The organism is Streptomyces sp. L2 (assembly GCF_004124325.1).
In the GTDB taxonomy this organism is placed as follows: Bacteria; Actinomycetota; Actinomycetes; order Streptomycetales; family Streptomycetaceae; genus Streptomyces.
Map to the genome: position 1 here is coordinate 506,457 of NZ_QBDT01000001.1, position 115,343 is coordinate 621,799.

General features: G+C 72.6%; 83 protein-coding genes (2 of these 83 cut by a window edge). 39 read left to right on the forward strand and 44 right to left on the reverse strand.

The window, feature by feature from the left end:
• The 4 genes from DBP14_RS02315 to DBP14_RS36340 all read right to left on the reverse strand — a co-directional run.
• A protein-coding gene (locus tag DBP14_RS02315; protein WP_129305378.1) for an EAL domain-containing protein crosses the window boundary here: on the reverse strand, nt 1-460 show its 5' portion. The gene continues 1,685 nt to the left of window position 1, outside the view; only the first 460 of its 2,145 coding nucleotides appear in the window; its start codon is at nt 458-460; the stop codon falls past the left edge of the window.
• Entirely contained in the window at nt 457-1,269 is an 813-nt protein-coding gene (locus DBP14_RS02320) for an SAM-dependent methyltransferase (RefSeq protein ID WP_129305379.1), read from the reverse strand. Before DBP14_RS02320 ends, DBP14_RS02315 begins: the two co-directional genes overlap by 4 nt.
• A 285-nt stretch (nt 1,270-1,554) precedes the next feature.
• Entirely contained in the window at nt 1,555-2,520 is a 966-nt protein-coding gene (locus tag DBP14_RS02325) for an SCO0930 family lipoprotein (RefSeq protein WP_129305380.1), read from the reverse strand.
• Nucleotides 2,521-3,142: 622 nt separating this feature from the next.
• Nucleotides 3,143-3,418, reverse strand: a complete 276-nt coding sequence (locus DBP14_RS36340; protein WP_206739191.1) for a hypothetical protein — start codon at nt 3,416-3,418, stop codon at nt 3,143-3,145.
• 4 nt (nt 3,419-3,422) lie between these two features.
• Between DBP14_RS36340 and DBP14_RS37220 the strand changes: the two genes are divergently transcribed.
• The 3 genes from DBP14_RS37220 to DBP14_RS02340 all read left to right on the forward strand — a co-directional run bounded on the left by DBP14_RS37220 (nt 3,423) and on the right by DBP14_RS02340 (nt 5,119).
• A complete protein-coding gene (locus tag DBP14_RS37220) occupies nt 3,423-3,551 on the forward strand; it encodes a hypothetical protein (protein WP_277752683.1) in 129 nt (42 codons plus the stop codon).
• A 32-nt stretch (nt 3,552-3,583) separates the two neighbouring features.
• Entirely contained in the window at nt 3,584-4,348 is a 765-nt protein-coding gene (locus DBP14_RS02335) for a DUF4239 domain-containing protein (RefSeq protein ID WP_129305382.1), read from the forward strand.
• Between the two features lie 240 nt (nt 4,349-4,588).
• Entirely contained in the window at nt 4,589-5,119 is a 531-nt protein-coding gene (locus tag DBP14_RS02340) for a hypothetical protein (protein WP_129305383.1), read from the forward strand.
• A gap of 180 nt (nt 5,120-5,299) precedes the next feature.
• On the opposite strand, the gene DBP14_RS02345 is transcribed toward DBP14_RS02340, so the two are convergent.
• A complete protein-coding gene (locus DBP14_RS02345; protein ID WP_129311635.1) occupies nt 5,300-6,055 on the reverse strand; it encodes a hypothetical protein in 756 nt (251 codons plus the stop codon).
• Between the two features lie 333 nt (nt 6,056-6,388).
• Here DBP14_RS02345 and DBP14_RS02350 point away from each other — a divergent pair, with 333 nt between their 5' ends.
• Nucleotides 6,389-7,063, forward strand: a complete 675-nt coding sequence (locus tag DBP14_RS02350; RefSeq protein WP_129305384.1) for a class F sortase — start codon at nt 6,389-6,391, stop codon at nt 7,061-7,063.
• A gap of 73 nt (nt 7,064-7,136) precedes the next feature.
• Here the strand turns inward: DBP14_RS02350 and DBP14_RS02355 are convergent, their stop codons facing one another.
• Nucleotides 7,137-7,973 carry a polysaccharide deacetylase family protein gene (locus DBP14_RS02355; protein WP_129305385.1) on the reverse strand — a complete coding sequence of 279 codons (837 nt, stop codon included), beginning with the start codon at nt 7,971-7,973 and terminating at the stop codon, nt 7,137-7,139.
• A 95-nt stretch (nt 7,974-8,068) separates the two neighbouring features.
• Entirely contained in the window at nt 8,069-11,347 is a 3,279-nt protein-coding gene (lysX, locus tag DBP14_RS02360; RefSeq protein ID WP_129305386.1) for a bifunctional lysylphosphatidylglycerol synthetase/lysine--tRNA ligase LysX, read from the reverse strand.
• A 228-nt stretch (nt 11,348-11,575) separates the two neighbouring features.
• Between lysX and DBP14_RS02365 the strand changes: the two genes are divergently transcribed.
• Complete coding sequence (locus DBP14_RS02365) at nt 11,576-11,983, forward strand: universal stress protein (protein WP_129311636.1); 408 nt, start codon at nt 11,576-11,578, stop codon at nt 11,981-11,983.
• On the opposite strand, the gene DBP14_RS02370 is transcribed toward DBP14_RS02365, so the two are convergent.
• Entirely contained in the window at nt 11,919-13,178 is a 1,260-nt protein-coding gene (locus DBP14_RS02370) for an MFS transporter (RefSeq protein ID WP_241740772.1), read from the reverse strand. The two genes, DBP14_RS02365 and DBP14_RS02370, sit on opposite strands and share 65 nt — an antisense overlap.
• A gap of 235 nt (nt 13,179-13,413) precedes the next feature.
• Between DBP14_RS02370 and DBP14_RS02375 the strand changes: the two genes are divergently transcribed.
• Complete coding sequence (locus DBP14_RS02375) at nt 13,414-14,838, forward strand: amino acid permease (protein WP_129305388.1); 1,425 nt, start codon at nt 13,414-13,416, stop codon at nt 14,836-14,838.
• A 53-nt stretch (nt 14,839-14,891) separates the two neighbouring features.
• Here the strand turns inward: DBP14_RS02375 and DBP14_RS02380 are convergent, their stop codons facing one another.
• Nucleotides 14,892-16,043, reverse strand: coding sequence for a CapA family protein (locus DBP14_RS02380; protein ID WP_129305389.1), 1,152 nt, complete (start codon nt 16,041-16,043; stop codon nt 14,892-14,894).
• A gap of 500 nt (nt 16,044-16,543) precedes the next feature.
• Between DBP14_RS02380 and DBP14_RS02385 the strand changes: the two genes are divergently transcribed.
• Together DBP14_RS02385 and DBP14_RS02390 are read left to right on the forward strand one after the other, a co-directional pair.
• Nucleotides 16,544-17,059, forward strand: coding sequence for a hypothetical protein (locus DBP14_RS02385; RefSeq protein ID WP_129305390.1), 516 nt, complete (start codon nt 16,544-16,546; stop codon nt 17,057-17,059).
• Nucleotides 17,060-17,245: 186 nt separating this feature from the next.
• Nucleotides 17,246-17,902, forward strand: a complete 657-nt coding sequence (locus DBP14_RS02390) for a zf-HC2 domain-containing protein (protein WP_129305391.1) — start codon at nt 17,246-17,248, stop codon at nt 17,900-17,902.
• A gap of 116 nt (nt 17,903-18,018) precedes the next feature.
• Here DBP14_RS02390 and DBP14_RS02395 read toward each other — a convergent pair whose 3' ends face one another.
• From DBP14_RS02395 to DBP14_RS02405, 3 genes are all read right to left on the reverse strand, one after another.
• Nucleotides 18,019-18,882 carry a DNA-formamidopyrimidine glycosylase family protein gene (locus DBP14_RS02395; RefSeq protein WP_129305392.1) on the reverse strand — a complete coding sequence of 288 codons (864 nt, stop codon included), beginning with the start codon at nt 18,880-18,882 and terminating at the stop codon, nt 18,019-18,021.
• An 83-nt stretch (nt 18,883-18,965) separates the two neighbouring features.
• Nucleotides 18,966-21,059 carry a SpoIIE family protein phosphatase gene (locus tag DBP14_RS02400; protein ID WP_129305393.1) on the reverse strand — a complete coding sequence of 698 codons (2,094 nt, stop codon included), beginning with the start codon at nt 21,057-21,059 and terminating at the stop codon, nt 18,966-18,968.
• 55 nt (nt 21,060-21,114) lie between these two features.
• Nucleotides 21,115-22,356: a DUF6777 domain-containing protein gene (locus DBP14_RS02405; RefSeq protein ID WP_129305394.1), complete on the reverse strand. Its 1,242-nt coding sequence runs from the start codon at nt 22,354-22,356 to the stop codon at nt 21,115-21,117.
• A gap of 115 nt (nt 22,357-22,471) precedes the next feature.
• On the opposite strand from DBP14_RS02405, the gene DBP14_RS02410 reads away from it, so the two are divergent.
• Nucleotides 22,472-23,893, forward strand: coding sequence for a lipase maturation factor family protein (locus DBP14_RS02410; RefSeq protein WP_129305395.1), 1,422 nt, complete (start codon nt 22,472-22,474; stop codon nt 23,891-23,893).
• A gap of 12 nt (nt 23,894-23,905) precedes the next feature.
• On the opposite strand, the gene DBP14_RS02415 is transcribed toward DBP14_RS02410, so the two are convergent.
• The 7 genes from DBP14_RS02415 to DBP14_RS02445 all read right to left on the reverse strand — a co-directional run bounded on the left by DBP14_RS02415 (nt 23,906) and on the right by DBP14_RS02445 (nt 33,822).
• A complete protein-coding gene (locus DBP14_RS02415; protein ID WP_129305396.1) occupies nt 23,906-24,157 on the reverse strand; it encodes a hypothetical protein in 252 nt (83 codons plus the stop codon).
• A 35-nt stretch (nt 24,158-24,192) separates the two neighbouring features.
• The gene (locus DBP14_RS02420; protein ID WP_129305397.1) at nt 24,193-27,207 is read right to left on the reverse strand and encodes a glycoside hydrolase family 38 C-terminal domain-containing protein; all 3,015 of its coding nucleotides are present in this window, start codon (nt 27,205-27,207) and stop codon (nt 24,193-24,195) included.
• Nucleotides 27,208-27,237: 30 nt separating this feature from the next.
• Nucleotides 27,238-29,328 (reverse strand): endo-beta-N-acetylglucosaminidase, encoded by a 2,091-nt coding sequence (locus tag DBP14_RS02425; RefSeq protein WP_129305398.1) that lies wholly within the window; start codon nt 29,326-29,328, stop codon nt 27,238-27,240.
• A complete protein-coding gene (locus DBP14_RS02430) occupies nt 29,325-30,581 on the reverse strand; it encodes a cellulase family glycosylhydrolase (RefSeq protein WP_129305399.1) in 1,257 nt (418 codons plus the stop codon). Before DBP14_RS02430 ends, DBP14_RS02425 begins: the two co-directional genes overlap by 4 nt.
• A 95-nt stretch (nt 30,582-30,676) precedes the next feature.
• Complete coding sequence (locus DBP14_RS02435) at nt 30,677-31,588, reverse strand: carbohydrate ABC transporter permease (protein ID WP_129305400.1); 912 nt, start codon at nt 31,586-31,588, stop codon at nt 30,677-30,679.
• The gene (locus tag DBP14_RS02440; protein ID WP_129305401.1) at nt 31,585-32,454 is read right to left on the reverse strand and encodes a sugar ABC transporter permease; all 870 of its coding nucleotides are present in this window, start codon (nt 32,452-32,454) and stop codon (nt 31,585-31,587) included. The genes DBP14_RS02435 and DBP14_RS02440 overlap by 4 nt, the downstream gene beginning before the upstream one ends.
• Before the next feature lie 75 nt (nt 32,455-32,529).
• Nucleotides 32,530-33,822, reverse strand: coding sequence for a sugar ABC transporter substrate-binding protein (locus DBP14_RS02445; protein WP_129305402.1), 1,293 nt, complete (start codon nt 33,820-33,822; stop codon nt 32,530-32,532).
• 217 nt (nt 33,823-34,039) lie between these two features.
• Between DBP14_RS02445 and DBP14_RS02450 the strand changes: the two genes are divergently transcribed.
• Both DBP14_RS02450 and DBP14_RS02455 read left to right on the forward strand, forming a co-directional pair.
• Entirely contained in the window at nt 34,040-35,143 is a 1,104-nt protein-coding gene (locus DBP14_RS02450) for a LacI family DNA-binding transcriptional regulator (protein WP_129305403.1), read from the forward strand.
• A gap of 100 nt (nt 35,144-35,243) precedes the next feature.
• Nucleotides 35,244-36,596: an amidase gene (locus DBP14_RS02455; protein WP_129305404.1), complete on the forward strand. Its 1,353-nt coding sequence runs from the start codon at nt 35,244-35,246 to the stop codon at nt 36,594-36,596.
• A 16-nt stretch (nt 36,597-36,612) separates the two neighbouring features.
• Here DBP14_RS02455 and DBP14_RS02460 read toward each other — a convergent pair whose 3' ends face one another.
• From DBP14_RS02460 to DBP14_RS02505, 9 genes are all read right to left on the reverse strand, one after another.
• Nucleotides 36,613-37,098 carry a GNAT family N-acetyltransferase gene (locus DBP14_RS02460; RefSeq protein WP_129305405.1) on the reverse strand — a complete coding sequence of 162 codons (486 nt, stop codon included), beginning with the start codon at nt 37,096-37,098 and terminating at the stop codon, nt 36,613-36,615.
• 61 nt (nt 37,099-37,159) lie between these two features.
• A complete protein-coding gene (locus tag DBP14_RS02465) occupies nt 37,160-37,333 on the reverse strand; it encodes a hypothetical protein (RefSeq protein ID WP_129305406.1) in 174 nt (57 codons plus the stop codon).
• A gap of 481 nt (nt 37,334-37,814) precedes the next feature.
• Nucleotides 37,815-38,045: a hypothetical protein gene (locus DBP14_RS02470; RefSeq protein ID WP_129305407.1), complete on the reverse strand. Its 231-nt coding sequence runs from the start codon at nt 38,043-38,045 to the stop codon at nt 37,815-37,817.
• Between the two features lie 69 nt (nt 38,046-38,114).
• Complete coding sequence (locus tag DBP14_RS02475) at nt 38,115-39,635, reverse strand: SDR family NAD(P)-dependent oxidoreductase (protein ID WP_129305408.1); 1,521 nt, start codon at nt 39,633-39,635, stop codon at nt 38,115-38,117.
• Between the two features lie 431 nt (nt 39,636-40,066).
• A complete protein-coding gene (locus tag DBP14_RS02480) occupies nt 40,067-41,422 on the reverse strand; it encodes a wax ester/triacylglycerol synthase family O-acyltransferase (RefSeq protein WP_129311637.1) in 1,356 nt (451 codons plus the stop codon).
• 144 nt (nt 41,423-41,566) lie between these two features.
• Nucleotides 41,567-43,888, reverse strand: coding sequence for a GH92 family glycosyl hydrolase (locus DBP14_RS02490; protein WP_129305409.1), 2,322 nt, complete (start codon nt 43,886-43,888; stop codon nt 41,567-41,569).
• Between the two features lie 125 nt (nt 43,889-44,013).
• Nucleotides 44,014-45,234, reverse strand: coding sequence for a glucose-1-phosphate adenylyltransferase (glgC, locus tag DBP14_RS02495; protein ID WP_129305410.1), 1,221 nt, complete (start codon nt 45,232-45,234; stop codon nt 44,014-44,016).
• 74 nt (nt 45,235-45,308) lie between these two features.
• Complete coding sequence (gene glgA, locus DBP14_RS02500) at nt 45,309-46,457, reverse strand: glycogen synthase (RefSeq protein ID WP_129305411.1); 1,149 nt, start codon at nt 46,455-46,457, stop codon at nt 45,309-45,311.
• Nucleotides 46,458-46,497: 40 nt separating this feature from the next.
• Nucleotides 46,498-47,247, reverse strand: coding sequence for a (2Fe-2S)-binding protein (locus DBP14_RS02505; protein ID WP_129305412.1), 750 nt, complete (start codon nt 47,245-47,247; stop codon nt 46,498-46,500).
• A gap of 281 nt (nt 47,248-47,528) precedes the next feature.
• Between DBP14_RS02505 and DBP14_RS02515 the strand changes: the two genes are divergently transcribed.
• Nucleotides 47,529-48,770, forward strand: a complete 1,242-nt coding sequence (locus DBP14_RS02515) for a DMT family transporter (RefSeq protein WP_129305414.1) — start codon at nt 47,529-47,531, stop codon at nt 48,768-48,770.
• 26 nt (nt 48,771-48,796) lie between these two features.
• Here the strand turns inward: DBP14_RS02515 and DBP14_RS02520 are convergent, their stop codons facing one another.
• Complete coding sequence (locus DBP14_RS02520) at nt 48,797-50,062, reverse strand: transglycosylase family protein (RefSeq protein ID WP_129305415.1); 1,266 nt, start codon at nt 50,060-50,062, stop codon at nt 48,797-48,799.
• A 282-nt stretch (nt 50,063-50,344) separates the two neighbouring features.
• On the opposite strand from DBP14_RS02520, the gene gndA reads away from it, so the two are divergent.
• Nucleotides 50,345-51,784: an NADP-dependent phosphogluconate dehydrogenase gene (gene gndA, locus DBP14_RS02525; protein WP_129305416.1), complete on the forward strand. Its 1,440-nt coding sequence runs from the start codon at nt 50,345-50,347 to the stop codon at nt 51,782-51,784.
• 755 nt (nt 51,785-52,539) lie between these two features.
• On the opposite strand, the gene DBP14_RS02530 is transcribed toward gndA, so the two are convergent.
• The 6 genes from DBP14_RS02530 to DBP14_RS02555 form a co-directional block, all read right to left on the reverse strand.
• Nucleotides 52,540-53,202, reverse strand: a complete 663-nt coding sequence (locus DBP14_RS02530; RefSeq protein ID WP_129305417.1) for an aspartate/glutamate racemase family protein — start codon at nt 53,200-53,202, stop codon at nt 52,540-52,542.
• Nucleotides 53,202-53,546, reverse strand: a complete 345-nt coding sequence (locus DBP14_RS02535) for a GNAT family N-acetyltransferase (RefSeq protein ID WP_129305418.1) — start codon at nt 53,544-53,546, stop codon at nt 53,202-53,204. Before DBP14_RS02535 ends, DBP14_RS02530 begins: the two co-directional genes overlap by 1 nt.
• A gap of 32 nt (nt 53,547-53,578) precedes the next feature.
• The gene (gene panD / locus DBP14_RS02540; protein ID WP_129305419.1) at nt 53,579-53,998 is read right to left on the reverse strand and encodes an aspartate 1-decarboxylase; all 420 of its coding nucleotides are present in this window, start codon (nt 53,996-53,998) and stop codon (nt 53,579-53,581) included.
• Between the two features lie 110 nt (nt 53,999-54,108).
• Complete coding sequence (locus tag DBP14_RS02545; RefSeq protein ID WP_129305420.1) at nt 54,109-54,363, reverse strand: DUF5302 domain-containing protein; 255 nt, start codon at nt 54,361-54,363, stop codon at nt 54,109-54,111.
• A gap of 114 nt (nt 54,364-54,477) precedes the next feature.
• Nucleotides 54,478-55,893 carry a DEAD/DEAH box helicase gene (locus tag DBP14_RS02550; protein WP_129305421.1) on the reverse strand — a complete coding sequence of 472 codons (1,416 nt, stop codon included), beginning with the start codon at nt 55,891-55,893 and terminating at the stop codon, nt 54,478-54,480.
• A 223-nt stretch (nt 55,894-56,116) separates the two neighbouring features.
• Nucleotides 56,117-57,301 (reverse strand): serine hydrolase, encoded by a 1,185-nt coding sequence (locus DBP14_RS02555; protein ID WP_129305422.1) that lies wholly within the window; start codon nt 57,299-57,301, stop codon nt 56,117-56,119.
• A 173-nt stretch (nt 57,302-57,474) separates the two neighbouring features.
• On the opposite strand from DBP14_RS02555, the gene DBP14_RS02560 reads away from it, so the two are divergent.
• Nucleotides 57,475-59,112 (forward strand): MFS transporter, encoded by a 1,638-nt coding sequence (locus DBP14_RS02560; protein ID WP_129305423.1) that lies wholly within the window; start codon nt 57,475-57,477, stop codon nt 59,110-59,112.
• Nucleotides 59,113-59,286: 174 nt separating this feature from the next.
• Here DBP14_RS02560 and DBP14_RS02565 read toward each other — a convergent pair whose 3' ends face one another.
• A complete protein-coding gene (locus DBP14_RS02565) occupies nt 59,287-59,883 on the reverse strand; it encodes a TetR/AcrR family transcriptional regulator (RefSeq protein WP_129305424.1) in 597 nt (198 codons plus the stop codon).
• A 177-nt stretch (nt 59,884-60,060) separates the two neighbouring features.
• Between DBP14_RS02565 and DBP14_RS02570 the strand changes: the two genes are divergently transcribed.
• Together DBP14_RS02570 and DBP14_RS02575 are read left to right on the forward strand one after the other, a co-directional pair.
• Entirely contained in the window at nt 60,061-61,626 is a 1,566-nt protein-coding gene (locus DBP14_RS02570) for an AMP-binding protein (RefSeq protein ID WP_129305425.1), read from the forward strand.
• A 24-nt stretch (nt 61,627-61,650) separates the two neighbouring features.
• The gene (locus tag DBP14_RS02575; RefSeq protein ID WP_129305426.1) at nt 61,651-62,856 is read left to right on the forward strand and encodes an acyl-CoA dehydrogenase; all 1,206 of its coding nucleotides are present in this window, start codon (nt 61,651-61,653) and stop codon (nt 62,854-62,856) included.
• Between the two features lie 69 nt (nt 62,857-62,925).
• Here the strand turns inward: DBP14_RS02575 and DBP14_RS02580 are convergent, their stop codons facing one another.
• On the reverse strand, nt 62,926-63,933 hold the full coding sequence (locus DBP14_RS02580; protein ID WP_129305427.1) for an Lrp/AsnC family transcriptional regulator: 1,008 nt from the start codon (nt 63,931-63,933) through the stop codon (nt 62,926-62,928).
• Between the two features lie 132 nt (nt 63,934-64,065).
• Here DBP14_RS02580 and DBP14_RS02585 point away from each other — a divergent pair, with 132 nt between their 5' ends.
• The 3 genes from DBP14_RS02585 (at nt 64,066) to DBP14_RS02595 (ending at nt 68,053) form a co-directional block, all read left to right on the forward strand.
• Nucleotides 64,066-65,295 carry a M20 family metallopeptidase gene (locus tag DBP14_RS02585; RefSeq protein ID WP_129305428.1) on the forward strand — a complete coding sequence of 410 codons (1,230 nt, stop codon included), beginning with the start codon at nt 64,066-64,068 and terminating at the stop codon, nt 65,293-65,295.
• Nucleotides 65,296-65,371: 76 nt separating this feature from the next.
• The gene (locus DBP14_RS02590) at nt 65,372-66,787 is read left to right on the forward strand and encodes a cytosine permease (RefSeq protein ID WP_129305429.1); all 1,416 of its coding nucleotides are present in this window, start codon (nt 65,372-65,374) and stop codon (nt 66,785-66,787) included.
• Nucleotides 66,788-66,832: 45 nt separating this feature from the next.
• Nucleotides 66,833-68,053, forward strand: coding sequence for a metallophosphoesterase (locus DBP14_RS02595; protein WP_129305430.1), 1,221 nt, complete (start codon nt 66,833-66,835; stop codon nt 68,051-68,053).
• Here the strand turns inward: DBP14_RS02595 and DBP14_RS36345 are convergent.
• Nucleotides 67,945-68,400: a hypothetical protein gene (locus DBP14_RS36345; RefSeq protein WP_206739192.1), complete on the reverse strand. Its 456-nt coding sequence runs from the start codon at nt 68,398-68,400 to the stop codon at nt 67,945-67,947. The genes DBP14_RS02595 and DBP14_RS36345 overlap by 109 nt on opposite strands.
• Nucleotides 68,401-68,630: 230 nt before the next feature.
• Between DBP14_RS36345 and DBP14_RS02605 the strand changes: the two genes are divergently transcribed.
• The 6 genes from DBP14_RS02605 to DBP14_RS02635 all read left to right on the forward strand — a co-directional run bounded on the left by DBP14_RS02605 (nt 68,631) and on the right by DBP14_RS02635 (nt 87,222).
• Complete coding sequence (locus DBP14_RS02605) at nt 68,631-70,655, forward strand: serine/threonine-protein kinase (RefSeq protein WP_129305431.1); 2,025 nt, start codon at nt 68,631-68,633, stop codon at nt 70,653-70,655.
• Between the two features lie 182 nt (nt 70,656-70,837).
• Nucleotides 70,838-72,847: an N-6 DNA methylase gene (locus DBP14_RS02610; protein ID WP_129305432.1), complete on the forward strand. Its 2,010-nt coding sequence runs from the start codon at nt 70,838-70,840 to the stop codon at nt 72,845-72,847.
• Nucleotides 72,848-72,978: 131 nt separating this feature from the next.
• Nucleotides 72,979-79,533, forward strand: coding sequence for a protein kinase (locus DBP14_RS36615; RefSeq protein WP_241740773.1), 6,555 nt, complete (start codon nt 72,979-72,981; stop codon nt 79,531-79,533).
• A gap of 71 nt (nt 79,534-79,604) precedes the next feature.
• Nucleotides 79,605-82,562 (forward strand): DEAD/DEAH box helicase, encoded by a 2,958-nt coding sequence (locus tag DBP14_RS02625; RefSeq protein WP_129305433.1) that lies wholly within the window; start codon nt 79,605-79,607, stop codon nt 82,560-82,562.
• Nucleotides 82,562-86,680, forward strand: coding sequence for a DNA methyltransferase (locus DBP14_RS02630; RefSeq protein ID WP_129305434.1), 4,119 nt, complete (start codon nt 82,562-82,564; stop codon nt 86,678-86,680). Before DBP14_RS02625 ends, DBP14_RS02630 begins: the two co-directional genes overlap by 1 nt.
• Nucleotides 86,681-86,853: 173 nt before the next feature.
• On the forward strand, nt 86,854-87,222 hold the full coding sequence (locus DBP14_RS02635) for a hypothetical protein (protein WP_241741153.1): 369 nt from the start codon (nt 86,854-86,856) through the stop codon (nt 87,220-87,222).
• A gap of 46 nt (nt 87,223-87,268) precedes the next feature.
• Here DBP14_RS02635 and DBP14_RS02640 read toward each other — a convergent pair whose 3' ends face one another.
• Entirely contained in the window at nt 87,269-87,460 is a 192-nt protein-coding gene (locus DBP14_RS02640) for a DUF397 domain-containing protein (RefSeq protein ID WP_129305436.1), read from the reverse strand.
• A complete protein-coding gene (locus DBP14_RS02645; protein ID WP_129305437.1) occupies nt 87,457-88,356 on the reverse strand; it encodes a helix-turn-helix transcriptional regulator in 900 nt (299 codons plus the stop codon). Before DBP14_RS02645 ends, DBP14_RS02640 begins: the two co-directional genes overlap by 4 nt.
• Nucleotides 88,357-88,547: 191 nt before the next feature.
• On the opposite strand from DBP14_RS02645, the gene DBP14_RS02650 reads away from it, so the two are divergent.
• Nucleotides 88,548-89,024: an ATP-binding protein gene (locus DBP14_RS02650; protein WP_129305438.1), complete on the forward strand. Its 477-nt coding sequence runs from the start codon at nt 88,548-88,550 to the stop codon at nt 89,022-89,024.
• 40 nt (nt 89,025-89,064) lie between these two features.
• Here DBP14_RS02650 and DBP14_RS02655 read toward each other — a convergent pair whose 3' ends face one another.
• Together DBP14_RS02655 and DBP14_RS36620 are read right to left on the reverse strand one after the other, a co-directional pair.
• Nucleotides 89,065-90,381: a hypothetical protein gene (locus DBP14_RS02655; protein WP_129305439.1), complete on the reverse strand. Its 1,317-nt coding sequence runs from the start codon at nt 90,379-90,381 to the stop codon at nt 89,065-89,067.
• 51 nt (nt 90,382-90,432) lie between these two features.
• On the reverse strand, nt 90,433-90,873 hold the full coding sequence (locus DBP14_RS36620) for a hypothetical protein (RefSeq protein ID WP_241740774.1): 441 nt from the start codon (nt 90,871-90,873) through the stop codon (nt 90,433-90,435).
• Between the two features lie 598 nt (nt 90,874-91,471).
• Here DBP14_RS36620 and DBP14_RS02665 point away from each other — a divergent pair.
• The 3 genes from DBP14_RS02665 to DBP14_RS02675 all read left to right on the forward strand — a co-directional run bounded on the left by DBP14_RS02665 (nt 91,472) and on the right by DBP14_RS02675 (nt 96,797).
• A complete protein-coding gene (locus DBP14_RS02665) occupies nt 91,472-93,325 on the forward strand; it encodes an AAA family ATPase (protein WP_129305440.1) in 1,854 nt (617 codons plus the stop codon).
• Nucleotides 93,322-94,575, forward strand: a complete 1,254-nt coding sequence (locus DBP14_RS02670; protein WP_129305441.1) for a restriction endonuclease — start codon at nt 93,322-93,324, stop codon at nt 94,573-94,575. The genes DBP14_RS02665 and DBP14_RS02670 overlap by 4 nt, the downstream gene beginning before the upstream one ends.
• A gap of 68 nt (nt 94,576-94,643) precedes the next feature.
• Nucleotides 94,644-96,797 (forward strand): UvrD-helicase domain-containing protein, encoded by a 2,154-nt coding sequence (locus DBP14_RS02675; RefSeq protein WP_129305442.1) that lies wholly within the window; start codon nt 94,644-94,646, stop codon nt 96,795-96,797.
• A gap of 491 nt (nt 96,798-97,288) precedes the next feature.
• On the opposite strand, the gene DBP14_RS02680 is transcribed toward DBP14_RS02675, so the two are convergent.
• Nucleotides 97,289-98,944 (reverse strand): N-6 DNA methylase, encoded by a 1,656-nt coding sequence (locus tag DBP14_RS02680; protein WP_164992234.1) that lies wholly within the window; start codon nt 98,942-98,944, stop codon nt 97,289-97,291.
• A gap of 275 nt (nt 98,945-99,219) precedes the next feature.
• Between DBP14_RS02680 and DBP14_RS02685 the strand changes: the two genes are divergently transcribed.
• The 6 genes from DBP14_RS02685 to DBP14_RS02715 all read left to right on the forward strand — a co-directional run bounded on the left by DBP14_RS02685 (nt 99,220) and on the right by DBP14_RS02715 (nt 107,049).
• Entirely contained in the window at nt 99,220-100,236 is a 1,017-nt protein-coding gene (locus DBP14_RS02685) for a GlxA family transcriptional regulator (protein WP_241740775.1), read from the forward strand.
• On the forward strand, nt 100,233-102,605 hold the full coding sequence (locus tag DBP14_RS36625) for a thiamine pyrophosphate-binding protein (RefSeq protein ID WP_241740776.1): 2,373 nt from the start codon (nt 100,233-100,235) through the stop codon (nt 102,603-102,605). The genes DBP14_RS02685 and DBP14_RS36625 overlap by 4 nt, the downstream gene beginning before the upstream one ends.
• Nucleotides 102,577-103,242: an SRPBCC family protein gene (locus tag DBP14_RS02700; protein ID WP_129305444.1), complete on the forward strand. Its 666-nt coding sequence runs from the start codon at nt 102,577-102,579 to the stop codon at nt 103,240-103,242. The genes DBP14_RS36625 and DBP14_RS02700 overlap by 29 nt, the downstream gene beginning before the upstream one ends.
• Nucleotides 103,239-104,258 carry a ketoacyl-ACP synthase III family protein gene (locus DBP14_RS02705; protein WP_129305445.1) on the forward strand — a complete coding sequence of 340 codons (1,020 nt, stop codon included), beginning with the start codon at nt 103,239-103,241 and terminating at the stop codon, nt 104,256-104,258. Before DBP14_RS02700 ends, DBP14_RS02705 begins: the two co-directional genes overlap by 4 nt.
• Before the next feature lie 237 nt (nt 104,259-104,495).
• Nucleotides 104,496-105,908: a cytochrome P450 gene (locus DBP14_RS02710; RefSeq protein WP_129305446.1), complete on the forward strand. Its 1,413-nt coding sequence runs from the start codon at nt 104,496-104,498 to the stop codon at nt 105,906-105,908.
• A gap of 58 nt (nt 105,909-105,966) precedes the next feature.
• Nucleotides 105,967-107,049: a MerR family transcriptional regulator gene (locus DBP14_RS02715; protein WP_129305447.1), complete on the forward strand. Its 1,083-nt coding sequence runs from the start codon at nt 105,967-105,969 to the stop codon at nt 107,047-107,049.
• Nucleotides 107,050-107,118: 69 nt separating this feature from the next.
• On the opposite strand, the gene DBP14_RS02720 is transcribed toward DBP14_RS02715, so the two are convergent.
• Nucleotides 107,119-109,905: a lectin gene (locus tag DBP14_RS02720; protein WP_129305448.1), complete on the reverse strand. Its 2,787-nt coding sequence runs from the start codon at nt 109,903-109,905 to the stop codon at nt 107,119-107,121.
• A 554-nt stretch (nt 109,906-110,459) separates the two neighbouring features.
• On the opposite strand from DBP14_RS02720, the gene DBP14_RS02725 reads away from it, so the two are divergent.
• The 4 genes in view from DBP14_RS02725 to DBP14_RS02740 are tightly spaced (at most 38 nt apart) and all read left to right on the forward strand, a layout consistent with a single transcriptional unit that may run on beyond the window.
• Complete coding sequence (locus DBP14_RS02725) at nt 110,460-111,722, forward strand: phenylacetate--CoA ligase family protein (RefSeq protein WP_129305449.1); 1,263 nt, start codon at nt 110,460-110,462, stop codon at nt 111,720-111,722.
• A 38-nt stretch (nt 111,723-111,760) separates the two neighbouring features.
• Nucleotides 111,761-113,248, forward strand: a complete 1,488-nt coding sequence (locus tag DBP14_RS02730) for an MFS transporter (protein WP_241740777.1) — start codon at nt 111,761-111,763, stop codon at nt 113,246-113,248.
• A complete protein-coding gene (locus tag DBP14_RS02735) occupies nt 113,245-114,450 on the forward strand; it encodes a GNAT family N-acetyltransferase (protein ID WP_241740778.1) in 1,206 nt (401 codons plus the stop codon). The genes DBP14_RS02730 and DBP14_RS02735 overlap by 4 nt, the downstream gene beginning before the upstream one ends.
• Nucleotides 114,447-115,343: the 5' portion of an acyl-protein synthase gene (locus tag DBP14_RS02740; RefSeq protein ID WP_129305451.1), read on the forward strand. 270 nt of this gene lie beyond the right edge of the window; only the first 897 of its 1,167 coding nucleotides appear in the window; it begins with the start codon at nt 114,447-114,449; its stop codon lies beyond the right edge, outside the window. The genes DBP14_RS02735 and DBP14_RS02740 overlap by 4 nt, the downstream gene beginning before the upstream one ends.

The following is a 115,343-nucleotide window of genomic DNA, read 5'->3' on the forward strand; positions in this document are numbered from 1 at the left end:
GGGCCTCGCTGGCGTGCAGCGCCTGGGCGACCACGCCCTGGGCCTTCAGCGCGGCCTGGGCGATGGCCTCCTGCTCGGCGAGGGTGCGCTCGCGCAGCGCCTCCGCGTACCCGGCGGCCATGGCGTGCTGCAACCGGGAGGAGCGGATGCGCAGTTCGTCCTGGGGGCCGTCACCGCCGCAGTAGAGCACCAGGTAGGCATCGACGCAGTCGAGGGTGCGGGCGAGCGCCTCCGGGTCCGTGCAGTGCGCCTGGACGAGGGCGGCGCCGACCGCCTTCGCCTCGCCGGCGGCGAAGCCGCGGGCCCGCAGCAGCTCGCTCAGCCGGCGGGCGAGCGGGAGCAGCTGTTCCTCGAACTCGGCGCGCGTCGACGACGTCGACGTCACCGGGAACAGCGCCCGGCTCCAGATCGTCGTCAGCCGGCGCAGTCTGTCCTCCGGGCCGTCCGGCTCCGCGCTCACGCCGTACGCCCCACGCCGGCGAATCCGGAGTAGGCGAACGGATCCTCGTCCTCCGGCTCGGACTCCGGGCGCCAGCGCGGCATCGGCACCAGTCCGGGTTCCACCATGTCGTACCCCTCGAAGAACCCCGCGATCTCCTCGCGCGAGCGCATGATCAGCGGGTTGCGAATGTCCTTGTATACGTCCACCGCGCCCTCGGCCCGCTCCGGAGGCAGCGGGATTCCCTCGTACGAGGCATGCGTGAGGATCAGCAGGCTGCCGGGGGCGAGTGCCGCGCGCAGCTCGGCCACCGCGGCGTGCGGGTCGTCCGTGTCTTCCACGAAGTGCAGTATGGCAACGAGGAGGAGGGCCACTGGACGGTTCAGGTCGATCAGCCGCTCCACCTGGGGGCTGGCGAGTATCTCGTGCGGCTTGCGCAGGTCCGCGGCGACGACGTCAGCGGCGGCGTCGCCCGCCAGGACCGCCTGGCTGTGCGCCACGGCCACCGGGTCGTGGTCGACGTAGACCACGCGGGCGTCCGGGGCGGCGGCGCGGGCCACCTCGTGGACGTTGCCGAACGTCGGGATGCCGGAACCGATGTCGAGGAACTGGGTGATGCCCTCACCGGCGGCGTAGCGCACGGCCCGGCGCATGAACGCCCGGTTCGCCTGCATGATCTTCGGCAGGCCCGGCAGGAACTCCATCGCCTTGCGGGCCGCTTCCCGGTCGACCTCGAAGTTGTGCGAACCGCCCAGGTAGTAGTCGTAGATACGCGAAACGCTCGGCACCGAGATGTCGATGCTCCGGGGGGCCCAGGCGGGACGCTCCATGTATCTCTCCAACGCGTAGACGGCAGGGACAGGCGATCCGGTGTTCGAGCTGAGGCTACTGATCGCCCGCCAATGGAGCGACCCGAACCGGAAATTGACCGTCCGTTCCCGGTCACTGCCTGCGGGAAGTGCCCGCGCGTGCGCGCTGGGTGACGACGGGCGCCGTCCGGCGAGCGCACAGCGGTCCGCCCCCTCCGTGCGGCGCGGAGGGGGCGGACCTTCGGTCGGGTGCCCGGGCGGGCGGGTGATCGGCCCGGACGGGCGGTCGGCCCGGACGGGTGATCCCTACTTGCCGGGCGCGCCGACCGGCTTGCCGGAGGGCGAGACGGCGTACCACGTGCCGCCCACACCCTGGCCGTTGGTGTCTCCGGCGGCCTTGTCACCGGAGAAGGTGTAGATCGGCCAGCAGTCGACGGTCATCTGCCGGGTTCCGTCGGGCCTGGTGAAGCCCATCAGGCCCTTCTTCTGGATGCCCTTGGTGTCGCCGCTCTCGACGGGCGCGACGGCCGGCCACTTCTCCAGGCAGGAACCGGAGCAGTTGGAGACGGACTTCGGCCACGCCTTGTCCTTGAGGAAGCGGTAGACAGTCATGCCGTTCTTGTCCACGACGATGTCCCCGAGCTTGGGGTCCTTGCGGACGGACAGACCGGGCAGGTCCGACAGTTTGGCCTTCTTGCCGTCCGGCGCCATGGCGAACCACTTCCCGCCCACGCCCTGCCCGTTGACGTCACCGGAGTTGACGTCCTTGACGTAGCGGTAGGCGGGCCAGCCGCCGATGGTGAGCTGCTTGCCGCCGTCGGCCCGGGTGACCTCGCCGAGCAGGGCCTTGTCGATGCCGGCGCCGGCCTGGGCGTCGTCGGCGGGCACGGGCGGCCAGGTGGTGGCGCAGTCGCCGGCGCAGTTCGACTTGGGCGGATTCGCGGTGTCCTTGTCGAAGCGGTACAGGGTGAGGCCGGAGCCGTCGGACACCACGTTGCCCAGGTCGGGGTTGGCGGCCACGGTGAGCTTGCCGACGGGGGCCGCGGGGGCGGAGGAGGCCGAACTCTGGTTGCCGTCGGCGCCGTAGCCGTTGCCCGCGCCCGTCCCGGCACCGGTGCCCGGATTGCCGTAGCCGCCCGGTACGGCCGTGGCCCCGACGTTCTGGGCGGCCGAGGACGGAGTGGTGGTGTTGTCCTGACCGCACGCCGTCGTCAGCGTCAGCACCGCGGCGGCCGTGGCCACCAGTGAGGCGGTCCGCCAGGAGGTATTCATCGTCAACTCCCCATGATTCGCATGGCAATTGCAGCTCGCCTTGGTGCGCCGCCGCACGGCCATGGGTACGCGGGGCGGGGGTGGTTGCGTTCAACGGGCGCGAAATTTTCTTCGGCGGACCTGCGCCGGGGGCCGCGCCCGGTCCGTGCCGGGGGCCGCGCCGGGGCCGCGCCAGGTCGGCCTCCCGGGCTCGTACGGACGTCCATATCCGGCCAGTCCGGCCCTTTGGTCCGTCAAACCGCTGATCCTGTCTTATCCCTCCTTCGGATCATTCCTGCCGTACTCCGGCGTGCGACCGCTCGCGACTGCCCATGATCGTCGTCGTGCATGCACCCGAAGTGACCCGACGCGCGCCCGCCACACGGGCGTTGGCCCTGCTGGCGTTGACGTGGACCCTCGTGGGCTGCCCGGTCGGCAGCGCGTCGGCCGACGCCTGCGCGTACGCCTCGACGGGCCCCGACGGCACGGTGGCGGTGGCCGTCGCCGGCGGCGGCCACCACGGCCCGCCCGGGGACCACGGGCACCACGGCGGCCATGACGGTCACGGTGACCACGGAGGTCAAGGAGGTCACGGCGGCCATGACGGTCGCGGGCATCACGGTCACGGCCCCCACGGACCCCATCACCACTGGCCCGCTCCCCCGCCGTGCCCCGAGCCGACCCCGCCGCCGTGCCCGCCGACTCCCACCCCTGCGCCCACGCCGACTCCGACGCCCGTACCCACACCGACGCCGGTCCGGAAGCCGCCGCCGGCCGAGCCGGTTCCGAAGCCGCGTCCCACCCCGACGCCGAAGCCCCCGCCCGCGCCGAGGCCGGCCGCCCGGCCGGCTCCGCCGCCGCCCCCGCCGGCCCCGGCGCCGAAGCCGCCGGCCAGGCCCCGCCCCCGGCCCACCGTCACCCCGGTGAGCTACCCGGCGTACCACGCGCGGCCCACGCCGCACTCGGCGCCCGACCCGACCACACCCGTCACCTACGTCCTGCTCATCACCGTTCCCGCGATCGTCGCCGTCGCGGCGCTGCGCCCGCGCTGACGCGCCGGACCGCTCACCTAAGGAGTCACCCGTTGTCGGATTGGCTTGTTCTCGTCCTCGCGATGCTGGGGGCCTGCGCCGTGGTGGTCGTCATCACCCTCGTACGGCACCGGACCGCGGCCGAGGACGACGACCCCAGCGAGACGCCGGACGTCATCGAGTACATGACCATGTGGATCGGGGTCGTGTACGCCATCGTCCTGGGCCTGGCCATCGCGGGCGTGTGGGAGGCCCGCAGCGCCGCTCAGGACCATGTGCAGGCCGAGGCCCAGGCGCTGCACGAGATCTCGGAGCGGGTCCGGGTCTACCCGCCGGCCGTGCGTGACCACATCCGGGACGACGTCGACGCGTACGTGAGCTACGTCGTCACCACCGAGTGGAAGTCGATGACCGACCACGAGCGGGTCACCGGGCACGGCACCGAACTGCTGGCACGGGTCCGCGCGGACGTCACGGACTACCAGCCGAAGAACGACTTCGAGGCACAGGCCTACCAGCCGGTCCTGGACCAGATGGCCGCCGCCGACCAGGCGCGCAACGCCCGTGCCGACTCCACCGGGGCGACCATGCCGTCCGTGGTGTGGTGGGGGCTGATCACCGGGGCGCTGATCACCGTCGGCATGGTCTTCGCGCTGCAGATCCGGCGCACCCGGCGGGAACTGATCCTGGCCGGGGTGTTCTCCGCGACCATCGCCTTCATGCTCTTCCTGATCTGGGACTTCGACGCCCCGTTCAGCCGGGGCATCGCGACGACCGCGGAGCCGTTCCTCAACCTGTTCCCGCACGCCGGGTCGTAGCGGTCCCATCTCTTTGCGGCGGCGGACGGCTGGGGGTGTCGCCCGGCGCGGGAAGCTCACCCGGCCGCCGCAAAGGATTCCCCCGGGCGGCGCACACCCGTGCCCCATTCGCACTACTGCGATCGCGCGGGTGGGCCGGCGTTCCTAGCGTTCCGGTCATCGAGGCGCATTCCCGGCGCAGAGGTCAGGCGCGCGCGGAAGAGGTCCGCGGTTGCTCCTCGACAGACCGGAGGAACCACCATGCCTGCGATACGCGTCGCTTCGGCCGCACTGCTGAGTGCCGGCGCCCTCGCCCTGTCGGCGCCGACCGCCGTCGCCGGTGACGGCCACGGCATCACCCCGTTCGGTTTCCGGGTCGTCCCGTCCACCGTGGCGGCGGGCGGCCAGGTCAGCCTCCAGCTGAACCGCGACGGCGGCTGCCGGGGCACCGCGACGGTCACCTCGGGCGTCTTCGACACGGTCCGCCTCCCGCCGGGGCAGGACACGGCGACCACGGTCATCGACTGGGACGCCCGGCCGGGGGCCGCGTACCAGGTGACGTTCAGCTGTGACGGGTCGAGCGGCTGGACCCAGCTCACCATCGCCCAGGACGGCGGTACGGCGCGGCCGATGCCGTTGCGGCCGGCCCAGCACGGCGTCGAGGCCGGGGCGGGCGGCAGCATCGGCGGGTTCGACCTCAAGGAGATCGGTCTCGGCGCCGCGCTGATCGCCGGTTCGCTGGGCATCGCCTACCGCCGCACCCGCCGCCGCACCGGGGACGACGGCGCCTGAGGTGCCGGCCGGCCGGCAGGCAGGCGGGCAGGCGAGCCGGCAGGCGAGTCGGCAGGCAGGCGGGCGAGCCGCCGGGCGGCCGGCGACAGGGCTTCGCCCCGGATCCCTGGGGGCCGGGGCGAAGGGCCGTGCACGTGCGGGGCTCGTTCGGACGCCGGGACCCACGCCCGGGGCGCCGCGTCAGATCCGCTTCTCGTTGCGGCGCCGCAGCCAGAAGACGCCGCCCCCGATGACGGCCGCGCCCACCAGGCCGCCGCCGATGGCCATGTCGGTCGCCGTGGCGCCGTGGGACTGGCTGCCGCCGACACCGCCCTGGACACCGCCGAGCACGGTGAAGGCGGAGGGTCGGGTGAGGGTCCGGCCGTCGCAGTTGACCGTGATGTCGTACCGGCCGGGACGGGCGTCGCGGTCGATGGTGGCGACGCCGCGCGCGGAGTCTCCGCGGTACGGCGTCAGGCGGGTGGTGCGGAAGGCACGCGAGGACATGGTGCCGCCGCGGCAGCCCTCGACGGTGACGGTGAGCCGGGAACCGGCGGCGAGCACGCTGGGCGTGGCGACGATGTTGCGCGGGTTGCCGTCACCGCGGCCGCCGTCGTTGTCGCCCTGGTTGTTCCCGTTGCCGTTCCCGAAGTTGTTGTTGTTCCCGTTGACGTTGCCGTTGTTGTTGCCGTTCCCGCTGTTCCAGTTCCCGTTGTTGTTGCCGTTGTTGTTCCCGTTGTTGTTGTTCCAGTTCCCGTTGTTCCAGTTGCCGTTGTTGTTGCCGTTGTTGTTGCCGTTGCCGGGCGCGTTGAAGTTGCCGTTGTCCGGCGCGGTCAAGGAGTTGTTGTTCGAGGGGCCGCCCCCGTTGCCCATGCCGTCCGCGACGGCCACCGGCGCGGCGAGCCCGAGCGCGGCGACCGCGGCGCACGCGGCTGCCAGGGCACGTTGGTTTCGCATGTGATCCTCCGCGAGAGGCGCCCCGGGTCCCGTCCCCGGTCGATCGGCGAGAAAGCACCTCTGGACATGACCCTCGGCCGCCCGGAACACGCCCGCATGTCGAGAATGGTCCGTCTTGGTGAGCGGACACGCCGTCAGAAAACCACACAATCGGATATAGCCGCAGGTCACGCCCCGTCAGAATTTTCCTGTGAACGGCAACTCGGATGGCGCACCGCTCCGGCCGGGGGCCACCCGTTCGCCCCCCGTCCCGTCGCCCGCCGCGCGCGCGGGACTTAGCGTTTTCCCATGCGCGATGGGCGTGGTGACGGCCGTGACGAGAGGGGTCTGCGCATGTCTGCCTCCGAGCTGTCCGAGCTCGCCGAAGAGGAGGAGCGGCGGCGGAAGCGCGCTCCGTGGGGTGCCATAGCGCTGGTGCTGCTGACCGGTCTGGCCCTCATCCGCAACGGTTCGGGTGAGTTCGACTCCGGTCCGCCGCAGCCGGCGTCGGCGGCCGCCCCCGCGAGCACCGCCCCGGCGAGCACGTCCCCGTCCGCCGCCCCGGCCGCGCTGCCGTTCTCGGCGGTCGACCGGGTGCGGATCCCGACGATCCGGGTCGACGCGCCCGTGATCCCGGTCGGTCTCGACGCCGACGGCTGGGTGGCCGCGCCGCCCCCGGACAACGCCAACCTGGCGGGCTGGTTCACCGGTGCGGTCTCCCCCGGCGAGAAGGGCACCGCCGTCATCGTCGGGCACGTCGACAACAAGCAGGGTCCCGCCGTGTTCTACGGCCTCGGGGCGCTGAAGAAGGGGAACAGGATCGAGGTCCTGCGCAAGGACGGCAGGACCGCGGTGTTCGAGATCTACGGCATCGAGGTCTTCGAGAAGAGCAAGTTCCCCGGCGACCGGGTGTACGGCTCGAAGGGCACACCGGAGCTGCGGGTCATCACCTGCGGCGGCGGCTTCTCCAAGCAGCACGGCTACGACGGCAACGTCGTCGTCTTCGCCCGCCTGGTCGCGGTGAAGTGAGCGTTCCCGCGGCCGGACGGGCGCGGCCGGGCGGACGCGGGTCCCACGGCCGGCCGCCCGCCGTGAGGGCCCGTCAGACGGGACGGTGACGCGGCACGGTGAGGTGGTAGCCGTGGTCGATCAGATACGGCAGGTACTCACGGATCGCGCGGACGCTCTGCGTCCGGTCGCCCCCGGCGTCGTGGGAGAGCACCACGACGCCGGGGGCGGCGCCCTTCTCCACCCTTTTGACGATGGTCCGGGTGCCGGGTGTCGTCCAGTCGGTGGTGTCGACGGTCCAGGCCATCGGCTCCATGCCCATCTCGGCGCCCAGTTCGAACACGTTCCGGTTCCAGGCGCCGTAGGGGGCGCGGAACCACTGCGGCCGCTCCCCGTAGGTGTCCTCGATGATGTCGCTGGTCCGCTTCATCTCGGAGTGGATCTTCTTGCGGCTCATCCGGATCAGCAGCGGATGCGTCCAGGTGTGGTTGCCGACCACGTGCCCCTCGTCGGCCATCCGGGCGAGCAGGTCGCGGTTCCACTCGACCTGTTCGCCGCACACGAAGAACATCGCCCGTACGTCGTACTTGGCGAGGGTGTCCAGGATGTGCGGGGTGTAGTCCGGGTGGGGGCCGTCGTCGAAGGTGAGCATCATGTGCCGGCCGTCGGCGGGGATCTTCAGGATGGGTTCGGTCCGCACCTTCAGGGCGGGCGGGGCAGCGCGCGGGTGGCCGTCGCCGGTGAGGGGCTGGAGCCGGAAGGCGGAGGCCTTGGGGGCCTGGCGTGCCTGGGGACCCGGCGCGGGGGCGGCCCGGCCGCCGGTGTCCTCGCCGCCCGCCAGGACGACTCCGGTGGCGGTTCCCGCGGCACCCACGGCGGCGGCGCCGGCGAGCAGGAGCCGGCGCCGGGTGAACAACTGATCCTTCTGCATGACTCATCAGTCGCCCGGCCAACCCCGGGCGCACCCCAGCGACACTGGTGTGGCGGCGCGAATGCACCCGATCGGAGCAACGCGGGAGGGGTGGCTCAGCGGCGCCGTACCAGCGGGAACGGCAGGGTCTCCCGGATGGTGCGGCCGGTGAGGAACATGACGAGCCGGTCGACGCCGATGCCGAGGCCGCCGGTCGGGGGCATCGCGTATTCGAGCGCGTCGAGGAAGTCCTCGTCGATCTCCATGGCCTCCGGGTCGCCGCCGGCGGCCAGCAGGGACTGGGCGGTGAGCCGGCGGCGCTGCTCGACGGGGTCGGTCAGCTCCGAGTAGGCGGTGCCGAGTTCGGTGCCGAAGGCGACCAGGTCCCAGCGTTCGGCGAGCCGCGGGTCGGTGCGGTGCTGCCGGGTGAGCGGGGAGACGTCGGTCGGGAAGTCCTTGTAGAAGGTGGGCAGCAGGGTGCGCTCCTCCACGAGGCGTTCGTACATCTCCAGCACGATGTCGCCGGGGCCGTCGTCGGCGGTGTACGGCACTCCCGCGCGGTCGCACAGCCGGTGCAGCCGCAGGAGTTCGCTGCCGGGGCCGATCTCCTCCCCCAGCGCCTCGGAGATCGCGCCGTACACGGTCTTGACGGGCCAGGTCCCGGAGATGTCGTACTCGGCGCCGTCCTTGTGGGCGACGGGACGGCCGTAGGCGGCCGTCGCGGCGCCCTGGATCAGCTCGCGGGTGAGGTCGAGCATCACGTCGTAGTCGGCGTGCGCCTGGTAGGCCTCCAGCATCGTGAACTCGGGGTTGTGCTTGTAGGAGACGCCCTCGTTGCGGAAGGTGCGGCCCATCTCGAAGACCTTCTCCAGGCCGCCCACGCACAGCCGTTTGAGGTACAGCTCGGGGGCGATGCGCAGGTAGAGGTCGAGGTCGTAGGCGTTGATGTGGGTGGTGAAGGGGCGGGCGTTGGCGCCGCCGTGGATCTGCTGGAGCATCGGGGTCTCGACCTCCAGGTAGCCGCGGTCCAGCAGGCCCTGGCGCAGGCCCTGTACGGCGGCGGAGCGGGCGCGGACGACGGCGCGGGCGTCCGGGCTGGTCGCCAGGTCGAGGTAGCGGCGGCGGACCTTGGCCTCGGGGTCGGCGAGGCCCCGCCGTTTGTCGGGCAACGGGCGCAGGCATTTGCCGGTGAGCTGCCAGGAGGCGGCGAAGACGGTGGGTTCGCCGTGGTCGCTCAGGCCCGCGCGGCCGGTGACGGTGATGTGGTCGCCGATGTCGGTGTCGGCGGTGAAGCGGTCGAGGGCGGCGCCGGAGAGGTCGCGGGTGAGGGCGATCTGGTGGTCGCCCGACCAGTCGCGCAGCACGGCGAAGACGATGCCGCCGAAGTCCCGGACGAGCATGACGCGACCGGCGACGGTCACCTCCTGGCCCTGGGGTACGTCGGCGAGGGCGTGGGTCGGGGCGGGGACGCCGACCGGGTAGGGGTCCGTGCCGGTGGCGCGCAGCCGGTCCAGGGTGCGGTGCCGGACGCGGACCTGGTCGGGCAGGCCCGCGTCCGGGGCGCCGGTCGCGGCCTGGTCCCCTCCGTCGAGGCCGAGCGCCGACAGGGACGGCAGCCCCTCGGTGGTGGCGGGCCGCTGCCCGGGCCCCGGGTGCCCCTTTCCCCAGAGTTTGCGCAACGACGGTACGGAGACGAAGCCTTCGGCGATGCCGGAGGCCAGGCCGATCCGGGCGAGGGAGGCGGTCTCGCCGTAGCAGATGAAGCGCGGGTACCACTCGGGGTGGTACTTGGCGTTGGAGCGGTACAGGGCCTCCAGTTGCCACCAGCGGGAGAAGAACAGCAGCAGCCGGCGCCAGAGCCGCAGGACGGGTCCGGCGCCGATGCGGGCGCCCTCCTCGAAGACGGAGCGGAAGACGGCGAAGTTCAGGGAGATCCGGCGCACGCCCAGTTTGGGGGCGTGGGCGCACAGGTCGGCGACCATGAACTCCATCACCCCGTTGGGGGCGCTGCGGTCACGGCGCATCAGGTCCAGGGAGACGCCGTCGCGTCCCCAGGGCACGAAGGACAGCAGGGCAAGGAGCCGGCCGTCCTCGCCGAGGGCCTCGACGAGCAGGCAGTCGCCGTCGGCGGGGTCGCCGAGCCGGTCGAGGGCCATGGAGAAGCCGCGTTCGGTCTCGGTGTCGCGCCAGGCGTCGGCCCGGTCGACGATCTCCTCCGTCTCCCGTTCGGTGAGGGCGGCGTGGCGGCGGATGCGGGTGGTGGCGCCGGTGCGGCGGACGCGGTGCACGGCCTGCCGGGTGACGCGCATGTCGCGGCCGTTCAGGTCGAAGGCGGCGACGTGCAGGATCGCCTCGTCGCCGAGCTGGAGGGCGCCGAGTCCGGCGCGGGCGAAGGCGCGGGCGCCGTCCTCGGAGGCGCCCATCGCGGCGGGCGCCCAGGCGTGCCGGCGGGCCACGTCCAGCCAGGCGCCGATGGCGTGCGGCCAGGCCTCCGGGTCGCCGACGGGGTCGCCGCTGGCGAGGCAGACGCCGGCCTCGACCCGGTAGGTGACGGCGGCCTTGCCGCTGGGCGAGAACACGACGGCCTTGTCGCGGCGGGTGGCGAAGTAGCCGAGGGAGTCCCGGTCGCCGTAGGCGCCGAGCAGGGCGCGGATGCGGGCCTCCTCGTCGCCGTGCAGGGCCGCCTCCAGGCGCTGTGAACGGAACAGCGTGGCGGCGGCGTTCAGCAGGGCGAGCGCGCCGAGCAGCCCGAGGACGAAGGTGACCTGGCGGGGCGGGCGGCCGGCGAAGGAGCTGTTGGAGACCAGTCCGCCGCAGACCCGGTCGGCCGCCCAGGCCAGGTGCTGGCCCTGCGGCAGGCTGCCGGGGAACAGCATGACCAGTCCCCAGCCGAGCAGGATGGCCACGACGAGCCCGCCGAGCAGGACGGCCAGCGCCCGCCACACGGCGCCGCGGCGGGAGGCGGCGTAGAACTGCCCGCGGGCCACCACCAGCAGGATCAGCAGCAGCCCGCACAGCACGAGCGAGGGCAGCGACTCGGCGTAGAGGCCGAGGGCCAGGCCGAGCGCGTCGGTGAGGACGACGAGGCCGAGGTAGACGACGACCAGCCACCAGGCGACCTTCTTGCGGGCGGCGGTGGCGCCGGCCAGCAGGAAGAGGAACACCGCGTAGGCCAGGTTGGCGCTGACCGGGACGAGCAGCAGGTCGAGGGTGCGGGCGACGGGGCGGAGCGGGTGGCGCAGCGGGGCGATGACGGCGAGCAGGGCGCAGAGCAGGCCGAGCGCGGCGAAGAACGTGCCGAAGGCCTCGGGCACCCAGGCCAGGCGGGTGCCGGCCCGCGGGCGTGGCGGACCGGTGACGTCGCGCCGTGCGGCGGGCTCCGCGGTGGCAGTCATGGTTCCGACTGTAGGAAGCAGCCGGTCGCCTCGCCCGTCGAGCGGCCCGGGCCGCGGTGGGAACAGGCGACCGACAGCGGACGCGACCGTACTCCCTGTGGAAGCGGCGGTTCCGATAGCCTCGCGGCCGTGACGGAACAGCACGAGCGGGACGAGCATCATGAGGAGTCCGAGCCGGTCCACCGGTCCGCGGGGCGGTTCGAGCGGGGCACGGACGGGCCGAAGGTCATCGTGGCCGGTGTGGACGGCTCCGAGTCCTCGCTGCGGGCCGCCGCGTACGCGGGCGGGCTGGCCCGGCGGCAGCACGCGCTGCTGGCGGTGGTGTACGTGCAGCCGGTGCTGGCGGCCGGGGCGGCGCTCGGGGCGCCGGTGGCGGAGACGACCGACGAGATCGCCGAGGACCTGATCGCCCACATCCGGGAGGCGACGGAGCGGGTCCGCGGGATATTCGACGTGCGCTGGGAGTTCCACACGTTCCGCGGTGACCCCTACACCGGCCTGGTGAAGGCGGCCGACGAACTGAAGGCGGACGCTGTGGTGTTGGGCGCCTCCGAGCAGGCGGGCCACCGGATCATCGGCTCGGTGGCGGTGCGTCTGGTGAAGGCGGGACGGTGGCCGGTGACCGTGGTGCCGTGAGCACGCCCGGGAGCAGCGCCGGCGTCGCCAGCAGCAGGACGCCGGCCAGGGCGATCGCGGTGCGCGGGCCGGCGAGCGCGGCGAGCAGGCCCCACAGGGCGGTCAGGGCGGCGGTGCTCAGTTTGACGGTCACCGACCAGGCGGAGAGGGTACGGGCCACCCGGTCGGCCGGGATCACGTCGAGCCGGTGGGCGGCGAGCACCGGGGTGTACACGCTCGCGCAGGAGATCAGGCCGAACTCCACGGCCATCACGAGGAGCAGGCCGGGCACGCCGGGGCGGACGAACGCGAGCCCGACCGGCCAGCAGGAACGCAGCGCGCCCGCGGTCAGCAGCACGCGGTGCCTGCCGTAGCGGTCGGCGAGGGGGCGGGCCAGCCGGGAGCCGAGCAGACCGCCGAGGGAGGGCAGCGCGAAGGCCAGCCCGTACTGCCAGGGCGCGAAGCCGAGCGGGCCCAGCATCAGGACGGCGAGCAGCGGCGCAGTGGCCATGATGAGGGAGTTGACCAGGGCCGTGTTGAGGAACAGCGGGCGCAGCGCGGGATCGGTGAGCAGGTACCGCCAGCCGTCGAGCAGGTCGGCGGCCCGGGGGCGCCGCGCCGGGGCGGTGGTGGGGCGGGCCGGCGGGGTTTCGGTGCCGCCGATGGCCCGGATGCCGAGGGCGGACAGCAGGTAGCTGACGGCGTCGACGGCGACCGTGGTCACCGGTCCGAGAACGCCGACGGCGGCGCCGCCGAGCGGAGGGCCGAGGACGGTCGCGGTCCAGCTGGTGGATTCGAACCTGCTGGTGGCGGTGAGCAGGCCGGCGGGTGCCACGAGGTCCTTCAGGTGGGCGCCGGAGGCGGCGGTGAAGGTGATGCCGGCGGCCGCCACGACGACGGAGACCACCAGGAGCTGCGGGAAGCCGAGCGCGTCGAGGGCGTAGGCGGCGGGGATGCTGAGCAGGGCCGCGCACCGGACGAGGTCCGTGGTGATCATGACCGGACGTTTGCGGCGGAACTCCATCCAGGGCCCGAGCGGCACGGCCACCGCCGCGCCGACGGCGAGTCCGGCGGACGCGAGCAGGGACACCTGGGCGGACCCCGCGTGCAGGACGAGGATCGCGATCAGCGGGAGGGCGTCGAAGGCGAGCCAGGTCCCGAAGGCGCTGACGGTGTACGCGGCCCACAGCCACCCGAACCGGCGTCCCAGCCGCATGCACAACCTCCCGTTGACCCCGGTCATGAAAGCGGGCGGCAGTCCGCGGCGCAAACAACCGCGGGACCCGGGCGCACAACCGGTGGTTGTACGACGCCGGGGGCGGGCGGGGCGGTGAGGGCCCGGCGGATGCGCGGGGCCGCCGTACCCGTGCGTGGCGTCTTCCCAGGAAGGGCGCCCCTGAGCCATCATGATCGGCCGTCAGCCGATTGCCGAAGGCGAAGAGGTGAGGCGCATGGCCAAGCTCCGTATGGGTGAGGGGATTCTCCGCCGCAAACCGATCGAGTGGATCGAGGAGGGCGAGGCCGGCGACGGCAGCCGGCTGGAACGCTCGCTGGGGTTGTGGCAGCTCACCGCGATCGGCGTCGGCGGCATCATCGGCGCGGGCATCTTCACGCTGGCCGGCACGGTGGCCCACGGCACGGCCGGGCCGGCGGTGCTGGTGTCGTTCCTGATCGCCGGTGTGGCGAGCGCGTGTGCGGCGCTGTCGTACGCCGAGTTCGCGGGCCTGATCCCGAAGGCCGGGTCGGCGTACACGTACGGGTACGCGGTGCTGGGCGAGTTCGCGGGCTGGTTCATCGGCTGGGACCTGCTGCTGGAGTACACGGCGATCGTGGCGGTGGTCGCCATCGGCATCTCCGGCTACTTCGGCTTCCTGGTGGAGGAGATGGGCGCCAAGCTGCCCGCCTGGATGCTGGGCGCGCCCGGCAGCGGGCACGGGCACAAGGTCGACCTGTTCGCGGTGATCCTCTGTCTGCTGATCGCCTGGCTGCTGAACCTGGGCATCAAGAGCGCGGCCCGGTTCGAGACCTTCGTGGTCGGGCTGAAGGTGCTGGTGGTGCTGCTGGTGATCGGGGTGGGCGTCTTCCACATCACCTCGTCGAACTACCACCCGTTCTTCCCGTTCGGTGTCGGCGGCGCGTTCACGGGTGCGGCGACGGTGTTCTTCGCGGTGTTCGGCTACGACGCGATGTCCACCGCGGCCGAGGAGTCGAAGGACGCGCAGCGGCACATGCCGAAGGCGATCATCTACTCGCTGGTGATCGCGATGGTGCTGTACGTGGCGGCCTGCCTGGTGCTGACCGGCATGCAGAACTACCGGCACATCGACCCGGAGAGCGGCTTCTCCTCGGCGTTCAAGTCGGTGGGGCTGAGCGGGCTGGCGGACGTGATCGCGGTGGGCGCGATCATCGGCATCCTCACCGTGATGTTCACGTTCATGCTGGGTGTGACCCGGGTGTGGTTCTCGATGTCCCGGGACGGTCTGCTGCCCAAGTGGTTCGCCAAGACGCACCCGACGCGGCACGTGCCGACGCGGGTCACCTGGATCGTCGGGGTGGCGTCGGCGGTGATCGCCGGGTTCTTCCCGATCGCGGAGGCGGCGGAGCTGACCAACATCGGCATCCTGCTGGCGTTCGTGGTGGTGTGCACGGCCGTGATCGTGCTGCGCTACCGGCAGCCGGACCTGCCGCGCACGTTCCGCACACCGTGGATGCCGTTCGTGCCGGCGCTGGGCGTCGTCTTCTCGATCTGGCTGATCACGTTCCTGCAGTGGCAGACCTGGGTGCGGTTCGCGGTGTGGTTCGTGATCGGGTGCGGGATCTACTTCGGCTACTCCTACCGCCGCTCGGAACTGGCCACGCCGCGCGACCGGGCCTGATCATCCCGTCCCGGTACCGGGGCTGATCACCGGGCCCGGCCACCGCAGCCCGGCTACTTGGCCATGACCAGACCGTCCTTGGCGGCGCCGCGGCTGAGCACCACGCCGCGGATGCGGTCCCGGACGCCCTGGAGTTCGGCGCCGCCGGCGATGGCCTTGTTCAGGTCGAGGACCCGGCCGGCGTCGATGTCGTACATCTGCGGGACGAACTCGGCCTTGGTGACGCGCCAGCGGCCGCCCGCGGCCGGCGGCGGGGAGAAGGTGAAGCGGGCGATGGTGGACTCGTTGCCGCGTGAGTCCTGCACGCCCCGGTTGTCGAACATCTCCCCGGCGATCTGGTCGCCCAGCCCGTAGACCACCCAGGTGCCGTTGACCTTCTGGTAGGCCTGCGGGACGTGCGCGTGGGTGCCGAGGACGAGGTCGATGTCCGGGCGGCCGTTGGTCCGGGACGCGGTGAGCCGGTCGGCGAGGGCGAGCTGCTTCTGGTCGGGGGCGTCCTGCCATTCGGTGCCCCAGTGCAGGGAGACGACGACCACGTCGGCGCCGGCCAGCCGGGCGGCGCGCGCGTCGGAGATGATCCGGTTCGGATCGGTCACGTTCACCGCCCAGGGCTCGCCCGGGGGCATCGGGGCGCCGTTGGTGCCGTACGTGTACGACAGGTGCGCGACCTTGGCCGCGCCGGCCCGGAGCATGGTGACCGAGTGGGCCTCGGCCTCGGTGCGGGCGGTGCCGGCGTGCTTCAGGCCGGCCTGGTCCATGGCGTCCAGGGTGCGCCGGATGCCGTCCGCGCCGTCGTCCAGGGAGTGGTTGGAGGCGGTGGAGCAGCCGTCGTAGCCGGTGGCGGTGAGGCCCTGGGCGATCTGCGGCGGGGACTTGAACACCGGGTAGCCGGTGTAGTCGCCGTCGGCGCCGTAGACGGTCTCCATGTGACACAGGGCCAGGTCGGCGTGGGAGACGACGGGTTCGACGGCGGCCAGCATCGGGCGGAAGTCGTAGCCGTCGCCTCCGGCGTCGTAGCGGGCCCGGTCGATGACCGAGGTGTGCGGCAGGACGTCGCCGGAGGCGGCCAAGGTGAACGCGCGGAAGGCGGGCGGCGGCGCCGGGTGTCCGGCGGTGGACTCCCGGCGCACGTGGTTCTGGCAGGCGGCCGCCGCCGTCAGGAGGGCGGTCAGAGCCAGAGCCACCTGTCGTCCGCGTGTGATCATCGACTCACCCCTGAGTTGTCGTATTGACCGACCGATCCGTGACAGACACATGGGTATGAATCTGACTTCCCGCCCAAACAGCCCAGGCATCCTCATTGGCCCATACGGGGCGCCGCCGTCCGGCGGACTTCTCACCCGCCGGACCGTCCACCGCGGCCGGCTGTGAAGACACTCACTCCGGACCACCGTGACGCGCTTGTACGCCTGTGGACCCGAGGGACCGGTGTGGTTCCAGGCGCGCGAACCCGCGGCGCCCGAGCCGGTACCGTGAAGTCCCGTGCGCACTGCGGGGCGCGCGCCCCGCACCGGACCCCGCCGGGACGCGCGGCCGACCTGCGGTGAAACCGAAGGCTGGGTCAAACCTTCGCAAAGCGCCTTGCTGTGACCCCCGTTCGGGCCATCAGCTGTCCTCATCATCCGTGTTCCGGACGGGGGCCGGGTCCGGGGACCGGGTCCGGGGACCGGGGCGGCGCGCCCGCACCGGAGGAAGGCAGGAAGGGATGCTGCACAGAGGGCACGAGAGTACGGACGGCACCGGCGGCGGTGAACTGACCGTCCCGATGGCCTGGTTGTACGCCGAGTACATCGCCGACGAGCTGCTGCGCACGGGCGATCTGATGCCGCCGACGTCGTTCGAGTTCCGGGCCGGGCGGGACGCGCTGGCGCTGACCGTGTTCCTGTCCGACACCGACGGGGAGCTGTCCGGCATCCGGGTCGTCTCCCAGCTGGAGAACTGGCTGTCGCTGACGGCGTACGACCAGCCGTGGCGGGAGTGGGTGCGCGAGCGCATGGCCGAGCTGGCCGGACAGGAGGCGGACGCCCGGACGCCCTCGCCGGACCTCGCGCTGGCGGCGGAGGCCTGGCGCTGGCTGGAGGAGACGGAGCTGCTGGCGCCCGACCTCGACGCGGTGCCGGAAGGCGCCGCGCCGGTCGGCGAGGACGAGGGCCCGAAGGTGTGGACCCCGGCCTGGCGGCTCGGACTGCCCCTGGGACACCTCGCCATCCACCTGTTCTGAGCGCCCCTCGGACAGGCGCCGGTCGGTTCTCGCGGGCTGCCGAAAATCAGACCAATCCGGGGAGCGGGCCGCTCCGAATCTCTTGGTCCCGATTCTGTCCGGGGCTTGAGTGATTCGGCTGTCGGCTGCGTACGGGTGGGAGCAAGGAGTAACCCCACCCGCACCCCACGGTCACGAGGATTCGGCATGAGGTCCCTGGAACGGCATCGCGACGTCGGCGCGTACGCGCTCGGCGTGCTGGACGAGGCGGACGCCTTCCGCTTCGAGGACCACCTCATGGAGTGCCCCAAGTGCGCGGCACACGTGACCGAATTCGGCGCGGCCACACGGCAGTTGATGCTGTACCGCCGGGCCACCCCGCGCTTCGTGCCGCCGCTCGCCCAGCCCGGCCCCCGGCTGCTGGACCGGCTGCTCGCCGAGATCGCCCGCCGCGACCGGACCCGCCGGCGCCGCTTCCTGTACGGCCTGGCCGCCTCGGTGGTGCTGGCCGCCGCCGGCCCCGGGGTCATGGCCTTCACCGGGCACGGCACACCGGCCGCCGCCCACGTCACCGCCGCGACGGACCCGCACACCGGAGTCTGGGCCCGGGTCACCTCCGAGAACGAGGACTACGGCAGCCGGCTCCGCCTGGAGATCAAGGACGCCTCGGGCCCCCACTCCTGCCGCCTCGTCGTCATCGGCCACGACGGCACGGAACAACTCGCCGGCAACTGGATGGTCGCCCCCCACGACCCCACCATGACCACCACCCTGGTCGACACCACCCTGCACCCCACCGACATCGACCACTACGAGATCCGCACGACAGACGGCCACCACTTGGTCACACTGGACGCGCCCTGACCTGACGAACGCCGCCCGGCCTCAGCGCCCCGTCAGGGGCGCGGGGAACTGCGCGACAAGCCACGACGGCGCCGGAAGCCGAGGAACGACACAACGCACCCCGAGCGCACGCACCCCTACTTCAGCAGCCGCGACAGCCGACGGTCCGCCAACGCCTTACCCCCCGTCTGGCACGAAGGGCAATACTGCAGCGACGAGTCGCTGAAAGACACCTCGCGGATGACATCCCCGCACACCGGACACGCCTCCCCCGTCCGCCCGTGCACCCGCAGCCCACTCTTCTTCTCCGCCTTCAGACGCCCCGCCGCCACCCCCCGGGACCGCTCGACCGCCTCGGTGAGGGTCGAGCGCAGCGCCTCGTGCAGCCGCAGCGTCTCCTCCGGCGTCAGGGACGCGGCGAGTTTGAAGGGGGACATCTTCGCGGCGTGCAGGATCTCGTCGCTGTAGGCGTTGCCGACGCCCGCGATCAGGCTCTGGTCGCGCAGCGCGCCCTTGATCTGGCGTCTCTCGTCCTTGAGCAGCGCGGCGAGGCGGGCCGCGTCGAAGTCGTCGGCGAGCGGGTCCGGGCCGAGGCGGGCGATGCCGGGGACGTCCTGGGGATCACGGACCACGTACACCGCGAGCCGCTTCTGGGTGCCTGCCTCGGTGAGGTCGAAGCCCGCGCCGGAGTCCAGCGTCACCCGCAGCGCGAGCGGGCCCTTCCCGGGCCGGGGCGGCGCGGCCGGCACCTCGTCCTTCCAGTGCAGCCAGCCCGCGCGGGCCAGATGGGTGACCAGGTGGACCCCGGCCCCGGTCTCGATGTCGAGGAACTTGCCGTACCGGCGCACAGCGGTCACCTCACCGCCCGCCAGGGCGGTGAGCGGAGGGTCGTACGTCTTCAGGACGCTGATCGCGACCGGCAGCACCCGCACCATCCGGCGTCCGGTCAGGTGCTCGGTGAGGAAGTCCGTCAGCGCCGCTACCTCGGGCAGTTCGGGCATACGTCCAGAGTGCCATCCGGCACCGACAACGCCACCGTGCCCTCCGGCACCGACAACGCCACCGACAGCGCCGGGCGGTGCGCTCAGCGCCCGGCCCGGGGCGGCACGACGAACTCGCACCACACGGCCTTCCCGCCGCCGCGCGCCTCCACGCCCCAGCCGTCGGCGAGCCGGTCCACGAGCAGCAGGCCCCGCCCGGACACCCCGTCCTCGCCCGCCTCCCGGCGGCGCGGCAGGGCGCTGGAGGAGTCCTCGACCTCCACCCGGAGCCGGCGGTCGGCGCCGTCGAGGACCCTGAGGGTGACGATCGCGGAGCCCTCGGTGTGCATCAGTGCGTTGGTGATCAGCTCGTCGGCGACCAGTTCGACCTCGTCGGCCCGGTCCCGGGCACCCCACGTGCGCACGGCGGCGCGGATCATGTGCCGGGCCTGGGTGAGCGCCTCGGGGTCGCCCGGCGCCACGTGCTGCTGGAGCCGGCCGCCCGCCCGGGGGGCCTCGGGGGCGCGGCGGCGCAGCAGGAGCAGGGCCACGTCGTCGTCGCCGCCGCGTTCCTCGGCCATCTGGATGAGCCGGTCGGCGAGGTCGCGGACCTCGTCCGGGCCGTCGGCGATGAGCGCGGTGAGGGTCCGCATGCCGTCGTCGAGGTCGGCGCCGGGCTGCTCGACGAGCCCGTCGGTGCACAGCAGCAGGGTCTCGCCGGGGTCGAGTTCCAGGGTGGAGACGGGGTACTCCAGGCGGCCGAACTCGGCGGAGAGGCCGAGCGGCAGGCCGCCGTCGACCGGGATGCGGCGGCAGGTGCCGTCCGTGGCGCGCACCAGCGGGTCGATGTGCCCGGCCCGGACCACCTGGACGACCCCCGTGGACAGGTCGGCCTGCGCGTACAGGCAGGTCGCGAAGCGGTCGGTGTCCAGTTCGTGCAGGAACACCGAGGCCCGGGCCATCACCGCGGCCGGGGTGTGCCCCTCGGCGGCGTAGGCGCGCAGCACGATCCGCAGCTGGCCCATGACGGCGGCCGCGTGCGTGTCATGGCCCTGGACGTCGCCGATGACCGCGCCGACCCGGCCGCCGGGCAGCGGGATGAGGTCGTACCAGTCGCCGCCGATGTCCCGGCCGAGCGTGCCGCCGACGGACGCGGCGCGGTAGCGGACGGCGACGTCGGCGCCGCGGACGCTGGGGATGGTGCGCGGCAGCATCGCCTGCTGCAGGCCCTGGGCGAGGTCCTTCTCCTGCTCGTAGAGCATGGCCCGCTGCAGACTCTGCGCGATGCTGCTGCCGAGCGCCACCAGCACGGCCCGCTCCTCGGCGGAGAAGCCCCGCCGGTCGCTGTAGAGCAGCCCCATCGCGCCGATCGGGCGGGCCTGCGCGATCAGCGGCAGATAGGCGGCCGAGGTGATGTGCAGGTCGGTGAGGTGCGGCCACAGGATCGGGTAGCCCTGGGCGAACTCCTCGGGCGACTCGATGAAGCGCGGCACGAGGGTGCGGACGACCTCGCCCATCGGGTACGGCTCGTCGATCCGGGTGACCCGGGTGCCCGGCACGAAGCTGCCCACGGGCCCCTCGGCGACCAGCCGGATGCGGCCGGCCTCCACCAGGCCCATGACGAGGCTGGCCGCGCCCAGGTGGCGGACGCCCTGGGTGTACTTGAGGACGTCGATGACGTCCTGGACGCCCTGGGCGTGCGCGAGGGCCGCGGAGGTGACCTCGACGACGTTGGTCTGCTGCCGGAAGGCCTCGTCCTGGGCGGCGCGCAGGCTGCGTGTCTCGCCGGCGGCGAGTTCCTGGGTGGCGTCCCGGAGGATGCCGACGATCCGGCGGGGGCGGCCCGTCTCGTCGCGCCGGATGTAGCCCTGGGTGTGGGTCCAGCGCAGCGTGCCGTCGCGGCAGCGGATGCGGAAGTAGGCGCCGTAGTTCTCGCTGCCGTCCTTGATGGCCTGGGCGACGGCGGTGTCGAGCCGGGCGGCCTCCGGCGGCGGCACCCGGACCGCGAGGGACTCGGGGCGTCCGTCGAACTCCTCGGGGAGCAGGTCGAACACCTCGTAGCCCTGGGCGTCCATGTGGAACAGACCGGTGTCCAGGTCCCAGTCGAAGCTGCCCATGCGGTTGAGCGCCAGGATCGGGTCCGGGTGGGCGGGCCAGTCCTCCGGGAGTGACAGGGCGCTCGCTCCCCGATCAGCCATGGGCCCACCTTGCCAGCATTTGTCCGATTCTTCGAGTTGTTCGGGCGCTTCGGTCTCAGCCGGCCGACCCGGTCGGAGGCTCGGGGACGAGTCCGGAGGTGCCGGTGCCCCGGGGCGGGCCGGTCTCGTCCGGGACGGTCGCGTCCGGTGAGGTGCCGGGGGCGGTGGGCGAGGCGTCCTGCCCGGGCGGCTGCGGCGGCGACGGCGACCGGTGGGGGGCCGACGGAGTCTGCGGGCGGGATGGGGCGGTGGGCGGCGCCAGGTGGCCCGCGGTCCGGCTGGGTGACGGGGAGGCGGATGGGGAAGCGGCGGCGGAGGCCGAGGCTGAGGCGGGAGCCAGGGCCGGGGCCGAGGCCGAGGTGGGGGCGGAGGCCGATACGGAGGCTGAGGCCGAGGCCGAGGCGTCCGGGGTCGGCGTCGGCGTGGCCTTGCCGGTCTCGCCCGGGCGGGTCACGTGCGGGCTCGGCTTCCCGGAGTGCGGGGGCTTGCCGGCCGGGGTCGGTGTGGCCGGCGCCGGGGCCGGTACGACGTGGTCGTGGGCCACGCCGTGTCCGATCGGGCGTTCGATCCAGGTGTGGCTGTGGACGTCGACGATCGTGATGCTGGTGACCGCGTGGGGCGCCGGGGCCACCTCGACGACCTCGGCCGGCCGGTATCCGGACCAGCCGGTGCCGCCGGTCGCGGAGCCGCTGTGGGCCGTGGGCGGCCGCAGCGGGTTGCCGCAGGCGCAGCGGACGCGCGGCACGCCCCGGTCGTCGACGAGGACGGCGGTACCGGCCTGCAGGAGGGACTGGAACTCGGTCGCCCGCCCGTCCTGGTAGCCGTGGTTGGTGACGCGGGTGTCGGCGCGGAGCACGACCGGGGTCAGGCCGCGCAGATAGCCTGGGACCGACGCCGGGGAGATGCCCGCTCCCTGTGCGAACGCCACGCCCTTGGCGGGGTCGGCGGCCAGGTAGCCGATCTGCCGCTCGACGTCGCAGCCGGCCACGTGGGCGGTGCCGCCGTACAGGCCCGGAGTGGCGCCGGACAGGGACCGCACGTCCCGCGCGGGTGTGGCGGCCGGCCGGGACGGGGTAACGGAATCCGAGGCCGGGATCGAAGTCGGGGCAGAGGCCGCTGCGGTGGTGGCCGTCGAGTGCGTGAACGGGTCGGGGCCGGGCGCCGCGGCGGGCTGGAGGAAGACCTCCCCGGCGGGGTGCGTCCCGGCAGCGGTCCCGGTGGCACCGGCGCAGCCGCTCACGAGCAGGGTCGCGCCGGCGCAGGACGCGAAGGCAAGCCCGGTGAAAGGTATCCGCACCGCGTCCTCCGCATCACTGTGGGTGATTTCTCACTATTGTTTGCATCGCACCCGTCCGGCGGGCAACTCGGGGCATGTCGTGCGGTTCGGCCGCACAGAAGGGGCGCGCACAGCCGTGGACTGGTTCACCGCACCCGACTACTGGCTGAGCCGGCTGGTCCTCCAGCGGGCTCTGGCCGCCGTGTACCTCGTCGCGTTCCTCGGGGCGGCCCTGCAGTTCCGGCCTCTCCTGGGTGAGCGCGGCATGCTGCCGATCCCCCGCTTCACCGCCCGGGTTCCGTTCAAGCGGGCCCCGAGCCTGTTCCATCTGCGGTACTCCGACCGGCTGTTCGCGGGCTGCGCCTGGGCCGGCTGCGCGGTGTCGGCGGCTCTGCTGGCCGGGGCGCACGACCAACTCCCCCTGTGGGCGGGCATGCTGCTGTGGCTGGTGCCGTGGGCGCTGTACCTGTCGATCGTGAACGTGGGCCAGACCTGGTACGCGTTCGGCTGGGAGTCCCTGCTGCTGGAGACCGGCTTCCTGGCCGTGTTCCTCGGCAACGACGAGGTGGCTCCGCCGGTCGTGGTGCTGTTCCTGCTGCGCTGGATCCTGTTCCGGGTCGAGTTCGGGGCGGGGCTGATCAAGCTGCGCGGGGACGCCTGCTGGCGCAAGCTGACCTGTCTGGACTACCACCACGAGACCCAGCCGATGCCCGGCCCGTTGAGCTGGTTCTTCCACCATCTGCCACGGCCCCTGCACCGGGTGGAGGTGGCCGCCAACCACGTCACCCAACTGGCGGTGCCCGTCCTGCTGTTCGCCCCGCAGCCGATCGCCTCGGCCGCCGCCGCGCTGATGATCGCGACCCAGTTGTGGCTGGTGCTGTCCGGCAACTTCTCCTGGCTGAACTGGATCACCATCGTGCTGGCTCTGTCCGCGCTCCGCCTGCCCGGCACTACGCCGGCCACGTCACCGGCGCCGCTCTGGTACGAGATCCTGGTACTGGTGGTCGCCGCGTTTCTGCTCTTCCTGAGTTACCGCCCGGTGGCGAACATGGTCTCCCGCCGCCAGGTGATGAACCGGTCTTTCGACCCGCTCCACCTGGTGAACACCTACGGCGCGTTCGGCAGCGTCAGCCGTATCCGCTACGAGGTGGTGATCGAGGGCACGCTCGCGGAGGTGCCGGGCCAGGACTCGGACTGGCGGGAGTACACGTTCAAGGGCAAGCCCGGCGACCCGCACCGCTGGCCTCGCCAGTTCGCGCCCTACCACCTGCGCCTGGACTGGCTGATGTGGTTCGCCGCGCTGTCCCCCGGCTACGCCGGGGAATGGTTCGGCGCCCTGGTCGAACGGCTGCTGGAGAACGACCCGGGCACCCTGCGCCTGCTGCGCCGCTCCCCGTTCCCCCCGGACACGCCGCCCCGCCACATCCGCGCCCGCCTCTTCCGCTACCGCTACACGACCTGGCACGAACTGCGCGAGACCGGCGCGTGCTGGGACCGGACGTTCGTCCGGGAGTACCTGCCGCCCACGCGCCTGGCGCGGGCGGCCGACCGGTCGTAGCCGGGGCTGCCGCTACGGAGCGCCCTCCACGTCGGCCAGCTTGTCGGCCTCCGCGTCCAGGCGCACCCGCTCGTACTCGGCGAGGAAGGGGAGCAGGGCCCCGCAGTCGCGGCAGGCTCGCGCGAAGCCCGCGGTGAACGTCGGACGGGGCTTCAGGATGCCCGAGCGGTCGAACCTGAAGGACAGGCGGTCCATCCACTTCTCACCCGAGATCAGTTCCCCGACCGGGCTCAGCCGGCCGGAGCCGCATATGGCGCATCGCATGCCGGAACCCTAGCCCAGCCCCTCCGTCTCTCGGTTCAGGCCCTGCGCAGCCGGAGCGTCATCAGTTCGAACGGGCGGAGCCGTACGGTGATCCGGTCGCCGTCCCGTGCCGGTGGCTCGGTGTCGGCGAGCGGGCGTTCCAGGAGGTCCGTGACGGTGAGGCCGGTGACCGGGAAGCCGGCCGTGAGGGTGGCGCGGGCGCGGCCGCCGTGGGCCTCGTGGAAGCGGATCACGACGTCGCCGCTGCCGTCGTCGGCGAGCTTCACCGCCGTGACGACGACAGCCTCGTTGTCGACGGCGATCAGCGGGGCGACGTCGTGCGCGCCCGTCACCCGCCGCTCGGGCAGGTTGATCCGCCAGCCCTCGCGGACCGCGTCGGCGATCCGGGCGCCGGGGACCAGGGCGTGCCGGAAGCGGTGGACGCCCTGGTCGGTCTCGGGGTCGGGGAAGCGGGGGGCGCGCAGCAGGGAGGCCCGGACCGTGGTGGTCGTACCCCGGTCGGCGCGGACCGTGCGGGTCACGTCGTGGCCGTACGTCGAGTCGTTGACCAGCGCGACGCCCCAGCCGGGCTCCTCCAGGTGCACGAACCGGTGGTTGCACGCCTCGAACTTGGCCGCCTCCCACGAGGTGTTGGTGTGGGTGGGCCGGTGGACGTGCCCGAACTGCGTCTCGGACGCGTACCGTTCGGCGTGCACGTCGAGCGGGAAGGCCAGCTTCAGGAACTTCTCCGTCTCGTGCCAGTCGACCTCGGTGTCGATGACCAGCCGCCGCTCCCCCGGCACCAGCGACAGCACCTGGGTGACGCGGGAGGTACCGAAGGACCGGGCGACGCGCACGGACCGCCCGTCCTCGCCGGCGCTCACCTCGTCGGCCTCGGTGAGGTCGGTGACCGTGTTGCGGTAGAAGGCGTCGACGTCCCAGGCGTCCCACATGTTCGGGAAGTCCGGGTGGAGTTGGAGCAGGTTGGCCGCCGTGCCGGGGGCGATCGTCTCGCGGTCGGCGGTGAGGTCGTACGCCGACGTGACCAGGCCGTTCGCGTCGACGGTGACCCGCAGCAGGCCGTTGTCCAGGACGTGTCCGCCGTCCGGGCCCGGGGTGCGGGTCGTCCTGCCGTCCGCCTCGGGCCGCGTGGCGCCGCCCGCCGGGACACCCCGTAGGGCGTGCGGGGCCGCGTTGAACAGCAGTGGGGTGTCGCCCTGGCCGGCCAGGGCACGCTGGGCCGCGTCGGTGATCGCGGTCAGTTCGGCGGCCAGCCGGTCGTAGGTGGCGCGGGCCTCGCGGTGCACCCAGGCGATCGAGGAGCCGGGCAGGATGTCGTGGAACTGGTGCAGCAGGACCGTCTTCCAGATCCGGTCCAACTCCTCGTAGGGGTAGGCGGATCCGGTGCGGACGGCGGCCGTGGCGGCCCAGAGTTCCGCCTCGCGCAGCAGGTGTTCGCTGCGGCGGTTGCCCTGTTTGGTCCTGGCCTGGCTGGTGAGCGTGGCGCGGTGCAGTTCGAGGTACAGCTCGCCCACCCACACGGGGGCGTCGGGGTATTCCGCCTCGGCCTTCTCGAAGAACGCGCGGGGTGTCTCCCAGGCGACCGTCGCCGAGCCTTCCAGGTCGCGCAGGCGGGCGGCCTTGGCGACCATCTCCCGGGTCGTGCCGCCGCCTCCGTCGCCCCAGCCGGTGGGCGCGAGGGAGTGCCGGGCGCGGCCCCGGTCCTTGAAGTTCCGTGCCGCGTGGGCGATCTCGCTGCCCTTCATGGAGCAGTTGTAGGTGTCGACGGGTGGGAAGTGGGTGAAGATCCGGGTGCCGTCGATGCCCTCCCAGCGGAAGGTGTGGTGGGGGAAGCTGTTGGTCTGGGACCAGGAGATCTTCTGCGTCAGCAGCCACTTGGAGCCGGCCGCCCTGATGATCTGCGGCAGTCCGGCGGCGAAGCCGAAGGTGTCGGGCAGCCAGGCCTCCTCGTTCTCGACGCCGAACTCGTCCAGGAAGAACCGCTTGCCGTGCACGAACTGCCGGGCCATCGCTTCTGAGCCCGGCATGTTGGTGTCGGACTCCACCCACATGCCGCCGGCCGGCACGAACCGCCCCTCGGCGACCGCCTTCTTCACCCGCGCCCACACCTCGGGCCGGTGCTCCTTCACCCAGGCCCACTGCTGGGCCTGCGACATGGCGAACACGAAGTCCGGCTCGTCCTCGACGAGCGCGGTCATGTTGGACGTCGTACGGGCCACCTTGCGGACCGTCTCCCGCAGCGGCCACAGCCACGCCGAGTCGATGTGGGCGTGACCGACGGCGCTGATCCGGTGGGCGGACGGGACGGCCGGGGCGGCCAGGACGCCGGTGAGCCGTTCCCGGGCGGGGGCGGCGGTGCCGTTCACGTCCTGGAGGTCGACGGCGTCCAGGGCGTGGCCGACGGCGCGCAGGATGTCGTAGCGCCGCGCGGAGTCCTCGGGCAGTTCGGCCATCAGCTCACCGAGCACCTCCAGGTCCTGCACCAGGTGCCAGACGGTCTCGTCGAAGACAGCGAGGTCCATGCGGGTGAGGGTGTACTGCGGCTCGTGCCCGGCGGTGTCCTTGTCGCCCAGCCAGGTCGGCCGGAAGGGGTGGTAGTCGAGGATCACCGGGTTGGAGGCGGCCTCGATGTGCAGGCGCACCTCTTCGCCGCCCGCGACGGGAGCGCCGATCCGTACCCACTGGTTGCGCGGGTTGAGGCCCTTCACCGGGGTGCCGTCGGGCCGGTAGACGAGGCCCTCGCACTGGAAGCCGGGCATGTTCTCGTCGAAGCCGAGGTCGAGCAGGGCCTCGACGGTGCGGCCTGCCCACTCCTCGGGCACGGTCCCGGTGACCCGGAACCAGCTGGTGCCCCAGGGGGCACCCCAGCGGGCGCCCACCTCGACGGGCCGGGGCTCGGCGGCGAGCCCCTCCGCCACCGGGACGGGTTCGCCGGGCGCGTGCCACACCGCGACCTGGAGCGGCACGGACTCGGGGTACACGGCGGGGCGGATGCGCTCGTCGAGGACGCGCCGGAGGCGGGCTTCGACCAGCTTGCGGTCGTCATGCATACGGGAGGCTCCTGCGGGGTTTCCGGGTGATCACCAGGTGTGGGTGACGGTCACGGGGGTCGACGTGTCGTACAGCTCCCCCACGGCTCGCAGTTCGAACCGTCCCCTGCGCTCTCCAGGCTCGGGACGCGGTCCGGGCACGAAGTACGCGTGCTGGCAGGTGCCGCCGAGGAAGCGGCGGCCGCCGTCGGGCAGGACGCGGTGGAGTTCGTAGTGGCGGGGGCTGCTGTCGCCTTCGGCGGGGTTCCAGGCGAAGCGCAGGTCGCCGGCGGTGGCGGCGGTGACGCGCAGCCGGGAGGGGGCGGCCGGGCGGTGCGGGGTGCCGTCGTGGACGGCGAGACCGCCGAGCCGCCAGCGCACGGGGCCGCCACCGGGCGCGGAGGCCGACGCGGAGGCGGGCGCGGTGAGGCGGACGCCGAGGGCGTGGACGGTGCCGGTCAGGCCGGTGAGCCGTAGGGTGGCCGTCCGCCAGCCGTTGACCGACCGCACACGGACGTGCTTGTTGACCGGGTTCACAGGCAGATAGGTGTACGGCGGCGCGTCACCCGGTTCGCCCGGCTCGGCCGTCGCCACCGCGAGGTCGACGCCGACCTCGCCTTCACCCCCTGCCGCATCCGCATCCGCCCCCTCCGTGCGGAAGACCAGCTCGACAACCGAGTTCACACCGACGGGCAGCCGGGTCGCGTACACATCCAGCACCACGGGTTGATCCAGTTCACCGGCCACCAGCACGCTGCTGCCGCCCCGCCAGGCGGCGTCGAAGTCGAAGGCCACCGACGGCCGCTCCCCCGCCGTCCGCACCACCCACTGCCGGGACGGCAGCCGGTCCTGGAGCCCGAGGTGGTTCCACGGCGCGTCCGAGGTGACCTCGCCCCGCTCGTACCAGCGCAACCCGTGCCCCGTGTTGAACACGCTCGCGAAGGGCACCGAGGCCACCGTCGACCGGTCCGCGACCGACACCGCCGGCGCCCGCCACGGGTCGGTCGCGTCGGGCCGGGCCGGATCCAGGGACCGTCCGGTCCAGAACCGGTCGTCGGCCGCGTGGAAGTCGCTCGGGGTGCGCCGGTCGGCGGGCAGGTGGTTGCGGGTCCACTCGGGCCGGTAGAGGCCGGCCGAGGCGACGTGCGGCTTCCCGGCCGGCACGAGCGCGTCCCAGTCGACATATGTGCCGGAGCCGTTGGACTCGACGTCGACACCGGCCCACAACTGGTAGCGGTCACGGCCCAGTCGGTCCGCCCTGTCCCCCGAGGAGGCCAGGGTGCCCGCGCTCCAGCGGAAGTCGACGAACATGTCGTCGGCGGCCTCGAAGAACGCCTGGTTCTGGTCGTCCAGTGCGCCCTGCCAGCTGACCGTGCCGTTCACGGTCATCGCGTCGTACCAGGTCACCCGCTGCCCCCGGGCGGCGGCGAGCGTCCTCAGCTCCCGTACGAAGCCCAGCATGGCGGTGCCGAGTGCGGTGTTCCCGCCGCCTGTCTCGGCGTTCACGAACCAGCCGTCGAAGCCGTACGCCGCCGCGACCGCGACGAGTCGCGCGGCGAGCGGGTAGCGGCCCCGGTCGTCCGTCCGCACCAGGTCCTCGGTCCACCGCAGCTGGCCGCCGTAGGCGGCGGGCGGCAGGAAGATGTTGCCGAGGACGGGCACCCCGTGGCGGTGGGCCGCGTCGACTACGGGCGCGTTCGGGGAGAGGATCAGGCCCTCGCCGGCCGAGCCGCCCCAGAACACCAGCTCGTCCAGGTAGGCCCAGTGGGTGGGGGCGTAGTAGTCGGCGGTGGCCGAGCCCTGGGAGGGGTTGGACGAGGTCGGGCCGAAGGAGACCAGGGCCTGGACGCGGGCCTGGTCCGGGCGGGCGGTGCGGTTCGCCGGGGTCGGGGTGAAGCGGGCGGCAAGCGGGACCGACGCGGCGTTGAAGGCGAGGTCGGCGTCGCTGTCGGGGCGCCAGCCGGCGAGGCTGCGCCAGGTGATGCCGGGGCCGGGGCTGCCGTCGGGGAGGGAGTCCGGGTACCAGTAGGAGGCGTACGGCGGTGTGGCCGCCGGGAGTCCGGCGCGGGCGAGGGCCGGGGTGGCGGGGAGCAGCGCGGCGGCGGTGCCGGCGAGCAGGACGGTGCGTCTGGTGGGGTTCACGAGCGAGGGCCTCCTTGGGGGGTGGGGAGTACCTGGTCGGGAGTGACGACATCGGTGATGGAGCGGGCGGCGAGGTGGTCCTTGTCGTCCGCGCGGGTGTCGAGGACGGTGGTGGGGCGGGCGCCGTCGGCGACGAGCGCGAAGAACGCGTCGAAGACGGGCCCGCCCGGGGCGCAGCGGGAGCGGCGGGCCGGGTCGGCCGGGACGACGAGGGCGGTGGTGCGCGCGTCCGGGGCCGGCCGGGGTGCGCGGGCCGCGTCGGCCAGCACGCGCGCGATGTCCTTGGGCCGCCGGTCGTTGGTGAACAGCCCGAGACCGTATTCGAGTTCGGGGAAGTCGGCGAGGGAGCGGGACACGTCGTGGGAGCACCACCAGGTGATCCCCCACAGGTCGGGGCAGTCCAGGGCGTTCGTCACGGTCGCCGCGGCGAAGGCGGCGGCGTGCGCGGCGGGGATCAGGGGCGCGGGCGCGCCGACCTCCTGGAGCCAGACGGGCCGGTGCGGATCCTCGGCCCAGGCCTTGCTCAGCTCGATCAGATAGGCGGCGTGGTGCTCGGTGGGCACGGCGCTGCGGCCGTGGCGTTGCGCGGTGCCGTTGAACACCCAGGAGTGGACGGCCGTGACGGCGCCGAGGCGGGCGGCCTGGGCCGGGGTGAACGGCATGTCGTCCTGGTACCAGGTGGCGTCGTACTCGGCGTGGAGGTGCATCCGGCCGGGGGCGCCCTGCTCGCACGCGGCGAGCATGCGCTCCAGCCAGGCGTCGATCGCGTCGGTGTCCGCGCGGTCGGGGTCGGGGTGCGGGCCGGCGGAGAACTGGTTGACCTCGTTGCCGACGGTGAGGCCGAGGAAGTTGGACCGTCCCGCGAGGGCGGTCGCCAGGGCGCGGAGATAGTCGGCCTGGCCCTCGACGGTCCGCGGGTCGGTGAAGAGGTTGCGCCGGTGCCAGGTCCTGGTCCAGGCCGGCAGGAAGTCGAAGCTGCTCAAGTGCCCTTGCAGCCCGTCCACGTTGACGTCGAGCCCGCGCTCCCCGGCCGCGTCGACCAGCCGTACCAGCTGCTCCACGGCGCGCGGCCGGATCAGGGTGCGGTTGGGCTGGAAGTACGGCCACAGCGGGAACACCCGGATGTGGTCCAGGCCCAGCGCGGCGATCGCGTCGAGGTCGGCGCGCACGGAGTCCAGGTCGAAGTCGAGCCAGTGGTGGAACCACCCTTCACTCGGGGTGTAGTTGACGCCGAAGCGCACGGCAGGGGGCATACGGGGGTCCTTGCTGGTCTGTGCGAGGCGGGGCGAGGCGGGCGGGGCGAGACGGCGGGGAGCTGGCGGGGAGCTGGTTCAGCCCTTGACGGCGCTCAGCCCTTGACGGCGCCCTCGCCGACCCCGCGGAAGAAGTACCGCTGGAGGCAGGCGAACAGGGCGATGAGCGGGGCCACGGCGATGACGGTGCCGGCGGCGACCAGCCGCTCGTCGTTCGCGAAGGTCCCGTGCAGATAGTTGAGGCCGATGGTGAGGGTGAACCGGGACGGGTCGCTGAGCACGATGAGGGGCCAGAGGAAGTCGTCCCAGGCGCCCATGAAGGCGAAGATCGCGACGACGGCGAGGGTGCCCTTGACCGACGGCAGCGCGACGCGCAGGAACCGCTGCCAGACGTTGGCGCCGTCGACGTAGGCCGCCTCCTCGATCTCGTACGGCAGGTTGCGGAAGGCGTTGCGCATCAGCAGTACGTTCATGGCGCCGATCGAGCCGGGCAGCACGACCCCGATGAGCGTGTTGTTCAGGCCGAGTTCCCGCATGGTCGTGAACTGGGCGATGACGATGCCCTCCACCGGCACGAGCATCGCCAGCACGAACGCGAAGGTGGCCGCGCGCCGGCCGCGGTAGCGCAGCCGGGCCAGGGCATACCCGGCGAGGGCGGAACCGACGCAGTTCGTCACGACGTTGGCGGTGGCGACCTTCAGGGAGTTCAGCGCGTAGTCCCAGACGGGGATGGTGTCGGCGACCCGCTGGTAGTTGTGCAGGGTGGGATGGCTCGGCAGGAACGTCGGCGGCGAGCTGTAGATGTCCTCGGTGGGCCCCTTGAGCGAGGTGGACAGCTGCCACAGGAACGGGCCGACGGTGAGGGCGAGGACGGCGGTCAGCAGCAGGTAACGCAGGGCCAGTTCGCCGATCCGGACGCGCCGGCCGTGCTCGTCGGTGACGCGGCGGCGCTCGCGGGTGGCGGCGGGGGCCGGCCGTGCGGGCCGTACCTTCTCCAGGACGCTCATGTCTCCTCCCTCCGGTCGGCCCGCAGGACGAGCAGCATCAGGGCGACGGTGACGGCGAAGACGACGACGGACAGGGCGGAGGCGTAGCCGACGCGGCCGGTGAGGCCGGTGCCGGTGCGCTGGACGAGCATGACGAGGGTGGTGTCCTCGCCGGCCGGCCCGCCGCTCGGGCCCGCCATCAGGTACACCTCGGAGAACACCTTGAACGCGGCGACCGAGGAGAGCGCGGCGACCAGCACCATGGTGGAGCGCACGGCCGGCACGGTGACCGTGAGGAAGCGGCGGACCGGGCCCGCTCCGTCCACGGCGGCGGCCTCGTGCAGCTCGCGCGGCACGTTCGCCAGCGCCGCCAGGTAGATGATCATGTAGTAGCCGAGCCCCTTCCACACCGTGACCGCCATGGCGCTGAGCAGGAGCAGCCACTGGTCGCTGAGGAACCCGACCCGGCCGATCCCCACGGTCTCCAGCAGCGAGTTGACCAGGCCCCGCTCGTCCAGCAGCCACACCCAGATGAGCCCGACGACGACGATGGAGGCGACGACCGGGGTGTAGAAGGCGGAGCGGAAGAACGTGATGCCGGGGATGTTCTTCTGCACCAGCAGGGCGAGCAGCAGCGGCAGGATCACCAGGGCCGGTACGACGCCCAGGATGTACAGGGTGCTGTTGCGCAGGCCCGTCCAGAACATGTCGTCGTGGAGCAGTTCACGGAAGTTGTCGAGGCCCACGAAGCCGCCCGGGACCAGGGTGCGCCGGTCGGTGAAGGAGTTCACCAGGGTGGAGACGAACGGATAGAGCACGAAGGCGCCGGCGATGAGCAGCCCGGGTGCGGCGAACAGCCAGGGACTGGTCGGCAGTTGCCGGCGCACCCGGGCAGCCGGCGGTGCTGGGTGCGATGCGGCATGCGGTGCGGCGTGCGGTGCGGTGGGGGCGGCCACGGCAGGTCAGCCCTGCTGCTTCAGCAGCTGGTCGCAGGACTTGACAGCGTTGTCGAGGGCTTCCTTCGGGCTCTCCTTGCCCTGCAGCGCCTTGGCGACCTCGTTGCGCAGCGCGGTCTTCATCTGCTCGCTGAACAGCACGGGCGTGTAGTTGACGGCGGTCTTCAGGGACTTGGCAGCGGCGACCCGGACGCGGGTGACGTCGGTTCCGTCCTCCTTGGTGAAGTACGGGTCGTCGAGGGAGCCGGCGGTGCTGGGGAAGATGGCGACCTTCTTGGCGAAGGACATCTGGTGCTCAGCGTCGGTGACGTAGTGCGCGAAGGCGACCGCGGCCGGGGTGTGCTTGGTCCGGGAGTTCACCATCACGCCCATCACGTACATGTTGACGTGCCCGGTGCTGGTGATCTGGTCCGTGATCCCGATGTTCTTGTACAGGCTCGGCGCCTGCTTCTTGAAGTTCTCCAGGTCGAGCGCGCTGCCGGGGTTCATGGCGACGGCGCCGGTGAGGAACTTCTTCCCGGAGGACTCCGGGGTGGCGGTCAGCGCCTGCGAATCCAGGGCCCCCGCGTCGTACAGCTCCTTGTACTTGGTGAGGAGCCGTACGCCCTTGGCGTCGTTGAACGCGAAGGCGGTGCCCTCCTCGTTCATGAGGGGGACGCCGTAGCGGCCGAAGTCCTCGATCGTGGGCACGTTGGCGAGGGTGGCGACCTTGCCGCCGCTCTCCTTCGCCATGCGCAGGGCGTCGGTGAAGAGTTCGTCATACGTCTTCGGCGGCTGGGCGGGGTCGAGTCCGGCCTCCGTGAACAGGGACTTGTTGTAGAAGAGCGGGCCGGTGTTGAGGTACCAGGGGAAGGCGTAGGTGCCGCTCAGGCCCGGCACCTGGTGGCTGGCCCAGGCGCCCGGCAGGTACTCGGACTTGTACTTCGCCGCGGCCTTGTCGAGGTCGAGGGCGAGGCCGGCCTTGGCGAGCGGGGCGACCAGGTCCGGGGAGACGTTGACGACGTCGGGGAGGGTGCCGCCGGCCGCGTCGGCGCTGATCTTGTCGGCGTAGCCCTCGGCGGGCTGGTCGATCCACTTCACGTGGGTGCCGGGGTACTTCTTCTCGAAGCCGTCGACCACGCCCTCGAAGTACGACTTGAAGTTGGCGCGCAGGTTCCAGGTCTGGAAGGTGATGTCGCCCTCGACCTTGCCCGAGGCGTCGGTCGAGCCGCCGCCGTCCCCGCCCGAGCCGCAGGCGCTGAGCGGCAGGACCAGGGCGAGGAAGGCGGCGGCGGCGAAGGTTCTGCGGGGTGTGGGCACGGTGACACGGCTCCCTCGGGGCGTGGCGGCTGGGGACGCCAGGGACCTTGCCCGGGCCGGTCCGGGAAAGTCAATGCATTCGCCGCAACTAAAGAAATCAGCACTTCATTAGTGCAGGTCAGAGCCGCGCATGTGAAGACTTGCCCTTATCCACTAATGCGCTTTAGAGTCAGGGCACTCAAGCGCATTAGTGGTTACTGTTCCGAGGGAGGGAAAGGTGCCGTCCAAGCGGTCCCCCGCACGCCGGCCGACGATGAAGGACATCGCGCGGCGCGCCGGCGTCTCCGAGAGCGCCGTCTCCTTCGCGCTCAACGGCAGGCCCGGCGTCTCCGAGGTCACCCGGGCGCGGGTCCACCGGGTGGCCGAGCAGCTGGGCTGGCATCCCAGTACGGCGGCCCGCGCCCTGTCCGGTGAGGGCGCGGCGACGGTCGGCTTCGTCCTGGCCCGCCCCGCGCACACCCTCGGCGTCGACTCGTTCTTCCTCCAACTGGTGTCCGGCATCCAGGAGGTGCTGGCCGAACGGCACCTCGGGCTGCTGTTCCAGGTGGCCGGGGACGTGGCCGACGAGTGCGCGGTGTACCGGCGCTGGTGGGCCGAGCACCGGGTGGACGGCGTGCTGGTGGCCGACCCGCGCGCCGAGGACCCCCGCCCCGGTCTGCTCGACGAACTCGGCCTGCCGGCGGTGGTGATCGGCGGGGAGCCCGATGTGCGGCACCCCGGTCTTTCGACGGTCTGGGCGGACGACGCGGGTGCGATGGCCTCCGTCGTCGACGAGTTGACGGCTCTCGGGCACCGGCGGATCGTGCACATCGCCGGCCTGCCCGGTCTCGCGCACACCCAGCGCCGTATCGCCACCCTGCGTGCGGAGGCGGAGCGCCGGGGTCTGACGGAGGTCCGCTCGGTGACCACGGACTACTCCGACGCCGAGGGCGCGGCTGTCACCCGCCGTGTCCTCGGCGCCGCCTCCGCGCCGACGGCGCTCATCTACGACAACGACGTGATGGCGGTCGCCGGGGTGGCGGCGGCCTACGAGCTGGGCTTCCGGGTCCCGCAGGACGTGTCGGTGGTGTCCTGGGAGGACTCGGCGCTCTGCCGCATGGTCACGCCCCGGCTGTCGGCCCTGTCCCGGGACAGCGCCGAGTTCGGGCGGACGGCGGCCCGGGAACTGCTCGCGCTGCTGGACGGCGGCCAGGCCCGCGCGGTGGGCGTGCCGGTGCCGCGCCTGACGGGCCGGGGCAGCACGGGGGCGGCGAGCGGGCAGCGGGCGAACGGACGGCGGCCGAGCGGACGGCGGCCGACCGGGGGTGATCAGCCGGGGTGATCAGTCCCTTGGCCTCTCGACGTACCGCGCGTGAGGGGGCACAGTTCTCCTGCAAGCCTTCCGTACCGGCGAGTAGCCGACGAGCAGCCGAGGAGTGCGCGTGAGCAGCTGGGCCGGGCGGACCGCCGCCGAGATCGCCGCCGCCGTACGCGAGAAGCGGGTCACACCGCGCGAGGTGGTGGCCGAGCACCTCGCCCGGATCGAACGGCTCGACGGCCGGATCGAAGCCTTCCGCGCGGTCCGCGCACAGGCGGCGCTCGCCGAAGCGGACGAGGTCGGCTCGCGCGCCGATCTGACGGAACTGCCCCTCGCGGGCGTGCCGGTGGCCGTGAAGGACAACCTGTCCGTGCGCGGGGAGGCACACCGCAACGGCACCGCCGCGACCCCGGACACTCCGGCCGCCGAGGACCATGTGACGGTGGCCCGGCTGCGGGCGGCCGGCGCCGTGGTGATGGGCCTGACGAACGTGCCCGAACTGTGTGTCTTCGGCACCACGGAGGGCGTCTACGGCACCTCCCGCAACCCGTGGGACACCACCAGGACGGCGGGCGGCTCGTCCGGGGGCAGTGCGGCCGCGGTGGCCGCCGGGCTGGTGCCGCTCGCGCTCGGCAACGACGGCATGGGCTCGCTGCGCATCCCGGCGGCCAACTGCGGCCTCGTCACGCTGAAGGCGGGGCACGGGGTGGTGCCGGCCGGGATCGGCAACGGCGACTGGTTCGGCATGTCCGAGAACGGGCCGCTGGCCACCACGGTCGAGGATCTGCGGCTGATGCTGGGCGTCCTCGCGGACACTCAGTTCCCGCTGCCCGCGGACCGGCCCCGCCGGAGCGTCGCCGTGGCGCCGCGCAGCCCGCTCGCCGGGGTGAGCGTCAGCAGGCCGTACGCGGCCGCGGTCCGGGAGGCGGCCGGGGTGCTCGCGCGGGCCGGGCACCGGGTGCGGCTCGCCCGGCCGCCGTATCCGGCCTCGCTGGGCGTGACCGCGATCCAGCACTGGACGGCGGGTACGGCGGTGGACGCGGCGGCGCTCGATCCGGCGCGGCTGGCCCGCCGGACCCGGGTGCACGCGGCGGTGGGCCGGCGCTTCGTGGGCACGGTGCGCACCGGGGCCGGCCGGGACCGGCTCCGCGCCCGGCTGACCCCCTTCTTCACGGAGTACGACGTCCTGCTCACGCCGGCGCTGGCCCGGCGCTCCCCCAAGGCCGGGCCGTGGCACGAGCGGGGCTGGCTGCGCAACATCCTGGTGAACTCGGCGTATTCGCCGTTCACCCCGCCCTGGAACCTCACGGGCTGGCCGGCGATGTCCGTCCCGTTCGGCACCCTGCCCTCGGGCGCCCCCTGTGCCGTACAGCTGGTGGGGCGGCCCGGCACGGAGGCGGACCTGCTGGCGCTGGCGGCGGAGCTGGAGGAGCTGCGTCCGTGGCGGCGCACGGCACCGGTGGCGGATCAGCCGTAGCGGGCGGGGCGCTCGTTCAGTCGAGCGCCCTGTACATGATGTGCAGGCCGACCAGGCCGTGGCGGGGGTGGTCGAACGCCTCCGGGACGGTCGCCAGGACGGTGAAGCCGAGGGAGGTCCACAGGCCGACGGCCGGGTTGGTCTCGACGACCGCGTTGAAGACCATCGCCCGGTAGCCCTGGGCCCGGGCCTCGGCCAGGACGTGCTCGGCGAGGGCGCGGCCGATGCCGCGTCCGGCGTGGTCCGGGTCGACCATGAAGCCGGCGCCCGCGATGGCCGAGGCGGGTCCGCCGTAGTTCGGGGTGAGGTAGGCCGAGCCCGTCACCGTGCCGGTGGGGTCCTCGGCGACGTAGACGCGCTTGGGCGGCGCCGTCCACAGCGTCCGGGCCGCGTCCTCCGGGGTCTCGGGGTCCCACGTGTAGGTCTCGGCGGCGGCGACGATGCGGTGCCAGAACGGCCAGATCCGTGGCCAGTCGCCGGCCACGGCTTCTCTGATCGGCATGGGCGTGAGTCTGTCACGCCCATGCGGTCCAACGATCGCGACGGGTCCGGCCCTCAGGGGGTCAGTCGACGCTGGGCAGGATGTGGGGTTCGGCGAGGTCGTCCTCGTAACCCGCGAGGCGGATCGGGGCCGACCGGGCCCACACGTCGAGGCTGCCGAGTTCGTCGGACCGGCGGCCCTTGCGCTCCGTGCGTTCCTTGGGGCGTTGCTCGCGATTCGTTGTCTCCGGTGTCACCGCGCACTCCTTATGTGTCGGGTCACCCTCGGGGCGGGACGGTCAGCCTGCACGGTGCCGCTCGACGCCCGTTCGGGTCTGGATGGAAGGCCTGTACGGACGCGGTGGCGCCGGTTCCTCGTGGCAGGACAGACCGTTGTGAGCGGCTCGCCCCGGGACGGACGATGGGTGTGGGTGGGACCCCGTGCTGCTGTCCGTCCACTTCAGAGTAACCAAATGAGCGCGGGGCCGCTCGATAGGGAAGGCAAACAAGGAGTAACTATCTGCGGCCTTTTCACCCTGCAATAGGAGTAAATATGGCGCTATTTGAGGCGAATCACCCACCCGGGAATCACCCACCCGGCCTAGTGGAGCGAACAGTCATTCGAGCGTGCGTCAGGACGGCGCCCCCACGAGGGGGTGCGCCGTCCTCGATCGGTCCTCGTCGGTCTGCGTCGGTTCCTGATCGGTCCTCGGGACGCTCCTCGGCGGTCCGGTCCGCTCAGGGGAAGAACGCGATTCCCATGATGATCACCAGGCAGACGCAGACGACCAGGGCGATGGAGCCCCAGGTCCAGGGATGCCGCAGCGGGTCCCTGTCGCCGCCTCGCGGACGGTCCTCCTCCAGTGCCCCGCCGTCGGTCCGGTCACTGGCGTAGAACTCCTCGTCCGTGGCGTAGCGATTGCGCGGATCGGACTTGGCGCGCGGATCGATACCGTGCTGATCGGTCATGAGTCATCACCCACTTCCCTTACTGCACGCTGCCCCCACCCACCTACTTCCCAGTCGGAGCCGTTCCACTCACCACTTGCCGGGCGCGTAGTCCTTCAGGAAGACGCCGTACAGGTCCTCGCCCGCCTCGCCGCGCACGACGGGGTCGTAGACCCGGGCCGCGCCGTCGACCAGGTCGAGGGGCGCGTGGAAGCCGGCCTCGGCGAGGCGCAGCTTCTCGTAGTGCGGGCGCTCGTCGGTGATCCAGCCGGTGTCGACGGAGGTCATCAGGATGCCGTCGGTGCGGAACATCTCCTCGGCGCTGGTCCGGGTGACCATGTTCATGGCGGCCTTGGCGGCGTTGGTGTTCGGGTGCCCGGCACCCTTGTAGCCGCGGCTGAAGACGCCTTCCATGGCGGAGACGTTCACGACGTACGAGCGCCCGCTGCGGGCCCGGCGCGCGGCCGCGGCCATGGCCGGGCGCAGCTTGCTGATCAGGATGAACGGCGCCGTGTAGTTGCACAGCTGGGTCTCCAGCAGTTCCACCGGCGAGATCTGCTCGATGGACTGCACCCAGGTGTTGGTGTCGACCACGTCGGGCACGAGGCCGCCGGCGTCGATGGCGGTGCCGTCCAGGTGCCGGGCGACGCTGGCGTTGCCGGCGACGAGCGCGAGGTCGGCGACCTGCTGCGCCTCCAGGCCGCCGGCGACGCCGACGGGCAGCGCGGCGATGCCGTCGACGGCGCCGGAGTTGAAGGCGCCGATGACGTGGTGGGCGGGGAGTTCACCGGCGGGCAGCGGGGCGCTCTCGCCGTCGACGAGGGCCGCGTACGCGGAGGGCAGCCGGCGGACGGTCTGCGTCGCGTTGTTGATCAGGATGTCGAGCGGTCCGGCCTCGGCGACCTGCTCGGCCAGGGCGACGGCCTGCGCGGGGTCGCGCAGGTCGATGCCGACGACCTCCAGCCGGTGCAGCCAGTCCGCGGAGTCGTCCATCGCCTTGAACCGGCGGATGGCGTCCTTGGGGAAGCGGGTGGTGATGGTGGTGTGGGCGCCGTCGCGCAGCAGCCGGAGCGCGATGTACATGCCGATCTTGGCGCGGCCGCCGGTGAGCAGGGCGCGCTTGCCGGTCAGGTCGGCCCCGGCGTCCCGCTTGGCGCGGTTCAGCGCGGCGCACGCCGGGCAGAGCTGGTGGTAGAAGTAGTCGACCTCGACGTAGCGGCTCTTGCAGGTGTAGCAGGAGCGGGGGCGCTGGAGTATCCCGGCGATACGGCCCTCCTCCACCTTGGAGGAGGGCAGGATGCCCTCGGTCTCGTCGTCGATGCGCTCCGCGGAGCCGGTGGCGGTGGCCTCGGTGACGGCCTTGTCGTGGGCGGTCTTGGCGGCCCGGCGCTCCTGGCGGCGGCGCTGCTTGACCGTGCGGTAGATGTGCGAGGTGGCACGGCGCACCTGGATCGCGTCGGGGTGGTCGACGTCCAGCGTGTCGAGTTCCGCGAGCACGCTCAGGCACACGGCGAGACGCTGCGGGTCGATCCCGGGCCCGTAGACGACTTCCTCCATGGTGGTATCCATGGAGGCATCGATGGATGCCGCCCCGTCCTCTGTCACCGTCATCGCGCTGCCGCTTCCCTGCTCACCCGAGCGGCGCTCCGACTCGCGCCCGCTTTCGAACGCGGAAGTCTACGGAGCGCGGGCGCCGACCACCAAACTCGGCGAGATCAGCACCCCGGAGCCCCGCCTGCGGACAGGCAACCCGCCGCAGGGCCCGGCGTGCCCAGACCCACGGCCCCGCCGTCCACCCACGGCGCATCCGCCCCACCGAAGCCCCCACCCACGGCCCACGGCCACCGACGGCGCATCACCCCACCGGACCCCCATCCACGGCCCGCCGCCGCCGACGGCGCATCCCCCCACCGAAGCCCCCACCCACGGCCCACAGCCGCCGACGGCGGGGGCCGCCCACCAGGGCCACCCGCACCCGGCGACGAAAGTGGTACGGGTGGTGCGGGTGGGAACACGGTCCGGCCGGAGGCCGGTCCGGCGTTTCAGTCGCCGCACACCGCGAGCAACGTCTCCACCTCCGCCGACACCGCGTGAGCGAACCGCTCCAGGTCCGGCACGGCACGACCGTCGGCGACCAGCCCGTAGTGCACGTGCCCGCGATACGTGGAGATCGCGACCGCCAGCGCCTGCCCCGGCGGCAGCGGCGCCAGCGGATACACCGCGGTCAGCTCGTGCCCGCCCAGCCGCAGCCCGACCCCCGGCAGCGGCACGCTGGTGACGAGGATGTCGAACCACAGCCGGGCGGCCTGGCCGACCAGCGGCCCGCCGAGCCGGTGCCCGAGCGCCGGCACGTGGTCCGCGAGCAGCGCCACCGCCCCGGCGCCCCGTTCGGACCCCGCGTCCTTGTTGCGGACCATCGCCGTCCGTACGGTGTCGAGGCGGCGCAGCGGATCGGCCTCGCCGACGGGCAGCGGTATCAGGTACCCGGAGAGCCGGTTGCCCTGTGGCTGGGCGGTGCGCGGCCGGCGCCGGGAGACGGGGATGAGGGCGCGGGGCGCCACCCCGGCGCTGCCGTCGCCGCGCTCGTCGAGCCAGCGGCGCAGCGCACCGGCGACGACGGCGATGAGGACGTCGTTGACGGTGCCGCCCACGCTCTTGCGCACCCGGTGCACGTCGTCGATGTCGAGGACGACGCCCGCGGTGCGGCGGGTCCCGCTGGGCGCGGAGGTCAGCGCGGAGGTGGGCCGCATGCCGAGGGTGGACCGGGCGAGCGAGGTGCCGATGTCGAGGGCCCGGCCCACGTCGGACAGCGTGTCCCTGACCGTGTCCCGGACGGCGTCCCTGACCAGGCCGGGCAGCAGCCCGGGCAGCCGGCGCACGTCGGGCAGCAGTCCGCGCGGGGGTTCCACCGGCCGTGGGGGGCGTTCGGGCAGGTCGACGGGGTCCAGCACGCCGGCGGCCAGTTTCAGCGCGCGCAGCCCGTCGGCGAGGGCGTGGTGGAACTTGAACAGCACAGCGAAGGACACCCCGTCCTCGCCGGGCACGACGTGGGCCTCCCACGGCGGCCGGCCGCGCTCCAGGGGCCGCTCCATCAGCCGGCCGGCGACCGCGTGGAAGTCGGCGGCGGGGGCGTGCAGCCGTACGTGGTTCAGGGGGTCGAAGCCGGGGTCGGCCTCGCGGGCGGCGCCGCCGAAGGCGAGCGGCTGCCACATGTCCCGGATGCGCATGCGCAGGCCGGGGACGGCGGCGGCGCGGGCGGCGAGCAGGTCGGCGGCGTGCGCGCCGGCGGTGGGCGAGTGGGCGGCGAAGACGCCGAGCGCGCCGAGGTGCATGGGGTACCGGTCGGACTCCATGTTCCAGAAGGCCAGGTCGAGAGGAGCGAGCAGGTCGGAAGTCAAGAGCATGCCTCGCGTCGACGAAGGGTGGACCAGCAGTCAAACCCCGTCGGATGATTACGGTCAAGTACGATCAGGCTACGCACAGTTAACAACAGATTAAGTCCCGCCCCGGTGGGAGGGGCGGGACTCATGAGGCGTCTGAGGTCACTTCAGGACGGGTGGCGCCGCCCCGGGTGACGTACCCCACTCAGACGGGTGCGGGCCGACCGTGAACGCGAGCGTGCGCAGGGAGCGCAGCCGGGCCGTCGTCACATAGGTCCGCGGTTCGGGTCTGCCGTCGGCGCGGACGGCCTGGATGTAGCGGTCGGCGGCCGAGGTGCCGGGCGCGGTGACCGTCAGCCGGCCGCCGGGCCAGAAGCGTGGGTCGAGGGTCAGGTCGACCCGGTCGAAGACGGGCGTGGACAGGCCCCAGGTGCCGTAGCCGGGCTGGACGGGGAAGAGGCCGATGGACGACAGCACGTTCCAGGCGGACATGGTGCCGAGGTCGTCGTTGCCGGTGATCCCGGTGGGGCCGTCGGTGAAGAGGGTCAGGGCCGCGTGGACGACGTCGGTGGTCTTCCAGGGCTGGCCAGTGGACAGGTAGGTGTACGGCGCGATGAGGTCGGGCTCGTTCATCGGGTTGTAGGTGGCGGCGTTGTAGTAGTCGTAGGCGCCGCCGTGCACCCACACCTCGCGGGCCGTGCTCCCGGGGTCGGCGAGCAGCCGGTCGTAGGCGAAGAAGGTGTCCAGGCGGTCGTTGGCCGCCTGCTCGCCGCCGATCAGGGCGACCATGCCGGGCAGGTCCTGCGGCACCAGCCACTGGTACTGCCAGGCGCTGCCCTCGTGGAAGCCCGGGCTGCGGGCCGGGTCGGCGGAGCCGGTGAAGGCGCCGGAACCGTCGCGGGGGCGGAAGAAGCCGGTCGCGGGGTCGAAGACGTTCCGGTAGTTCCGCGACCGGGCGGCGTAGCGGGCGGCGTCGGCGTCATGCCCGAGACCGCGGGCCATCTGCGCGAGCATGGCGTCGGCGAGCGCGTACTCCAGGGTGACGGAGGCGCCGTGGTGGTAGTCGGAGTCGCCCATCTTGGCGTAGGGGCGGTTCCAGATGTACGGCGCGAAGCCGCGCGCGATGTAGTCGGCGTTCGCCTCGCGGCCGATGCCGGGGTAGTCGGCGGGCGGCACCGAGTCGGCGTTCTTCTTCAGCGCCCGGTACGTCTCCTCCTCGAACCCCTTGAGCAGGCCCATCTCGTACGCGGTCGTCAGGAACGGGGTGACCGGGTCGCCGCTCATCACGTTCGTCTCGACCGGGCCGTAGCCCCACTTGGGCAGCCAGCCGCCGTCCTCGTCGATCCGCACCACCGAGCGCGCCATGTCGCGGGCCTCGCGGGGCGCGAGCAGGGCGAGCAGCTGGGCCTGGGTGCGGTAGGTGTCCCACAGGGACCAGTTCTGGTAGTAGGTGAAGCCGCGGGCGCGGTGGATACGGCGGTCCCAGCCCAGGTAGCGGCCGTCGGCGTCGCTGCCGACGTTGGGCGCGAGGAACGAGCGGTACAGGGACGAGTAGAAGGTCCGGCGCCGGGCGGGGGCGCCGCCGCTCACCCGGACGGTGGACAGCCGCCGTTCCCACGCCGCGCGCGCACGCAGCCGTACGGCGTCGAAGGGCCGGCCGCCCTCGGCGCGCAGGTTGGCCGCGGCGCCGCCCGCGTCGACGTACGACAGGGCGGTGGTCGCCTCGACCGTGCGGTCCCGGGTCGTGTCGAAGCGGACGTAAGCGCCCCCGTGGCCGGTGCGGGAGCCGGGCGTGAGCGCCGTGCCGTCCCAGGTGCCGTAGGCGGTGAAGGGCCGGTCGAAACGGGTGATCGTGTAGACGGTGTACGGGGCGGTGTCGCGGCAGAAGCCGTGGCCGGTGATCGCGGTGCGCACGGTGTGGTCGTCGAGGATCTCGACCGTGCTGGTGACCGGCCGGTGCAGCGCCTGTGCCGCGTTCAGCAGCACGTTGGCGTGGGCGGTGGCCGGGACGGTGTACCGCTGCACGCCGGTCCGGGCGGTCGCGGTCAGTTCGGCGCGGATGCCGGAGTCGAGGCCGACGCGGTAGTAGCCGGGGCTCGCCTCCTCGTCGGCGTGGGAGAAGCCCGCGGCGTACTGGGCGTAGTCCGTCTGTGTGACGTCTCCCGTGGTGGGCAGCACGGGCAGGTCGCCGCCGATCCGGCAGCCGACGCCGGAGAGGTGGACGAGGGAGAAGCCGCGGATACGGTTCTGCGTGTAGTCGTAGCCGGTGTTGTGCCCGGTGTCCGGGGAGAGCTGCACCATGCCGAACGGCACGGTGGCACCGGGGAAGGTGTTGCCCTCGTTCTGGCTCCCGATGAAGGGGTTCACCAGATCGGTGAGGTGGCCGTCGGTCCGCTCGGCGGCCCGTGCGTCGGGGGTGGTGATCAGCGCGGACGCCGCCATCACCCCGGCCAGGCACAGGCGCGTGCGCCGGGTCCCTCTCATGTCGGATGACCTCCGAAGGTTCGACATCGTTGCCTGCATCGTGAAGGCCGAACGACGCGAACTCGGGCATTCCGGGCGGGACGTGCGGGGCGCGTCGCGACGGACGCCGCCCTTCGACGGCCGGGCTAGGACACCGCCTGCCCCTTGCCCAGGGCGATCACCCCGCCCTTGGAGACGGTGTACAGCTCCGCGTCCCGCTGCGGATTGACACCGATCGTGGCGCCCGGCGGGACCTCGACGTTCTTGTCCAGGACGGCGCCGCGCACGACCGCGCCCCGGCCGACGCGCACGTTGTCGTGCAGCACGGAGCCCTGCACCACGGCGCCCGGGTCGATCCGCACGCCGGGCGACAGCACGGAGCGGGAGACCTGACCGCGGATCAGACAGCCGGCGCTGACGATGGACTCGCTGGCTATGCCGCCCGCGTTGAAGCGGGCCGGCGAGAGCTGGTTGGAATGGGTGTAGACGGGCCACTGCCGGTTGTAGAGGTTGAAGGCGGGCCGCTCGGCGATCAGGTCCATGTGCGCCTCGTGGTAGGCGTCGAGCGTGCCGACGTCCCGCCAGTAGCCCTGGTCCCGGGTGGTCTCGCCGGGGACGTGGTTGTCGCTGAAGTCGTACAGCTGCGCCTCGCCCCGCTCGGTGAGCTGCGGCAGGATCGAGCCGCCCATGTCGTGCACGGACCGCTCGTCCTCGGCGTCCCGGTGCAGCGCCTCGACCAGCGCCTTGGTGGTGAAGAGGTAGTTGCCCATCGACGCGAACACACGTCCGGGGTCGTCGGGCAGTCCGGGAGGGTTCGCCGGCTTCTCCAGGAAGCGCTCCACCGTGCGGCCGTCCGGGCCGGGGGTGATCACCCCGAAGGAGGAGGACTCCGTGCGCGGCACCCGGATGCCGGCCACCGTCACCCCCGCCCCGCCCTCGATGTGCTGCCGGAGCATCTGCCGGGGGTCCATCCGGTACACGTGGTCGGCGCCGAACACCGCGACGTACTCGGGCTGTTCGTCGTGGACCAGGTTCAGGGACTGCAGGATCGCGTCGGCACTGCCCAGGTACCAGCGTGGCCCGAGGCGCTGCTGCGCCGGGACCGGGGTGACGTAGTTGCCGAGCAGGCTGGACATCCGCCAGGTGGTGGTGATGTGCCGGTCCAGCGAGTGGGACTTGTACTGGGTGAGCACGCAGACCCGCAGGATGTCGCCGTTGACCAGGTTGGACAGCACGAAGTCGACGAGCCGGTAGGTACCGCCGAAGGTGACCGCGGGTTTGGCGCGGTCGGCGGTCAGCGGCATCAGGCGCTTGCCCTCCCCGCCCGCCAGCACGATCCCGAGAACCGAAGGTCCCCCACGACGCATGGGCCCGCTCCCCTCACCCTGGTAGAACCATGGCTGCCCCGAGCGGCCGGGACCAATCCTGCCGGGAGGCCCCGCTAGGCCTTGAGGATCTCCTCGTACAGCCGGACCGTGTGCCGGGCGACCGTGTCCCAGCCGAACTCGCCCCGCGCACGGCGCTGTCCGGCCTCCCCCATCCGCCGCGCCGCCTCCGGGTCACCTACGACGGTGTCCAGCGCCCGCGCCAGCCCCGCCTCGAAGTCGTCGTCGACCGGGACGAGCAGGCCCGTCTCCCCGTCCCGGACCACCTCGGGAATCCCGCCGACCCGTGAGGCCACGACGGGCGTGCCGCAGGCCATCGCCTCCAGGTTCACGATGCCCAGCGGCTCGTACACCGAAGGGCAGACGAACACGGCGGCATGGGTGAGGAGTTGGACGACGTCCCCGCGCGGCAGCATCTGCGGGATCCAGTGCACCCCCTCGCGCACCCGGCTCAGCTCCTGGAACAGCTCCCGGAACTCCCGGTCGATCTCGGGGGTGTCGGGCGCGCCCGCGCACAGCACGACCTGGACACCGGGGTCGATGTCCCGTACGGCGCGCAGCAGATGGGGCACGCCCTTCTGCCGGGTGATCCGGCCGACGAACAGCACGTACGGCCGCTTCGGGTCCAGACCGGCGCGCACCAGGGCGTCGGTGCCGTGGTCCGGCCGGTACAGGCTGGTGTCGATGCCGTTGTGCACGACGTGCACCTTCGCCGGGTCCAGCGCCGGGTAGCAGGCGAGGACGTCCTCCCGCATCGCCCCCGATACGGCGATCACGGCGTCCGCGGCCTCCATGGCGGTGCGCTCGCTCCACCCGGACAGGGCGTAGCCGCCGCCGAGTTGCTCGGCCTTCCAGGGCCGCAGCGGCTCCAGCGAGTGGGCGGTGAGCACGTGCGGGACGCCGTACAGCAGCTTGGCGAGGTGGCCGGCGAGGTTCGCGTACCAGGTGTGCGAGTGGACCAGTTCGCGCCCCTGGAGGGCGGCCGCGATGGAGAGGTCCACGGAGAAGGTGCGCAGCGCGTCGTTGGAGCCGTCGAGGACGGACCAGGGCCGGTGCCGTACGACGCCCACCCCGCGTCCCTCGCCCCAGCAGTGCACCTCCAGGTCGACCAGCGAGGCCAGTTCCCGGGCGAGGAACTCCACATGGACGCCCGCGCCGCCGTACACGTCCGGGGGATACTCCCGGGTCAGCAGTCCCACTCGCACCCGACAACCCCCTGGTTCCGGCGGCAGGTTCCCCTCATGGTCACCCGGATGCGGCGCGCGGGGAAGAGCGCGGCGGCCGGGTGAAGCAGCAGTCGCCGCAGACTCCGCCGCCGGGCACCCGGTAGTACAGGCAGCAGCTGCGCCGCCGGAAGGCCGTTCCGGTGCGGGAGCCGGTGCCGCGCAGCAGCGGCTGGGCGAAGAGGGCGTCGGTCAGGGCCGCCGCCCGTTCTGCCACGTCGGTACGGCCGTGCGCGCGGGCCCAGCGGTCCAGTTCGCGGGCGGCGCCGGCGAGCGCGGAGGCCGCGTTGCCCTTGAGGAGACCGGCCGCGATCCCGTAGCGGGCCCTCAGGGCTGCCCCTAGGGGTTCGAGGTGCCCGAGGAGGACCGTCCCGGCGAGGGTGCCGGCGTCTCCGGGCAGCCCGCGGACCCCGCGGAGTCGGAGATCGTCGGGGGCGGCGGCCGAGCCGTCCCAGCGCAGCAGGCGCGGGTCGAGGTCCGGGACGCTGCCGTAGAGGGCGGCGCAGGCGAGGGCCGGGGACCACAGCCGTGCGGCGAGTGCCTGGTGGGCGATGGACGCGGCGACCCGCGGCTCCCGGGTGCCGAGGCGCTCGGCGACCGTGGCGACGCGCGAGGTCAGCGCGTTCGGGTGAACCTCCGCGCCGGCCGCGGCGTAGGTCTCCGCGAGCGTCGGGGGCGGCGCGCCGTCGGCTTCGGCGCGCTCCGCGGCCGTACGCAGGACGAAGAAGCCGCCGAGCGGGCGGAGCGCGGCGAGGCCGGGGTCGAGGGTCACGAGGAGCAGTACTACCAGGGTGCGCGCGGGGTGCCGCCCCGGGGGCGCGCCCCTTGGCCCGGGTGCGGGCGCCGCCGCGGGGCCCGCGACCCTGGGCGGCACCCCGCGGATAACCCACCCTGGGGATGATCGAGACGCCGCCGTACTCCATCGGTAGTAGGACGCATTGAGTGCTCAGGAACGACGACGGGAACAAGCCGGGACGGCAGAGTGTTGGGCATGAGAGCCGACCGTACGCCGCGCCGGGACCAGTGCCCCGGCCTCACGCAGGGGAGCCGCCGATGAGCGCCCTCGCGTTGTCCGTGCTCCTGTCGTTCGTGTCCGCCGTCGCCTACGCGGCCGGGGCGATCGTGCAGGAACAGGTCGCGGTGTCCTCTGGCGGGCAGTACGCGCCGCTGCGCCGGCCCAGCTGGTGGGGCGCCCTCGCCCTGAACGGTCTCGGCGGTCTCCTGCACGTCGTCGCGCTGGCCTACGGCCCCCTCAGCCTGGTGCAGCCGCTCGGCGCGCTCACCATCGTCTTCGCGCTGCCCATGGCCGCGCTGTTCGTCGGCCGCAAGGCCGGCGCCACCGCCTGGCGCGGCGCCATCATGGCCACGGTCGGCCTCGCGGGCCTGCTCTCCCTGGTCGGCGCCTCCGACGCGCGCTCCCTCGACGCGGCCCAGCGGGTGGGCGTCGCCCTGGTCACCGGCGGCGCCGTCGTCGCCCTGATGATCGCGGGCCGGGCCGCCCACCGGCACCCGGCCGTGCGCAGCGTGCTGCTCGCCACCGGTTCGGGCATCGCGTTCGGCATGGCGTCGGTGTTCACCAAGACTGTCGCTGTCGACTGGACCCACGGCGTCGCCCTGACCGAACTGCCCTCCCTCGCCGTGATCGCCGTCTTCGCGACCGCGGGCGTACTGCTCTCCCAGGCGTCGTACAAGGGCGGCGGCCTCGCCGCGCCGCTGGCCACCCTGACGGTGGTCAACCCGGTGCTGGCCGCGGCGGTGGGCATCACGATGTTCGGCGAGACGTTCCGCTACGGCACCACCGGCACCGTGCTCGCACTGGGCTGCGGTGTCGTGGCGGCGGGCGGCCTGATCCTGCTGACGACGGAGCGGATCGGGCGGACCGGTGGACGGCCGGCGGCTGTGGAGGCGGGCGAGCGGGTCCCCGCTCCCGCGCCGGCGGCGGTGTCCCGGGAGGCGCTGGACGCGGTTCCGCAGCAGCGGCCGGCGGCGGAGACGACGCGGGCCGAGCCGATGCGGGCCGAGCCGGGGGCGGGAGCCGCGGGCGCGGTCGTCGCCGACAGCGGAGCCGTGGCCGAACCGAATGCGTCCGGTGAGGTGGACGCCGGTGTCGAGAAACTGCTCGACGAGGTGCTCGGGCGGCCGGTCCCGGACGGCACCCCGCCCGGTGCCGTGGACGGGCTGGAGGGCCGCGGCGTCGTCGAGTCCCGCCTGCCGGCGTCGTACGTCCCGTTCCCCTCGGGCGTCGCGGTGCCGCTGCCCGTCCTGGACCGGCACCGCGCCCGCGTCAGATCCTGATCACGTCAGATCCTGATCTGATCACGTCAGATCTTGACCCCACCGGCTCGCAGATAGGCGAGCGGATCGACGTCGGAACCGAACCCGGGCCCCGTCCGCACCTCGAAGTGCAGATGCGGGCCCGTGACGTTTCCGGTGGCACCGGAGCGGCCGATGCGCCGGCCGGCGGCCACGTTCTGCCCGGCGCGTACCGAGATCGCCGACAGGTGGGCGTACTGCGTGTAGTGGCCGTCGGCGTGCCGGATGACGACCTGGTAGCCGTAGGCGCCGCCCCAGTCCGCGGCCACGACGTGCCCGGCCTCGACCGCGCTGACGGAGGTGCCGGTGGGCACGAGGAAGTCCACTCCGGTGTGGTAGCCCTTCGACCAGTGCGGGCCGGACACGCGGTAGCCGGTGCCGATGGCCGCGTGCACCGGTGCCACGAGGGTGTGCCGGTCGGTGGACGCCGCGTGGCCGTGGTGGCTCTCGTGGTGGGGCTGCCTGTGCTCCGGCGGCTTGCGCTCCGGGGCCTTCTTTCCGGGGGACTTGGTGGTGTGCGGCGGGGTGGTGGTGTGCGGCGGGTGCGCGGCCGGGGTTCCGGTGGCGCGCAGGTCGAGCCGCTGTCCCGGCCGGATCAGGTCGGGGTCGGCGCCGATGATCGTCCGGTTGCCCGCGTACAGCCGCTGCCAGCCGCCGGGCACCCGCTTGGTCTCGGCGATCCCGGAGAGGGTGTCGCCGTGCACCACCGTGTACATCTCGGCCTTGCCGGCCCGGGACTGCGGGGTGGTCTGGGGGCGCACGTCGGGGGCGGAGGCGGACTTGGCGCGAGCGGAGGTGGTGTGGGCGGAGGCGGTGTGGGCGGCAGCGGGCTCGGCGCCGGTGGCCTTCGCGGGCCGCTCACGGGTGCTCTCTGTGTGCACCGCCGCTCCGCCGCCGTCCCGGTGCAGTCCCGCGCGCACCGAGCACACCGGCCAGGCGCCCGGCCCCTGCCCGTCGAGGACCTTCTCGGCGACGGCGATCTGCTGCTCCCGGCCCGCCAGGTCGGCGCGCGGCGCGTACCGGTTGCCGCCGTACGCCTCCCAGGTGGACTGGGTGAACTGCAGGCCGCCGTAGAAGCCGTTGCCCGTGTTGATGTTCCAGTCGCCGCCGGCCTCGCAGGCGGCGACCTTGTTCCAGGTGGCCGAGTCGGCCGCGCCGGCGGTGCCCGCGACGACCAGCGGGATCGCGAGGCCGGCGCCGCTCGCGGTGACGGTGAGCGAGGCGCGGTTGATCCTGTTCGGCTGGTACCGGCGATGCCGGCCGCGTACGGCCATGTCCGAAATCCCCTCGGCATGCGTCAGAAGGGGCAAAAATAAGCGCCGCGAACAGGCCATGACAAGACAGCATTTCGGCCGTGTCGTCCCGTCAAGTGGCTGGGGAACGGCGTGTCTTGACGGGGCCGGCGGGCGGACGGGACCGCGCTGAGGCGTCGGGTGCGTCCCGTGCGTACTCAAGCGCGGCGGGCCGGATGTGCGCTCGCCGGAGCGGCGCGTCAGGATGGGCCGTGGCCCGCACGGACGGGGCCGTACTGACAAGGCAACGAGGGAGCAGGCGGTATGAGCACTTCAGCGCAGATCGGCGTCACGGGCCTGGCGGTCATGGGCCGCAATCTCGCCCGCAACTTCGCGCGCAACGGCTACACGGTCGCCGTGCACAACCGTACGGCGGCGAAGACGCACGCGCTGGTGGAGGAGTTCGGGCACGAGGGCGAGTTCGTCGCGGCCGAGACCGCCAAGGAGTTCGTGGCGGCGCTGGAGCGGCCGCGCCGGCTCGTCGTGATGGTGAAGGCCGGTGAGCCGACGGACGCGGTGATTCAGGAGTTCGCGCCGCTGCTGGAGCCCGGCGACATGATCATCGACGGGGGCAACGCGCACTTCGCGGACACCCGGCGCCGGGAGCGGGAGCTGCGCGAGCGCGGCCTCCACTTCGTGGGCGCGGGCATCTCCGGCGGCGAGGAGGGCGCGCTGCACGGGCCGAGCATCATGCCGGGCGGATCGCCCGAGTCGTACGAGTCGCTGGGCCCGATGCTGGAGAAGATCTCCGCGAAGGCGGCGGACGGGGCGCCCTGTGTGACGCATGTCGGCCCCGACGGCGCCGGCCACTTCGTGAAGATGGTGCACAACGGCATCGAGTACGCCGACATGCAGCTGATCGGCGAGGCGTACCAGTTGCTGCGCGATGTCGCCGGGTACTCCCCCGCGCAGATCGCGGACATCTTCCGCACCTGGAACACCGGGCGACTGGACTCCTACCTGATCGAGATCACCGCCGAGGTGCTGTCCCACGTGGACGCGGAGACCGGCAAGCCGTTCGTGGACGTCGTCGTCGACCAGGCCGAGCAGAAGGGGACCGGCCGCTGGACCGTCCAGATCGCGCTGGACCTGGGCGTGCCCGTGTCCGGGATCGCGGAGGCCGTCTTCGCGCGGTCCCTGTCCGGGCACGCGGCCCTGCGGGAGGCGTCGCGCGGGCTGGCCGGGCCGACGGCGGCGGCGCTGAGCGAGGCGGAGGCGGGCGCGTTCGCGGACCGCGTGGAGCAGGCGCTGTACGCATCGAAGATCGTGTCGTACACGCAGGGCTTCCACGAGATCGCCGCGGGCAGCGAGGAGTACGGCTGGGACATCGACCTGGGCGCGGTCTCCTCGATCTGGCGGGGCGGCTGCATCATCCGCGCGGCGTTCCTGGACCGGATCCGGGCGGCGTACGACGCGCGCGCCGACCTGCCGAGCCTGCTGTCGGACGGCACGTTCGCGCAGGAGATCGCGGCGGCGCAGGACGACTGGCGCGAGGTGCTGGTCGCCGCGGTGCGGCAGGGGGTGCCGACGCCGGGGTTCGCTGCGGCGCTGGCGTACTACGACGCGTTGCGGGCGGAACGGTTGCCTGCGGCGCTTACGCAGGGGCAGCGGGACTTCTTTGGGGCGCACACGTATCGGAGGGTGGACCGGGAGGGGTCGTTCCACACGCTGTGGGGCGGGGAGCGGGGGGAGGTTTCGGCGTAGGGCCGGTCCGGTCGGCTTCCCGTTCCGGGGGGGGTGAGTCGCCCAAGGGGGCGTGGGGTGCGGTTGCTGCGCGGGTGCGGGTGATTGGTGGCTTGTCGCGCAGTTCCCCGCGCCCCTTTGGGGCGTGCGGTTTGGGGGCGCGTGGCCGTTGACTGTGGCTTGGCGCGCGGTTCCCCGCGCCCCTTTGGGGGGTGCGGTTTGGGGGCGCGTGGCCGTTGACTGTGGCTTGGCGCGCGGTTCCCCGCGCCCCTTTGGGGGGTGCGGATTGGGGGCGCGTGGCCGTTGACTGTGGCTTCGCACGCAGTTCCCCCGCGCCCCTTTGCGGGGTGCGGATTGGGGGCGGAGTTGTCAGGTGAGGGGTGGGCCCGGTTCTGGGGTGGGGGTTGGGTCCGGGTTTGGGGGGACCGGGGCCGGGCCTGGGGGGCCGGGGTGTGGTGGGGCCGGCGGGGGTGTGGGGTCCGGGCCCGGTGCGGGTGGGGTCGGGGGTGGGGTGGGGTCTGGGCCCGGCGCGGGTGGGGTGGGTTCCGGGCCGGGGGCGGGGGGTGGGACCGGGGACGGATAGGGGTCCGGTGGGGTGGGGGCGGGGCCCGGGGTCGGGCCCGGGGGGACGGGGTCGGGGTACGGGTTGGTCATGGTGTCCTCCGGCCGGTCGCTGGACGGTTCTGGACGTCGCCTCTGGACTATTCCCCCGCCTACCCGTGGCCCGCGCGGCCACTCACCCGACGGCGGCACGGCGCGGGGCCAGGTGGCCGTGCTCAGTGGCCGGAAACCGCCGCCAGGGCGGCGGCGGTCAGGCCGGGGCGTGGGCTGGAGAGCAAGGGGACCGTGGTGGCCGTGAGCCGCTGGGCCGGGGCCATGGACGCCTGGGCGAGGACGATCACGTCGGTTTCGGTGCCGGTGAGCGCGTCGGCCGCGGCGGCCACGTGGCGGGCGTAGGCCTCGGTGTCACCGGAGGCGAAATGGCGCCAGGCGCCGTCGACCAGCCGGGTGCGGACCGACACGGGCCGGGCCGCACGTGCCGCCTCCTCCTCGATCAGGTCGACCGTGGGGCGCAGCGTGGCGGCAACGGTGGCGAGGACGGTGACGCGCGGGCCGGCGGCGACGGCGGCGGCCGCCATGGGCCGATCGACGCGCAGGACCGGTACGGCCGCGCGGGTACCGAGGGCCTCGGCCGCGCCGCCGATCGTGGAGCAGGTGCAGAGCACCGCGTGCGCGCCGGTGGCGACGGCCCGGTCGAGGGCGGCCCGCACGTCGTCGGTCACGGCGTCGACGCCGTGCCGCCCGGCCCGCTCCAGCAGGTCTTCGTCCACCAGGTGGCGCAGGCGCAGCCCGGGGTGGTCGCTGTCGCGCAGGGCGTCGAAGACGGGGATGTGGGCGGGCGAGGTGTGCAGCAGGGCGAGCGTCGCCCGGGAGGCCATCAGAACCGGCCGGGGTGCGCCGCCAGCCACTGCTTCGCGGCGTCGAGCAGGTCGGGGTCGGCCAGCGGGGCGACGTCGCGGTGGCGTTCGGCCCACTGGACGACGTACGGGCACAACGGGGCCACGGGGACGCCGGCGCGCTCGGCGAGGGCGTACAGCTCGCGGGCCAGGGAGCCGGCGATGCCCTGCCCCTCGTGGGCCGGCTCCACGATCGTGTGGACGGGGACCAGGGCGGGCGCGGGCGAGTCCAGCACGAAGTACTCGACACGGCCGACGACTTCGCCGTCGGCCACGGCCTCCAGGCGGCCCGCCGCCCGGTCGTCACGGATCTCGATGTCGCTCACGGGCACGCACGCTCCTGGTCCTCGTCCGGCGGTCAGGCCCCCACTGCCTGCGGGCTGCGCTCCTGATCCGAGCCGGGCACCGGCTCCGACGGGTCGGCGCCGAGGGCCACGATCCGGTTGTCACCGTCGACGTGCACCACCCGCGGCTTCAGCGCGCGGGCCTCGGCGTCGCTGACCTGAGCGTAGCTGATGATGATCACCAGGTCGCCGGGGTGGACGAGGTGGGCCGCCGCCCCGTTGATCCCGATGACCCCGGACCCCCGCTCGCCCTCGATGACGTACGTCTCCAGCCGGGCGCCGTTGGTGATGTCGACGATGTGCACCAGCTCACCGGGCAGCAGATCGACGGCCTCCAGCAGCTCGGCGTCGATGGTCACCGATCCCACGTAGTGCAGGTCGGCCTGGGTGACGGTGGCGCGGTGGATCTTGGACTTGAACATGGTGCGCAGCATGTTGGACTCCCGAAAGACGGCTCCCTGCCCGCTTTGTGCAGGTCAAGGGCGCTCTCGACCTTACACCGAGCTCTCCGCCCGGTGTTGTGAGGAACATCGCTCCGGTCGGCTCAGCCGCCGCTCTTGCGCCTGAACGACCGCTGGCTCGCGGCCGGGCCGTGTGCCGCACGCACCTTCGACGCGTCCGGGCCGGCGGCGACATCGGCCGCGTCCGCCTGCGCACCGCGCTTGCGTGCCAGGGCTTCGCGGAACTTGCGCTTGAGGTCGTAGTTGCCGTCGCTGTCCGGCGCCAGGGGGGACGTCTCGCGGGCGGCGGCGGGCTCCGAACCTTCCTGAGCTTCCGTGGGTACGGACTCTGCGGTCATGGTGACCTCCTGGGTTCGGGGGGTTGGGGCACGCACAGCTTGTCATGGAGGGCGCGGTGCCGGGCGGAGGGTGGCGGCCCCGGGGGCGGAATTCACTGCCGGGGCGGCAGCCTCTCAGCCGTTGCGGCGCACGTGCGCGGCCTTGCGGGCCTCGGCGAGCCTGCGGGCCTCGCCGGCTTTCCGGGACTTCCCTCCGGCGCGGCGGGAGGGGTCCTTGGTGGTGCCGAGGCCGCGGAAGGGGGCGTTGGTGTTCTTGGCGCGGGGAACGGCGGGCGCGCTGTCGAGCGGGACGCCGGACGGGGCCTTCGCACCGGTGATCCGGCTCAGCTCCGCCTCGCCCGAGCGCACCTTGGTGACGGTCGGCTCGACGCCGGCCTCGGCCATCACGCGGCTCGTCTCGCGGCGCCGGCCCGCCACCACGAGCGTGACCACCCGGCCGGACTCACCGGCGCGGGCGGTGCGGCCGGCCCGGTGCACGTAATCCTTGGGGTCGGTGGGCGGGTCGGCGTTGACCACGAGATCGAGGTCGTCGACGTGCAGGCCGCGGGCCGCGACATCGGTGGCCACCAGAGCGGTGATGTGGCCGTCCTTGAACTGCGCCAGGGTCCGTGTGCGCTGCGGCTGGGACTTGCCGCTGTGCAGGGCGCCGGCGTGCACACCGTTGGCCCGCAGGTGCCGGGTGAGCTGGTCGACGGCGTGCTTGGTGTCGAGGAACAGCAGTACGCGGCCGTCGCGGGCGGCGATCTCCGTGATGACGGCGTAGCGGTCGGGGCCGTGGACGACCAGAACGTGGTGCTCCATCGTCGTGACCGTGCCCGCGGACGGGTCGACCGAGTGGACGACGGGGTCGTGGAGGTAGCCGCGGACCAGCTGATCGACGTCGCGGTCCAAGGTGGCGGAGAACAGCATCCGCTGACCATCGGGCCGCACCTGGTCGAGCACGTCGGTGACCTGCGGCAGGAATCCCATGTCGCACATCTGGTCGGCCTCGTCCAGCACGGTGGTCCTGACCCGTCCCAGACGGCAGGCGTTGCGTTCGATCAGGTCGTGCAGGCGCCCGGGGGTGGCGACGACCACCTCGGCGCCCTGGCGCAGCGCCGTGATCTGCCGGCCGATCGACATGCCGCCGACGACCGTGGTCATCCGCAGCCGCAGTGCCTCGGCGTACGGTGCCAGCGCCTGGGTGACCTGCTGGGCCAGTTCCCGGGTGGGTACGAGGATCAGGGCGAGGGGCTGCTTCGGTTCGGCGCGGTGCCCGGCCGTACGGGTCAGCAGCGGCAGGCCGAACGCGAGCGTCTTGCCCGATCCGGTGCGCCCGCGCCCCAGGACGTCGCGCCCCTTCAGTGCGTCGGGCAGGGTCGCGGCCTGGATGGGGAAGGGTTCGTGGACCCCGAGGGCGCTCAGCGTCCGCAGCACCTCCACCGGCAGTTCAAGGCCGGAGAAGGAGACGGCAGGGGGCGGCGCCGGGGTCGTGGCCACCGGCTGGGCGGGGACGCCGTGGGTGATGGCGGATTCGTCGGGGTGCTTCATGAACAGCCTTCCGCGAGGGGGGCGTACCGAGGAAGGCCCGGCAGGATCGAACAGCCCGCACACGCGCGGACCGATCAGGCGGAATCGCCCATCGCGACGACCACGCAAAAGCAGGACAATAACACAACGCGCTCACACGGGGCATGGCATCGCGTGGTGGGACCGGCGGCCCGCCCGGCTTCGATGACCGGGGCGGGCCCGGCTCAGCGGGAGTGGCATCTCCTCAGGCCTGGAGGTGGAGCCCGATCCGGACGAACGCCTGGACCAGGGGGGCCGGGGGTACCGCGGGGGACATGACCTGTGAGCCGAAGTGGACGGCCACGAGGTCCAGGCCCGGTGAGACGAAGAGCCGCTGGCCGTGGATGCCGCTGGCCAGGTAGGAGTCGTAGGGGTCGTTCAGGACCCACCACAGGTCGTGGTAGGAGAGCGTGGCCGGTGAGGTGGGGGGTGCGGCCGGGAAGCGGACCCGGCGGGGGTAGCCGTCGGGTACGCCGGTGCTGATCGTGCCGGCCACTTCCGCCGGGATCACCTGCCGGTCCCCCACCGCCCCGCCGCAGCGCAGCATCTCGCCCAGTCGGGCCACATCGCGTGCTGTCGCGCTGAATCCTCCGCAGGCGGCTTCGACTCCGTCGGCGTCCAGGACGTAGTAGGCGTCCTCCTCCGCGCCGATCCCGGTCCACACGAGGTCGCTGAGGAGCGCGGACGTGGTCAGGCCCGTGACCCGGCGCAGGACTTCGGCCAGCGTCTCCACGTTGCCGTTCTCGTAGCGGAACTCCGCTCCCGGGGCCCCGGTGGCGCGGGCGGTCAGCAGGTGTTCGCGGATGGTGTCCGGACCGCTGTAGCCGAACGGCCTCAACCGCGGGGCCACGACCGCGTGGTACCGCTGTGCCTCGATCGCCTTGTCGAAGGGGCGGCCCGCGTAGCTGACCCGGGTGCCCATGTGCAGCAGGTCCTGGACCCGCGCGTCGCCGAAGGCGGTTCCGGCCAGTTCGGGAACGTAGGCGGAAGCCGGGGCCGTACGGTCCAGGAGGCCCTGGTGGGCGAGGGTCGCCGCGACGAGTCCGAGGTAGGACTTGGCCGCCGAGGCGTTGAAGTGCGGGGTGTGCGCGTCGCCGCCCTGCGGGTAGCGCTCGTAGACGATCCGGCCGCGGTGCATCACCAGGAACGCGTCCGTCCGGGCCGCGGCGAACAGGTCCGCGAGCTTGAGCGGGCCCGCGTCGGTGGTGACGAGGTCGAGGGCGTCGAGGTCGGCCTCGTCGCGCGGCAGTGGGCGGGCATGAGCCGCGCCGCGCCACACCCGTCGCGTGGGGGAGAGCTCGCGGCCCTGGGACGTGAAGCGGCGGATCCAGGCGGGATCCGTGTAGCCGCGGGTCCACAGCAGGTCGCTCAGCGGGGCTGTCTCGGGCATGACTCACTCCTTCGCGGGCGCCGGGGGTTTCCGGGCGCGGGTCGTTCGAGGTCGTTCGAGGCGTTGACCTGGAGCGGTCGGGCGCCTAGGTTGCCACATCAGTCGATCGCTAACAGACAGCTTGTACGAGAACAGACTCTCATTTCAATACTCCAGAGCCGCAGGAGCGCCCGATGGTCGAGCCGCAGCCCCGAACCGCCCCCCGCCCGGACACCGCCGGGCCGCCACCGGATCCTCGTGCCGGCCGTCGGCGCGCCTGGCCGGTCGCCGCGCTGATCGTGGCGTTCATGCTGGTCAACTACGCCGACAAGTCCGTCCTGGGACTCGCGGCCGTACCGGTCATGGACGAGCTGCACATCAGCAACAGCACCTACGGCCTGATCTCCAGCTCCTTCGCCCTGCTGTTCAGCCTCTCCGGACTGCTCGTCGGGTTCGTCTCCGCGCGAGTCTCCTGCCGGGTCCTGCTGTTCGCGATGGCCGCGGTGTGGGCGGTGGCCCAGTTGCCCGTCGTCTTCGTGGCGTCCGTGCCGGCGCTCGTGGCCGGGCGGGTGCTGCTGGGCGCGGCCGAGGGGCCGGCCGCGTCGATGTCCATGCACGCGCTGTACAAGTGGTTCCCGGAGGACCGGCGGGGCCTGCCGTCGGCGCTGCAGATCAGTGGCGCCGCGCTGGGCACGCTGATCGCCGCGCCGGTCGTGACCTGGCTGATCGGCGCGTTCGGCTGGCGTTCGGCCTTCGCGGCCCTCGCCGTCACGAGCGCGGTGTGGAGCCTGCTGTGGTGGCGGACCGGGCACGACGGGCCGTACGGCCACGAACCCGCGCACCGCGCGCACCCCGCGCACGGCGCGGCATCGGACAACACGCCGGGCACCCGGCCGGGAACCGCGCCGGACGCGCATGCCGGCGCGTCGGACACCGGGCCGGGCACCGGGCCGGGCGCCGCCTCGTGTGCCGGGCCGGGCACCGCCTCGTGTGCCGGGCCGGGCACCGCCTCGGGTACCGGGCCGGGCACCGCCTCGGGTACCGGGCCGGGCACCGCCTCGGGTACCGGGCCGGGCACCGCCTCGGGTACCGGGCCGGGCACCGAGCCGGGCACCGCCTCGGGTACCGGGCCGGGCACCGCCTCGGGTACCGGGCCGGGCACCGCCTCGGGTACCGACCCGGCGACCCGGCTGCCGTACCGCCGACTGCTGCTGAACGGCACGGTGCTGGGGAGCGTCGCGGGTGCGTTCGGCGCTTCCTGGGCCCTGGCCCTGAGCCAGGCCTGGCTGCCCGCCTACCTGCGCACTCAGCTCGGCATGTCACCGGGCGGGGCGGCGACGTTCATCAGCGGCGTCTCGGCGTTCAGCTTCGTGCTGCTGCTGACGGTGTCGCCGCTGGTCGACGCGCTCAAGCGGCGTGGGGTGTCGAGCCGTTGGTCGAGCGGCGCCCCGCAGGGAGTCGCGGTCACGGTCGCCGGGCTGGCGATGGCGGTCTTCCCCTTCGCCGACGCGCGTGCGCCGCTGCTGGCGCTGCTCGCCGTGGCGTTCGGCGCGCACGCCGTCGCCTTCCCGCTGCACTACATGACGACGGCCGCCGTCGTGCCGCCCGCGCAGCGCGGCGCGGTGTTCGGCATCGTCGCCGCGACCGGCACCCTCCCCGGGCTGATCGCGCCGTACCTGACCGGCCGCCTGCTGGACTCCGCGCCCGCGCAGAGCACCGGATACACGCACGCGTTCCTGCTGTCGGCCGCCGTGATACTGGTCTGCGGGCTCGTCGCCCTGACCGCGATCCGGCCCGAGCGGGACGTACGGCGACTGGGCGCGATGGGCTGAACCCGGGCGGGCGGGCACGGGGACTGGGCCGCCCGCTGAACCGGACGGGCGGGCACAGGGCTCAGACCGACGGCTGAACCGGGGGGTGCACGCGCAGCTCAGGCCGACGGCTGAACCGGGCGGGTGGGCGCGGGGCTCGGGCCGGCGCCTGAACCGGCCGCGTGGGCTCGTGTCTCAGACCGTCGGTTCGAAGCCGCTGGCCCAGTAGCGGCCGCGCATCGCGAGGTCGAGGAGCATGCGCACGACCTCCTCGGCCGGCAGTGCCGGGGCGTCCTGCTCGACCCACCAGCGCAGCACCGCGACCTGCTCCCCCACCCACACCCGGGCCAGCAGCTCGGGGTCGATGCGCGGCTGGACGTCATTGCGTTCCGCACGGGCGCGGAACTCCTCGGCCGTGGCCCGCGCGCAGGCGTCCACGAACATCTGCAACGGCTTGCCGTCGCCCTCCCCGCGCAGCACGATCCGGTACAGGTCACGCTCCTCGCGCGCGTGCCGCAGCATCTCCAGGACCGGCTTGCCGGTGAAGCCGATCGCGTTGTCGGCGACCGCGGGCGCCAGGCGCTCGGACAGCTCGGCGAGCAGGTCCGCGGTCACGCGCGCGAACAGATCCTCCTTGTCCCGGAAGTGCGCGTAGAAGGTCGCGCGTGCCACGTCCGCGCGCTCGGTGATGTCCTCCACCGTCAGCGCCGTGAAGCCCCGCTCCAGGACCAGGGCCACCAGTGCCGCCCCCAGGGCCCGTCGTGAGCGTCTGGTCCGCCTGTCCTCCGCCATGCACCCCTCCTCGGTCGTCGCGCACGGCGGCCGTCGTACCGCGTGCGCGCTCAGTCTAGGAGACTCTTGACAGGTCAGAAGTTAATGAACAAGCTGTCTGGAACTGAGCAGCTTGTAAATCTACAGACGCTCTCCGGATCTCGCCGTCTTCCGACCTCGACTACCGAGTAGGCCCTCATGAACCTCGGCATCTATCTCTCCCGCAGCGCTCGCTACTGGCCCCGGGCCGCCGCCCTCGTCTGCGGGGACCGCTCCTGGACCTTCACCGACCTGGAGCGGGCGGCCAACCGCCTGGCCTCCGCCCTGATCGCCCGGGGCCTCGGTCCCGGCGACGCCGTGGCCTCCCTCGCCTGGAACCGCGGTGAGCTCGTGGAGGTCGAATTCGGCCTGTACAAGGCGGGGTTGACACGTGCGCCCATCAACGCCCGGCTCGGCCGCGGCGAGATCGAGCACATCCTGCGCTACGCCCCCGTACGCGTCCTCGTCCACGACGCCGCCCACCGGGAGGACGCCCTCGCCGCGATCGCCGCGGCCGGGACCGGCTGCCTGCCCGTCTGCCTCGACGACGCGCGCCCGGGCGAGGTCTCCTACGCGGACCTGCTGGCCGAGGGTGGCGAGACGCCCGTCCGCGTCGAGGTCGCCGCGGACGACCCCTGTGTCCTGAACTTCACCTCCGGCTCCACCGGCGCGCTCAAGGCCGCCGTGCAGACGGTCGGCAACCGCCTCGCCAACATGCGCAAGCAGCTGATGACCGACGAGTCCCGGCCCCGCCCCGGCACCCGCTACCTGGCCTGCGGCCCCATCACGCACGCCACCGGCATGGGCCTGCTGGCGGGGGTGTTCGGCGGCTCCACGACGTACGTGCTGCCCACCTGGAGCCCCGAGGCCTTCCTGGAGACGGTCGCACGGGAGCGCATCACCGCGACCTTCCTCGTGCCGGCCATGCTGAACACCGTCCTCGCCCACCCCGGCGCCGCCGGCCACGACCTGTCCTCCCTGACGAGCGTGCGCATCGGCGGAGCGCCCGTCTCACCCCAGCGCCTGCGCGACGCCGTCGAGTTCTTCGGCCCGGTCGTCGCCCAGGGCTACGGCCTCGGCGAGACGACCAGCGTGGTCGCGGGACTGAGCAGCGAGGAGATCGCCGGGGCCGTGAAGGAGGACCCGGAGCTGCTCCAGTCGTGCGGCCGGGCCTCCTACGACACCGAGATACGCGTCGTCGACGAGACGGGCCGGGAACTGGGTCCGCGCGAGGTCGGCGAGGTCATCGTGCGCGGCCCGGACTGCGTACGGGAGTACTGGCAGGAGCCGGAGTTGTCCGCGGAGACCTTCCGCGACGGCTGGGTGCACACCGGCGACCTGGCCTGGATGCGGGAGGACGGCTACCTCTTCCTGGTCGACCGCAAGAAGGACATGATCATCTCGGGCGGTTTCAACATCTACTGCACCGAGGTCGAGGCCGCCCTGTACGAGCACCCCGCCGTGCGGGAAGCCTGCGTGGTCGGCGTGCCCGACGAGCAGTGGGGCGAGGCCGTCAAGGCGGTCGTCGTCACCCACGACGGCATGACCGCCACGACCCCCACGGCCGACGAGCTGATCGCCTTCTGCGCCGACCGGCTGGACCGCTTCAAGAAGCCCCGCTCGGTCGACTTCGTGCCCGAACTGCCCCACAACCGCAACGGCAAGCTCGACCGCAAGGCCGTACGCGAGCCGTTCTGGGCGGGCGCCGCCCGCCGCGTCAACTGACCCCGTCCCGTTCGGAGCACCACCGTGACCTTCTCCCTCCGCCCCTCCTACGACGACCCGCGCACGGCCGAGCTGGTCGACCGCCTGCGCGACTACCTCGACGGCGAACTCGCCGACCACGAGCGCGAACGCGGCCTCACGCACGCGAGCCGCCTCACCCGCGCCGACCTCGAACCGGTCTGGCGCCGCAGCCGCGAACTCGGCTTCTACGGCATCCATCTGCCCGAGGAGTACGGCGGCCAGAACCTCACCTACACCCAACTCGCCGCCCTGAAGGAGGAGATCGGCGCCAGCGGGCGCGTCCTCGCGCACAGTGTGCTCGGCGACATGGGCGGCCCGCTGCGCGCGGGCGACATCCTCACGTACGCCACCGAGCACCAACTGGACACGTACCTGCTGCCGCTCGTCCGGGGCGAGCGGGCGTGCTGCTTCTCCCTCACCGAGACCGACGCCGGATCGGACGTCCGCTCGATGCGGACCGTGGCCGTACGCGACGCCGACGGAGACGGCGGCTACCGGCTGACCGGGCGCAAGGTGTTCTCCTCCGCCGGGCCCTTCGCCGACTTCGCGATCGTCGTCGCCCGCATGGCCGGGACCGGCGAACAGGAGGGCGACAAACCGCGGTTCTCCGCCTTCCTCGTGGACCTGGACAGCCCCGGCTGCCGGGTCGAGGACGGGGCGACGCCGATGTCCGGCGAGCACATCGAGAGCGACATCGTCCTGGACGACTGCTTCGTCCCCGCCGCCAACCTCCTCGGCGAGGAGGGCAAGGGCATGCGCGTCGCGCTCGGCCGGGTGACCACCAACCGGCTCCTGCACTGCCCCACCGTCCTCGGCGCCACCCGCCGCGCCCTCGCCCTCACTCTGGAACGCACCCGCACCCGGAAGGTGGCCGGCGGTCAGCCGCTGCTCATGCTCCAGGCCATCCAGCACAAGGTCGCCGACATGGCCACCGAGTTCTACGCCGCCCGCTCCATGACGTACGCCGCGCTGGCGGCCCTCGACGCGGGCCGCGAGGTGCCGGCCGAAGCCTTCATGTGCAAGCTGTTCGTCGCCGAGTCCGCCTTCCGCATCCTCGACGAGGCCGTGCAGATCCACGGCAAGGAGGGCCTGACCCAGGGGCACGAGATCGAGTACCTCTTCCGCAAGATCCGCATGTTCCGCATCCTGACCGGCACGTCCGAGATCCAGCGCAACGGCATCGCCAAACTCCTGGCCTTCAACCACTGACCTACCACTGACCGGCCACCGACAGACCACTGACCGGCCACTGACCTTCGACCACCGACCCGGCTGGACTCAGCGCGGGGCCGGTTCGGCCCACGGTGCGAGGGGAACGGATCCGACGCCGTGGCCGCTCGCGTCGAAGAGCCTGCCCATGCGCTTGGCCGTGCGCAGCGCGATCGTGCGGTCCTGGACGAGTACGTCCGGGTGCCGGGCGGCGAGGTCGGCCTCCAGCCGGTGGACCTCCTCGGCCCTGCGCAGCCAGAGCGTGACGAGGAGGTTCTCCCGGGCCGCCGTGGTCGCGACGAAGCGCACGCTGGGGACGGCCGCCAAGTGACGGGCGACCGCCACCAGTTCAGGCGCCGGAACCCGCGCCCAGAGTGAGACGGTCACCGGGCGTTCGAAGAGCGGGCCCGCCACGTCGCAGCGCAGGGCCGCCTCTCCGCTGCCGAGCAGGCGTTCAGTCCGGCGGCGTGCGGTGGCGGCGCTGGTGCCCGCCGCCTGCCCGAGCTGATGCCAGGGCAGGCGGCCGTCCCGGCCCAGTCCGGTGAGCAGCCGCCGGTCCAGTTCCGTCAACGACCGCCCCGGCACTCCGCCGGGGCGGTCGGCGCGGCCGAGCGCGGCGGACTGGCCGGGGGCCAGCGCGTCGAGTCGCCAGCGGCTGGCCTCCGTGACGACGTCGGTCGCGATCGCCACCGTGGAGCCGGTCACCCCGGGGAGGCGTTCGACGCGGTCGAGCAGGTAGCGGCCGAACGAGGCCAGATCCGCCGTGATGACCTCCACCAGCAGATCGTGGCTGCCCGCGGTGATCTCCACGGTGACGGCGGCCGGATCACCCGCGAGGGCCGCCGCCACCTCCTCGCGCGTGCCCGGAGCGCAGCGCAGACCGACGTAGGCCGTCAGCGCCACACAGTTCGGGCCGGGTACGGCCGTGACCCACGCCGACCCGGTGTCGGCGAGCCGTTCCCAGCGGCGGGCGGCCGTCGCGGGCGTGCACCCCAGCACCTCCCCCAACTCGGTCCAGGAGGCCCGCGGCCGGACCTGCAGCGCGTGCACCAGAGCCAGGTCCTCCTCGTCGATCATGCTCGATTCCTTCGCTCTCACGACTGCAGATGTCTGATTCAGCCTATCCAGCCGCTCACTGTGACCGCTGCCGCATCATCGTCTGCGCCGACTGGGGCCGGTCGAACGGCCGAGGAACACCGGAGGGAAGCGATGGACCTACGGGACGACGCGCGACGGATGTCCGAGTGGCTCACCCGGCTGCGCCGGGACGTGCACCGGGAACCGGAGACCGGGCTGCACCTGCCCCGCACGCAGGAGAAGGTGCTCGGCGCCCTCGACGGGCTCCCGCTGACCATCACGCAGGGCAGGGCGCTGTCCTCCGTGACCGCCGTGCTGGAGGGCGGCCGCCCCGGACCGGTCGTCCTGCTGCGCGCGGACATGGACGCACTCCCCGTCACCGAGCAGGCGAGCGTGGACTACCGCTCGCGGATCGACGGCCGGATGCACGCCTGCGGCCACGACCTGCACACCGCGATGCTGGCCGGCGCCGCGCACCTGCTCGCCGCGCGGCGGGAGCGGTGGGCCGGCCGGATCGTGCTGATGTTCCAGCCCGGCGAGGAAGGCCACGACGGCGCCCGGCACATGATCGAGGAGGGCCTGCTGGAGGCGGCCGGGGAGCGACCGCAGGCGGCGTACGCCCTGCATGTCAGTGCGCGCCACTGGCCCGGGGGACGGTTCGCCACGCGGCCGGGCCCGCTGATGGCCGCCTCCGACCGCCTCGCCGTCACCGTGCGCGGCATCGGCGGCCATGGTTCCGCCCCGAGCCACGCCCGCAATCCGATCCCCGCCGCCTGCGCCATGATCGGCGAACTCCCCGGCGCCCTGGCCCGGGTGGTGGATCCGCTGGAGCCCGCCGCCCTCAGCGTCGGCACTCTCCATTCCGGCACGGCCGCCAACATCATCCCGGAGACCGCGCGGTTCGAGGCGACCGTCCGCACCTTCCGGCGGAGCACGGGCGAACGCCTCGCCGGTGAGCTGACCCGGCTGTGCCGGGGCGTCGCCGCCGCCCACGGCGTGGACGCCGAGGTCCGGTACGTCAACGAGTACCCGCCCACCGTCGCCGAGCCCGCCGAATCGGCCTTCGCCGCGGACGTGACCCGCGAACTCTTCGGCGCGGACCGCTACGAGGAGATGGCGCGTCCGCTCACCGCCTCGGAGGACTTCTCCCGGGTGCTGGAGGAGATCCCCGGCACCATCGTCCAGCTCGGCGCCACCCCGCCCGGCCGGGACCATCACCACGCGCCCGGCAACCACTCCCCCCACGTCGAGTTCGACGACGGAGTCCTCGCCGACGGCGCTGCCCTGTACGCGGCCCTCGCCCTCCACCGCCTGGCCTTGGCACCAGCACCGGCAGCCGCACCGGCCCCGGCAGCCCCGTAGCGCACGTCGTCCGATCCCAGCCGACCCCACCCGATCCCACCCGCTCCCGCCCGACAACCGAGGAAGGCCCCGCCCCATGAGCGACAGCCCCCGGAGAAGCAGCACCCTCGAACAGCGCGCGATCGACCACGTCCCCGCCGGCGAACGCCACGGCAAGCCCTGGCACCTGTTCACCCTCTGGTTCGCGAGCAACGTCCAGATCACCGGCCTGGTCAACGGCGCCCTCGCCGTCACCATCGGCCTCGACCTGCCCTGGGCGGTCTTCTCGATCCTGGTCGGCAATCTGGTCGGTGGCCTCTTCATGGCCTACCACTCCGTCCAGGGACCGCAGCTGGGCATCCCTCAGATGATCCAGAGCCGGGCGCAGTTCGGCTTCTACGGCGCGATCCTGCCGGTCGCGATCGTGGTCGCCATGTACTTCGGCTTCGCCCTGGAGGGGGCGGTGGTCAACGGCCACGCCGTCGCCGACTGGATCCACGTCCCCTACGCCGCGGGCGTGGTCCTCTCCAACCTGGCCACCCTCGCGGTGGCCGTGGTCGGCTACAAGCTGATCCACGCCGTCAGCAAGTACCTCTCCGTCGTCTCCGGCGTGGTCTTCCTCGCGCTCTTCGTCCAGCTGGCCCGGCACCTTCCCGCCCACTACCACGGCACGTCGGTCAACGCCGGGACCGTGCTGCTCGCGATCTCCATCTTCGCGTCCTGGCAGATCACCTGGGCCCCGTACGTCTCCGACTACTCCCGCTACCTGCCCGAGTCCACCCCGGCGAAGGCCACCTTCTGGTGGACGTACCTCGGCGCGGCCGTCGGCGGCTCCTGGGTCATGGTGATCGGCGCGTTCGCGGCGGTCGTGGGCGGCGACTCGCTCGGCGACAACTCCATCGGCTTCCTGGCCCACCAGTTCCCCGCCATCTCCGGGCTGCTGGTCGCGGCGCTGGTCCTCGGCGGCATCCCCGGCTCCGCCCAGAGCCCCTACGGCGCCTTCCTCACCGCGCTCAGCGGCGTCTCCCCCACCGGCCGCGCCAAGGCGGCACCGCGCGCCCGCACCCTGTTCACCGTGGCGTTCACGGCCGTGACGACCGTGCTCGCGCTCCTGGCCGGCGCCCACACGATGGACCTCTTCCAGAACATCATCCTGATCCTGCTCTACCTGCTGATCCCGTGGACGGCGATCAATCTCACCGACTACTACCTGGTCCGCCACGGCGACTACGACGTGCAGGCGTTCTTCCGCAAGGACGGCCCGTACGGCCGCTGCGACACCGGAGCCGTGCTGATCTTCCTGCTCACCATCGCGGCCGAGATCCCCTTCATCAACAGCCCCGTCTACGAAGGCCCGCTGGCCAAGGCCCTGGGCGACGCGGACATCTCCTGGATCGTCGGCCTCGCCGTCGGCGCCGTCACCTACTACCTGCACGCCACCCACCGCCGCGCCGCCGACCGTTCCCTCACCTCGGCCGCCCCGAGAACACCGGTCCGGCCGGGCCGGGGGTGACCGGATACAGTGCGCGGAAGGGCAGTCCGGTCAGGGAGGGGAAACGTGACCGACACCAGCGACATCCGGCCCGCCGAGGGTGAGGCGCCGGCGCCGCGGCGGAGCCTGCCGCACCGCTTGCTGCGCTACCTCCCCCTGGTCGCCCCCGTCCTGCTGTGGGCCGTGCCCTGCTGGGTCCTGCTGTACGGCGGCCAGCACTGGCCGCCGCCCGTCACACTGGCAGGCACCGCCCTGTTCGTCCTCGGCCTCGCCGGTATGCCGCTCGCGATGACGCGCGGCCACGGCCGGCGCCAGCAGGACGGGGCGGCGATCATCGGTGACACGCTGCTGGGCGCCAGCTGGGTCCTGTTCACCTGGTCCGTCCTGCTCGGTGTCGTCCTGCGGCTCGCGCTGACCGCGGCCGGTGTCGGCCACGGCCAGGACCGGGCCCGGATCGTGACGTGGGCGGTCCTCGGCGTCACCGCCGTATTGCTCGCCTGGGGGTACGCCGAGGCCCGCCGCGTACCCCGCGTGCGCCGGCTCGACGTACGCCTCCCGCGCCTGGGCGCCGGACTGGACGGCACCCGCGTCGTCCTGATCACCGACACCCACTACGGCCCGCTCGACCGGACCCGCTGGTCGGCGCGGGTGTGCGAGACGGTGAACACCCTGGAGGCCGACCTGGTCTGCCACACCGGCGACATCGCGGACGGCACGGCCGAACGCCGCCGCGCCCAGGCCCTGCCCCTGGGGACCGTGCGGGCCACCCGGGCCCGCGTGTACGTCACCGGCAACCACGAGTACTACAGCGAGGCCCAGGGCTGGGTCGACCTGATGGACGAGCTGGGCTGGGAGCCGCTGCGCAACCGCCACCTGCTGCTCGAACGCGGAGGCGACACCCTCGTGGTCGCCGGCGTGGACGACGTCACCGCCGAGTCCTCCGGCCTGGCGGGCCACCGCGCCCACCTCGCCGGCGCCCTCGACGGCGCCGACCCCGGCCTGCCCGTGCTGCTCCTGGCGCACCAGCCCAAGTTCGTCGACCGGGCGGCGGCCGCCGGCGTCGACCTCCAGCTGTCGGGCCACACCCACGGCGGCCAGATCTGGCCCTTCCACCACCTGGTCCGCCTCGACCAGCCCGCCCTGGCCGGCCTCAGCCGACACGGCGCCCGCACACTCCTCTACACCAGCCGCGGCACCGGCTTCTGGGGCCCGCCGTTCCGCGTCTTCGCCCCCAGCGAGATCACCCTCCTCGTCCTCCGCTCCCCGAACCGGCCGGCCTCGTCGTAGGGCGTGTTGCCCTCGCCGACGCCGACGACGCCCCGACCGCCGGTGAATCGGAGCCGCGGCCTGGGTCCTCGATCGTCACCCTCGTCATCGCCTTCATACATGGGGCTCTCTATGGAGTCCCTCGCCCAGGCCCTCCATGCCTCGTCCGGATCACCACCCGCGGCCTCCAGACAGCCGTTGGGGTCGGCCAGATCGTGATGGACGGCGGCAGAGGCGAAGCTCACGGCGTCAGGGGCGTTCGTACCGACGATGTCCGGGTCGATGCCCGCGTGAACAAGAAGGTCGGCGTCTTCGGGACTGCACTCCAGGTCGATGAATCGCGCTCTGGCCGCGTCGTTCACATCCATGCCCAAGGTCCCCCAACTCCACTGACGGCGACGAGGCTGCTCCATCGGCGGACGGACCGGGAGGCCCGTTCCCGGGGGCAACCTTGTCGAAGGGGCATCAAGATGCGTTGCCGTGCGCTAAGTTCACAACGATTCGTCGCCTGGATCGAGGATCGTGCTGTCCATCGATGCCCGGCGGGCACAGCCCCTCGGTCCACTCGGGCCGGACATCACAGTTCAAGGAAGTGTGCGTGAGTGAGAACGGCTCCGGCGGAAGAGTCCAGCCGGCCTGCCCCGGTGACCCCGCCCGCATAGGCCCGTACCGGATCGTCGGGCGGCTCGGCTCGGGGGGCATGGGCACCGTCCATGCCGGAGTGACGTCCGACGGCATGCGCGTGGCGGTCAAGGTGGTCCATCCCGGGCAGGCGCAGGATCCCGAGTTCCGTGCGCGGTTCAGGCGGGAGGTGCACCTGTCCTCCCGGGTCACCGGGCCGCATCTCGTCCCGCTGCTCGCCGCCGATCCGGACGCGGGGACGCCGTGGCTGGCCACCGCCTACGTGCCGGGGCCGACGCTGAACCAGCACGTGGGCGCGCACGGGCCCCTCGACGAGGGAAGCCTGTTCGCGTTCGCCGCCGCGACGGCGCAGGCGCTGACCGCGATTCACGCCGCGGGCGTGGTGCATCGCGACGTGAAGCCGCAGAACGTGCTCCTCACCCCGTCCGGGCCCCGACTGCTGGACTTCGGCATCGCCCACGCCGCCGACGGCACCAGCGTCACCCGGACCGGGGTGATGACCGGTACCCCCGGCTGGATCAGCCCCGAGCAGTACCGTCAGGGCACCGCGGGTCCGGCGGGCGACGTCTTCGCCTGGGGAGCGCTCGTGGCGTACGCGGCAACGGGCCGGCTGCCGTTCGGGACGGGCGCGCCCGACGTGGTGGCCTTCCGGGTGATGTCGGGCGAGGCCGATCTGGACGGCGTCCCCGCCGCCCTGCGCGCGATCGTGGAGAAGGCGCTGGCCCAGGAGCCAGGTGACCGCCCTTCCGCCGCCGAAGCCGCCCGTGAGTGCGCGGTCCGGCTGGCCTCCGAGGCGACCCAGGTGGGGGGCACCGCCCCGGGATCGGCGGCGCCGGCTGTGGACATGGTCGCCGCCGTGTGGAACGTCCCGGCCGGGGACGATCCTTCGTGGCAGTTGACCGCCGGCCCTAAGCAGCCGAGGAAGCGGCTGGTCGGCGGCCTCATTCTCGCTGCGGGCGTCATCGGCGGCCTGGCCGGAGGGGTGGCGGCGCTGTTGCCCGGGACGGGGAGCGGCCCGCACACGTCGGCGGCGGCCTCGGCCTCCGCGTCCGCCTCGTCCTCCTCCGCCGGTTCCGCGCGGCCGTCCGGGAAGACGGTGAACGGCGACGCGGCGGCGAAGCAGCAGACCCCGAGCGGCACCACCGCGACCGCGGAGAGCTGGAGCCTGGCCAGGGCCGCGCAGGGCGCTGGCGAGCACGACGTGGCGCGCGCGGTCCTGCACGACGAGGGGGTCGTAGGGCAGGAGTTGGGCGACGGCGTCGTCTTCTCCCCGGGGGCCGTGCGGTTCCACGAGGCCCGCCAGGAGGTCTACCTCTCCTACACGCTCAGTTCCGACGAGCAGGGCGCGATGTACGCGGAGACGGAGATCGCCAGGAACATGTGCCTGACGGCGCGGGACGTCGTCCTGCGTCTGCACCCGGATCTGCCGTACCGCCGGTACGTGATGGTACGGGAGGAGCCGGGTCAGGGTCCCGAGGTGACGTGGCAGGACGACTTCGTCACCAACTCCCGGTGCCACGTGGCCGCCGAGGACGGCACCGGGCAGGACCCGGACGGCAACGCGCAGGACTGGGCGCCGGACGAGGACGGCCTCGGGCAGGCGATGATTCCCAGCACCGACGGCGACGAGATCCGGGTCGCCGACCGCCTCGCGCGGAAGACCATCCAGCGCAGCAACGCCATGCGCCAGACCCTCGGCACGGATCGCGTCCTCGGCAACGCGGAGATCAAAGTGGGTTTCGACCCCGGCAACGGGGTGATGTACGTCTGGTCCGACTACGCACCATGGGCAGCCGAGGGGAAGGCCGAGTCATGGGCGGCCATGGCCGCCGGTGAGGCGTGCCGGGCCCTCGTGGCTCAGCGGGAGAGCGCAGGCGACGCGTGGCCGTACTCCCGCTACGCCGTGGCGCAGATCGGCGGAAGCCACTACCTGATGATGCGCTGGGGCGACGCCACCACGCGGGCCGCCTGCCCTGCCTGAGCACCCCGTGCGTCGCGAGCCGGGGCCCCCGACCTCCACACTCCCCCCACACAACGAGGGAACGCGCGCCCTGTGAACTCAGTCAATGAGCGTAGTAGCCTCCCATGCCACACCGGCCACACGCCACACGGCCGCTGGGACGCCGACCCCAGCCCAGCCGCCCGCACCTCGGAGACTGTTCGATGAGCACCCCGGACGCCGTACCCGTCAGCCTGGCCGAGATCGCCCGGATCGCCGGCGTCGGACGCGCCGCCGTGAGCAACTGGCGCCGGCGCCACGACTCCTTCCCCAACCGGATCGGCGGCACCGACGTCAGTCCGCAGTTCTCCCTGACCGAGATCGAACAGTGGCTGCGCGACCACGGGAAGCTGACGGACATCGGCGGCAAGGAACTCCTCTGGCCACGCTTCGAACTGCTCGCAAGCCGGAACGAGTCGGGTCTTGCCGTCGCCGAGGCCGCCCGCCGTATGCGGACCGCCAGGGCGCGGATCAGCCACCCCGAACTCTCCCCGCAGGCCCGCGCGCTGGTGGCCGAGGCGGGCAGGCTGGGGCGGGCGGAGGGGCCGCGCGACACCTTCGAGTTCCTGCTGCAACGGTGGCTGGAGACCCATGTCCGGCAGCTCAGCACCACGCCACCGCCCCTCGCCACGCTGATGGCCCGGATCGCCCTCGCCGTCCGCCTCGGACCAGGAGGTGACGGCCTGACCGTGCTGGATCCCGCGTGCGGCACCGGCCACCTGCTGGCAGCCGCCGCGCGGGAGTACGGCGGTCCGGGCCTCGAACTGCTGGGCTGCGAGCGGGATCCGGCGCCGGCCGCGCTGGCGTCCGCCCGGCTCGGCTTCGTCGCGGACGACCGCCCCGCCCGGGTGCGGATCGCCACCACCGACTCCCTGCGGGACGATCCGTTCAGCGGAACCAGGGCCGGCATCGCGCTGTGCAACCCGCCGTTCAACGAACGGGACTGGGGGTACGAGGAACTCGCCGCCGACCGGCGGTGGAGCCATGGCCTGCCCCCGCGGACGGAGCCCGAACTGGCCTGGGTGCAGCACCTCCTGTCCCACCTGGAGCCCGGCGGTGCCGCCGTGGTCGTCCTGCCGCCGGCGGTCGCGTCCCGCAGGGCGGGCCGGCGGGTCCGTGGCTCGCTGCTGCGCACCGGAGCGCTGCGGGCGGTGGTGGCCCTGCCTCCGGGCAGTGCCCAACCCCACAGCGTGTCCCTGCAGTTGTGGGTGCTGCGCGCGGCGGCGGACGGCTCCGCCACCCCTCCCCCGGCCCAGGACGTGCTCCTGGTGGACGCCACGGGCTTCGCCCGGCCGGGAACGCGCGAGCCGAGCCCCGACTGGGACGCTCTCGGCACCTTCGTCCTCACCGCGCTGACGGTCCTCGACCAGCCCGGTCAGGAGCCGCCGGACAGCGCCGTACGGGTTCCCCTGCTCGACCTCCTGGACGACGAGGTGGACGTCACCCCGGGGCGCTACACCGCGTCGGCGTCCGAACCGTCGTCGAAGGAACTGGCCCAGAAGTGGGGCGTGTTCGGGTCACTGCTGACCGACCTGGCCGACCATGCACGGCATCTGTCCGCGCTCGGCACCGCGACCAGCACCGCGACCAGCACCGCGACCAGCACCCAGCAGACCACGACGACAGTGGGAGACCTGGTCAAGGCCGGCGCGCTGACGCTGCGCACAGGTCAGCAGCCCCCCGACGACAACGCGCCCGTCGGCGGGACCGCCGTACCCCTCCTCACCGTCGCCGACCTGCTGCTCGACGGCACGCCCAGCGGTCCGCCGGTCGAAGGCGACGGTCATGCCGTCGCCGAGGAGGGCGACGTGGTGGTCGCCGGAGTGAGCCGGGCGTTCCGGGCGTGGGTCCATGAAGGGCCGCCGGTGGCCCTGGGCCCCCAGCTCTACGCCTTGCGGGCGGACCCCGGGAAGCTGGACGCCCACTTCCTCGCCGGATGTCTGCGCGCACCGGCCAACGGACGCCAGGCCGGCACGCACGCCTCCAGTTCCTCGCGGGTCGACATCCGGCGTCTCCAGGTGCTCCAGCTGCCGTTGGAGCAGCAGGTGGCGTACGCAGAGACGTTCCGCCGCCTCGGCGCTTTCGAGACGCTGCTCACCGAGGCCGGCGGCTTGGGCAGGGAACTGGCGGGCGACTTCAACGACCGGCTCGCGGCAGGCGGGCTCGGCATCTGACGCACCTACCGACAGAACCCACCCTGTTGACAACGTCAACACACATGCACCATCGTCGTCAACGACCAAAGGTGTACTCTCCTGCGGGATACACCTATCGTGCACAGGGCGGGCGAAATCGGGGAGGGGCCGTGAGCCGGGAGACGGTCGCGGGACGGTTCCGGATCACGGGGATCGTGGGGCGCGGGAACATGGGCGAGGTGCACCGCGCCGAGGACCTCCATGCCGCGCCGGACTCCCCGCACCGCGAGGTGGCGGTCAAGACGGTGCTGCGCGGCCGGACCGGGATCTCGGTCGACACCTCGGGGTCCGGCAAGGAGGTCGACCGCTTCCGCCGCGAGGTGCGGATCATGCGGATGCTCTCCCAGGGGCACCCGAACCTCACCCTCCTCCTCGACGGCGGCGTGGACGAGGCGCCGGACGGCGGCGCCGGTCTGCCCTATCTGGCGATGGAGCTGCTGGACGGCCATCCGCTCGCGGACCTCGTCGACGAGGAGCCGCAGCTCCCGGTCTCCTGGGCCGCCGCCATCGGGGCGCAGCTCGCCTCCGGACTCGCCGCCGCGCACACCGCGGGGGTCGTGCACCGCGATCTGAAGCCGGCGAATGTGATGCTCACCGGCGACGGCACGGCGAAGATCCTCGACTTCGGCATGGGCACGATCGTCGACGATCCCGACCAGACGCGGCTGACCAGCACGGGCGTCAGCGTGGGCACGGCCCGCTACATGGCGCCGGAGCAGTTCCGCGCCGAGCGGGTCTCCGCCCCGGCCGACCTGTACGCGCTCGGCTGCATCCTGTACGAGATGCTGATCGGCCGGCCGCCGTTCTCCGCCCGGACCCCGTTCGAGCTGGCCGGGCAGCACCAGCACGAGCGTCCGCCCCGGCTGACCCTCGTCCGTCCGGACCTGCCGCCCGAACTGGTCCGGCTGGTGGACCGGCTGCTGGAGAAGGACGCCGAACTTCGGCCGGAGAACGCGGAGTTGGTACGGGAGGCGCTGGTCCCGCTCGCGCTCGCCCCGGACGGCACGGCCGCCCTGCTCGCCCCGCACTGGCAGGTGATGGACCCGGTGGCGCGGCTGCGCGCCCTGCTCCCGGAGCCCGCCCCCGCGGCCCCGGCGCCCGCACCGCGCCGGGAGCCGCGGCTGCCCGAGGCGATGGACGTCTTCGGCATCCACGCCGACCTGATCGGCGAGTACGCGAGCTTCACGCAGAGCGCGACGGTCATCCGGGACGCCCGGATCGCCGGCTTCGTCGAGGACGACCTGGCGGCGAAGTCGCAGTGGCCCGACCCGTGGCTGTCGCTGAACCCGTTCTTCGCCGACGGCGGCCAGGTCACCGACCTCGTGCGGGACGGCGTGCTGCACCCGAGGTGCGCGGAGATCTTCCAGGCCGGCAAGCGGGAGACCTCCCCGCGCCCGGACGGCCGCCCGCTCACCTTCCACCTGCACCAGCGGCAGGCGATCGAGGCCGCGCAGGCGGGCGACTCCTACGTGCTCACCACCGGCACCGGTTCCGGCAAGTCGCTGTCGTACATCGTGCCGATCGTGGACCGGGTGCTGAAGGAGCGCGAGGCGGCCGGCCCGGACGCGGGCGGCCGGGTGCGCGCGATCGTCGTGTACCCGATGAACGCGCTGGCCAACTCGCAGCTCGGCGAGCTGGAGAAGTACCTGCGGCACGGTTTCGGGAAGGGCCGCGAGCCGGTCACGTTCGCCCGCTACACCGGCCAGGAGACCAGCGAGGAGCGGCGCGAGCTGCGCCGGAACCCGCCGGACATCCTGCTCACCAACTACGTGATGCTGGAGCTGATGCTGACCCGGCCGGACGACCGGTCCAGCCTGATCCGCATGGCGGAGGGGCTGCGGTTCCTCGTCTTCGACGAGCTGCACACCTACCGGGGCCGGCAGGGCGCGGACGTGGCGTTTCTGATCCGCCGGGTCCGGGAGGCCTGCCGGGCGTCGGCGGACCTGCAGTGCGTCGGCACGTCGGCGACCATGTCCACGGAAGGGTCCTGGGAGGACCAGCGGCGCGAGGTGGCCAAGGTCGCCGGCCGGCTGTTCGGTACGACGGTGCTGCCGAAGCGGGTGATCGGCGAGACCCTGGTCCGGGCGACCGACGAGGTGCCCGAGTCGGTGCCGGAGGAGCGGCTGCGGGTGCCGGCGGCGCCCCGCTCGTACGAGGCGCTGACGAAGGACCCACTGGCCCGCTGGGTGGAGTCCCGGTTCGGTCTGGAGCGTGAGGCGGGCACGGGGCGGCTGCGCCGGCGCGCCCCGGAGACGGTCGAGGTGGCGGCGGCCGAGCTGGCCGATGCCTCCGGGGTGGCCGAGGAGAGCGTGCGGGAGGCGATCCGGACGACTCTGGAGGCGGGCGCGCAGGCCAAGCACCCGCTGACCGAGCGGCCCCTGTTCGCGTTCCGGCTGCACCAGTTCCTGTCCAAGGGCGACACCGTCTACACGACTCTTCAGGACCCGCTCACCCGGCCGCTCACCCGCACCTACCAGCTGGAGCAGCCGGACAGCGACGGCAAGCCGCTGTTCCCGCTGGCGTTCTGCCGAGAGTGCGGGCAGGAGTACCTGACGGTGTGGCGCACCGAGAAGAACGGCGCGTTCCGGTACGAGCCGCGCCGCGACACCTCGGCGTCCGGGGGCCGCGAGGGCGAGGGCTATCTGTACCTGGGCATGCCCGGCCAGGACTACGAGTGGCCGGCCGATCCGCAGAAGGCCGTGGACGACCGGCGGCTGCCGGAGTCGTGGCTGGAGCCGGACACCCAGGGCGTGATGGCCGTCCGCAAGTCGTACCGGCCCCGCGTGCCCAAGCGGGTCGTGGTGGACGCGTACGGCGACGAGTCGGGCGGGGGTCCGGTGGCCGCGTACGGCGGTGGGTCGGGCGAGGGCCTGGTGCGCGCGTACGGCGGTGAGTCCGGCGAGGGCCTGGTGCGCGCGTACGGCGGTGAGTCCGGCGAGGGCCTGGTGCGCGCGTACGGCGGTGAGTCCGGCGAGGGCCTGGTGCGCGCGTACGGCGGTGAGTCCGGCGAGGGCCTGGTGGCCGCGTTCGTGCCCGCGCCGTTCCTGTTCTGCGTGCACTGCCAGGTCTCCTACGAGCAGACGCGCGGCCGGGACTTCGCCAAGCTGGCCACGCTGGACCAGGAGGGCCGCTCCTCGGCGACGTCGCTGATCTCGGCGTCGATCGTGAAGTCGCTGCGGGCGGTGCCCGAGGAGAGCCTGGGCAAGGAGGCGCGCAAGCTCCTCACGTTCGTCGACAACCGGCAGGACGCCTCCCTCCAGGCCGGGCACTTCAACGACTTCGCTCAGGTGACGCAGTTGCGCGGCGCCCTGTACCAGGCGGCGGTGCGGGCCGGTGCGGAGGGCCTGCGCCACGACGACCTCGCCGAGGCCGTCACCGAGGTGATGGGGCTCGCGCCGCGCGCGTACGCGTCGGGCACGGATCTGCCGCCGTCGCTGGAGCGGCGGGCCGCGAAGGCGTTCCGGGACGTGGTCGGGTACCGCCTGTACCGGGACCTGGAGCGCGGCTGGCGCATCACCATGCCGAACCTGGAGCAGACGGGGCTGCTGCGGATCGACTACGAGGACCTGGACTGGATCGCCGCGCACGGCGAACGGTGGGCGGAGACGCACGCGGTGCTGCGCGACGCCGACCCGGCGCTGCGCGAGGAGGTCGCGCGTACGCTGCTGGACCACCTGCGGCGGGGTCTCGCCATCGACGTGCAGTACTTCCGGGACGACTTCGACACGTTGCAGCGGGCGAGCGAGGAGCGGCTGGCCGGTCCGTGGGTGCTGGGCGAGAGCGACCGGCCGGCGGTGGGCACCGCCTACCCGTACGGTTCGCGGCCGGGCATGGAGCGTTCGGCGCTGTTCCTGTCGGCGCGGGGCAAGTTCGGCAAGTACCTGCGGCGGAACATGCCCGAGCTGCGCGCGCCGGACGCGTCGCTGGAGGACGTGCAGAAGGTCATCGAGGATCTGCTGAGGGTGCTGCGCGACGCCGAGCTGGTGCGGGAGGTGGAGGCGGCCCCCGAGCGGTCCGGCCCGGCGTTCCGCCGGCGGCCGGCGGAGAAGCGCACCGGGTTCCGGGTGTCGGCGGCGTGCCTGGTCTGGCGGGCCGGGGACGGGGTGCGGGGCGCGGTCGACCCGCTGGCCCGCACCTACAGCAGCGGCGAGGGCCCGCGCGTCAACTCGTTCTTCCGCGACCTGTACCGCTCGGCGGCGGCCGAGCTGGCCGGCCTGTACGCGCGGGAGCACACCGCGCAGGTCACCCCGGAGGACCGGCTGGAGCGCGAGCGGCGGTTCCGTGCCGCCGAACTGCCGCTGCTGTACTGCTCGCCGACGATGGAGCTGGGCGTGGACATCTCCTCGCTCAACGCGGTGATGATGCGCAACGTGCCGCCGACCCCGGCGAACTACGCGCAGCGCTCGGGCCGGGCGGGCCGCTCCGGGCAGCCCGCGCTGGTGACGACGTACTGCGCGACGGGCAACAGCCACGACCAGTACTACTTCCGCCGCTCGCAGGACATGGTGGCGGGGCAGGTGGCCCCGCCGCGCCTGGACCTCGCCAACGAGGACCTGGTCCGCTCCCATCTCCAGGGCATCTGGCTGGCGGAGACCGGCATGAAGCTGGGCACCGCGATCCCGGACGTCGTCGACGTCGCCTACGACCCGGACGGCGGCGACCGCCCGGACCCGCGGATGGCGTTGCCGCTGCTGCCCGGCATCCGCGACCTGTCCCTGGACGAGGACGCGCGCCGGCGTGCGGTGGCCGCCGCCCGAAGCGTCCTCGCGCCGCTGCTCACGGACTTCGAGGCGACCACCTGGTGGTACGACGAGTGGATCGAGGACCGGATCGCGCGGGCCCCCGCCGAGTTTGACGCCTCCTTCGACCGGTGGCGCGATCTGTTCCGGGCGGCTGTCCTCGACCAGTACGAGCAGAACAAGCGGGTCGTCGACCACACCCTGTCCCCCGGTGAGCAGGGCCGGGCGCGCACCCGCCGCCGGGAGGCGGAGACGCAGACGAACCTGCTGCTGAACCGCTCCGTGGACAGCAAGTCGGTGATGAGCGACTTCAATCCGTACCGCTATCTGGCGTCCGAGGGGTTCCTGCCGGGCTACAGCTTCCCCCGGCTGCCGCTGGCCGCGTACATCCCGCGCTCGGGCAACCGCCGCAACGCGGACGGGGATTACCTCCAGCGGCCGCGCTTCCTCGCGATCCGCGAGTTCGGTCCCGGCGCGCTGATCTACCACGAGGGCGCCCGCTACCAGGTCACGCGGGTGCAGTTGCCGCCGGACACCTCGGGCGATCTGGCGACGGCGGAGGCCAGGCGGTGCGACGGCTGCGGCTACCACCACGAGGTCAGGGCCGGCTCCGACCTGTGCGCGATGTGCGGTGAGACGCTGACCGGGAAGCGCACCGGCCTCCTGCACCTGCACACCGTGTACACCACGCCGCGCGAGCGGATCTCCTCCGACGAGGAGGAGCGCCGCCGCGCCGGTTTCCGCCTGGAGGTGTCGTACGCCTTCCAGGACCACGGCGTCCGCAAGGGCCGCCTCACCTCGCACGTCGCGGACGACGGCGGGGCGCCGGTCCTCGACCTGGACTACGGCGACTCGGCGACGGTCCGCATCACGAACCTGGGCCGGGTCCGCGACAAGGAGGGCGAGCCGGACGGCTACTGGCTGGACCTGGGTGACGGCCGCTGGCTCAACGACCGGGCCGCCGCGGACGCCATCGAGGGCACCGGTATGCCGGTGGTCGACGAGGACGGCAACGAGAAGCGGCGCAAGAAGCGGGTCCTGCCCTATGTGGAGGACCGGCGCAACATCCTCGTCGTCACCCTGGACGAGCCGCAGCCCGAGCCGGTCGCCCTGTCCTTCCTGTACGCGCTGGAGCGGGGCGTCGAGGCGGCGTTCGAGCTGGAGGACTCCGAGCTGACGGCGGAGCTGCTGCCGCCGGACGAGGGTCCGCGCCGCCGCATGCTGTTCACAGAGGCGGCCGAGGGCGGGGCCGGTGTGCTGCGCCGGATCCAGCACGACAAGGACGCCCTGGCCCGCGCGGCCCGCACCGCGCTGGACATCTGCCACTTCGACCCGGACACCGGCGCGGACCTGGGCGGCCCGGCGGACGGCGAGAAGTGCGCCCGCGGCTGCTACGCCTGCCTGCTGACCTACGCCAACCAGACGCACCACCGCGAGCTGAGCCGGCACGCGGCGCTGCCGCTGCTGCTGCGGCTGGCCGGCGCCCGCACCGAGCCGGAGGACCGCGGCGAGTCCCGCAGCGAGCGGTTCCGCAGGCTCGCCCCGGCGGCCGAGGGTGCCGGCACCGCCGCCGGGCAGGCGGCCCCGGAGCAGTCGCCGACCCCGGTGGAGGCGGACCTGGCCGAACTGGTCGCCCGCGGTGATCTGCTGGGCTGGCTGCGGGCGAAGGGCTACCGCCCGCCGGACGAGGTCAAGGCCTTCGTCGCCGAGGCGGCGGCCTGCCCCGACCTGGTCTTCCGCCTGGACGGGGTGAGTCTCGCCGTGTTCGTCGACCTCCCCGGCCACCCCGCCGACTCCACGCGCGACACGGAGGCCGGCTACCGCCTGGAGGAGGCCGGCTGGGACGTCCTGCGCTTCCCCGCCGACGCGGACGCGGACTGGGACACCATCGTCGAGCACAACCGCGGCTATTTCGACGCCCGTTGACCACACACGTCCCCCCAGCTCTCCCAACGCCCCGCCCACCGACGACTCGACCCGAGGAACCGATACATCCCATGAGCCTCACGTACACGGCCGGTTCGCTCGTCGCCGCCCGCGGCCGGGAATGGGTGGTGCTGCCCGAGAGCGCCCCCGGCATGCTGGTGCTGCGCCCGCTGGGCGGGAGCGAGGACGACATCGCGGCCGTCTTCCCCTCGTTCGAGGAGGTGCGCCCCGCCGAGTTCGCCGCGCCGAGCCCCGACGACCTGGGCGACCAGCGCGCCGCCGGTCTGCTGCGCACCGCGCTGCGCATCGGGTTCCGCTCGGGCGCGGGCCCGTTCCGCTCGCTGGCGTCGATCGCCGTGGAGCCCCGCGCCTACCAGCTGGTGCCGCTGCTGATGGCGCTGCGGCAGCGCACCGTACGGCTGCTGATCTCCGACGACGTCGGCATCGGCAAGACGGTCGAGGCGGGTCTGATCGCCAAGGAGCTGCTCGCGCAGGGCGAGGCGACCCGGTTGGGCGTGCTGTGCTCCCCGGCGCTGGCCGAGCAGTGGCAGGGTGAGCTGCGGGAGAAGTTCGGCATCGACGCCGAACTGGTCCTGGCCTCCACGGTGTCACGTCTGGAGCGCGATCTGGAGCTGGGCCAGTCCCTGTTCGACAGGCACCCGTTCACGATCATCTCGACGGACTTCATCAAGTCGACCCGGCACCGCGAGGACTTCGTCAAGCACTGCCCGGACCTGGTGATCGTCGACGAGGCGCACACCTGTGTGGCCGCCGACGACCCCGCGCAGGGCGGCGCGTCCTCCGCCGGCCAGCTCCGCTACGAGCTGCTGCGCAGGGTCTCCGCCGACGCCGACCGCCATCTGCTGCTGCTCACGGCGACCCCGCACTCCGGCAAGGAGTCCGCGTTCCGCAACCTCCTCGGCCTGGTGCGGCCCGAGCTGGCCACGCTGGACCTGGAGACGCCGGCCGGGCGGGCCAGGCTCGCCGAGCACTTCGTGGCCCGCAAACGCGCCGACGTCCGCGACTATCTGACCCGGGAGGACGGCCTCGCCGACGACTCCCTGGCCGAGCGGACCGCGTTCCCCTCCGACCGCTGGACGAAGGACGAGCCGTACAAGCTGACGCCCGCCTACCGGGCGCTGCTCGACGACGCCATCGCCTACGCCCGCGACCGCGTCGAGGCGGCCGGCGAGCAGGGCCGGCGGGAGGCCAGGGTCGCCTGGTGGTCGGTGATCGCGCTGCTGCGTTCCATGGTGTCCTCCCCGGCCGCCGCCGCGCAGACCCTGAAGACGCGCTCCGAGTCCGCCGCCGCCCGCACCGCGCACGAGGCGGACCTGCTCGGCGCCCCGGTGGCCGCCGACTCGGCCGACACCGACCGGCTGGAGGGCATGGACGTCGCGCCGGGCGCCGCCGAGTCGGAGGACGCGGGCGCCCGCCTGCTCGAACTCGCCGAGCGGGCCGGTCAGTTGACCGGACCCGCGGAGGACGCGAAGCTGAAGGCGCTGACCCGGCACCTGAAGCACCTGATCGCCGAGGGCTACCACCCGATCGTCTTCTGCCGCTACATCCCGACCGCCGAGTATCTCGCCGAGCAGCTCGACGGCAAGCTCGGCAAGAAGACGAAGATCGCCGCCGTGACGGGCACGCTCTCCCCGCAGCAGCGCCTGGAGCGCATCGAGCAGCTCGCCGTGGAGGCCGCGGAGGAGGGCGACCCGGCCGTCCGCCGCGTCCTGATCGCCACCGACTGCCTCTCGGAGGGCGTGAACCTCCAGCACCACTTCGACGCCGTCGTCCACTACGACCTCGCCTGGAACCCGACCCGCCACGACCAGCGGGAGGGCCGGGTCGACCGCTACGGGCAGAAGCGCGACCAGGTCCGTGTCATCACCATGTATGGCGAGGACAACGGTATCGACGGCAAGGTCCTGGAGGTGCTGTTCAAGAAGCACCGGCAGATCAAGAAGGACCTGGGCATCTCCGTCTCGGTGCCCGACGAGACCGCCTCCGGCGTGACCGACGCCGTGGTGGAGTGGCTGCTGCTGCACGGCCGGCAGGGCAGCCAGGAGAGCCTGTTCGAGATGGACGGGCACCAGGAGTCCCTGGACCGGATCGAGCGGGAGTGGAGTTCGGCGGCCGAGCGGGAGAAGACGTCCCGTTCCAAGTACGCGCAGCGGGCCATCCACCCGGAGGAGGTGGCCCGCGAGGTCGCCGCCGTACGGGCCGCGCTGGGCGGCGCGGACGAGGTCTGCGGCTTCGCCCTGGAGGCGCTGCGCGACCTGGACGCCCTGGTCCGCGACCCGCACGGCGGCGGCGACTTCACCGCGCGGGTCGGCGGCACCCCGGCCGGTCTGCGGGACGCGCTGGCAGCCGTCCTCGGCAACCGGCTGGTGGAGGAGGACCGCGAGATCCCGTTCCGCGCCACCCCTGCGATCGCGCGCGGCGAGGCCGCCCTGGTCCGCACCGACCCGGCGATCGGCGCCGTCGCGTCCTACGTCCTGGACTCGGCGCTGGACGTGAACGCGCTCGGCCCCCGCCCGGCCCGCCGCTGCGGCGTGGTCACCACGGACGCGGTCACCACCCTCACCACGCTGCTCCTGGTCCGCTACCGCTTCCACCTCACCCTGCCGTCCCGCACCGGCGAGCGGCAGCTGGTCGCGGAGGACGCCCGCCTGCTCGCCTACGAGGGCCTGCCCGCGCGCGCCCGCTGGCTCGACGACGACTCGGCTACGGCGCTCCTCGCGGCCCGCGCCACCGCCAACACCCATGAGCTGGCCGCCCGCAGGGCCATCTCCCGCGCCCTGGACGGCCTGCCGGGCCTCGCCGACCATCTCACCGAGTACGGCACCCGCCTGGCCGCCGAACTCGACGCCTCGCACCGCAGGGTCCGCAAGGCCAACGAGGAGATCGTCCGCGGCCTGAAGGTCGTCCCGCAGGAACCGGCCGACGTCCTCGGCGTGTACGTGTACGTGCCGCCGCAGCCCGTCTCCCCCGCCGCGCCCGCCTCTACCGTGTCCGGAGCCGAAGCCTGATGTCCGCCGCCACCCGCACCGCCCTGGCCTTCACCGCCGTCACCACGGTCGGCGGACTGCTCCCCGCCGACATGCTGCTGCGCGTCGCCGAGGCCCGGAACCTGCCCGGCACCAAGTCCGCCGACTACGGCCTGCCCGCCTCCGTCCCCGTGCGCGACGAGGCCGAGCGCGCCTGGGAGTACCTCAAGCCGCTCTGGCGCGACCTGCGCGCCGCCCTGCCCGCCGACCCGGTCACGGGCGCGCCCGCCGCCGACCCGACCGGCCGGGCCGGCACCGACTGGCTCGCCCAACTGTTCCGCAAGCTGGACTTCGGCGCGCTGACGGAGGTCGGCCCGGCGGGCGTCCCGGCCGACTCCGACCCGGAGAAGCGGTTCCCCGTCTCCCACCGGCACGGCCCCGCCCTGGTCCATCTCCTGCCCTGGAACCAGGAGCTGGACAAGCGTCCGGCGGCCGGCCAGGTCCCGGCCCAGTCCATGCTCCAGGACTGCCTCAACCGTACCGAGACCCACCTGTGGGCGGCCCTCACCAACGGCCGCCGCCTGCGCCTGCTGCGCGACTCGTCGTCCTTCGCGACGGCCGCCTACGTCGACTTCGACCTCGAAGCCATCTTCGACGGCGAGCTGTTCAGCGAGTTCGTGCTGCTGTACTGCGTCCTGCACGCGTCCCGGTTCGCCGTCCCGGAGGGTACGGCTCCTTCCGGCTGCTGGCTGGAGAAGTGGCGCGCGGAAGCGGTCACGTCGGGTGCCCGCGCCCTGGACCAGCTCCGGCTGGGCGTGCAGAACGCCCTCACCGTGCTCGGCACCGGCTTCCTGCGCCACCCGGACAACGCCCGGCTGCGCGAGGACGTCGACCCGAAGGCCCTCCGGGACGCTTTGCTACGCCTGGTGTACCGCTTGCTGTTCGTCTTCGTCGCCGAGGACCGCGACGCCCTTCTCAACCCGGGGGCCAGTGACCCGCAACGGCAGGCGTACGAACGGTACTTCTCCTCGGCGAGGCTGCGCGAGCGCGCCCGCCGCAGGCAGGGTACGGCCCACGGCGACCAGTACGAGGCACTGCGCATCGTCTTCGAGGCGCTCGGCCAGGAGGGCGGACGCACCGAGCTGGCCCTGCCCGGCCTCGGCGGCCTGTTCTCCCCCACGAAGGCCGACGCCCCGCTCGATGGCCTGAAGCTGTCCAACGAGTCCCTGCTCGCCGCCGTACGGCACCTCGCCCAGGTACGTGATCCTGGCGCGCGGCGCTGGCGTGCGGTGGACTACCGCCACTTGGACGCGGAGGAACTCGGCTCGGTCTACGAGTCCCTGCTGGAGCTGGAGCCGAAGCACTCTGCGACGGACCGTTCTTTCGAGTTGATTGAGGTGGCAGGCAACAGCCGCAAGACGACCGGCAGTTACTACACCCCCTCCTCCCTCATCGAGTGCCTGCTCGACACGACGCTCGACCCGGTGATCGACGACGCCGTCAAGCGCGGCGAACAGCGCGCGACCCAGGCCGGCCGTCCCGACCCGGCCGACGACATCGTGAACGAGCTGCTGTCCCTCACGGTCTGCGACCCGGCCTGTGGTTCCGGGCACTTCCTCGTCGCCTCGGCCCGCCGCATCGCCAAGCGGGTGGCGTCGGTACGGGAGCACAACCCCGAGCCGACGGTCGACGCGGTACGGCACGCCCTGCACGAGGTCGTCGCGCGCTGCATCTACGGGGTCGACCTCAACCCGATGGCCGTGGAGCTGGCCAAGGTCTCCCTGTGGCTGGAGGCCCTTGAGCCCGGCAAGCCGCTCGGCTTCCTGGACGCCCACGTGAAGCACGGCAACGGGCTCATCGGCGCGACCCCGAAGCTGCTCGCGGAGGGCGTTCCCGACGACGCCTTCAAGCCGATCGAGGGGGATGACAAGAAGTACGCGGCCGGGCTCGTCAAGCGGAACAAGGCCCAGCGGGGCGGCCAGGACGAGCTGCTGTTCGACGCGGATGCGTTGCCGGGTAACGACGCCTATGCCGCCGAGCTGGCCCGCATCACGGCCGCCCCGGCTGACGTTCTGGAACAGGTGCGGGCTCAGGAGACCGCGTATCGGGCTTACGTCGAGTCCACGGCGTACGTGCAGGATCTACATGCTGCTGATGCTTGGTGCGCGGCGTTTGTGTGGCCCAAGCGGGAGGGGGCTCCGGAAGCGCCGACTGACCAGGTTTTTCGTGCGCTGCGGGGGCGTGATCAGTCGGCGGTGCCGGATGCGACGCATGAGGAGATCTTGCGGCTTCGGGATCAGTACAGCTTCTTTCACTGGCATCTGGAGTTTCCGGAGGTGTTCGCTGTCCCGGAGTCCGGGGTTGGCGTTCAGCCGGGTACCGGGTGGGCTGGGGGGTTTGCTGCGGTGGTGGGGAATCCTCCGTGGGAGCGGGTCAAGCTCCAGGAGCAGGAGTTCTTTGCTCAGCGTTCGCCTGAGATCGCCGAGGCGAAGAACGCGGCGGCTCGCAAGAAGCTCATCGCTGCACTGCGCGACGACCCGGATGGGGCACGCTTGTTCGCCGAGTTCGGGGATGCCAAGCGTCGAGCGGAGGGTGAGAGTCATTTCCTGCGCGTGAGCAACCGGTTCCCTCTGACGGGGCGGGGCGACATCAACACGTACGCGGTCTTCGCGGAGACGGACCGCACGCTCACGGGCTCGCGCGGCCGAACGGGCGTGATCGTCCCGACGGGGATCGCTACGGATGCGACGACACAGTTCTTCTTCAAGGACCTGGTCACCAAGGGGCACTTGGCCGCGCTCTACGGTTTCGAGAACGAGGAGAAGGTCTTCCCGGGCGTCCACCACAGCGTGAACTTCGCTTTGTTCTGCATGGCGGGCTCGGGCTCGCCCGACTCCCCGATCTCCATCGCCTTCCGTGTCCGCCAGGTGACGCAGATCGCCGAGCGCGCTTACGCCCTGACCGGCCGCGACATCCAGCTCCTCAACCCGAACACCGGGACATGCCCCGTTTTCCGCGACCGCCGCGACGCCGAGATCACCCTCGGTATCTATCGTCGCGTCCCGGTTCTGATTGAGGAGGCCAAGGGTGCGGCAGGCAACCCGTGGAGCATGACCTTCATGCGCATGTTTGACATGTCCAACGACTCCCATCTCTTCCGCCCCGCCGCCCAAAATGGCGAATCCTTCGAGGAGCTACTGAAGACGGGCTGGGAGCTGGACGGCAATGTCTTGGTGCGCGGTGAGGAGCGCCTATTGCCGCTGAATGAGGCGAAGATGCTGCACCACTACGATCATCGCTTCTCCACGTACGAGGGTGCGACCGAGAAACAGCTCGCTGTGGGCACGCTGCCCCGGCTGACGCTCGACCAGCAGCAGGACCCTGCCACGACGTCACTGCCCCGCTATTGGGTTCCCGAACGGGATGTCTCTACTGGTGAGTTCGATAGGAACGGCGGAGAGGTCAAGATTCCCGGCGTGCGCAGCCGTCTGTCCGCCAAGGGGTGGGACCGGGACTGGCTGATGGGGTGGCGGGACATCTGCCGGGTCAGCGACGAGCGCACGATGATCGCATTCGTGTTTCCGCGCGTTGCAGCACCTGATGGCACCCTGCTCATGCTTCCTCAGGCCGGGCCAGTCGCGGGGCTCATGGCCTGCTTGTCTTCTTTCATCCTAGATTTCGCCACACGCCAAAAGAGCGGTGGTACCCACCTCAAGTTCTTCACGACTTCTCAACTCCCCGTCATTACACCCGGGCAGATCACCCCCCACTCCGACTTTGTCACCTCGCGCCTCCTCGAACTCACCTACACGGCCCACGACATGGCCCCCTTCGCGCGCGACCTTGGTGACACCGGCGCACCATTCCGCTGGGACGAAACCCGCCGTGCCGTGATCCGCGCCGAGTTGGATGCCCTCTTCTTCCACCTTTACGGGATCGACCGGGACGACACCGCGTACATCCTGGACACCTTCAACGTCACCCGGGACAAGGACATCAAGGCGCACGGCGAGTACCGCACCAAGACGCTGATCCTCGCCGAGTACGACCGTATGGCCGCCGCCGGCCTGACCCTGGAGACCCCGCTCACCGAGGGCGAGTCCGGCACCTACCGCTCCACCCTCACCCCGCCCCCCGGTCAGGGCCCCCGCCACGACTGACCCGCTCCTCATTCAAGAAGGCACCGCACGTGGTACGCGTTAACCAGACCAGCAACTCCCGCTCGACCGTCGTCCTGAGTTCAGGGACGGACTGGGGTACGCGTGCCGCTGTGCAGCGGCGGAGCAGTGGGGCGGAGTCCCCCATACCCCGGCGGCAGCCGGCGAAGATCAAGGTGTTGCAGCAGACGATCGGCGTGGCACGCGCGGCGATCGCAGGCAAGCGCTGGCACCAGGCGCGCTACGCGCTCAGCCGGGCTCGGGCTCTCCTCAACGCGCTCCCCGCCGACGTGGCCGTACAGGAGCGCGAGCAGCTTTCGGCGCTCCGCAAGAAGTACGCGGCGCGGAACACGCCGGCCGGGCAGAACGCCAGGAACTCGAAGGTCGCGCCCGCCAAGGGTACGGCCAAGAAGAAGCCCGCCCCGAAGAAGGCGGCGGAGAAGCCGAAGCCCGCGCCCGCGCGCGAACTCGGTGACCGTCTCATCAACCGAGCAGCCCTCGGCTACACGGCCGCCGATGAGACGAAGCGTCCCCGGACGCGGTGAGGGTGTGCCATCCACCGCTCCGGCGGACGGCACACCCTCGAACCGCTCAGCACTCCGACGCGAACCGCACGAACTGCCCCCAGCCCTCGCGGCCCACCGCGAACGCCGGACGGCTCACGTCCTTGGAGTCCCGCACATGGACGGCCTGTTCGGCGATCGCGACCTCTACGCAGTCATCTCCCTCGCTGCCGCTGTAGCTCGACTTGAACCAGGACAGATCTGCCGTACCGCTAGTCATAGCTCTCCTCGCAGTCGCTCCAGCAACGCCCTGGATTCCGTGGGGCTCAGGGCCTGCGACCGCAGTGTTTCATAGCGTTGACAGATCACACTCACTTCTTTCGGGTCGGAGATCAGCCGCCCGTTCTTCTGGCCCTCGGAGTACCCCAGCCGCTGGCCCGACGGAGTCTCCAGAATTCGCACAGGCCCATCCAGGCACGGGTGCAGTCCTGCCTCCAACGGCACGACCTGGAACGTCACGTTGCGCGGGGCGGTCAGCTCCAGGACGTGGTCGTACAGTCCGCGCATCGCCTCCGCGTCACCGAACCGCCTTCGGAACACATGCTCCTCGACGATGAAGCTGAACGGCACTGTAGGCCGCTCTCGCATCATCGTCTGCCGTTCCATTCGCGCGGTGAGCTGGGCCTCAAGCTCGTCATCCGTCCGGGGCGGGACCGTGCCCTCGAACACCGCCCGTGCATAGGCCCGTGACTGCAACAAGCCCGGAACCAGCCTGCACTCATACGTGCACAGGCTCACCGCCTCCCGCTCCAGCGCTGCCCACCGCCGGAACCAGGCCGCGAACCCCGCCTCACCCCGCGTGAGATGACGGGACGCTTTCCGCAACGCACCCGTGTTGCCAAGCGGTTCCTCGGCTCGCTCCACGAACGCCTTGTCCGGCATCCGGCGGCCCAGCTCCACCGATTCCACGGTGTGCTTGGAGTACCGTACCCACGCCCCGAGTTCCTCACGGCTCAGGCCCGCGTGCTCGCGGAGTGCCTGGACGACCGCGCCGAACGTCCGCAGACTGTCCGAGGGCTGCGGCTCCCGCTCCCACTCCCCTGCCGGAGCCGGCGTCGGTCCGGCGCCTCCCGCCACGCGCTCGACCTCGGCCGCGCCCCCGTCGACGATGTCCATCCGCCGCCCTCTTTCCGTGCTCAGCACTCGTGCTCGTACCCGGACCGACGACAGCTCCGCGCTGCCGTCGAGGTCACCACACAGCGTGACGGAGTCGACGGCGTACTGTCCACCGATTGTGCCCGTACGCTCACACCGCGTACGGGGCACTTCCCTCGCACTCGCCCGTGCACGAGCGCCACCCTGGCCCCATGAATCACGCGACTCCCCAAGTCGGTGCACAGGTGGGCACCTTCACGCAACTGCTGTCCTCGACGCGGCGCGGCGCCCGGCTCGCCCGGCTGCTGGGTGTGGCCGAGCTGCGCACCTGGGGCGTACCGGAGGCCCTCACCGAGCGTGCCGAACTGGTGGTCGCGGAGCTGGCCGCCAACGCCGTACTGCACGGCAGGGTGTCCGGCCGCTGCTTCCGGCTGACCCTTCGATTCGACCCAGCGGACGGCCGTCTCCGCGTCGAAGTGAGCGACGCCCGCGGAGATCTGCCCCCGCTGAGCCTTCCGTTGGACGACGACGCCGACACGCTCCGCACCGGCGGGCGCGGTCTGGCGCTCGTCGCCGCCCTCGCCGACCGCGTGGCCTGCGTCCCGTACCCGCCCAGCGGCAAGACCGTCCGGGCCGAACTGCTGCATGTCGCCGCCCACTTGGACCCGGCCGGCAAGACCTCGATGTGATCGGTCGACGTGGAGGCCCTACCGGACGAGCGCACCCTCCCTACGCGGCCAGGGCGGGGAACACGACCACCGAGCCGTCCTTGTCGCGGGCCATCTCGATCGCCACGTCCGTCGCCCGGCCGTCGGCCGTGACGCCGTCGCCCAGCCGGTGCAGCCGGTGTGCCGCGCGCATCAGACGCTCGACCTCAGCGACCGTGAGGACGGGCCGCAATCCGCTCGGGCGGGTCAGTTCCAGTGCCGACAGGCGTACCAGCACACCGGTGATGCCCGCCTCCAGTTCGTCGATGCGCTGCTGGTCGCGCTGGAGGGCGCGGGTGAAGTGCTGGAACGGGTTGCCGGGTTCGGCCTGAGCGCGTTCCACGGCCTGGAGGACGACGACCCGCCGCATCAGGGCGATGGCCAGCGAGGCGAGTTCGAGGTGGGTTCGGAAGACACCGCCGTCGTCGTCGATGCCGGGAAACGGCTTGGTCAGCGTCGCGAGTTCGACGGCCTTGCCCTCGGGCAGTGCGTCGAGCGCGGCCTGCCATCGGCCGAGGCGAATACCGGCTTTGCCCAGTGCCTTGTCGAGGGCGTGCACCGCCGAGTCGAGTCCCAGCGAGACTCCGAGCTTGCCCTCGTCGAGCAGAATGGCCGTGGCCTTGTCGATGGCGGCACGGCAGCCGTTGAGTTCGCTCAGCTCGTCGTCGAGCTTGTCCTGCTTGAGCTCCTCCAGCAGCTCCGTGATGTGCTCGATGGCCTGCTCGCGCTTGCGGTCGGCGTGCGCGCTCACTCCCACGGCCACGGCCATGAGCACGAGCGGCGCGGCCACGGTCAGCGCAGCGCTACCGCCGACCGCGATACCCGCTGTGGCACCGGCTCCACCCGCAGCACCGGCCGCCCCCACCGCCGCCGTTCCACCGACCGGCACGAACGTCGCCTTACCGGCGAACTTGCCCGCCGCGTCCACGAAATCACCGTAGAACCCGCCGCCCGCCTTCGGCACCAAAGGGCGCACGAGGCCCTTCCCGAGCTGGGTCGCAACCTTCGCGGGCACCACAACGCGACACAGAATCTCACCGGAACCGGTAGCTCTGGCCGTCGTGAGGGAACTTCGCGACGCCTGCGTGATGAACTGCGACAAGTGCGTCGCCAAGGGACTCGCCGCGTCGAGCGGGATTCCCCGGCTCCGGTCGATCTTGTCGGGCAGGGGATGTACCTCCAGCGTGACGATCGGCTCGTCGGCCAGTGCGGCCAGCACCCCGCGCAGTTCGGCCAGGCGCTCGGCGGTCATCGACTCGCCTGCCGGCAGGACCGGCGCCCGGACGTCGGCGGTGGCCAGCGTCCACACGGGCACGGTCGTCTTGCGGTCGTCACTCATTCTCTTCGTCTCCCCTTGTCTTCCCACCTGCTCCTGAATTCTGTCGTGCCGTCAGCGCGTCCGCACCCACCCCTCCAAACCCGTCAGGTGCCTGGGCGGCCGGCTTCCCCGCCAGCCCAGCACCAGCCGCTCCCTGGCACTGGTGATCATGACGTAGTAGGCCATGCGGAGAGCCGCCTCCGTCGGGTCGGTGGCGGATTCGGACTCGGCGTCGGCGATGACGACGGTGTCGAAGTCGAGGCCCTTGGCGCTGGCGCGGTGGACGACGACACCGGGGCGGGCGAGGTCGAGGTCGCGGTAGCGGCCCGCAGAGGCGGTGGAGCTGTAGAGCTGGGGCTCGCGGGCGAGGCCCGCGCGTTCCAGGCGCCGCATCAGGTCGGCCGCCATACGCAGGGAGTTGACGATGACGCCAACGCGGTCCTGCGGGTGCCGTGCCGCCAGGGTGGTGATGTCGTCGGCGAGGTCCTTGCCGTCGGCGTAGTGGCGGACCACGGGCAGGGAGCCGCTGCGGGAGGGAAGGCGGGGCGTGGCGGTGCCGCCGGTGCGGAAGTGTTCGGCGAGGGAGGCGAATCTCTCGGGTGTTGCGGTGGTTGCCCGCGATGTCGGCGCGGCTGGTGGAGCGGCCGAGGGTGCCGGTGATCTCGTCGAGGGTGGAGTTGGTGTCGGTGAGACGCTGGCACTCGTCGGCGAAGTCGGTAACGGAGGCGGCGGCCAGGCGGGCCGTCCGGTAGAACCCCGGGGCCCGGCGGGTTTGACGACGCACGGCGGCGGGTTCCGGCACGGAGGTCGCGCACCTCTTCCTGCGCACGGGCTTCACGTGCAGTCCGACGGCAACTCCGCCTCGATCATGCGCCGTCTGGCCTCGGCCGTCGACTCCCCACCCATAGTGCCCCCCACCTGAGCGTCGAGCGCCCGGTGTTTCGGCGGTGAACCGGCCGGGCACATCCATCACATTACAGCGAGCGCGTTGACATCGTCAACAGACCAGGCACTCCTGTTTACTTGTTCGAGGAGGGTCCATTGACGGCGTCAACGGGTAAGGTGAGCGCGTCGCAGGCCCGCTCCCCCCTCCCCTCCAGGAAGGTCGCCCATGCCGCAGCTCGACCGGCTTCCCGGCACACCCGAGTTCCGCATCAAGCTGCCCAAGGGCGGCGGCGAGGCCCGCGGGTACCTGCTCAAGGAGTTCGGCGGCAACGGCACGCACAAGTTCCTTCTGCTGAAGGGCTCTTCGGTGGCCGCCGAGGCGTGGCCGGGGCTCGGCGACCACGCGCGCCGTACGCGTGCGGTACTGCGGGCGGACGGCGGCCTCGCCGACGCTCCCGCCGGTCCCGATACCTCCGCGGGTCCCGGCGCACCGTCGCACTGGACGGCGGTCCGGGACATCGCATGCAACTCCTCCTCGGCCGCCGCCGCCCTGGTCTACGGCTACGACGCCTCCGGGCCGGAGTCCTGGCGCACCGCCGAGGGGCATCCACTCGCCGACTACCTGTCCACCGGCTGGCGCCCGCCACGCAAGGCCTGGCTGGTCCGCGGCTCCAACGTCTCGGGGCACAACCTGGTACGGCGGCTGTGGCTGGAGGAGGGGCTCGTCTCGCTCGCGGGCGCGCATCTGCCGCCCCTGGAGGAGGCCGAGCCCACCAAGAGCACGCTGCGCCGCTTCGTCGAGGAGGGGTACGAAGGGGCGGCCTCGTACCACCAGAAGCGGGGCCTCGTCGACGAACTGCACGCCTTCCTCACGCAGATGCGCGTCAATGACACGGTGGCCGCCATCGCCGACGGCCGGCTGTACGCCGGGCGGATCACCGGCGAGGCCGTGCGGACCGCGTCCCCGGGCGGGCTGTCCGACTTCCGGCGGTCCGTCGCCTGGTCACCGCACGGGCACCCGTACGAGGAACTGCCGGAGGAAGTACAGCAGAAGCTGTCCGTACAGCATGACGTCGTCGACCTGACCGGGGTCCTGGAGGCACTCGACGCGCTCACCGGGTTCGCCGGGTCCGCAGGGTTCGTCGAGGGCTCGGAGGCAGTGGCGGACGGCGGCACCGACGGCGAATCCACCGCCGTACGGCCGGTGCAGCGGGAGCTGACCCTGCCGGACGTCACCGGCGAACTCGCCGCCGACCTCCTCGTCCACGACCGGGCCTGGCTGGAGGAGATACGGGAACTGCTTCTCGACGAGCGCCAGTTGGTGCTGTACGGGCCGCCGGGTACCGGCAAGACGTACCTGGCGATGAAGCTCGCCGAGTACTTCGGCGGCGGACCCGAGCAGGTCAAGATCGTGCAGTTCCATCCGTCGTACGCCTACGAGGACTTCTTCGAGGGCTTCCGGCCCGTGGAGGACCCCGAGACGCGGGAGGTGGCGTTCCGGCTGACGGCGGGCCCGCTCCGGGAACTCGCCGACCTCGCCTCCCGCGAGGGCAACCGGCACGTCCCACACTTCCTCGTCATCGACGAGATCAACCGCGCGAACCTGGCGAAGGTCTTCGGCGAGCTGTACTTCCTCCTGGAGTACCGGACGAAGTCCGTGCGCCTGACCTACTCGGGGGACGACTTCGCGCTCCCGCCCAGCCTGTTCGTGATCGGCACGATGAACACCGCCGACCGGTCCATCGCCCTGGTCGACGCGGCGATGCGGCGGCGCTTCGCGTTCGTGGAGCTGTCCCCGCGCACCGAGCCGACCGCCGGACTCCTCGCGCGCTGGCTGGCCCGCGAGGGCAAGGACCCGGAGCCGGCCAGGCTGCTGGACGCGCTCAACTCCCTCATCGGCGACGCCGACTTCGCGATCGGGCCGTCGTACCTGATGAAGCCCGGCGTGTACCGCGACGGCGGACTGGCCAGGACCTGGCGTACGAAGATCCTGCCGCTGCTGGAGGAGCACCACTACGGCGAGGGTCTGGACGTCCCCGCCCGCTACGGCCTCGACGCGCTGCGCGAGCGACTGCCGTGACCACACTGGACGTGACGTTGCGCGAGTACGGGCCCGCCGTCTCCGTGCCGCTGGACGCCGCCGCGGGGCGGGCCCTGGCTGCCTCCGGTGTCCTGCGGAGCGCCACTCCCGACCCCGAGCGCGCCGGGCACTGGCTGCTGCGCGCGGGCAGCCGCGTCGGCGCCCTGCGCACGCCCGGCGGGCACGTCGTACGGATCATGCCCAAGACGCCCGTACGGCGGCTGTTCTTCCTCCTCGGCTTCAGCCTCGACCCGGCCCGCGCCTGGCGCGACGGCCGGGAGGGCACCGTGGACACCGGCGCGTACGACGACGTCGTGCCCGCGCTCGCGCACGCCGTGGAGCGCCAGGTGGACGCGGCGCTGCGGCAGGGCGTCCTCCAGGGCTACCGGGAGGTGCGGGAGTCCGCGCTCGTGGTGCGCGGGCGGCTGCGCGAGGCCGAGCAGATCCGGCGGCACTTCGGCCGGACGCCGCCCGCCGAGATCGCCTACGACGCGTACACCGCCGACACCGCCGAGAACCGCCTGCTGCGCGCCGCCACCGAGCGGCTGCTGCGGCTGCCGGGCGTGCCCGGACCCGTGCGGCGGCGCCTCGCCCACCAGCGGGTGCGGCTCGCGGACGCGGCCCCTCTCATACGCGGGCAGGAGCTGCCGCGCTGGCAGCCCTCGCGCCTGAACTCCCGCTACCAGCCCGCCCTGCGGCTCGCCGAGGCCGTTCTGCGCGGGACGTCTCCCGAGCACCGGCCGCCCGGCGCGGACCCGCTCGCCGTGGACGGGTTCCTGCTCGACATGAACCAGCTCTTCGAGGACTTCGTCGCGGTGGCCCTGCGGGAGGCCCTGCGAGAGCACGGCCTGACCGCACGCCTCCAGGACCCGCACCACCTCGACACCGCGGGCGACCTGCGCATCCGTCCGGACCTGGTCGTCCGCAGCGGTGACGGCCGCACGCCGGTCGCCGTCGTGGACGCCAAGTACAAGGTGGAGAAGGCCGACGGCGCCCCTCACGCCGACCTGTACCAGGCCCTCGCCTACGCCACCGTCCTCGGCCTGCGCGAGGCGCACCTGGTGTACGCGGCCGGGCAGCGGGCCGAGCGCTTCCACGAGGTGCGGGGAACGGCCGCCGCTCCGGGCGGCCGGGGCACGCGGCTGTACCGGCACAGCCTCGACCTGTCCCGGGACCCGGACCACCTGCTGGCCGCCGTCCGGCACATCGCCGGGCGGCTGACCGGAGATCGCCCGGCCCCCCGCTCATGAGAACCCGTCAGGCTCATGAAAGTCCGTCCGGCTCATGAAAACCCGTCAGGCAGAGAGGAAGACACCGTATGCCCCGGCTCGCCTTCACCCAGAGCTTCTGGGACGGCTACGACACCCTGGAAAAGCCGGTCCGGGCCGGGGTACGCAAGGCGATGGCCAAGTTCCAGGCCCTGAGCGCCGCCGACCTCAACGCGGACAAGGGACTGCACCTGGAGTCCGTCGAGAAGGCCCGTGACCCGCGGATGCGCACCATCCGCGTCACCGACTTCTGGCGGGGCGTCGTCCTCGCCCCCGACGACGGCAGCGATGTCTTCCTCCTGGTCAACGTCCTGCCGCACGACGACGCCTACACCTGGGCCGCGAAACGCCTGTACAGCGCGAACACCGCGACCCGCGCCCTGGAGGTACGTGACGCCGTCGCCCTGGACGAGCTGACACCGCTGTACGAGACGGCCGCGCGCACGGCACCCCGGCTGCTGTTCGCGGACGTCTCCGACGGCACGCTGCGCGAACTCGGCATCGACGACCAGGTGTTGCGCGCGGCACGGTCCCTGGCGGACAAGGCCCAGCTGGAGGCGTTCGCCACGCTGCTGCCGGAGGACCAGCTGGAGGTGCTCCAGTACCTCGCGGAGGGGTTCAGCCCCGAGGACGTCTACCGGGACGTCGTGGCCGTCCGCCGGCCCGCCGACGCGCCCGCCGAGCCGGTCGAGGACCTGGCCACGGTGATCGCCAACACGTCCGCGCGCATCCGCCTCGTCACCGGTCCGCACGAGCTGGAGGAGGCGCTGGCGAAGCCGTTCGCGGCGTGGCGGGTGTTCCTGCACCCCTCGCAGCGGCGCGTCGCCTACCGCACCTCGTACGGCGGTCCCGTCCAGGTCACGGGCGGGCCGGGAACGGGCAAGACCGTGGCCGCGCTGCACCGGGTCAAGCACCTGCTCGGCCGCTCCACGGACGGCCGTGTCCTGCTGACGACGTACACCAACGCGCTCGCCGCCGGACTGCGCGAGATGCTGGGCCTGCTCCTCGACGGGGACGAGGAGCTGCTGGCGCGGGTCGACGTGACGACGGTCGACGCGTTCGCCCACGGTGTCGTGCGCGCGCGGTCGGCGGCCGTGCCCAGGCCGCTCGGCGACCGGGAGCAGCGGCAGCTGTGGGAGAAGACGGTCAAGCAGCTCGAACTGCCCTTCAGCGCCCGGTTCCTGGCCCTGGAGTACCGGCACGTCGTCCTCGGCCAGAACCTGGGCGGCCTCGACGCCTACCTCGGCGCGAGCCGACGCGGCCGCGGCACCGGGCTCGGGCCCGCACGACGACGGGAGGTGTGGAGCGGCGTGGAGCGGTTCGAGCAGCTGCTGCGCGACCGCGGCGAGACCACCCACCTGCGGACCTGTGCCCGCGCGGCGGAACTCCTCGCCGGCGCGCCCGCTCCGTACGCCCATGTCGTCGTGGACGAGGCGCAGGACCTGCACCCCGCGCAGTGGCGGGTGCTGCGGGCCGCCGTGGCGCCCGGTCCCGACGACCTGTTCCTCACCGGCGACCCGCACCAGCGGATCTACGACTCCCGGGTGTCGCTCGGCTCCCTGGGCATCGCCACGGCCGGCCGCAGCTTCCGGCTGCGCGTCAACTACCGCTCGACCGAGGAGATCCTGGCCTGGTCGGCGCGGCTCCTCGCGCCCGTCTCCGTCGACGCGCTCGACGGCGAGGGAACGGACTCGCTGGCCGGGTACCGCTCGCTGCTGCACGGGAGCCGCCCCCGGGCCCGGGGGTACGCGAGCCGGCAGGAGGAGACCGAGGCGCTGGTGGAGCGGGTGCGGGCGCTGCTCGCGGAGGGTCTCGCGCCGCACGAGGTCGGCGTGTGCGCACGCTTCAACCTCTCGCTGGACGCGGCGGAGGAGAAGCTGAGGGCCGCGGGCATCCCGGTGCTGCGGGTCAAGGGGCAGGCCGCGCAGGGCGTGGGGGTGGGCGCGGGCGTTGACGGGGTGCGGCTGGCGACGATGCACGCGATGAAGGGGCTTGAGTTCCGCGCGGTGTCCGTCCTCGGCGCCGGCGAGGGCTCGGTCCCGTTCACCCGTGAGATCACTCCGCGTGAGGCGGACCCGTTGCAGCACGACGCCGATCTGCTCCGCGAGCGCTGCCTGCTCTTCGTCGCCTGCACGCGGGCGCGCGAGGCACTGAGCGTGACGTGGAGCGGAACACCGAGCCCGTTCCTGCCGGAGGGGGCCTGACCGGCCGGGACACATGGGTCAGCCTGACCGGCTGGGATGCTGTCACCGGCCGGGACGGTCTGACCGGCCGGGACGGTCTCACCTGGCCGGGACCGCCTGACCGCGCGGGACGACATGGCCGGCCCGGACCACCTGGCCGCCCGGGGCGGTCGAACCGGCCAGGACCACCTGGCCGGCCGGGACGCCTGACCGGCCCGGGACCGCCTGGCCCCTTGGGACGGGCAGACGTCGCCGGACGACATGGCCGACCCCGACCCCCTGACCGCCCGGGACGGCCGAACCGGCCAGGACCATCCGACCGCCCGGGACGCCTGACCAGCCAGGACCACCTGGCCGGCCGGGACGCCTGACCAGCCAGGAGCGCCTGGGCTCTTGGGACGGGCAGACGTCGCCGGACGACATGGCCGGCCCGGACCACCTGGCCGCCCGGGGCGGTCGAACCGGCCGGAGCCGCCTGACCGGTCGGGGCCGCCCAGTTGGTCGTGGGGCTCTCACTCGTGCGGGGCGAGGGCGCCCGTGGCCAGGCCGTCTCGGGCGGTTTCGGCGAGGCGCCGGCTCAGTTCGTCGGCCTTGCGCATGCCCTCCTCGAACGCGGTGAGGGCGCGGAAGGCGGATCCGTAGCGGCGCTGGTCGTCGATGCCCATGCGGGGGACACGGGAGCCCTTGCCGTCGAGGCGGTAGGTCCCGCTGGCGCTGGTGGACCGGCGGGCGTTGCCGGAGCTGCGCAGGAAGCCCCGCAGATAGTCGGTGTCGAGCTGATCGCTCGCCGACACCGGCTCCTGACCCTCGTAGGCGACGAGTCCGGCACGGGCGAGTTCCGCGACGCTGGTCGTGGCTGCGTCGAGCGAGCGCGGTCCGCCGCCCGCCACCAGCTCGGGCAGGAGCGCGGCGAGCCGGCGGATCTGCTCCTCCAGCTCCTCGCGCAGAGCGGCGTACTCGCCGGGATAGTCGCGGTGCCGGGACCGCAGGTGGCTGCCGGGGGTCAGGTCGACGGTGTCGTCCAGCAGCTCGATCAGGGGTACGTCGGCGACCTGGTCGTGCCGTGGCTCCAGGCTCCCCTCGGGACTGTTGCCGGTCAGGTCGACCATCCGCACCGAGTGGTTCGTGTCCGCGCCCGTCGTACTCTCGGGGCGACGCAGGCACCAGAGGTGGACGGGGAGGGCGTGCGAGGTCGCCGTACCCGGCGGCAGGGCCACCACCTGGCGCAGGATGCCCCGGCGCACCAGTTCCGAACGGATGCGGCGGCCCGCCCTGCGGTAGGCCGCCGACGCCGGCATGACCATGAGGACCTGGCCGCCGGTCCCGGTGTGCGCGTAGGCGTGCTGGAGCCAGGCGAGTTCCCCCTCCGCCTTGGACGGGACGCCGAGTTCCCAGCGCGAGTCGAGCAGCAGGTCCTCCCGCCCCCAGTCGGTCACTCCGGTCGGGGGGTCGCAGACGACCAGATCGGCCTTGAGGTCCGCCCAGGCGTCCGCCCGCAGGGAGTCCCCCGCCACGACCCGCACGCCGGACCGCCCCAGGACGTCGGCGCGGAGCTGCGCGAACCGGGCGCTGTCGGCGTCCGTCTCCTGCCCGTGGCACCGCGTCCCCGTGCCGGACGCGACGGACAGCAGCAGCACTCCGGTCCCGCAGGCGGGGTCGAGGACCGTGGCACCGTCGGCCGGCTCGGGAGCGAAGTGGCGGACTGCGCGCACGACGCGCTCGGCAGTCACCTGATCGGATCCCGCACGCCGGGCGGAGTCCATGAAACGTTCCGTCAGACCGTTCACGAGCTCGACGGGATCCCCGGCCTGGACGAGTTCCCGCAGCCGCGTGGCGACGTCGTCCGGAAGCGCCGGACCGGATTCACCCGCCAGTACCGCGGCCACCGCCGCCAGACCGGCGACCATCTGCTCGCCGTACGCGGCCCGCATGCTCTGCCACAACTCGACCTCGGGCGACACCTCCTGGCCCTTGCGCTGCCTGTCCAGCCAGTCCTGGACCTCGGCGAGCGCGTAGAGCGGGCTGTTCGCGGCGCCTGCCGCGGGCGCGGGGAAGTCGTCGTAGCGCCGACGCCAGTTGGACACGGCCGCCCGCGTGACTCCGGCCAACCGAGCGATCTCGGAACCGGTGACCAGGGGGCCGACCGGAGAAGCGGCGTTGTCCGTCATGGGCCCAGCGTACACGCGGCGCTATTCACATTCAGGGGTCGATACGTTGACGACGTTCACAGTATCCGGGCAGGTCGTCCACGGTATGCACACAGGGAGCGTTGGGCGGGCGCTGCGCCTGTGAGCTGCCTCACCCGGCGGCGCCGGCCCGGGTGGGGAAACGCATGGTCGGCGCGTCTATTTTGCCGTCCGGGGCCGTCCGCGGCCGCTCGCTGGCCGGATACGTCAATAATCTGTCATTGCAGCCAGTGCGGCGGCCGATACAGGCTGTCACCGTGCTGGAGCGACGTGTTGTTGTGGTGGTGTACGCGGGGGCGATGGCCCTGGACATCACCGGACCGATTGAAGTGTTCGATACCGCGAACCGGCTCCTGGGGGCCTCGGGGACCCCCTACCGGACCGACTTCGTCTCCGCCGACGCGCCGCTGGTGCGCACGAGTTCGGGGGTGGTGCTCGGTGCGTCGCCGCTGGAGGCGGGGGAAGGACCGATCGACACCCTGCTCGTGCCGGGTGGCTGGAGTCTCGACCGGGCGCTGCGGGACCAGGAGTTGGTCTCCTGGATCGGCCGGGCGGCGGCCCGGTCGCGCAGGGTCGCCTCCGTGTGCGGCGGATCCTTCCTGCTGGCCGAGGCGGGCCTCCTCGACGGCAGACGCGCCACCACGCACTGGGCGTACAGCGAGGCGATGGCGTGCCGCTATCCGCGCGTGACGGTGGACGCCGAACCGATCTTCGTGTGGGACGGCCCCTTCGTGACCTCGGCGGGCGTGTCGACGGGCATCGACATGGCGCTGGCGCTGGTGGAGGCCGACCACGGGGCGGCGCTCGCGCTGGAGACGGCGCGGTTCCTGGTGCTGTTCCTCAAACGGCACGGCGGGCAGTCGCAGTACAGCGCCGTCCTCGACGCCCAGTTGGCCGACCATCCGCCGATCCGGGCGGCGCAGGAGTGGATCCTGGCCAACCTGGACAGCCCGCTGCCCGTGGCCGAGATCGCGCGGCAGGCCAATATGAGCCACCGCAACTTCGCCCGGGTCTTCCGGCGCGAGGTGGGCACGACACCCGGCCAGTACGTCGAGCGGACGCGTATCGCCCGCGCCCGCGAGCTCCTGGAGACCACCGACCTGACGATCGGCCAGATCGCCGGCCGCTGCGGGTTCCCCGCCACCGAGACGTTCTTCCGCTCCTTCGGGCGGACCCTGGGCCTCACCCCCAAGGAATACCGGCACCGGTTCCAGGTCATCACGCCGTCCGGTCTCATCGACCGGCACCACGAGAGGGAGTCGAGTCCCGCATGACCACCACGGCGGCGGAAGCGTCCGCAGCGCGATCGTTACGACTGGTCGACCACCTGGCCGGGGAACTCGCCAGGACCGGCGTCACCCACCTGTTCGGTGTCGGCGGCGCGAACATCGAGGACCTGTACGACGCCGTGCACCGCGGCGGCGCCGTGCGCGGCGTCGTCGCCAAGCATGAGTTCTCCGCCGTGACCATGGCCGACGGGTACGCCCGGACCACCGGGCGCCTCGGCGTGGTCGCCGCCACCTCGGGGGGCGGGGCGATGAACCTCGTACCGGGTCTGGCGGAGGCGTACGCCTCCCGGGTGCCCGTCCTGGCCCTGGTGGGCCAGCCGCCGACCGGCCAGGAGGGGCAGGGCGCGTTCCAGGACTCCAGCGGCAAGGCCGGCTCCTTCGACGCGCGGGAGGTCTTCGCGCCGGTCTCCCGGTTCTGCGCGTGGGTAGACGAGCCGGACGCCTTCCCGGAGTTGCTCCACCGTGCGATCGCGGCGGCCGAGGCGGAGCCTCGCGGGCCGGCGGTGCTGTTGCTGCCGAAGGACGTGCAGCAGGCGTCGATTCGCTTGCCGGTTACCGGCGGACCGGGCTGGGCGGAGGGCGGACCGGACCTGGCCGAGGGCGGACCGGGACTGGCCGAGGGCGGGCTGGCCCGCGCGGAGGGCGGCCCAGCGCCGGCGGCGGGCGGTCCGGCCCCGGCGCAGGGCGTCCCAGCCCCAGCGTCGGACGGCCCGGCCCCGGCGCAGGGCGTCCCAGCCCCAGCGTCGGACGGCCCGGCCCCGGCGCAGGGCGTCCCAGCCCCAGCGTCGGACGGCCCGGCCCCGGCGCAGGGCGTCCCAGCCCCAGCGTCGGACGGCCCGGCCCCAGCGGACGGCGTCCCAGCCCCAGCGTCGGACGGCCCGGCCCCAGCGGACGGCGTCCCAGCCCCAGCGTCGGACGGCCCGGCCCCAGCGCAGGGCGTCCCAGCCCCAGCGTCTGACGGCCCGGCCCCAGCGGACGGCGTCCCAGCCCCAGCGTCGGACGGCCCAGCCCCAGCGGACGGCGTCCCAGCCCCAGCGTCGGACGGCCCAGCCCCAGCGGACGGCGGCCCAGGGCCAGCCGAGGGCGGCCCCGCCTGGGCATCGGGCGGTCCGGCCCCGGCATCCACGGCCGCATCCGCGTCAGCGTCCGGGGCGGCCTCGGCGTCGGCATCCGCATCCACATCCACATGCGCAAGCGCATCCGCAGCCTCCCTCGACCCCGCCGCCGTAGCCGCCGTAGCGGACGCCCTGCGCGACGCCCGTCGTGTCCTCGTCGTCGCCGGGGAGGGGGTCGCCGCCGCCGACGCTCGCGGGGAACTCGCGGAACTGGTCCGGCGGTTGGGGGCGTGGGTCGCGGTCACGCCGGATGCCAAGGACGTCTTCGACAACCATGATCCCCGGTTCGCGGGGGTGGCCGGGGTCATGGGGCACGCCAACGTGGAGGAGTGCCTGCGGCGGGCGGACCTGTGCCTGCTGGCCGGCACCCGGCTGCCGCTCCTCGCGCGCGGCGGCCTCGACCGGGCCCTGGCCGGCACCGACGTCGTGTCCCTCGGCCAGGAGCCGCCGTTCGTGGCGGCCACCGCACTCGGCGGGAACCTGCGGGACGCGCTGCGCGCGGTGACCGCCCGCCTGCCCTCGCGGCCACGCCCCTGCCCGCCGCACTCCGGGCCGCGCCCCTCCCCCAGCCCGGGGCCGCCCGGCGGAGCCGGCGAGCGGACCGTCCCGCTGGCCCGGGCGGTCGCCGCCGTGGAGGCCGCGCTCCCCCAGGACGCGCACGTCTTCGTGGACGCCGGCAACGCCGGTGCCGCCGCGATCCACCGCCTCCCGGCACCGCGCCACGGCCGTTTCGTGGTGGCGACCGGTATGGGCGGCATGGGTTACACGTTCGGCGCCGGGATCGGGGCCGCGCTCGCCACCGGCCGGCGCACCTACGTCCTCGCCGGCGACGGTGCCTTCTTCATGCACGGGATGGAGGTGCACACGGCCGTCGAGTACGACGCCCCCGTCACGTTCGTGATCTTCAACAACAACGCGCACGGCATGTGTGCCCTGCGCGAGGAGTACCTCCAGGGCGGCGTCCGCGACGACGACCTGTTCGCCCCGGCCGACATCGCCGCCGGGGTGGCCGCGGCCTTCCCGTCCCTGCGGGCCACGAACGCCGTCGACGCGGCGCACCTGCGCACGGCGCTGCTGCGCGGCAACGCGGGCGGCGGCCCGGCGTTCGTGGCGGTGACCTGCGACCCGCACGAGATCCCCCCGTTCCTCTCCTTCCAGTCCTTCACCACGAACCTTGAAGAAACGAACCTTGCAGAAAAGGAGAGTTCAGATGAGCGAGGAGTCGTCCACGTTGGCTGACACGCTGGCTGACATCCCCGGTCTGATCCGCATCGAGAACGCCGGGAAGGAGGAACTGACCGCGCACTGCATGGAACTCACCCACGCGGTCTACCCCCACCACCAGGTCTACGGGCAGTACTGCACCATCCACGAGTACGTCGACTGTCCCCCGGAGCAGGCCTACGACTATCTGCGCCAGGGCCATCACCTGGAGGAATGGACGTGCAGCCTGCGGGACTTCGCGCCCACCGGGACACCGGGGCTGTGGGCCGGCCGTGACCGGCTGGAGGACGACACCGCCATCTACTGCGAGGTGGTCGCGAACCCCGAGGCCATGACCGTGGACTACCACTGCTCCTGGGACCAGGGCGACGAGCTGTGGATGATCTACCTGATGCGGGTCGTGCCGGCCGAACTCGTCCTGAACAAACCGGGTTCGGTGATCACCTGGACCAATTGCCGGCACCCCTACTACGACGAGAACCCGCGCCCCGACCTGGCCCCCCGCCCGGACCGGCCCTGGGTGGGCGACTACTGGGACCTCTTCTACGCGGGCCACACCGTGGAGATGCGCAACCTCAAGGCCATCCTGGAACACCGCCACGGGCGCGGACTGCCCGTCGGTACGGCTCCGGCGAGGACGGTGAGCCGGTGACCACGGTCAGCCTCACCGACGTAGCGAGCTACCTGCCCGGCGAACCGGTGCCCGCCGCGTACTACACGGAGTACCCCGGAGCCGAGGACAAGCTCCGTCACCATCCCATGTTCAAGGTCCCACCGTCGCGGCACCACGTGGCGGCGGACGAGACGAACGCGGACATGGTCGAACGGGCGGTGCAGCCGCTGATCGAACGGCACGGCCGGAAGGAGATCCAGGGCGTCGACGTGCTGCTGGTGCACAGCCAGTTGCCCGACCTGCCGTTCGTCGGCGCCGGAACCGAGGTGGCGCGCCGGCTCGGTCTGAACCCCGAGTGGCTCGTCGACGTGGCCAACGCGGGCTGCGCGTCGTTCGTTCAGATGGTGAAGCTGGCCCGGCAGATCCTCCTCTCCACCGACGCGCGGACCGCGCTGATCTGCAACGCGCAGAGCGCCGCCGGGCAGTGGTTCACCCAGTCCGAGGTGCGCAAGCTCGCCCAGGCGGCGATCCCGGGCGACGGGTGCGGCGTGGGGTTCGTGACGACGTCGGCCGAGTCGCCGGTGCTGGACGTGGAGACCCGGCACTTCGGGGCGTACGCCGGTGACATGACCGTGGCGGTCGACGACGGCCGCAAGTACTGGGAGCCCGGCGAGTCCCAGCTGCGGATCGGGTTCACCGACGCGAGTGTCGCCAAGGTGCTGGCGCGCGGGAACCGGCTCGTCCCCGAGGTGATCACGGACCTGTGCCGGCGGCTCGGCGTGGCGAGCACCGACATCGACGTCCTCATCACCAACCAGCCCAACCGCACCTTCCTGCGGAACTGGCGCGAGGCGCTGCAACTGCCGGAGGAACGGCACCTCAACACCTTCGACGCGTACGGCAACCTGTTCGGGGCGGCGATACCGGTCACCCTGGACCGGGCGATCGCCTCGGGACAGGTGAAGGACGGCGACCTGGTCGTGCTGGGAGGGTTCGCTCACGCCGGCGACTTCGCAGGAGCCACCGCCGTACGCTGGCACGGGCGGCAGGCGTGAGCCGGGCCGGCTGACGGGAGCGCCGGGCCGGACGGCCGTAGGGCGGGTGACGCCGGGCCGGACGGCCGGGGGGCTGGCGTGGTGGCGCCGGGCCGGGGGGGCTGGCGTGGTGGCGCCGGGCCGGACGGCCTCAGCGCGGCGTGTGACGCAGGACTCAGTGCGACCGGGTATCACGGTAGGTGATCTTGGGCATGCATCGGCCGCATCGTCACCCCCACATGAGGAGCGCGAAGCGCCGTGACCGCCTCGTCCACGTTCACCCCCACGCCATCCGCGCCCGGTGGCCTCCCCCTCCTCGGGCACGCCCACCTGCTGGCCCGTTCCCCGCTCCCCTTCATCACCTCGCTGCGCCGGCACGGCAGCGTCGTACGCATCGGGATCGGCACCACGCCCGCCTACGTGGTCACCGACCCGGCGCTCACCCGGCGCGTCCTCGTGACCGATGCCGCGCACTTCGCCAAGGGCGGCAAGATCATCGACGCGCTGCGGGTGTTCTTCGGCGACGGGCTCGCCACCGTCGCCGACGGTGACACCCACATGCGCAACCGCCGCCAGATGCAGCCCATGTTCAACAAGGCCCACATCGCCCGGCGCGGCGCCGCCATGATCGACCGGGTGGGGTCCCTCGTCGCCTCCTGGAAGGAGGGCGAGGCCCGCGACGTGTACGCCGACATGAACGACATCACGCTCGCCGCGTTCCTGGTCGCCCTCTTCGGCACCGACCTGCCCGAGAACCTCCAGGGCGACTTCACCGCGCTCATGCCGGCCATCATGAAGGGGACCATCCGGCAGACGGTCCTGCCGTCCTGGATCACCCGCCTCCCGCTGCCGGCCAACCGCGCCCACGCGGAGCGGGTCGCACGGCTGCGCCACCTCATCGACCAGGCCATCGACCACCGCAGCAACACCCTGGACACCGGTGGAGCGGAAGAAGCGGGCTGCCCGCACGCGAAAGCGGCGCAGGAGCAGGAAGGACTGTTCGCCACGCTGCTGACGGCCGTCGACCCCCTGTCGCGCCAGCAGTTGCAGGACGAGGCCATCACCCTGCTCACCGGCGCCATCGAGACGACCGGCACCACCCTGGCCTGGACGCTCTACGAGATCACCCGGCACCCCGGCATCGAGCAGCGGCTCCGCGAGGAACTCGACGCGGTCTGCGCCGAGCGGCCGCTGCGGTACGAGGACCTGGAGAAGATGCCGTACGCCAGACAGGTCCTGCAGGAGGCGATACGCAAGTACGGGCCGGCCTGGATGGTGACCCGCACCGCGACGGAGGACGTCGACCTGGGCGGCCACCGGATCCCGCGGGGCGCGGACGTCGTCTGGAGCCCCTATCTGCACCAGCACGACCCGGCGTACTTCCCCGACCCGGAGGTCTTCGACCCGGAGCGCTGGAGCCCCGGACGCGCGGGCGCCACGCGTGGCTCGTTCCTCGCCTTCGGGGACGGCCGCCGCAAGTGCATCGGGGAGAACTTCGCCTGGTCCGAGCTCCAGATCATCCTCGCGACGGTGCTGCGGACGTGGCCCCGGCTGGAACTGGCGTCCCGTCCGCCGGCCCCGCAGGCCGTCGTCACGGTGAAACCGGACGTGATCCGCCTGGCCTACTACGGTTCGGGTCAGCGGGAGACCGGCGGCACACCGGGGAAGTGACGGTGTGGTTGACCCTCGACCTTGTCGAGGGCTCAGAGTTCCGGGTGTGGAGAGCGAGATGCGCAGTATCGGGGAGATGGCCCGGGACAGCGGACTGGGCGTGAGCGCGCTGCGGTTCTACGACCGGGCCGGTGTGCTGGTCCCCGCCTGGGTGGACCCGGTCAGCGGCTACCGCTGGTACGAGCCGGGGCAGCTGGACGAGGCACGGGTGCTGGCCCGCCTGCGCCGGGCCGGCATGCCCCTGGCGGACATCCGGCTGGTGCTGGCCGGCTGGGCCGGCCCGGACACGGACCTGGTGCGCGGGCTCCTCAAGGCGCACCTGCGCCGTCTCGAACGGGGCCTGACCGATGCCCGCGTCGAGTTCTCCGCACTCCGAGCCCTTCTCGACCACAGGGAGAACCCCATGACGTCGTCCCTCACCGCCGCCGCCCAGCTCGCGGTCCCCGCACAGGAGTTGGCCGCCGCGCTGGAGGCCGTGCGCTTCGCGGCCGGTACCGATCCGGAACTGCCCACGCTCGGCGGCATCCTGTTCGACATCGACGGCGAGAGTCTGACCGTGGTGGCCACCGACCGCTACCGCATGGCTGTCGCCCAGGCCCCCGCCACCGGGCACGACGGACCCCGGGTGCAGGCCGTCGTACCGCTGCCCCTCGCCGACGCGATGCGGGCGCTGCTGCACGGGACCGAACCGGCGCGGCTCACCGTGGACGGCGACCGCGTCTCGCTGGAGTCCGGTGACCGCCAGGCGGCCGGGCAGCGCCTCGGCCACGACTTCCCCGACTACCGACGCCTGGTCCAGCTGCCGGAGGGCCGCCGGGCCCGCGTCGACACGGCGGCCTTCCGCGAGGCCCTGGTGACCGGACCGGTCCGCGGCGCCGAGACCCGTGAGCAGGACGGCGTGTCCTACGACGTCAGCGTGCTCGGCGTCACGGAGGACGGCACCGTCTCGGTCCAGGCGGACGCCGCCGACACCCAGGACGCCATCGGCGTGAACCGCGACTTCCTCCTGGACGCCCTCACCTCCGCGTCCCGCGCCGAACTGATCCTCGAACTCGGCGCCCCCACGGCCCCCCTCGCCATCCGCCGCCCCGACGACGACCGCACCTTCTCCCTCCTGATGCCGGTCCGGCTGGAGGACTAGCTCCACCGGCGCGAACGGGCTCGCTCACGTCACCCGGGGTGGCGTGAGCGAGCCCGTTCCCTGTGCCGGTCAGGCCGGGGGCAGGGTCCAGTGTTGGGCTGTTGTGCCGTTGCAGGTGTAGATCTGGAGGCGGGTTCCTTCTGTGGTGGTGGACTGGGGGTCGTCGAGGCAGAGGCCGGAGTGGGGGTTGTGGAGGGAGCCGTCGGAGGCGGCTGTCCATTGCTGGGCGCCGGTGCCGTTGCAGGTGTAGAGCTGGACGAGGGTGCCGTTGGTGGTGCCGCTGTTGGAGACGTCGAGGCACTTGCCGAGGGTGCGCAGGGTGCCGTCGGCGGCGATCGTCCAGTCCTGGGCGTAGGTGCCGTTGCAGCCCCAGAGGCGGATCGCGGTGTGGTCGGCGGTGCCGGAGTCGGCGTCGTCGACGCAGAGGGCGGAGTTCACGCCGGCCGTGACCGGGCCGATGCGGGGCTTGGCCGGGGCGGAGGTGTCACCGGGGTAGGACGGCGGGGCGGCGGAGGCGGCGGTGGCCCAGTTGGTGTTGGGGCTGGTGCCGAGGGTGAAGCCGAGGGTGCCGCCGGAGGTGATCGCGGTGGTGGGGGCGTAGGCGTTGTTCCAGGCGGAGCCGTTGAACGTGGCGGACTGGACGTAGGGGGCGTTGTCGGCGGCGCCGTCGCCGTTGATCGTCAGCGTCTTGCCGGAGGGGAGGGTGATGACCGCCTGGGGGAAGAGGGGTGAGCCGAGGGCGAGGTCGGGGGTGCCGGGTGTCATCGGGTACATGCCCAGGGCGGACCAGACGTACCAGGAACTCATCGCGCCCAGGTCGTCGTTGCCGTCGGCGAGGCCGGCCGGGGTGTTGGACCAGATGTGGTCCTGGATCGAGCGGACGGTCGCCTGGGTCTGGTAGGGGCGGCCGATGTAGTCGTACTCCCAGGGGAGTTCGATGCTGGGCTCGTTGCCGACCCAGGCGTAGCCGCGGTCGCCGGTGTAGCTGCGCAGCACGGTGTCGAGGTAGTCGGCCATCGCGTCGTCGCCGCCCTTGGCGGTGGCGAGACCGGCCACGTCGAACGGCACCATGCCGGTGTAGATCCAGGAGTCGGCCTCCACCATGTCGGTGCCGCTGGTGGGGTCGAATCCACCCGTCCAACTGCCGTCGGCGTTACGGGGCTGGACGAAGCCGGAGGCGGGGTCGAGGACGTTGCGCCAGTCCTGGGCCCGGTGGGCGTACGTGCGCTGGCTGCCGGTGTCGCCCAGGGCGCCGGCGAAGGCGGAGAGGGCGAAGTCGGCGGTGTTGTACTCCAGGGTCGTGGCGACCGGGCCGTAGAAGTTGCAGCAGCCGTAGCTGCCGTTGTGCGGCATGTAGCCCGGGTCGTCCAGGTAGTTCAGGCCGGGGCGGTCGTTGTTGGTGGTGCTCGCCTGCTTCAGCAGGCCGGACAGGGCCTTGGCGGTGTCGAAGTCCCGTGCGCCGAAGGCGTGGTAGTCGGCGATGATCGACGCCGCCGGGTCGCCGACCATGACGTAGGACTCGCCGTTGTACTCGGACCACTTGGGGAAGATGCCGGTCTGGGTGTAGTCGTCCGTCATCGACTGGGCGGTGTCGGAGGCGACCTGTGGGCTGACCAGTGCTTCGAGTTGGGCCTGGGAGCGGTAGATGTCCCAGCCGGAGTAGTTGGCGTAGGCGGCGTGGTGGCCCTGGTCCACGGTGTGGGTGCGGCCGTCGAAGCCGTAGTACTGGCCGTTGGTGTCGCTGATGACGTTCGGGTGCAGCAGCGAGTGGTAGAGCGAGGTGTAGAACAGGGTCTGCTGGTCCGCCCTGCCGCCGGCGATCCGCACCTTGCCGAGCACGGTGTTCCAGGCCGCGTGGGCCGCGTCGCGGACGTCCGCGAAGTTCCAGCCGGGGTTCTCGGCGGTGCGGTTGGCCGCCGCGTTCGCCACGGAGACGTAGGAGATGCCGACCTTGGCCTGGACGACCGGGTTGTCACTCGTGTCGAAGGTGACGTGCGCGTTCGACGCGGCTGAGGCGGCTGCCGTAGTGCCGGTGTCGTGTCCGGGTGCGGCGTCCGCCGCGTGTTTCGGCATCGAGCCGTGCAGGCGGGGCTTGTTCGGCTGGTCGGCGGCGTTCTTTCCGGCCAGGTCGGTGGCCGGCCGGCGCAGCGGCGTCGCGTCCGCGAGGGTGCTGCCGCTGGACGCGAAGGGCCGGTCGAAGACCATGTCGAAGTAGACGGTGTAGGTGTTGCCGGCGCCGCAGAACCGCCCGCTGGTGACCCGGCCGCTGACCTCCGTGTCGGAGACGACGTCGAACTGGGTGCCGGAACCCCCGTTCTGGCTGCCCGTCAGCTTGAACAGCAGGTTGGCCTGGGTGGTCGAGGGGAAGGTGAAGCGGGCCATGCCGCTGTGCGTGGTCGTGGTGAGTTCGGTGGTCACCTTGTTGTCGAGGGCGACCTTGTAGGAGCCGGCCGTGGCGGACTCGTTCGCGTGCGAGAAGGAGTCCGTCGCCGTGTTGTTCACGCCGCCCACCGTCGGCAGCACGGGAACGTCACCGGCGGCGCCGCAGCCCGGCCCCGCGAGATGGGTGAGGCTGAATCCGGTGATCGAGGAGTCCTTGTACTCGTAGCCGCCGCCGGGCGGCCGCGACGAGGTGTCGGGGCTCCACTGCACCATGCCGAAGGGCACGTCCGCGCCGGGGAAGTCGTTGGCGTCGTTGGACGTGCCGAGGAAGGGGTTGACCAGGTCGGCCGGGGAGGTGACGAGCCGGGCCGGTCTCTCGGGCGCCGCCCAGGCGGCCGGGGCGGGTAACGCGTACGCGCCTAGCAGGAGGGCGCCTGCGGCGGCGCCCAGAGCCGTGCGAAGGGGGTGGGGCATCGCGATCCGCCTCCTGAGGTCATTCGTGCGTCGAGGGCCTGGGTTGCCTGGGCCACGGCCACGGCCACGGCTGCGGCTGCGGCTGCGACACGGGGCGGCGAGGACTGCCGACAACGTTGTCTCCGAGCGGGCGTGACAGGTCACGGAGGGCTGCGCATGACAACGTTGTCCAACGCGAGGGTGGAGCAGCCGTACCGGATCGGCTCAAGTACGGTCGCAACATAGCCAGCGGGCGTGCTCACGTCAACAGGGTCGCCGAACCGCCCTCCCTGCCCCCGTCACATAAAAGCCACTTGAGGGTTATTCAAGTAACGCTTATACAAGGCCATAAATGTGAGCACCGTCTCTCCTTTCCGGGGGAACCCGAAGGCATTACAGCCCATCCCGGGCCGAAGCGCCTTACCGACACACCGAGTTGGCGCAACTCCGTCCCGAATGGTGAGATATTCTTCTGGTCCGGACGCCCACCCGCCCGGGGCGCTTCCGCGTAACCGTCTCTCACCCCCGTCGGCCCATTCCCGCGCCGACACTCCACGCCTTCGAGCAGGAAATTGATGCCCGTTCAACCATTTACGGAGCTCATACGCTTCGTACGCGCCAACTCGCCTTTCTACCGTCAGCTCTACGCGCGTCTACCTGAGGAGGTGACGCACCTGACGGACCTCCCGCTGGTCCCGCAGACGGAGTTCTGGCGGGCCAATTCACCGCGTGACAACACCCTTCTGACCGCACCGCTGCACGAGGCGGTCGTCTTCCGCAGCGGCGGCACCACCGGCGCCCCGAAGTTCTCGTATTACACCCGCACGGAATGGCGTGAATTCACCGCCGCGTTCGGCGCCGGACTCGTCGGCGCGGGGCTGCGTCCCGGCCACCGCGTGGCCGATCTGTTCTACGCCGGTGACCTGTACGCCAGTTTCAGCTTCGTCCTCGACTCGCTGCACCGGTCACCGGTGGCCAATGTGCGCCTGCCGATTGGCGGAGCCGCGCCCTGGGAATCCACCGCCGCGACGCTGGAGGAGTTCCGCGCCGAGGTCGTCGCCGGCACCCCGACCACGCTGTGCGCGCTCGCCGAGCGCCTGACCTCCGCCGGCCGGACACTGCCGGACGTGGAGCTGCTGTTCTTCGGCGGCGAGTGCCTGTTCGGCGATCAACTGCCGCTACTGAAAGCCGCGTTCCCGAACGCCGAGGCTCGTTCGCTCGGCTACGCGAGCGTCGACGCGGGCCTGCTCGGCGAGGCCGTACCCGGCGGTGATCCCCGGGTGCACCGCGCGTTCACGCCGCACACGGTGGTGGAGATCCTCGGCGACGACACCGACCGGCCCGTCGAGGAGGACGGGGTCCCGGGGCGGCTCGTCGTGACCGACCTCCGCCGGCGGCTGATGCCGGTCATCCGCTACCCGGCAGGCGACCGGGCCGAGTGGGTGGACCGGGACGCGGGCGTCTTCCGCATCCTCGGCCGCGCCGAGGAAGGCGTACGGGTCGGCCCCGTCTCCCTCTACACGCAGGACGTCCACGACATCGTCACCGCCGTCGACACCGCCGGTGACGTGACCGGGCTGCAGCTCGTGGTGCGCCGGCTGTACGGCCGGGACGGCCTGACCCTGCGGCTCGCGGCCGGTGAACCCGGCGCCGGCCGGGCAGCGCTGGGGGACGCCGTGGTGACCGCGGTGGTCGCCCAGCGGCCGCTGTACGCGAGCGCCACGGCCGCCGGCCATGTGAACCCGCTCACCGTCGAATGGGTGCGGCACCAGGATCTCTCGGTCAACTCCCGTACCGGCAAGCTCATCCGCGTCGTCGACGAACGGCCGCACTCGTGAGCGGGACGCCGGCCCCTCGTGCACGTCGGCTGCCTCTGGTGCTGCGCAATCCCTCCTTCGGCCGGGTCTGGGCGGGGCAGTTGCTCACCCAGGCGGCGAGCCGGATGTTCCAGGTCGGCGCGGTGTGGTGGCTCGTGGGCTTCGCCGGGGGCGCCCACCGCGGACTCGACTCGGGCCTGTTCCTCATGCTGAGCACGCTGCCCGCGGTCGCGCTGGCCCCCGTGGTGGCCCGGATCGTCGAACGCCGCCCGCACCGCGCGGTGCTGGCCTGCGCGGCGGCCGGAGCGGGTGCGGTGGCCGGGGCGGCGGCCCTCTGGACGTACGCCGGGACCCTGCCGATGGCCGTCACCTACGGCGTGGGGCTCGCGCTGGCCGCCTGCCAGGCGGTGTTCGACCCCTGTCTGACGACGTCGGTTCCGGAGCTGGTCGAGGACGCCGACATCGAGTCGGCCACCGGCTTCGAGCTCTCCACCCAGTCGGTCGCCGGTCTCGCCGGCGGGCTGCTCGGCCCCCTCGCGGTCGACGCCGGAGGACTGAGCGGCGTCGTCACCGGCTGCGCGGCCGGCTATCTGCTCGCCGCGCTGCTCGTCGTCTCGGCCCGCTTCCCGCGCGCCACGGTGCCGTGCCCGGGCGCGACCGGGGCGGCAGAGGTGACGGACCAGGGCCCGGCCTACGCCGACCCTGACCAGGCGGGACCGGCACGGGCGACCGACCGGCCCCCGACGGACGCCGACACGGCCCAGGCGGGTGCGGGCCAGGCAAGTCCGGCCCAGGCAGGTCCGGCCCAGGCGGGTGCGGCCCACGCCGACCCGGCCCACGCGGGCCTGATCCACGCCGACCCGGCCCACGCGAACCTGACCCAGGCCGACCCGACCCACGTGGGCCCGACCCAGGCAGGCCCGGCGCGGCGTCCGTTGCGCCGGATTCTGGCGGAACTGCCGTTCATCCGGCGCGTCCTGGTGTGCTTCGCCGCCGCCAACGTCTTCACCACCGCCGTCTACGTCGTGATGCCGCTCTACACCCGTGGCGTCCTGCACTCCACCGGCTCGACCGTCGCCTCGCTGGAGGCGGCGCTCGGCGCGGGCACGCTGGTCGGGTCGTTCACCGGCGGCCGGCTGCCCGGGCGGCCGGTCACCGTCGGCAGCGTCTGCCTGCTGGTGATGGGCGCGGCCCTCGGCCTGCCCGGACTGGTCACCGGCCACGCGGTGGCGCTCGGTTCGCTCGCCGTGACCGGCTGGTGCGTCGGGGTCATCGGCGTCCGGTTCGTCGCGCTGTTCCAGCGGCTGGTGCCCGCCGCCGACAAGCCTGGCTTCTTCGCGGTCATGCAGGCGCTGCTCGGGGCCACGTTCCCCGTCTCCTCCCTCGTCTTCGGCGCGCTCGGCGACCAGTTGACGGCCCGAACTCTCTGTCTGGTGCAGGGTGCCGGGCTGGTGCCGGTGGCGCTGGCCCTGTGGTGGCTGGGCGGCCGGGCCGCCGTCCGCGACCAGCCCGCGCTGACGGCAGCACCTTCGGGAGCGACGGCGTGAGCGCGGACGTGTTCTTCTCCCCCGCGACCGTCCAGGACATCGCGGAACTGCGGCAGTTGTACTTCGAGGTGTACGGGCACCGCTATCCGGTGCCGCTGGGCAGCGATCCGGCGGTGATGCGGCGGCTGATGACCGACGGCACCGCGCACTGGCTCCTCGCCCGCACCGCCGAGGGCGCCCTGGCCGGTTCGGCCGTCGTGCAGACCGAGCCGGGCAGCCGCATCGGCAAGCTCGTCGGGCTCGCCGTGCACCCCGGCCGGCGCGGCGGCGGGCTGGCGTCCCGGCTGACCGGCGCGGTCTGCGAGGAGGCCTTCGCCGGTGGCCGGCTCGACTCGGTGTACGCCACCGTCCGCGTCGTCACCGAGGGCCCGCAGCACGTCGTCGTACGCAACGGCTTCCGGCCGCTGGGCCTGCTGCCCAACGCGGTCGAGGTCGACGGCTGCGAGACGCTCGCTCTGTTCGCCCGGTACGCCGACGGCGTGCTGGAGCGGCGGGAAGCCGTCGCGGCCGTACCGGAACGGCTGTCGCCGCTGCTGACCGCCGCGTCCACCGGTACCGGCACGGACACGGGAACGAACACCGGAGCCCCGACCGACACCGGCTCCCGCACCACGACGGGCATCAACTACGACGACACGATCCGGCTCCCGGACCGCCCCGCGCGGGTGCCCGCAACCGCCGATGCCGAGCCCATCGAGTTGATCGCCGCGCCCGCCTTCGTCCGCCGCCGCTTCCTGGAGCGCTTCCCCGGCCCCGGGGACCGCTTCTTCCCGCTGCACACGCCGAACGCCCTGCTCGTCGCCGCCGACGGCGGTTTCGAGGCGTACGCCGATCTCGATCCCGTGGCGGGAAACTGCGCGCTCGTCGCCGTACACCCGCGTCCGGCGGCGGTCAGCGGCGCGCTGGAGGCGCTGATGACGACGATCACCCGGGCCGGCGCGGACTACGCCGAGACGCTGCTGCCGCTGGCCGACACCGCGGCCCTCGAGGTGTTCCTCGCCTCCGGGTTCGTCCCCAGCGCGGTGTACCCGGCGATGCGCCGCATCGGCGACCGGCTCCACGACTACGTGGTGCTGTCCCGCACCAGCCGTCAGATCGACTTCCGTACGACGGCCGTCAGCCCGCTGCTCCAGCCGTACCTCGGCGCCTATCTGAGCGCCTGGACCGCCACCTATCTGCCCCTTCCCGAGGTGTCCCGATGAACCCCCATCTCGCTCCCGTCGAGGTCCCCGACCCGGCGGCGCTCGGCCACGTCCAGCGGCTGTGCGACCTGACCGAGCCGTACGCGACCGGTGACGGCGCCGACGCGCTGTTCGCCGCCGCCATGGCCGAGGCGCACGCCTGGCACGCCGCCCGCTCCCCCTTCTTCGCCGCCCTGCTCCAGGACCCGCCCGAGGTCCCGGCGCCCACGGTCGGCGCGGACGTGCGCGCCCCCCTGGTGCCGGCCGCGTTCTTCAAGCGGCACGAGGTGCTCTCCGTACCCCGCGAGGAGGTGTTCCTGCACCTCACCTCCTCGGGGACCACGGGCCAGAAGTCGCAGATGTTCTTCGACGAGTGGACCATCCGCTCGGCGCAGCGCATGGTGGCCCGGATCTTCGACCACTACGGCTGGATCACCCCCGACCGGCCCGTCAACTATCTGCTCTACAGCTACGAACCGGCGCCCTCGCTGAAGCTCGGCACCTCGTTCACCGACAACTACCTGTGCGACTTCGCCCCGGCCCGGCACACCACGCACGCCCTGCGCCACACCGGCGGCGGCCACGAGTTCGACGTGCACGGGTGCATCGCGGCCCTCCAGCGGTACGCCGACGACGACGTGCCGGTGCGCATCCTGGGCTTCCCCGCCTTCCTGTACTTCACCCTGGAGCGGATGCGGGCCATGGGCCTGCCGCCGCTCAGCCTGCCCGAGGGTTCGCTGGTGGTCCTCGGCGGCGGCTGGAAGGGCCACGCCGACCGGCAGATCGGCAAGGACGCCTTCTACGCCGAGGTCGGCGACCGGCTCGGCATCCCCGGTGACCGGATCCGGGACACCTTCGGCTCCGTCGAGCACTGCGTGCCGTACGTCGAGTGCGGGCACCACCGGCTGCACGTG

What these genes read in the sequence shown, in the direction of transcription:
- DBP14_RS02320 (WP_129305379.1), bottom strand. Translation starts at nt 1,269, where the DNA reads ATGGAGCGTCCCGCCTGGGCCCCCCGGAGCATCGACATCTCGGTGCCG.
- DBP14_RS02325 (WP_129305380.1), bottom strand. Translation starts at nt 2,520, where the DNA reads ATGAATACCTCCTGGCGGACCGCCTCACTGGTGGCCACGGCCGCCGCG.
- DBP14_RS02340 (WP_129305383.1), top strand. Translation starts at nt 4,589, where the DNA reads ATGCCTGCGATACGCGTCGCTTCGGCCGCACTGCTGAGTGCCGGCGCC.
- DBP14_RS02345 (WP_129311635.1), bottom strand. Translation starts at nt 6,055, where the DNA reads ATGCGAAACCAACGTGCCCTGGCAGCCGCGTGCGCCGCGGTCGCCGCG.
- DBP14_RS02350 (WP_129305384.1), top strand. Translation starts at nt 6,389, where the DNA reads ATGTCTGCCTCCGAGCTGTCCGAGCTCGCCGAAGAGGAGGAGCGGCGG.
- DBP14_RS02355 (WP_129305385.1), bottom strand. Translation starts at nt 7,973, where the DNA reads ATGCAGAAGGATCAGTTGTTCACCCGGCGCCGGCTCCTGCTCGCCGGC.
- lysX (WP_129305386.1), bottom strand. Translation starts at nt 11,347, where the DNA reads ATGACTGCCACCGCGGAGCCCGCCGCACGGCGCGACGTCACCGGTCCG.
- DBP14_RS02370 (WP_241740772.1), bottom strand. Translation starts at nt 13,178, where the DNA reads ATGCGGCTGGGACGCCGGTTCGGGTGGCTGTGGGCCGCGTACACCGTC.
- DBP14_RS02375 (WP_129305388.1), top strand. Translation starts at nt 13,414, where the DNA reads ATGGCCAAGCTCCGTATGGGTGAGGGGATTCTCCGCCGCAAACCGATC.
- DBP14_RS02380 (WP_129305389.1), bottom strand. Translation starts at nt 16,043, where the DNA reads ATGATCACACGCGGACGACAGGTGGCTCTGGCTCTGACCGCCCTCCTG.
- DBP14_RS02385 (WP_129305390.1), top strand. Translation starts at nt 16,544, where the DNA reads ATGCTGCACAGAGGGCACGAGAGTACGGACGGCACCGGCGGCGGTGAA.
- DBP14_RS02390 (WP_129305391.1), top strand. Translation starts at nt 17,246, where the DNA reads ATGAGGTCCCTGGAACGGCATCGCGACGTCGGCGCGTACGCGCTCGGC.
- DBP14_RS02395 (WP_129305392.1), bottom strand. Translation starts at nt 18,882, where the DNA reads ATGCCCGAACTGCCCGAGGTAGCGGCGCTGACGGACTTCCTCACCGAG.
- DBP14_RS02400 (WP_129305393.1), bottom strand. Translation starts at nt 21,059, where the DNA reads ATGGCTGATCGGGGAGCGAGCGCCCTGTCACTCCCGGAGGACTGGCCC.
- DBP14_RS02415 (WP_129305396.1), bottom strand. Translation starts at nt 24,157, where the DNA reads ATGCGATGCGCCATATGCGGCTCCGGCCGGCTGAGCCCGGTCGGGGAA.
- DBP14_RS02420 (WP_129305397.1), bottom strand. Translation starts at nt 27,207, where the DNA reads ATGCATGACGACCGCAAGCTGGTCGAAGCCCGCCTCCGGCGCGTCCTC.
- DBP14_RS02430 (WP_129305399.1), bottom strand. Translation starts at nt 30,581, where the DNA reads ATGCCCCCTGCCGTGCGCTTCGGCGTCAACTACACCCCGAGTGAAGGG.
- DBP14_RS02435 (WP_129305400.1), bottom strand. Translation starts at nt 31,588, where the DNA reads ATGAGCGTCCTGGAGAAGGTACGGCCCGCACGGCCGGCCCCCGCCGCC.
- DBP14_RS02460 (WP_129305405.1), bottom strand. Translation starts at nt 37,098, where the DNA reads ATGCCGATCAGAGAAGCCGTGGCCGGCGACTGGCCACGGATCTGGCCG.
- DBP14_RS02470 (WP_129305407.1), bottom strand. Translation starts at nt 38,045, where the DNA reads ATGACCGATCAGCACGGTATCGATCCGCGCGCCAAGTCCGATCCGCGC.
- DBP14_RS02475 (WP_129305408.1), bottom strand. Translation starts at nt 39,635, where the DNA reads ATGACGGTGACAGAGGACGGGGCGGCATCCATCGATGCCTCCATGGAT.
- DBP14_RS02490 (WP_129305409.1), bottom strand. Translation starts at nt 43,888, where the DNA reads ATGAGAGGGACCCGGCGCACGCGCCTGTGCCTGGCCGGGGTGATGGCG.
- glgC (WP_129305410.1), bottom strand. Translation starts at nt 45,234, where the DNA reads ATGCGTCGTGGGGGACCTTCGGTTCTCGGGATCGTGCTGGCGGGCGGG.
- DBP14_RS02515 (WP_129305414.1), top strand. Translation starts at nt 47,529, where the DNA reads ATGAGCGCCCTCGCGTTGTCCGTGCTCCTGTCGTTCGTGTCCGCCGTC.
- DBP14_RS02520 (WP_129305415.1), bottom strand. Translation starts at nt 50,062, where the DNA reads ATGGCCGTACGCGGCCGGCATCGCCGGTACCAGCCGAACAGGATCAAC.
- gndA (WP_129305416.1), top strand. Translation starts at nt 50,345, where the DNA reads ATGAGCACTTCAGCGCAGATCGGCGTCACGGGCCTGGCGGTCATGGGC.
- DBP14_RS02530 (WP_129305417.1), bottom strand. Translation starts at nt 53,202, where the DNA reads ATGGCCTCCCGGGCGACGCTCGCCCTGCTGCACACCTCGCCCGCCCAC.
- panD (WP_129305419.1), bottom strand. Translation starts at nt 53,998, where the DNA reads ATGCTGCGCACCATGTTCAAGTCCAAGATCCACCGCGCCACCGTCACC.
- DBP14_RS02545 (WP_129305420.1), bottom strand. Translation starts at nt 54,363, where the DNA reads ATGACCGCAGAGTCCGTACCCACGGAAGCTCAGGAAGGTTCGGAGCCC.
- DBP14_RS02550 (WP_129305421.1), bottom strand. Translation starts at nt 55,893, where the DNA reads ATGAAGCACCCCGACGAATCCGCCATCACCCACGGCGTCCCCGCCCAG.
- DBP14_RS02555 (WP_129305422.1), bottom strand. Translation starts at nt 57,301, where the DNA reads ATGCCCGAGACAGCCCCGCTGAGCGACCTGCTGTGGACCCGCGGCTAC.
- DBP14_RS02560 (WP_129305423.1), top strand. Translation starts at nt 57,475, where the DNA reads ATGGTCGAGCCGCAGCCCCGAACCGCCCCCCGCCCGGACACCGCCGGG.
- DBP14_RS02565 (WP_129305424.1), bottom strand. Translation starts at nt 59,883, where the DNA reads ATGGCGGAGGACAGGCGGACCAGACGCTCACGACGGGCCCTGGGGGCG.
- DBP14_RS02570 (WP_129305425.1), top strand. Translation starts at nt 60,061, where the DNA reads ATGAACCTCGGCATCTATCTCTCCCGCAGCGCTCGCTACTGGCCCCGG.
- DBP14_RS02580 (WP_129305427.1), bottom strand. Translation starts at nt 63,933, where the DNA reads ATGATCGACGAGGAGGACCTGGCTCTGGTGCACGCGCTGCAGGTCCGG.
- DBP14_RS02585 (WP_129305428.1), top strand. Translation starts at nt 64,066, where the DNA reads ATGGACCTACGGGACGACGCGCGACGGATGTCCGAGTGGCTCACCCGG.
- DBP14_RS02590 (WP_129305429.1), top strand. Translation starts at nt 65,372, where the DNA reads ATGAGCGACAGCCCCCGGAGAAGCAGCACCCTCGAACAGCGCGCGATC.
- DBP14_RS36345 (WP_206739192.1), bottom strand. Translation starts at nt 68,400, where the DNA reads ATGGATGTGAACGACGCGGCCAGAGCGCGATTCATCGACCTGGAGTGC.
- DBP14_RS02610 (WP_129305432.1), top strand. Translation starts at nt 70,838, where the DNA reads ATGAGCACCCCGGACGCCGTACCCGTCAGCCTGGCCGAGATCGCCCGG.
- DBP14_RS02625 (WP_129305433.1), top strand. Translation starts at nt 79,605, where the DNA reads ATGAGCCTCACGTACACGGCCGGTTCGCTCGTCGCCGCCCGCGGCCGG.
- DBP14_RS02630 (WP_129305434.1), top strand. Translation starts at nt 82,562, where the DNA reads ATGTCCGCCGCCACCCGCACCGCCCTGGCCTTCACCGCCGTCACCACG.
- DBP14_RS02640 (WP_129305436.1), bottom strand. Translation starts at nt 87,460, where the DNA reads ATGACTAGCGGTACGGCAGATCTGTCCTGGTTCAAGTCGAGCTACAGC.
- DBP14_RS02645 (WP_129305437.1), bottom strand. Translation starts at nt 88,356, where the DNA reads ATGGACATCGTCGACGGGGGCGCGGCCGAGGTCGAGCGCGTGGCGGGA.
- DBP14_RS02650 (WP_129305438.1), top strand. Translation starts at nt 88,548, where the DNA reads ATGAATCACGCGACTCCCCAAGTCGGTGCACAGGTGGGCACCTTCACG.
- DBP14_RS02655 (WP_129305439.1), bottom strand. Translation starts at nt 90,381, where the DNA reads ATGAGTGACGACCGCAAGACGACCGTGCCCGTGTGGACGCTGGCCACC.
- DBP14_RS02665 (WP_129305440.1), top strand. Translation starts at nt 91,472, where the DNA reads ATGCCGCAGCTCGACCGGCTTCCCGGCACACCCGAGTTCCGCATCAAG.
- DBP14_RS02675 (WP_129305442.1), top strand. Translation starts at nt 94,644, where the DNA reads ATGCCCCGGCTCGCCTTCACCCAGAGCTTCTGGGACGGCTACGACACC.
- DBP14_RS02680 (WP_164992234.1), bottom strand. Translation starts at nt 98,944, where the DNA reads ATGACGGACAACGCCGCTTCTCCGGTCGGCCCCCTGGTCACCGGTTCC.
- DBP14_RS36625 (WP_241740776.1), top strand. Translation starts at nt 100,233, where the DNA reads ATGACCACCACGGCGGCGGAAGCGTCCGCAGCGCGATCGTTACGACTG.
- DBP14_RS02700 (WP_129305444.1), top strand. Translation starts at nt 102,577, where the DNA reads ATGAGCGAGGAGTCGTCCACGTTGGCTGACACGCTGGCTGACATCCCC.
- DBP14_RS02715 (WP_129305447.1), top strand. Translation starts at nt 105,967, where the DNA reads ATGCGCAGTATCGGGGAGATGGCCCGGGACAGCGGACTGGGCGTGAGC.
- DBP14_RS02720 (WP_129305448.1), bottom strand. Translation starts at nt 109,905, where the DNA reads ATGCCCCACCCCCTTCGCACGGCTCTGGGCGCCGCCGCAGGCGCCCTC.
- DBP14_RS02725 (WP_129305449.1), top strand. Translation starts at nt 110,460, where the DNA reads ATGCCCGTTCAACCATTTACGGAGCTCATACGCTTCGTACGCGCCAAC.